We start from the raw sequence: 115,343 nt of genomic DNA, 5'->3' as shown, positions 1-115,343 counted from the left end.
TTGTGAATCTAAGAGAAATGCACATTTCTTTTTGAGCCTTTTTCTTTCACTCGTTTTAAATAAGACATATATATTTTCGCAGTAAATTGATTTAGAGTAGTTAACCGATATCTAACAGCAAAATTAACACCAAATCAAAAAAATCATACGACTCCCATAAAGCTAAATAGATTTAAAAAACTTGACTTGATAGTATTTAGAAGCTGTTAAAACTTTTAGAAAACACTATCCCTTTGCTGGAAAGCAGTGTGGGATGAAAAAACAACTATAAACGTTTGTATAACAACGTTTATAGTTGTTTTTTATGGAAATTAGCGATCTTGAAGAAAATGACGAAACCTTTTTAGTGTATATAATGTAATTATAAGTGAATAAGATGGACTTGATTTTATGTTGTTATTTTATAGAATATACTGTATTAAAAGTTATGGATAGAGATACCATAAATAAGGAAAAAAACATGATATTCTAGATAACGTGAAACAAGAGGAATTGTTTTTGAAATAATTCAACTATCCTCTTGTAATGAATAAAATGAGTTAAGAAGCAATAGAAGATAAGACATAGAAAATTAAACTTCGCCTGTACAATCTTCTTCTGTTGAAGAATTAATAAAAGGCTTGAACGAAACACACCATCAATTATTTTTAAGGTTAATTTCAAAATAATTTGTAGTGCTGTTAACAAAAAAAGAGTCACTTTTGTAATAATAGTAATTTTTCTAAATTGAAGACTAAATGTATTTCTTATTCAATTGATGCTACAATTGTAGGGAATACATAACTAGAAAAATTAAAATGAAAAGTATATATAATGACTTTTATTGATTGTATTTGAATTATAAATAGTGCTAGATAGGAGAAATAAAAAAATGATTACAGGAACGATTAAGAGTAAAATTGACAATATTTGGACAACATTATGGACTGAAGGAAGTACCAATCCATTAACTAATATAGAACAGTTAACTTATTTACTATTCATGAAAGATTTAGATCGTGCGGAACTAGAAAAAGAAAAAAATAGTAAAGTATTGGATTTAGAATACACATCAGTATTTCCCAAAAAACACCCTGAATATCGTTGGCATACATTTAAAGACCTAGGTGATGCACAAGAGATGTTCAATTTGATGCAACAAAAAATTTTTCCCTTTATAAAAACTTTAAATGGTGAAAATGATGACACTGCTTTTTCAAGATATATGAAAGATGCAATTTTTCAAATTAATAAACCGGGAACATTACAAAAAGTAGTAGAAGCTTTAGAAGAATTACCTACCGAAGATCGAGATATGCAGGGGGACATTTATGAGTATCTTTTATCTAAACTAGCAACTTCTGGAACGAATGGACAATTTCGTACTCCACGTCATATTATAAAGATGATGGTAGATTTGATGGCTCCTACACCTCAAGATACAATAAGTGACCCAGCTATGGGTTCGGCAGGTTTTCTAGTTGCAGCGAGTGAGTATGTTCGAAAACATCATCCAGAATTATTTTTAGATTCAATATTAAGTAAGCATTATCACAATAATATGTTTCATGGAAATGATATGGACAGTACGATGTTAAGAATTGGCGCAATGAACATGATGCTTCATGGGGTGGATAATCCGCAAATTAAGTATCAAGATTCACTTTCACAAGATAATTTAGAGCGGGAAAAATATTCTCTTGTATTAGCTAATCCGCCATTTAAAGGTTCTTTGGACTATGACACAACAGCGAATGACTTGTTAGCTTCTATTAAAACTAAGAAAACGGAATTACTCTTTTTGACTTTATTCTTGAGAACGTTAAAACCAGGTGGTCGAGCTGCAGTCATTGTTCCCGATGGTGTTTTATTTGGTTCTTCTAAAGCTCACAAAGATATTCGGAAAGAAATTGTTGAAAATAATAAATTAGATGCTGTGATTTCAATGCCAAGTGGTGTATTCAAGCCTTATGCAGGAGTTTCAACTGCCATATTAATTTTCACTAAGACTGAAATTGGTGGTACAGACAATGTTTGGTTTTATGATATGCAGACTGATGGCTATAGTTTGGATGATAAGCGTAACCCAATCAAAGAGAATGACATACCTGATATTGTCAAGCGTTTCAAAAATCGTGAAGAGGAAATGGAACGTAGACGCACAGAAAAATCATTTATGGTTCCGGTTGAAGAACTGAAAGAAAATGATTATGACTTAAGTATTAATAAGTATAAAGAGATTGAATATGATGAAGTGGAGTATGAAGAACCTCTAGAAATCATAAAAAAAATAGAGATAATAGAACAAGAAATTGTTCAAGGAATCGATAAACTTAAGGATTTGATCAGATGAAAAATAAGAAGTTGGGTGACTATGTAGACATAGTTAGTGGATATGCCTTTAAATCTAAAGAGTTTGATATTAAAGGTGTACCAGTTATACGTATGAGTGATTTATACCAGAATAAAATCAGAATTACGGCAAATACAGCTAGAGTAGTTGACATCAATATTGATGAAAAGTTTTTGATTCAAAAGGGTGATATATTGTTAGGCATGTCGGGTTCAATAGGGAAAATGGGGATTGCTGATATAAATGGAAAAATGTATTTAAATCAACGTATTGCGAAAATAGTACCGAAAAATAATGAAATCAGTCGAGTTTTTCTTATATATTTGATAAGACAAATCTGTGAGAGAATGAAGCAAGATTCAGTAGGAGGAACAGTTCCTAATATTAGTCCTAATACGTTGAAAAATTATGATGTATGGGTTCCATCAATTGAGAATCAAAAAGAAATAGCCAATACTCTAAATCTAGCTTCAAAACTAATAGAAAAACGCAAAGAACAGATTGCTGAGTTAGAGCGACTAAAAAAGAATACTTTTATTAACATATTTCTTCATAATGAAAATCTAACTAAGTGGGATAATGTCTGTTTGAAAGAATATGTGACCATTGATACTAAAATGATTAAAGATTTTACTATATATCAAAACTTTATATATATTGGAATAGAGAATATTGAGAAAAACACTGGAAAATTAATTAATATTTCTAGAGTTAAAGAGGTGAATATTACAAGTGGAAAGTACCTTTTTGATGAAAGACATGTTATATATAGTAAAATCCGACCTAACTTAAACAAGGTTGCTTTGCCGTATGAGAAAGGAATTACGAGTGCAGATTCTTACCCATTATTAGTAAAAGATGGTATGAATAGAATATACCTAGCAGAACTTTTGAAATCAATTGATTTTTTAAATTATGCTAAAAAGCAAAGTTCGCGAACAAATATTCCAAAAATAAATAAAAAACAATTAGAAAATTATCAATTTAAATTACCACCAATTAAATATCAAAACAAATTCGCTTCCATAGTCGAAGAAATCGAATCACAAAAAAAAGTCATGGAAGAAAGCCTACATGAAATGGAAAATAATTTTAATGCTCTGATGCAAAAAGCATTTCGTGGTGAGCTCTTTCCTGAGCAATAATTTCAGACATTGAAAGAAGGGAGGAATAAAATGGGGAATTTTGATTTTTTATTAAAAGATAAAGATTATCGGGGGTTTGCTCAAGCTAGTATTGACACAGAAAAAGCGATGAATGTTAGCACGATTATGGCAGCAATTTGCTGCCGACGTGCACTTGAACTTTCAGTTAAGTGGGTTTATCAATTTGATAGTGAGTTGAAAGTTCCTTATCGTGATAATCTATCTTCATTAGTCAATCATCGTGAGTTTCAAGATATACTTGATCCCAATTTACTGCCTGCTATTCGTTTTATTATTAAACTAGGGAATGTTGCTGTACATAATAATGCTACAGTCAAACGAGAAGAGGCTGTATTAGCTATAAAAAATCTATTCCAATTTATTTTATGGATTGATTATTGTTATGGCGAAAATTATCAAGATAGGACGTTCAATGAGGCTGTCCTTAATTTATCAACAACTATCAAAGAAAAAGAATCGCCGCGTCAATTAGGAGAGCTAACAGAAAAAATTAATGTGACTGATCCGCCACTTAAAGAATTGCAGCAAGCTCTACCAGATGAAACACGTGTAGATTTCATGAACAAACGAAAAAGTACAGTTGAATCAGGAAACTACGATTTCCATGTTGATAAAATTTCTGAAAGTGAAACACGTAAACGATATATTGATATTGAGTTACGACTTGCTGGTTGGAAATTCGATGAAAATATTGAAATTGAAGAGAAAATTGAAGGAATGCCTAATAAATCTGGTTTTGGGAAAATCGATTATGTTTTATATGGGAAAAATGGGCTGCCTTTAGCAATTGTCGAAGCAAAAAGAACGATGAAAAGTCCTAAAGAAGGGCGACAGCAGGCAAAACTTTATGCTGATCTTTTAGAAAAAAAGAAAGGTCAAAAACCTGTTGTTTTCTATACAAATGGGTTTGAAACATGGATGATTGAAGAACCCTATCCAGCTAGAGAAGTATCTGGTTTTTATACACAAGATGAGTTGCAGCTAATCATTGATCGAAGAGAAACAAAACGATCATTGAACTCAATAACTATTAACGATGACATAACGAATCGTTTTTATCAAAAAGAAGCAATTATTAATACTTGTGAGGCATTCGAGAATAGGCAACGTGAATCACTGCTAGTGATGGCGACAGGAAGTGGAAAAACAAGAACGGTTATCTCTATTGTTGATGTATTAACACAGGCAAATTGGGCTAAGAATGTCTTGTTTTTAGCAGATCGAACTTCGTTGGTAAAACAAGCTTTTCGTAACTTTAATCAGCTGTTGCCAAATCTTTCATTATGTAACTTATTGGAAGCGAATACGGAGAAGAATAATCCGCGTACTAGTCGAATGATTTTTTCGACATATCCAACAATGATGAATGCTATTGATTCAGTTAAACATGAAGAAAACCGGCTGTTTACGGTTGGACATTTTGATTTGATTATTGTTGATGAAGCTCACAGAAGTATTTACCAAAAATATCGTGCTATTTTTGATTATTTTGATTCCCTAATAGTAGGTCTTACTGCAACACCTAGAGAAGATATTGATAAAAATACCTACGACCTCTTTAACTTAGAGAATGGTGTTCCGACGTATGCTTATGATTTAGATAATGCAGTAGACGATGGTTTTTTGGTGAAGTATAAAACGATTGAAACAGAACTGAAAATTCCAAATGAAGGCATTCATTATGAGGACTTAACTGAGGAAGAGAAACAGGCGTTTGATGATACTTTTGAAGATGAACCAGAAGTTAAAGATATTGATCCAGAAGCAATTAACGAGTGGCTGTTTAATAAACATACGATTGACCTTGTTTTAAAAGAAATAATGAACAAAGGAATACAAGACTCTAGCGGTGATGAGATTGGAAAAACGATAATATTTGCGAAAAATCATCGTCACGCAGAAATGATAAAAGAGCGGTTTGATCTCCTTTTTCCTTATAAAGGAGATAGTTATACTGATGTTATTGACTATAGTGTTAATTATCATCAAAGTTTGATTGATACTTTTTCAGTGAAAGAAAAGTATCCTCAAATTGCTATTTCTGTTGATATGCTTGATACAGGTATTGATGTGCCAGAGGTAGTGAATTTAGTTTTTTTCAAAAAGGTTAGATCGAAAATCAAATTCTGGCAAATGCTCGGGAGAGGGACAAGACTATGTGAAAATTTATTTGGTCCAGGACAAGATAAAGATGGTTTTCTAATTTTTGATTATGGTCGAAATTTTGAATTTTTCCGAGAAGATAAGCAAATAGGAGAAGCTAGACTGGTGACTCCATTGACTCAAAGGCTCTTTAATTTAAAAGTTGAATTGATTTATGAACTACAAGCCATACAGTATCAAGAATCTTCATTTATTTCATATCGAACCAAACTAGTTAATCAGTTATTTTCATTTGTCCAACAACTAGATCAAAATTATTTTATGGTTCGTATGGAAATCAAACATGTGGATAAATTCTCACACTCAGACTCATGGAAAGCACTAACTATTTTAAATGTTAATGATCTAAAAAAACATATTTCACCTTTGATTGAACCGGAAAAGGATGATGAACTTGCTAAGCGATTTGATTTATGGGTATTTACTATTGAATTATCTACATTAACAAAGAGCAATGCAACACGAGCAATTCGACAGGTAATGGAAAGTGCTCAAGAACTTCAAAAACTGGGGACAATACCTCAAATTTTGGAGCAAAAAGAGTTGATTAAAAAAATCCAAGAACCAGAATTTTGGGAGCAACCAACTCTTGAAGCGTTGGAAGAAGTTCGCTTAGCATTAAGAGAGCTAATTCGTTTTATTCCAAAGTACACGCAAAAAGTCTATTACACCAATTTTGAAGATGAAATTATCTCGATACATGAAGATGATGCACCACTTCTAAAAGTAAATGACTTACGTAGTTACAAAGAGAAAGTCGAAAATTATATCAGAACGCATTTGGATAACATTGCTGTCTACAAGTTACATCATAACCGTCCATTGACCAAGAAAGATGTAGAGATGTTGGAAGAAGTTCTCTGGGAGAAATTAGGTTCAAAAGATCAGTATGAAGAAAGTTACGGAGAAAAATCTGTGACTCTCTTAGTAAGGGAGCTGATAGGACTAGACAAAGGTGCCGCCAAAGCTGTATTTTCTGATTTTTTATCTACTGAAAATTTGAACTCACAACAATCAGAATTTATTAAATTGATTATTGATTATGTTGTTCAGAATGGTTATTTAGAAAAAGCACAACTTCTGGAAGATCCTTTTAAACGTATCGGAACTATTGTCAATTTATTTGGTGATAACCAGAGGCAAATTCAGACACTAATTCAATCAATAGATTTAATTAATGACAATGCTAAGATTATCAATTAATTTTATAAAATAAAGATTTTTTGATGAACCTGGATTGTTTAAAAATAAGATTGTTTTTGTTTGTCTAAAAACCTTTTTTTCAAAAAAACTATAGAGTTATATGTATTACTGTGAAAATAAAATTTATTATTATTAAAGGAGGAACAGTAGTGAAAGAAATTAGTTTAGTAGAAGAAAAGAATGAGGATGAGAGTATTTCAAACGATGAACTATTTAATATAAGTTCTTGGGGAGCAGATTTATCTTTTAGAGAAATAATAATGATGTATGATGAAGGTGAGTTGCTTAAGCCTGAGTTACAAAGGAATTATGTCTGGACAAAATTAGAGGCAAGTCGTTTTATAGATTCCATATTGCTTGGTTTGCCTGTACCTAGTATATTTTTTGCAAAAGTTGAAGATGAAAAAAAACTAATAATTGATGGGTATCAAAGAATCATGACTATTTATGATTTTGTAAAAGGAGTTTTCAGCGGAAATAACCAATCTTTCAAGTTATCTAATAGCGAGGCTATTAATAAAAGATGGCGAAATAAGACATTTGTTGAATTAACTGATGATGAGCAAATTAGAATAAGGGCAACTACAATTCATGCAATTATATTTGAACAAAAACAGCCTAGAAATGATAGTGGAATGTATCAAATTTTTGAAAGAATAAATACAGGAGGAAAAACATTAAAATCTCAAGAAATAAGGAATTGTATTTATCAAGGAGATATGAATTCCATGCTAATAAAATTGAATAGGGAAGAGATATGGAGAGAAATTTTACAAAATGAAAAATTAGATTCTAGAATGCTAGATATTGAGTTGATTTTAAGGTTTTTTTCTATGAATCATTTGTATAATAACATCCCTGATGCTCATACCATCAATCTTACAAACTATTTAAACAGTTATATGTCAGATAAGAAAAATATGCATGAAGATCAAATTAAGAGTTTTACAGAAATATTTATTGACACTATGAATCAAGTTTTTGAAATATTTAATGACTTATCTTTTAGAAAGCCAGCTAAAACAAATAGAAAAATTAAAGTCAATCCTGTTATATTTGATGCAGTTTCAGTAGCTACATTAAGAGTAATTGAAAACAAATTAGAGTTAGCGCCAAAAGAAGTGATACTAGATAGATATGGTAAATTATTTTTAGATGAAGAATTTATTGATATGATTTCGAAAAGGACAACAAATATTGATAATATAATTGGTAGGGTAAATAAGGTTTATGTTGATGTATATGGTGGGGAAATATAATGAAGCATGACATTTATAATGATTCTATGTTTAATGAGGAAGTTCAAGAAAATTTAGCTGTTGTTTTAACAGAGTTAAATACTATTAAACAAATTATTAATAAAGATCATTTTGCTTCCGCTAATCCTTATTTGATAAATTATTCAATCGTTAGGTCAAGTGGAACTCTTGAACAAAGCTATAAAACTCTAATTTATGATTTTCTAAGAGTAGAAGAAAAAGAAAAGTTAAATGTCTATCTAAAAAAAAATATTGTAGATTCTTCTTCTAACCCTAATTCAGGGAATATAACGAAAATGCTCGCAGGAATGGATGGTATGTGGTCAAATAAATTCAATGAAAATATAAATTTAATTAGCAAGGAAGGGGAACACAAAGCAAATTTAAATAGTTTGGTTCAATCAAGAAATGATTTTGCTCACGGAGTGAATCTTTCTAGTATAAAGATGGAAACAGTTATTAAAAATTACGAGTCAGGTATATATATATTGAAAGTTTTAGACTGCATATTAAATGAAATTGAAATGGATATCTAAAGGTTGAAATAATTAAGTAGTTCAATACGTTCTCTTAATGCATGCTTTTTAAAAACTAACACCCAAACTAGCACCAATCCCGAAAAATCATCAGAATTTCATGGCATCGCTCAAAACAGCGAATGTTGATCTAACAGCATTTAGAAGCTGTTGAAACTTGTAGAAAACACCATCCCTTTGCTGGAAGGGTCTGTGGGGTAATAGGGGAACACCATTACATTCAGAGCTTCATTGACTTGATTAGTATCTTACTATTTTCCATAAAATAATATGACAAAAAGGAGTACTCTTAGGAGCGCTCCTTTTTGTCGTTTTTTTTATTTGATAAAAGAAATGTGGGGCACCACAAAAAAACCTGTGTCGAAAATCACACCATGTCTATTTTCCTTACCTTATCTGGAACTCAAACAAATGAATTGGCTTGATCGTTGTACTAACAGAAGAAAATACCAACTAGGAGATAAAAAAGATCAACAAAAGTTGATCTCACTTACTCTTTATAATGAATACTTCCATCTGGCTCTAATCTTGGTGTAAGTGCAACACTTTTTCCACTAGCACCTGTAACTATCGTTTGAATATACTGCACTTGTGTCTCAGGATCGGTAATAATAAAGATTTCATTAGTGCTTTTTTTATAGACTTTTTCAACTGTAAACTCTGTATTGGTGGTCATACATTCACTCCTTTAAAATTCAGTACCAACAAAGGTATCAAACTCAAAAATTATTTTTTAAGTAAAAAAGGCAGCTAAAGAGTTCCCTTTTTTCGATATATTCTGTTTATTTCTTCCTGTCTATGCCATAAGTAGCGAAAGCAGGGAGAAAGAGGACTGCCAAGAATATACCTACCAATTTGAATACTTTAGGAACTTTACTCACTAAAAAACGCCTCCTTGATAACAATGATCATAGACTGAATTAGTTATTAGACGTGTACAAAAAATAAAGAAAAGACCATTTTTGCAAGAAAGGAACCAGCGACAAAAGCAAGCGCAATCAACAAAATTTTCCATAGACTTAATCGAGTACTATTCTTTTTCATCGAATCATCTCTAGAAAAAGAATACCACTATAAATAAATAATATCAAAAAAAATTGATACTAAATAAACAAACGTCCAATTTGTTGAAATAAAAAAATACGCTAAAGGAGTAGTAAGTAATATGCTAATGCGTGGTCATGATCATCCATGTGATACCGTATTTATCTTCAACCATGCCATAGAGCGAGGACCAGAATACTGGTGCAAGGGGATCAATCACTTTTCCGTCTATCGAAAGGCTATTGAAAATAGTAGTAACTTCATCTGCTGATTCTTTTACAAGACAAAAGGAGAAAAAATCATTTGCTGGTCTATTTAGTCTGCCGTCTGTCATCATGATTCTCTGACCGTCGATGATGATTTCTGAGTCCATAACGAAATCATCAGGTATCTCAGGATCTAAACCTGAATCTACCGGAGCTTCACTCGCATAAACGATGGACTTAATTTGAGCGTCTAACGCCTCTTGATAAAATTTTATTGCATTTTCACAATTTCCTTGAAAACTTATAGCTGGGATAAGCATACAAAAATTCTCCTTTTTAATTTTTATTTATAGTATCACAAAGAAGTTACTCGCTTCTTTCAGTTTTTTCGTAGAGATCGGAAAATTTTGAATTGGTTATCCAACAAAGGAGCAGAATACGTCGCTGCAATTAAATGACAAAATAATGTCTTGGAAAAATCTCAGTAGGTTTTTCTACGTTATATTTGATGGACATTGTATTGCCCACACCATATCTCATTGGAACAGGAATACTATTTTCTGAGATATAATATTTTCCATCAATGAAGTAGCTAAAAGTTGCAAGTTTTGAATTGCGAAAATCCATCAGGTCGGGAAGAACAGTAGTGAATGCGACAATATTTCCCACGACTTCCTTTTTTTCAATTTTACCCATAGCTAATCACGCTCCTACTATAATTTTTATAGTGACAATTATAACATGCAGAAGTGTGCGTGAGGTGACATCAATGTCAATAATTCTTAATTTAAGTTCAAATAAACTGTTTAATCATTAGATAAGTATGTAAATATGACGATTAACTTGATTTTGTCTAGTCAAATGAGTATTTTCTGAATTTGTCTGATAAATGGTAGCAGAATATGTACAAATTAGTTTTTACTGTTGTCATAGCATCGCTGGCTAAAGTAAATTTTTCATCGATAGAGGTAAATAACTACAAGTTAATCACCTCAAATAAAAATATAAATATGAAGTGATCTAGATTATAGAAAACAAAGATGTGAAAATAAAACAGTGAAATAAGTACTATAGTAAGAATTAATCTTTTCATCAATCATTGAATGAGGGAGAACAACAAAAAATCTGAGATAGAATAAAGTTCATTCTATCTCAGATTTGTTTTTGCACAATTTATAAGCCTATGATGAAAAAGGGCTACTTTTTTGCTGTGCATGATCGAAATATTTATATTTCGCCTTTTCATCTGTCAAGGAATACCTGGAAAATCAAAATGTTAAGGCTTTGAATTTTTTGGAGAGCAATTCTAAAGACTCAGTCTTTTTTGAAAAACATTCCTACTACAGTCACTATGAACATTAGTCCGAAGGTAAGCAAGAAGTCCCTGAACGCTTCGTTTAGTGGTGTTCTCAAGAATATAGTTGAGATTAAAAAATATCCGATTGGAAGAATTGACGCTATAACAACACATATGAGTATAAAACCAATTATTTTTTTCATAAATCTATATTACCGCTTTTATCCCACATTTTCCAGCACTGAAAATAATTTGAGCTGGAATTCCACCAGGGACTAATTTTCCTAATATTTTTTTCAAAGCAGCTGTTCCTAATTTTTTTCCTAAGGTCTTAATGATTACTTCAGACGCTTTCTTCCATGCTTTACTAGCTATTAAATTTTTTACCTGAGGCGTGAAAATTTGTTTTGCAATATCTAAACCTACAATTTTTTCAAATTCTTTTTTCATACAATCGACAAAGTTTGCTTTTCTTAATTGAGGTTGTTGCTGACCAAAATCTTTTTCTAACATATCATAGAATTCATTATTACCATATTTTTCTCTCATAACAGTCAAGTTGATCTGAACAATATTTCCTTCACGGTCCGTCACAGCAGCGTGTTCATATATAAATTCTAAATCCTCTGCGTATTGATTAATAAGTTCTTGTTCGATTGCTTCTGTTTCCACAGAAGTATTGATCTCGTTTGCAGCTACAATTTGTAATGTTCCAAAAAAGGGCGAAATTACTATGAAAAGTGAAGCGATAAAACAAGCGATCTTTGATTTTTTCAGAAACGACATATTGAACCTTCTTTCTTGTTTTTTTAGTTATACAACAAAAAAATAGTAACACATAAATAAAAATATAACAATAATATTTTATATTAATAGTATTAAATTATCTGAATGCTTTAACGATGAAGAGGACACAAAAATGTTGATTACATCTAAAACTTTTACAAGTCGAAAGTGTAACCAACTGACAGTAGGAAAATAAGCTGTATGGCGGGTGTTTTTATTTAATTGCTTGATGAAGATACGCTTCATATCAGGAAGTCTACTGTTATATTTTGTTTATATATAAACCTGATTTTATTGTATTTTTTATGAATTTATTCATAATCTAAAATTTTCATATAAGCGAAATTTACTGATAAAGGGTCGATTTCCTCTCTTATTTTTAATAGATAATCCACGGAATGCTTCAACTTATATAGTTAAACGTTAGATATCGTGCATAATGATGGAAGGTATGAAAAAATACTCATTTTGAAATTGGGTAGATACTTTTCTCTATCTAACTTGGATTAATGATCTTCTATTGAGTCCCGATTAGTATAAATATTTTTGTGGAAAAAAAGTTAATATAACTAAGAGAAAAGACAAAGCCGCAGTATTTGATTAGCCATCGCCATCAAGTGGACAGGGAATGGTTCAAATACTACGGCTTTTTAAGGATGAATTTCATTAGTATCAATTTAATATTCTTGAATCAGTATTATTTCTCCGCGTTTTCTTTAAAGTAGTCATCAATGTACGCCTTAATTTTTTCAAAATCTTTAGTCAGAAAAAATTTAGAAGGAACTTTTATGATGGGGAGGTTATTTTCATTATCAAAAGGAGCGAATGGATCAGGAAGGACCAAGTAATCAACAGTATCTTTATCTCTCAGATAATTGATTGAAACGTCGTAAAACGGTGAAAAATAGTCTTTGAGACTTGTGTCTCTTTGATAAAGAACACCTGGAGTTAATGGTGTGTAAGATAATCCGTTGCTCAACACTAAGACAAAACAAATTTTTTTCATAAAAAATCACCTTTCCATTCGATTAAATACTGGGCCATCCCAACAGTGAAGGATTCGTTATTCATCTGGTAAATCCATTTTAATAGACACATGGATAAAAAAGTAGTGAGTAATAGAAAAATAAATCAGTTGTTGGGTAGAAGGGAACCAGCAATCACAAGTTGTTCCTTTACTTTAAAAAACAAGAGATAGGAAAATACCAAGAACAATTATGATTAAGATTTCTAATGCTCCTTCCAAAAATAAATTGTTGTTTTTTAAAAATATCGTTTTCTTTTTATAAGGAAACCAAAATGACTGGTTTGCATAGTCTGGCGGATATACGGAATCTAAAATACCACTGATAAAAAGTAATGGAATAGCTTTGAAAATATTGTCATGGAAGGCTAAATAAATATAGTATGTTAACAAAGAAATTTGAGCGATCCGCAGATGTCTTAGGTTGGTAACTGTATAGTTCATCAAATCATCCTTTCGTAAATGATTATCTCATATTGAATGATTTGGTTAAATTAAAATTATAAAACGTTTATTTATTTTAATATTGAAAAATAAATTCTTTTAATTTAATAAACAATTTATAAATATCCTAAACAGAGGATGTTTAATGAATTGTCAAATGGGATTTTCAGCTATTTATTTTAGAACGTCTTAGAGAGGATTCGTTTGAAAAGAGTTTTAGGATAATAAGTTAGTCTATTAAATCATTAGCAAAGTATGCACGTTGGACGAAATTAGTAGATTAATCAACAGTGATTTTTTAGATAATGGTTATTTTGCTAAAACAAAAAATTACCAATTTTGTCTTTAATGCTTTAAGAGCAAAATATGCAATGATATACTAAAATAAATAACCTTAATGGAATAGACACTAAACGGAGACTCTAAAATATGACCAACCAACTAATCATAGAAGATCATCATTTCAAGAAAGGTGAGCTATCTAGCATAACGACGGCATATATAGATCAGTACCCAGTCGTTTACATACTCTACAACCGAAATGAAAAGAAAAGACCTGTTGCGTACATTGGTCAAACGGTTCAAGTGAACAAACGATTGAAGCAGCACTTGAATAACTCTAAGCGCAGAGAAATTAAAGAAGTCTTGCTGATTGGACATGAAAAATTCAATCAATCAGCGACCTACAATATCGAAACCAATTTGATCAATCACTTCATTGGGGATGAGCAGTTTCAGTTACAAAATGTCAGTCAAACAAGACAGGTGCAGATGCATAAGTATTATGAAAAAGAGTATTATGATGAAGTGGTCTTCCAAGAGTTATGGGAAGAATTGCAAAGGCGTCAATTGGCGAAGCACTCAATCGATACGATTCGCAACAAAGATGTATATAAATTATCCCCTTTTAAAGAACTGACGCCAGAACAGTTAGATATAAAACTTGAAATCATTGAGTACTGTAAACAAGCGATTCAGCAGGATGAGACACAAAAAGTCTTGATGATCGAAGGAGAAGCTGGAACGGGAAAGAGCGTCCTATTGGCATCTCTCTATAACACCCTTCAAGACTATACAAAGTCAGAGCCTGTATTAAAAGGCACCGATAACTATTTGTTGGTCAACCATTCAGAAATGTTAAAAACCTATCACACAATGGCAGAAAGTTTGCCAAATTTAAAAAAGAATCATATGTTAAAGCCAACTTCCTTTATTAATAAAACAGATAATCAGAAGTTGCACCCAGACATCGTTATTGTGGATGAGGCCCATTTGCTTTTAACGAAGAAAGACAGCTATAACAGTTTTCACTATGAAAACCAACTAGAAGAGATTATCAAGCGAGCAAAAATCACGATTTGTATCTTTGATCCGAAGCAAGTATTGAAAATCAAAAGTTATTGGGATCAGGACAAATTGTATCAGTTTCAGAAAAGGTACAATGCTTCTCGCTTTCAGCTAAAAGATCAATTAAGAATGAGAAGTAGTCCACAAATTATTCAATGGATCGATGATATCGTAGAAAAACGTGTAACACCGATTCCAGAATCAACAGCATCTTTTGAGCTTCAGATTATGGAAACCCATGATGCGTTGAAGAATAAAATCTTTTCTCTCGATAAAAAGGAAGGTCTGTCACGGATCATCTCAACATTCGATTATGTTCATAAAAAAGACGGAGCTTCTTATCTTGTAGACCCTGGTGGGATCAACCTGCCATGGAATACGACCGATACGAAGCGAACATGGGCGGAGCGACCAGATACGATCAGTGAAGTCGGTTCAATCTACACCGTCCAAGGGTTTGATTTAAACAATGTAGGAGTCGTCATTGGTCCTTCCGTTGATTACGATCCAGAGACCGACCAGCTTGTCATCGATATCGATAAATACGAGGACAAAGGGGCGTTTACGGGACGTGACGATATGAACCAAGAATTGACGAAGAAAGCCAAAGAAACGATCATCCTTAATTCATTGAATGTATTAATGAAACGAGCAATCAAAGGGCTTTACATCTATGCAATCAATCCCAATCTCCGCCAAAAACTCATAACCCTACAAAACGAAAGGAGCCAATCCTACCATGCAAAACCAACCCTCTTCAATGGAACGGATCAATAAATTCCGAGATGATCGCAATTGGCGACAATTCCATAATGAAAAAGATCTAGCTATTTCTATCTCCATCGAAGCCGCCGAATTGTTGGAGATTTTTCAATGGAAAACACCTGAAGAAGCCACTCAAGATTTCGAACATCTAAAAGAAGAAATTGCCGATGTTCTGATTTATTCTTATATGCTGGCAGACAATTTGGGCCTTGATATTGATGAGATCATCAAAGAAAAGCTGGAAAAAAACAACATGAAGTATCCGATGAAAGAAAGTAAAGATTCGAAAAAGAAGTATAATGAATTGTAACAAAAAAGAAGCAAGGACGCTGCAAGTTCTTGCTTCTTTTTTTTGATGGAATAGGAGCAACAACGGCTTTCTGAATTTATCAGTGATTGGTTACGAACGTCAAAAATCTGTCATAATTGAGAAAGTTGAAGATAACTTCAAATTGGTTACAATTTTTCGGAAATTTGAAGTTATCTTCAAATAAGCGCAATTTTTTTATAAAAATGAAGTTAGATCTACTGTCTGCAAGAGCAAAAACAAGATTATCCTATCCGAAAATGAAGGCAAGGTCATCGGGAAAAAATCGGCAACAATGAAGGTCATTTTCTATCAAAAATATTTCTCCCCAAAAACCTAAAAAACCTATTGCCCCCCGAGCCCACTTACTGTATAGTAAACAAGAATATTTCATGAAAATAACCAAAAATAACTAATTAAAAAGAATTTGTTATTGAAAATTGCGCTTAAACGATGCCGGAAACGGAATGTAAGAAGGAGAAAACAATGACGTATCTAACAAACAATCTTGTGAATTGCATGATCACTTTAGGGTTTATCTTCATCCATCTATCTTCAAATGTTATCTCATCCAGAAAACTAAACGTGCAATACATGAGCTCCTTTGCCGCTGGGGTAGGGATCTCCTATGCGATCGTTCATCTATTGCCCCATTTGGCTTATTTTCAAACGGTGTTGATCGATGAATTTGGCTGGGATTCGGGGATTTTTTATAGTCATGGGGTCTATGGCATCGTTTTGTTTGGCTTAGTCTTCAGTTACGTGATCTACAAAATCGATGAGCGGACGTTTATGGTGTTAGAAAAGAAAGACATCACCAGTGCCAAAAACGCCTTTTTTTGGTCGGATATCGCTTTTCATGTGATTTACAACATTATGATCGGCTATATCGTGATTGCCAATACGCTATCAGAGCGTTTTTACATTTTGACCTACTTTATTGCTTTTGGTTTGCATTTTCTTATGAACGATTGGCTGCTCTATCACCATCATGGTGCCCTCTATAACAAATATGGCCGCTTTGTGCTTTCCTTCAGTATTTTCGCGGGAGCTGCGTTCTCCCTCTTTGTATCATTGCCCTACTATTTGGTGGTCATCATTGAAGCCTTGATCACCGGCGCTTTGCTGGTGAATATCATCAAATTTGAGTTACCTAATGAAGGGGAAGGCAGTATTCGTGGGTTATTGGTAGGCACGATCTGCTCTGGAATTTTATTTGTATTCGTCTAGCGCGAAAAGGAGGACTGAATCATGGATGATTCGGTCCTCCTTTTTTTATAAATACGCAAAGTAACAGATAATTCTATATGAATCGAAAAACATCACAACAGTTTTTATATTTTTGACCATTATTTACAATTTTATTGCGATGTTCGCTTGCTTTTCCAAAAGACATTCTATAGAATGTAAGCGAATAGAAACCAAAAAAAATAGGCACCCCGTAATTCTGTTGGCGCAGACTTACGAGGCCCTGATCAGTCACTTCTCTAAACAGGATGACCAATCAAGTTGCCATAGTTGATCGCCAAAGGCATCAACGTGTTTATTGTACCCGATTTTCTTGTCGATTTCTAGTAGATTCAGGCAGGTTTTTGGGCAAAAACCGTGGGATGCTGGACGCTTATTTTGCTATGCCAAAGGCATTGGACAATCTTGTCCAATGCCTTTTTTGTCGTTTGAAACGGTTCATGCGCAGGATCGTTTGCGGCAAATAACAGGTGTGAAGATCAGTTGAGGACAGTCGCATGGAAAATAGGCAGTCATAGTTGAGAAATCCAATGCCATGCGTTCTTACTGTGTTCATAGAAATAGCGTTCTGGCGATCAGCACTTCAATCCTAGGTTCTTGAAGGTGGCAAGCCTTGGTTTCTATTCACACTTCGAAAAGATACCTGAAAGCAATCTGTCAGCGTTCTTTTAAGGTTAAGGAGGAAGCTTATGAAGGATTCGTTAAAGAAATTTATGGAAGAAAAAATGCTGCCATGGGGAATGAAAATTGGCGGTGAAAAGCATCTAGTTGCCATCCGTGATGGACTTGTCACCACGATGCCTTTGATTATTATCGGTTCCATTTTTGTTATTTTATCTAACGTTCCATGGGAAGGCTTTAACCTATTTGTTACGAGTATTTTTGGCGGGGAATGGCGCAGCAAATTAGACTTTGTCGTACAAGTGACCTTTGGTGTGATGGCGCTGTTCAATTCCTTTGCTATTGCGTATAGTTTAGCAACCACTTACCGCGTCAGCGGTTTATCTGCCGGTGTATTGGCAGCTTCGGTTTTTCTTTTAGTCACTCCGATTGAAGATGGCGGCATTCAAATGTCTTATCTTGGTAGCCGCGGGCTGATCGTAGCAATCATCACTAGTCTAATCACGGCGGAGATTTTCCGATTATTCGTACAAAAGAATATCGTGATTCGCATGCCAGAAAACGTTCCCCCGGCGGTCAGTCGCTCCTTTATTGCATTGATCCCCTCATTCTTTTGCCTCTCGCTTTTCTGGGTGATTCGTTTATTAGTGGAATCATTCGGCAACACGAATGTTCATGATCTGCTGTACAGCCTTGTGGGACAACCACTATCTATCATTGGCGGAGGCTTTGTAGGCGGTCTGTTTGCCATTATGTTTACGTCATTGTTTTGGTCAGTGGGTATCCACGGGTGGGACTTGGTCTTGAGCGTCTTGCAGCCGACATGGATTCAAATGATCGATGAGAATCGAATCGCTTTTCAAAACGGCGAAACGATTCCGCATATCATCAATTATACCTTTATGAATACCTTTGTCTGGATTGGCGGTAGTGGGGTGATTTTGGGCTTAGCGATCTTGCTATTAGTCAGAAGTAAAAGCAAGTATTTAAAAGAGTTGGGGAAACTCGGATTTCCATCAACGGTTTTCAATGTCAATGAACCCATCATGTTTGGATTGCCCGTTGTCATGAATCCATTGATTTTGTTCCCTTATATTCTGACGCCGGTCGTTTGCTATATCATCTCTTATACGACAGTTGCCATGGGGATCGTCCAACCTGCCGTCGTTTTGGTGCCCTGGTCGATGCCGCCAATCATCGGCGGTTATCTAGCCACAGGCGGACATATTTCGGGGGCAATCTTACAACTGGTGAATCTGACGGTTTCTATCGCCATCTATTATCCATTCTTCAAAATGCTGGATAATCGGACATTAGCCAGTGAACTCGGTTCAGAAAGTGAGGCGTAAAATGAAGACAAAACGATTATTGAATTGCACGGCAGCTGATTTTAAATCATTTGATAAAGACCAGCTATTGGAAAGTATCCGAGGAAGTGCGGGGCGGACGATCGTTGCAGAAAATGATGTCCAAATCGATCCAATGTCTAGAGGAATCACCAATGCTGAATTCGTCGCTGCATTTGGGGCAGATTTGATTTTACTGAACCTATTTGATTGCGGAAATGGCGCTATCAAAGGATTACCGACAACGGATGACCCCATTCGCTTTTTGCAATGCTTAACGGGGCGGCCTGTTGGGGTCAATCTTGAGCCTGTCGACGATTGTGCGGAGCAGATGGAACAGCTGACAACTATCGCGACTGGGCGTTTGGCAACAAAGAAAAACATGGCTCGCGCAGAAGCACTTGGATTTGATTTTATCTGTCTGACAGGAAATCCTTCCACTGGCGTTTCAAATAAAGAGATTACAGCGGCAATCAAACAAGCAAGAGCCGTTTTCTCTGGGATCATTATTGCTGGAAAAATGCACGGAGCTGGTGTCAATGAACCCGTGTTAGATGAAGAAATTGCGTCTGCGTTCATTCAAGCTGGAGCCGATGTTATTCTTGTACCCATCGCGGGCACGATTCCTGGGCTGAGTGAACAACATATGAGTGATCTAGTGGCCTTTATCCACCAAAAAGAGAAGTTGGTCATGGGCACCATTGGCACTACACAGGAAGGTGCAGATAAAGGTACGATCCGTGCCTTGGCATTGACTAGCAAACGTGCCGGCTGCGACCTTCATCATATCGGAGATGCAGGTTTTTCTGGGACCGCTGATCCCGAGAACATCTTGCAACTATCCATCGCCGTCAGAGGCAAGCGCCATACCTATCACCGGATGGCCGTCTCAGTGAATCGATAGGTGGAACAAATCGGCACATGCCTATGAAATGCAAGAAGTGTTAGAAGAATTTTTCGTAGACTAATGAAGTAAGACCGAAACAGAGAGGAAGTCTGCTGTTTCGGTTTTTTTTTATGTATGTAACCTACATAGTAAGTCTTTGAAAAATGAAAGAAAGCAATTGGTTTTTTGTTTTCCTAAACGAAATCTATATTTAATAAACGAATTGGCGAGCAGTTGTTTTCTAAAGTACCTTTGATTAAAATAGGCACAGCAGCTATCATATACTAACTAAGCAAAGGAGTATGCTACATGGTAATAGGCAACAAAGTCACTTTAACCCCTGCGGAAATCAAAGATAAAGAAGCGGTCTATCAATGGTGTTTTCACTCTGAAACCACAAAGTATCATTCCGGACCACCTTCTTATCCTAATGCACCGATCGCCACTGAAGCAGAGTTTTTTGAGGACTATCAAGAGTATTACTTTACTGGTGCCCAACCGCAAGATGGCAGAGGCTTTTTGATTCTACATGCAGGTGAACCGATTGGCTTTATTAGTTACTCCTCGTTTCATCTAAAAGACGGCATAGCAGAACTGGATATCTGGTTGAATCGGAAAATTCATTGCGGCAAAGGATTTGGCACCGATGCGATCGTCACCCTCGGTGATCATTTACATGAAACATTCGGCATTCAAAAATTGATGATGCGACCATCGAGAAAAAATATTGCTGCAGTCAAATCTTATGAAAAGGCTGGTTTTACGCAATCTTCCCAAGACCTTGCTGACTATTTGTTGGAAGAGTATCTTACTTTATATGCCGAAGGGGATTATGGGGCAGAAGAAACGGTGACATTGATCAAAACGTTTCCGTCAACTGCATTGAGCTGATCTATAACAGTCGGCTTCAAACGGTTAAAGGTTATTTCATGAAAACAGTCCATTTCACTTTGCAAGCAAGGGGAAATAGACTGTTTTTTTACCTTTTAGCAATTTAAGGTCATTCAAAATACTCGTTCTTCGCTCTGTCTTCTAACTTCGTTCGCACGCTAAATTCCTTTCTATGCAACAGTTATCGAAAAATCGCATAAGCCCTCTATCCTTGCTATTCCAGCATTTAGAACAAAACATAAAATAAACATAGTTTTTTTTCAAAATTCCGAGAAACAGCGAGAATGTTTGTGCTATAATGGTCGCTCACTGAAAAAATTCAACAGAATCTGGGAGGGTATAGCATGCAGGAATACATTACGATCCACAACGCCAGGCAGAACAATTTGAAGGGCTTTGACTTGAAGATTCCCAAAAGAAAAATCACGATTTTCACGGGTGTCTCTGGTTCAGGCAAGTCATCGATCGTCTTTGACACGATCGCACAAGAAGCTGGGCGACAGCTGAATGAGAACTTTTCGAAATTTGTCCGCAACTTTTTGCCAAAATACAGCCAGCCCGATGCGGACGCCATCGACAATCTTTCGATGGCGGTAGTAGTTGATCAAAGCCGTTTAGGCGGCAATTCCCGCTCTACATTAGGGACGATCACAGATATCAATCCTTTGATCCGCTTGCTTTTTTCTCGTCTTGGTCAACCGTATTTAGGTCCTGCATGGAATTTCTCCTTCAATGATCCTCATGGGATGTGTCCCACTTGCGAAGGGATTGGGCGCATCGTCGGCTTAGATTTAGAAAAGGCACTGGATCTTGAAAAGTCCTTAAACGAAGGGGCGATCTTGCTTCCTGGCTATAAAGTTGGCTCTTGGCTGCTGAAGTCTTTCACCAATACGGGCTTTTTTGACAATGACAAGCCGTTGAAAGAATATAGCGAAGAAGAAATGAACCGCTTTTTGTATGCCCAAGGAGAAAAAATCGATTCCTTGTATATGGAAGGGATGAGTTCCACGTATGAAGGCTTAGTCGCTCGTTTTAATCGCTCCAATATCAAAGGTGGCAATGAAAGCTCCGCTGCTACCCAGAAGAAAATCGCTTCTTTCATGAATGAACAGAAGTGTCCTGACTGTCAGGGGAAACGATTCAATCCACAAGTACTCGCGTGCAAAATCGCGGGCTATTCGATTGCGGACTTTTTGGCGATGCAAGTGGATGAACTATTGACGGTTCTTCAAGAAATCTCGGAGGAGAGTGTCCAACCACTGCTTCAAAACATCCAAGCGAGAATCACTGATCTAATCAATATCGGGTTGGATTATGTTTCCTTAGACCGTGAAACGACGACCCTTTCTGGTGGGGAAAGTCAGCGGGTAAAAATGGTCAAACACTTGTCTTCTAGCTTGAACGATGTGATCTACATTTTTGATGAACCGAGTATTGGGCTGCATCCAAGAGATGTCCATCGATTGAATGAATTGTTAGTCAAACTACGGGACAAAGGGAACACCGTCATCGTAGTGGAGCATGATCCAGACGTCATTAAAGCAGCTGACCATATTATCGATGTTGGTCCTAAAGCGGGGAAAAATGGCGGCTATATTACCTACGAAGGAACCTTTGAAGGATTGCTGCGCTCAGATACACTGACTGGCAAAGCATTTGGACAGATGGTGGACTTTAAAGAAGCACCTCGCCAGAGTCAGCAGGTTATCGAAACGAAAAAATCGACGCTGCATAACTTGAAAAATACAGCACTGCGGGTGCCATTAGGAGTATTTACAGTGGTGACCGGTGTTGCTGGTTCTGGAAAGAGCAGTTTAGTGAATGGGGTTTTTGGTAAAGAATACCCCGAAGCCATTACGATCGATCAATCAGCGGTGGCGGGAAATATCCGCTCCAATCCAGCGACCTATTCTGGGATCATGAATGACATTCGGAAGTTATTTTCCCAAGAAAACAAGGTCTCAGCAGGTCTTTTTTCCTACAATTCCGAAGGCGCCTGTGAAACGTGCAAAGGCCACGGGACCATCAAGATGGAACTGTCCTTTATGGATTCCGTCGAGGTTTTGTGTCAGGCCTGCGGCGGCAAACGGTTTAAAGAAGAAGTCTACCAGTATCGCTTGAAAGGCAAGTCGATCGATGAAGTCCTTGCCATGAGCATCACAGAAGCGGTGGAATTCTTTGAGGAAAAAGCGATTCAAAGAAAACTAAAACAGATTTTGGCTGTGGGACTAGGATACATGACCCTTGGACAGCCATTGAATACCTTGTCTGGTGGTGAATGCCAACGACTGAAGTTAGCAAAAGAATTAAGCAAAAAAGGCAATATCTACATTATGGATGAACCAACAACCGGATTGCACATGGCAGACATCAAGAGCATTTTGGCAATCATCGAACGACTAGTGGAAAAAGGCAACACGGTGATCGTGATCGAACACAACCTTGAGGTCATGAAAGCAGCGGATTGGCTGATCGATGTCGGTGTTGATGGCGGGATTCGCGGTGGCGAAGTGTTGTACGAAGGGATTCCAGAAAAACTGATCGAGTGCCAGTCCTCGATTACAGCCCAGTATTTATTTTAATGAGAAAACCAAAATAGCCGCAAGCAGCTCTTTCATCGAGCGCTGTTTGCGGCTTTTTTTCTTTTTCCTCCAGCAAAAAAGAATATGATAAGTCTAAAAAGTGAATTTCTCCTCGTTATTTTTTTCATTTTTAGTAGGTTTTTTGATTAAAAATATATAAATTTGAGTATATAATTACCAAATAGTGTGCTATTTATGTAATAGTATAGAAAAGAATTTCTTGAAAAAAAGGAGTGGGATGAATGAGAGAGTTGCAATTGGCCTTCATCAGCAACCGTACGACCGCGCGCTTGTTTCGGCTGCTGAGTACGATTGAGCGAGACCGTGTGTTCACGATTGGCGACTTAGCAGAGCGCAATCAGGTGACGCAACGAACGATTGCCAATGATATCAAATACATGAAAGAATATTTTGGGGACAGTATTGCCCTCGTTTCGGGCAATAGCGGGTTTGTTTTCGAAGAGAAAAAGCCAGCAGACTATCAAAAAAGAAAGCAAAGCTTGTTAAAAAATGAATGCTTATTTGAAATTATCGGGAATATTTTCCATGGCAAACTATCTAAGGTGGATGAGCTGGCACATCATTATCATTTTTCAGAGAGTACGTTTCGGCGTCTACTCAATCAGCGAAACCCTATTTTAAAAAGCTATGGCTTGCAGTGGGCATCTAATCCCTTAACGATTGAAGGAAGTGAAGCCAACTTGCGTAAGTTTTTCAAAGATTTTTATTACGAAGGTGTGGAAACGATCTATACGTTGGTTCCAGATCAAGCCTTGCATGACTTGATCTTAGGTCAATTGGAGGACAAGTTCGGCTATTATGAAATCGGATCTGGGGCGACTCCCGCAGCGTTTTACTACACATTTTATATTGCCATCAAGCGTGCGAGCCTCGGCTATCGTATCACTATGCCGAAAGAACTCGTTAGACAGGCGTATAAAGGGAACAGTTTTTCCAAGCTATACGCACTGAAGGAAGGCATTGAAAAAATCTATCAGGTTCAGCTGCCTAAAGAAGAATTCGCTTGGATCTACTTAGTCACCTTGTGCAAGCGAACCTTGGATCAAGAAGAACGAGAGGAAAAGTTTTACCAACAATTTCATCAAGGCGAAGCCATCACAACTGTGACGGACTTGTTTCTTCAAAACCATGAGGTGCCCCAAGCACAAGCCAAAACGGTTGCGACTTTTTTACGTTCTTTCTTTTTATCGAGAAAAATTAACCATGCGATTGCGCCGGTTTTGAACAAGGAAATGGATGATATCAAAGAGGTGATCATGCGTTCCAACAGTGAGAGTTACCAAAAGAACTTACAATTTCTTAAGGAGCAGAGCAAAAAACTCTCTTTGTCTACTGCCTACTTAGAAGACATCTGTGTCAGTTTAACGATTTATAGCGAGCTGATTTTCGATTATTATGCACCAGCAAAAACCATTTATTTCCTCTTAGAAGGGGATCATTTTGTGTGCCAGCATATCCAAACCCGAGCGATCCAGCGATTTGGCAGCAAGCATAAATTGACGTTTGTTCAACTGCAATATTTAACAAAACATACGCTTCATGCTGCCCATATCGATTTGATCGTGACCAATTACAATCGCTACCTCGTTGATTATAAAGTCAAAACAGATTACTTATTGTTGAAATCTCTCCCGGATGATCGCGATTGGGAACACCTCGAAAGGAAAATAAATCCCCATCAAAAACCGCTCTTTTAAACCAATTGCTGTGCTGGTCACGCGTTCAAACAGGTATGTTATTTATTCATCTATTTCAGGTGTTTATGAAAATAATGATTTTCCTTTGAGAAACGACCACGCTATTCTTAGTTTAGTAAGGAACACGCGTGTCATACTTACAAATAATTTGTCCCAATAACCTTCGTTTTTGAGAATACAGAACTCGTATGTAGTTATTATTTTATGAAAACTTAATCTAACAACTTTCTCCAGACATTTGATTCATCAAAATGTCTTTTTTTGTCGTTCCCTCAAAAACGAAGAATATTGAGACAGCTTTGCGTGAAAAAGCAAGAAGCTATTTCCTAGGTTTCAGCTTTCTTAACGCAACAAAGACTTGAAGAAAGGAGGATATGATGAAATTACTTACATTGTTTTCGGCCGTATTACTACTGAGCAGCACGGGCGTCAACACGACGATGGCGTTCCAGCAAGTTGCTTATGCAGAAACAGAGTCACTTTCTGAAGGGACGCAACAATCTTCTGGGGAGGAAACCAATAATTCTGCTGATCAATCGGAAACGCAAGAGTCAACCGAGCAAAGCAGCGAGGAACAAACAACCTCATCGGAAGCCACCGATGATTCAACGACCGCTAGCCAAGAAGAAGTAGAAGAAACTGAAGCACTGCCCGAAGCAGAAACGCCAGACAGCTCAGAAGATGAAGAGGAGCCTGAATCTGAAAACGAGCAAGTCGAAGGGTTCGATGCAGAAGCTGCAACCATCCAACTGACTGTAGCAAGTGAGGCGCAATTGCGGGCAATTTTACTTGGGGAATCCTTCACCGATGAAGAGGGCACGGAGTATCGTTACGAAGAAATCGCCAATGAGCAATCGCTAGTGCTTACTTTTGCCAGCAACTTGGCATTAACTGAGCCAATCAGTGGGATCCAACGGACGAACGTTACTTTTCGTAGTCAAGAGATGCCTGTGATCGTTTCACAGACGGCAGCCGAGAACCTGATGCAGTTTGCAGCACCTGTTCAACTGACTTGGCAAGGGGTGCAGCAACAAGGCATCCAGTCAGCGCAAGGGCTGGCTCAAACAACTGGGGCATCAACGATTACTTTTGAAGATACCCAACTGGAGCTGACCACTACCGCAGGACGCGTGGTGAATAACAACCAAGCACAACTTCATTTCAAAGGAACCAATGTGGTGACGACAGCGACGTCTTCTATTCCAACCTTGTTCACGGCGGAAAGGCTTTTGGTTGAAGGACAATTGACGATCAATCATCGCTCCTCAAATGCCACACCGATTTTTGAAATGAACCAAGTAGCAGTCGCTAGCCAAGCTGAAATTTCTGTCACTCGCAGTACCAACAGCAATACTGGCACCGTCTTTCACATGACGGGTACCGCAGCAAGCCTTGATTTTGGTCAAGGAAGTGTGACGACGATCCGCCAATCTGGTGCGATGGTCTCCTTGCCAAATGCCAATCAAGATAGCCGATTGACGTTAGCCACAGGGGCAACTCTGGATGTTGGTACAGGACAAGGACTTTCCGGGAACTCTACCAGTACGTTAGGAGAGATACGGTTACAAGCAGGTAGTCAGTTAAAGCTATCTGAGTATGGAACAGTCAGTACGACACCCGCCATCAATGTCGGACGCCGCTTCGTCGTTGAAAATAGTACCGCAGACCAACCTACCATCATCGAGGGAACGCGGACGGGCACAACGACCGGGGCATTTATTCAACTTCGAAGTGCGAATTCTGCCATCGATTTGGGGGAGCACACACAAACCAAGGTCTCGCAGCATGGACCAATGTTTACAGGGGTGGCGAGTTCCACGATCGTGATCCAAGACCATGTGAAAATGAACAATCAGCATAGCAACGGGTTTAATGGCAACATAGCCGTTGACAGTATTTCGATTGGTGATCAGGTGGAAATAGCCATCAGTGAACCTAGTAATGCCACTGTTGGTCAAGCGTATCGCACCTTTTTCGCAACGTCTTCGGTTCAAGTCGGCAGTCATACAACAATTGACGTACCGAGAACGCGAACGACCTCTTCAGCGAGTACATCGAATGTCGTCATCGGTTTAGCATCGAGCAACGGAAAAATCACCATTGGTGACTATTCAGAAATAGCTGTGAATCAGCGTGGGGCGTTCGTCAATGCAAGCTTGGCTCAGGTAACTTTAGGGAAATACGCGAAACTTACTGGTGTGTTAGGTCATGGCTTCACCGCTGGAACGATGGTCGATCAATTTGAGCTGCTTGAAGGGGCTGAAATCACGATTGCTGAGCATTCAACGAGTGCAGCAGCCAATGCGTTTTCCGTGCAACGACGCTTCTTTCTAGGAGAAAAAGCGACAATCAACTATTCTCGCACGTCATCGGCCGCCAATCCTTTCATTGCATTGGGTTCAACGTCGGCGGCATCCCAATTTCTATCAGAAGCAAATGCAACCATCACCCTTAATCAAGTAGGACCATTGGTTACTGGTCGCAGCACAACAGATATCTATATTGGTGAAGCAAATACGATCAGCCTACAAACCGCACAAGGCTTTACCGGCGGTACCTCATCTGCTGCTTCTTCAACCATTCGCAGGTTGCATGTGGGCGATCACTCTGAGATCACCGTTTCTGGACGAAGCAATGCAAATGTTGATTTTTTCCGCTTTAGAGAAGAAATCAAACTTGGACGTGAAGCGAAAGTAACGGTCAATCATACTACACGACAAGCAGCACGAGCGGTCTTTCGTTTAACCTTGGCGAACTCGAAATTTACGATGGAAGAAGCAAGTAAAGTCGAAGTTGATACGGGGGGACGATTTTTACAAGGCGTCGGAACGACGGATCTGCTATTTGGCGAAAATTCCTATACGAGAATCAACGCAGCGAGGGGAATGACAGGAAACACCACTGTTCGTTCCGTTACGCTGGGACAACATGCTGAAGTTCATTTGACAGAGCCAACAACGACGGCGATTCAAAATTCAGCTACAAGTCAAAATTACGCCAGAATCCGAGTGTCACAAAGAGTGGAATTGCAAGACAATGCCACCATGACGTCAAGAAGAGATCGAACGACTTCAGATTCCCGCTTTATATGGTTGACGGCTAGTAATTCATTTGTTCGGATTGGCAAAGGAGCTACCCTTGACGTGGATCAATCTGGAGGAATCTTTAGAGTCACGACTTCCTCTAATTTCATTCTCAATGATGACGCGACCTTTAAAGGGGTTGCGAGAGGATTAAATACGCAAGCGGGAGGGAATGCCTCAAGCAATCATTCGAATTCATTTGCGAACATCATGGTAGGGGCCAGAGCTAATTTTTTCATGACTGATAATCGAACAGGCATGGGGACATCAGCAGAATTTATCAATCGACCACTAGTCAATGTCCGTAATTCATTTTCCGCAGAAGAAGACGCTACGGTTGTATTAGAAACCATAAGAAATAAATCTGAAGTTCTTTATTTCAGACTAGCCAATGCACGATTGAATATAAACAATGTGAATTTGTTTGAAATTAGTCACCCTACGACAAGAACTGGTCAAGCCAATGCGCAATTGCAGCGTTTGATCCGCTCCGCACAAAATACGGTTGCGAATGGTTTGCGAATCAATGTGGCGAGTCAAAAACTAGCAGTTTGGGAAAATGCTTCTTTAGAGGCACCAACGGAAGAATTTATCAATATTTCAGGAACGATGCGAATCAATCGAAATGGTGGGAATACCTTCCCCTATGGAGGCACAGGAAATGGCGAAGCACGTTCCAGATTGCTGAGTGGCGAACAATTCGATGGTTCCTTAGAAAGTCTTGAAACACAAACAGATATTTATCAAGTGATTGCGAAAAATAATTACAATAAAATTCGTTTTTCAGAACCAGAAGGCCTCGTTGCCCGAATTGATGCATTGAGTGATCAGTCGACTGAAATCACTGGTTCTATGTACGAGGATACCGATATCACAGTGATCTCCTATACCAATACTGACGGAGAACTTGTCGAATTAGACAAAAACTCTGAACGAATCGAATGGGGCGACTATCGTGATGAAAATCAACTGTATCGCTATTTCCGTATTCCACTAAGAGAAAATGAACGATTGGAAACCGAGACAGAAGTGTCGATTTTCTTATCAAAACCGTCGATTGAGACCTATGTCGATGTGACCGCTCGTCAAACCGTGATTAAAGGTGTGAACTTTGAAGCATACAATATCACCTTAGATCGCTATAAAATTAATGAATTAAGCACGCAAGAAGAATTAGATGCTTTGATCCTTCAAGAAAGTCGTGCGCAAGCCGCAAACGTCTTGACGGAAGCGGATATGACGGATGACTTTCGCATCGTAGAAACGGATCTTACACGAGAAGTGGACGAAGATGGTAGCTACTTCGCTGTTCTTGAGGTGGGGAATAAAGCCTACCAGCTGACAGTCGGTATCGATGTGACATCGAAACTGGAGCATATGCGAGTGACGATCCCGACCAAAATGGTCTTCGAATCCTTGTACAACACAGCGGAATCGAATCGTAATTTTGAAAGCCAAACGTATGAGATCCGCAATCAATCGCCACTTGCCGTGGATACCTACGTCAATCAACTGGCGATCGATGATAGTGCCAGTATTGTCTTGTTAGAAGCGGGAGAAGATCCTCTCGACTATGCCGAAAGTGAAAGCGAAGAAGAAGACCCAACCCTGACCTATGACGATATTTCAACCCCGCTGTTGCGATTGAATCTAAAAACGGAAGAAACACAGATCCAACTCTATGAAGCGATGGAGGAACAACACTTGGTTCGCCTAGAAGAAAGAAGCCGCGTGCCGATTTCCTTAACGGGGGACTTCTATGGAGACTATCCCCAATGGATCGTTGATACAGAAGCCGACCAAGGTGGGTATTATGAAGACTTGCTCGTACCGAAGTATCGCATCGTCTTACGCTTTGTCCCACGAGATTAAAGAAAAAAGATCGTACCAAACGCGAAGGAGGTGAATCCATTGGAGCAAACGAATCAAACCGAAACGAAGGATCGATGGAAATGGATCTTGTGGTTGTTGCTGTTGCTAGTACTTATCGGTGGGATCGGGTACTACTTTTACCAATCAAAAACAGCAGTCCCTTTGATCAGTGCCGACCTGTTGCCAGAATCTGGCGATGCCACCGATCAGCGGGTTTCTGAACGAGCGCAGGAGATTGCGGATGCGAATTATTTCACGCTGCAAATCAATCCAGAAGCCATTTTTGAAAATGGTCAAAGCACAGGATCCATCGAGATCGTCAATCCAGGCACCAATGTGTACCCAATCGCCGTGGATATCTCTTTACTGTCGAGCGGAGAAGTCATCTATTCTTCCGGTGCGATCTATCCAAACCAATTTGTTGAAAATGTCGCCTTGGCGACACCGTTGGCCAAAGGGGAATATCCCGCCAAAGCCACGATCAATATTTACGACCCTGAAAGCAAAGAAAAACAAGGGGTCACTGAAGCTGAATTAACGATTATCGTTAAGAATTAAAAAAAAGGAAAAGTGAGGAAATAAAAATGAAAAAATTTGTAGCAGCTATTCTAAGTACCGCAACAATCGCAGGAGTAATCGCAAGCGGCACCACCGCTTTTGCGACACAAACCATTGACGGACGTGAAGGCGATACGTCAGGAGATGTCCAAGTAAACGGGATCATCGGATCATTCGATAACACAACCCCTGGACCAAATCCCGACGATTTGAACCAATGGATCAATGTGACGATTCCAACGACTGCTTTGTTCTATACAACAGAAGAGTCAAGCCACAAAGAGATCGTTTCACCTAGCTACACTGTGACAAATAACTCAGCAGTTGGTGTGATCGCTTCTGTTGCGGGTGTCGATACACCATTGAATATGGATGAAGTAGACTTGTTAAACGTAAATGGTATCGAGTTGTTTGAAAACGGCACACCAACCGTAGCAGAAACAGAATTATTTACCCTTGAAGGCAACCAAGGTACGAATGAAGGCACGTTTGCGTTCACTGGTGAAGCAACACCGACCGATGCATCAGAAGAATCAAATCCAAGTTTCAAATTGGTCTTGAGCTTTGCGCCGGATGTAGAGGAAGACTAAGAATTGAAATCCCAGTAAAGAAGGGATCTATCGTATGAAAAAACGAAAACGAATCGTTCTTTTCGTCGCTGTGTTACTGACTCTGACTGTCTGGGATCTATCGGAAACCAGCGTCGCAGAGGCGACGACAGGGCAAGTCTCCGTGACCGGTCGAATCGGTGAAACGGTGACGCAAGAGGAAGAAGCAGACGATGACAATAAGAAAACGATCGTAGCAGATGGTTCTCAAATCGGACAAGGAAAATTACCACAAACAGGTTCATCAAACACAAGCAGTTTGATCATTCTTGGGTATACACTCCTAGTACTGTTTGTCGTCGCAGTAACAAGAAAAAAGAAACACGGTGAAAGCGTCGCTCCTTAACTATAGGCATCGCTAGAAGCGTAAAGGAGAAACTGTGGGGAAAACTTACAGTTTCTCTTTTTTTGATGAAAGATTTAACAAAAAATGGACCAAAAGAAGAAACAGTACTTAGTGATACCACAAACGCTGTATAAGTGAGGTCAGTGATAGCTTTGAAAGAAGGATACAGAAGATGAAAATCAAGAAAGAAGCGTTTGAAAGAACCATCATAAATAGTGAATACATCGGGTACTATACCCATCTGCTGAGTGCAGATAGTTGCCCGTATCACCAAGGAAAGCAACTCGATACCATGCGTTACTTACTAGAAAACGATCGTATAGAAGAAATAAAAGCCAATGCTCGCTATTTATTTCCTTTACGTAAATATAAATTACCCAGCAACCTGCAAAAAGAGTATCAATTATTGGAAGAAAGTGTCTCCTTTATCTCAAGTTTAAATACTCATCTGCTGATTCCTCAAGCAGCCATTGAGCAAAGTCTTTCAATCAAGGCAGAAAATGGAGCAAAAGATCAAAAAGAGCATTACAAGCAGCTGGTTAGAGGATTGCTGGATATTCTGCATTGACGCCTGTGCCTGGGGGCTTTTTCAGCAACTAGAAAAAATAGTGAATGAATAACTAGAAGAACAAGCTGAGCTTTAGGAAGAAAATAACGGGGCTTGTTCCCCTCAAAGAAAGGAGTAAAAAAGTATGACGGTATTTACTTCAAAAACAGAATACCTTGATGGATTTCAAAAGAAATTTGCGGAGTCACACCGCGCCAATGGCGCTTTAGCGGCGTATGTTGAAAAGCAATTGGCCCTCCTTGATGAATTGGTAGCAGCCATTTCACCAGAAACATTTTGGGCGATCACCCCAGATATTCTGGGCATCGACGCCAAACTGGTCTTAGTCACAGAAATGATGCGATTCGACGATTTTTCCGACAATGAGATCATTCGAATCGTTGAAAATGATTACCGCTTTTATCTAAAAGAACTGTGTGGTTACAATCTAGGAACAAAAGCGAAACATTCTCTGGTTTTCAATGTGAGATGAATCAAGGAGGGGAATGGTAGGAATCACTTCTAGCAAGACGAGTAGGTAAGAAGTGATGACTATTTTTAATACTTTTGCAATTAGGGAAGGTGAGCGATTGAAATAGAAGGGGTGTATCGAAAAAAGAGTGAATAGACAAAAAGCATTCAGGAATTGACTTCTTGAATGCTTTTTGTCTATCCACCTATCAAAAAAAGGTCTTTTCTTTGATTTCTACTTTCTCTCATGTGAAATCACCGTTTAAACGATGCCGAATCAGCAAAAATTCTGCAAATAAAATTATTTGTGTTATATTTGAAGGGCATCTGTTCATTTTTTTAATAATCGTTTATTTTTAATCACGTATAGTGAGAAAAATAAACGATGTGGTGGCTATTTTTTTCGCTTTAATTGATCAGCTGGGGCAGGTTTGTCCAAATAAAACCCTTGTTGAAGGAAAATCTCTTCTTCAAGTAGGTACTCATGGATATCCGAGGTTTCGACCCCTTCGACAATAAATTGGATTTTACGATTGCTGGCGATATTTCGCCAGAAGTCGATCAAAAAGAAAATCTCTTTTTGGGACAGGACTCGCAACGAGATAGGCGAAAACTTGATCACATCGATTTTATCCAGCATCGGTGCAATATTTGTCAGTGAATGAATGCCTGTCCCTACATCATCCAATGCGACAGAAAAGCGCATCTTTTTTATTTGGTTGATTTTGTTCATAAGAAAGGACTTGGGATCACAAGCGATAGAAGGTTCTGTATCGTCTTCGGTGATCTCAATCAAAATACGATCATGGTAGGGAGCTAAATCAGCTAACATCAAAAAGGTTTCTGGGTAGCTGAGTTGTTGCGGGTGGATATTGAGACTGATTTTTGTTTCTTCGTTCGGATGAAGCAAGCTGAAAATTTCATTTCGATACCACTGCAGTAAACGAGTATGTAATTTTTTGTATTTGATCACTTGCTGGAAGAAGGAAAGGGGAAACCTATTTCTTTCGGTACTTCTCAATAATAATTCGTAGCCAATCACTTTCTGACTATCTGCTTTCATTTGAAAGATAGGCTGGGCATCAAAATATAATTGGGGAAATATCGATAAGAGTTCTTGTTCTATTTTCTCAGACATTGGTTTCTGCTCCTTTCTGGGGTCGCTTTATTTTTGGTTTCATGAAGTGCAGGAAAAAAGCTTATTTCGTGCGCTGCATCGTTAAAGAATCGAGCCTTTCAAAATCATGGGCGAACGATTTTAAAGAAAAATCTATGAAAGAAAGAAGGAGTAGTGTGTTTGTCCATCTGATTTATGCTGCGATCTATTCTGTGTTAGTCGTGAGCTTGCTCATTTCGTATGATTTGTTTATCAAGAACTTCAAAGAATTGAATTTACGCCTGTCGTTTAAAATTCTTATTGGTATTGTTTTGTTTATTTCGCAAGTCTACTTTATTATATCATTTTCTTTGAACAGTATCGGTTATGTTGCGTATGAATATACGATTCCAATCTTTATTTATTATTTTGGCATTCTCAAAGAAAAAATCTATCTGGTTGGGTTAGTACCCGTCATTTTGCTGACCTTTTTTGCATTGATCAATAAATTTGAATGGGAAGCCATGCTCTTTATTATCGGATTAAATTACATCATTTTAATCGTTACGGGCTTATTAAAGAAAAGATTTTATGGACAACCAAATCACACGGCATTTTACCTATTTTCGATTTTCGTTACAGTTGTCTCGCCGATGCTCAACGCCTTGCTTTTTTATCGCCGCGAAATTAGGGTTTGGGATGTAGTGTCTTTAGGCATTGGATCTGTGGGGATCGTTTCTTTATGGAAGTATTATTTGCAGAATCAAAAAAATTTCCTGGAAAAAATTAACACAAAAATCATTGAACGCAATTATGATGAGTTGACCAAGGTGAAAAATTTCCGCAGTCTGAACGAGGATATTTCAAAGCTGGCGCTACTTGAGAAGGACCAGCTCGTCGTGGTGATGATGGATTTAGATCATTTTAAGCGCATCAATGATCACCATGGACATCAAATCGGCAATCAAGCCCTATCCTTCTTTTCGGAAAAACTGATGACGTTTCTCTACCAGAAAAGTCCTTCCCATTTAGTCGAAGTCTATCGATATGGCGGCGAAGAATTTTTAGTCCTATTTAAAGAGAATACTTCTGATGCTGTGAAAAAAATTATTGAAGAATTCCATTTGTTTTTAAGCAATGAACAGTTGAAATTAGAAACCGCCCAACTCACCCTTTACTTTTCGGCAGGGATTTCAGAAGCAGCCTCTGCGTTAGACATTTCAGAAACCTTTTACCAAGCAGATCAAGCATTGTACGAAGCAAAAAGGAAGGGCAGAAACCGCACGATTATTTTTTCTTGAGACGTTTGCTTTTCTAAAGAAGGTTTCGCAGTCTTTTCTCAAGTAGATCGGGAGTTGTAGGAAACCAAAAGGAAAGACAAGGTCGTATGATTTTTTTAGACGAATAATTTTCAGAAGAAGTTTTAATAAAGAGACAAGGTTCGCAGGCTTCTTTTTCCAGCGTCGTGTCTTTTTCAAAGGGAAGAGAGGAAGCAATCTGGTAAGTATAACGGTTTACTAAACGGTTTGCCGATTATCTTGAGAGGTTAAGCGAGGATAGAAAGGCAAGTAGAGTGCTTTTTAAGAAGTGGGAAGAAACCACTTCTTTTTTTGCACCAATCATTGGGCAGCCGCGCTTGGCAGCATCGACTTGGTTTTCTGGCGTGTTTACAGTCTTTAAAAGCAATGGTATATTTATTTGATAAGTAAATAAAATTATTTTTTGCTGTGCGTAACGATTACTGACTAAGGAGACTTCCCCATGAAACCAATTCGGCGAATACTGTACCAAAGTGTTTTGTACGTAGCTATTCCTTTGATCGTGAGTCTACTGATTGGCTACCTAGCCAAATGCTCACTCCTGATTCCTGCCTCCATTATTTATGGCGTTCTTTTAGTGTTTATGATCCCTTCCGACAGCTTTTTATCAAGCAGCGTGGACTACCAAACGAAAAGCATGAATCCAAGTTTTCGTCCTCCGCCATTAAAGAGAAGGTTTGAAAGTGCGCCAGAGATGATCAATTTCCTCTTCGTTTTAACGGCACTGGTTTTGTGTTTGCTGCTCTTATTGGTTGGGTAAAGGGAATTCATAGAAATCATGTACTAAGAAGAATGACAAAAAGAAGAGGAGAACAGCGATGAAATTACTCAAACAAATCAATTTGATGGATGATCAAAAAACAATAAAGAGATTGAATCTCGCGGCGATCCCTAGTTTTATTTTTTTCTATGTGTTCTTTACACTCTTTGTCTTAGGTGGTCATGGGTCAAATGCTGAAACTTCGTTTATTTTCGATCTTTTGATCTTAATGGTTGCATATTTTATTCTCATCATTATTCATGAATTGATCCATGGTGCCTTCTTCAAGCTTTTTGACCCTAAAGGGAAGGTAAAGTTTGGGTTCAAAAATGGCGTAGCATATGCCACGAGTCCCCATTCCTTTTATTCAAAAGGGAAATTTGCCATCATTTTATTGGCGCCATTCCTTGGCATTTCTGTGGGTCTCTTTCTATTTTATTTATTTGGCTGGTTGACGGCATCTCTTTTTACCTTGATTGCTGCCGCACATGCCGCTTCTTGTGTGGGAGACTTTTACTTTCTTTTTCTGATTGTTAAAGCACCAGCGAACAGTTGTGTAGAAGATACTGAAGTGGGGCTGAATATTTATCAAGGAGAGTAGTTTATTTTTCAATTGATCTTGTCAAAATCAAAGAGCAAGAAAATGTATGCTAGAAAATCTCTTACAAAAAAACAAACACCTCAAAAGTGTTTGTTTTTTTTATAGGACTGTTTATAAAAAACGTATATAGCAAGAAGACTGTTCGGCCGACAAAAAGACAACTTGTTTTAAACGACCGTTTTCTTATTAGCGCTTTACCGATACAACGGTAAGCTGCCAGCGACTTTATTGATACTCTTTTTCTTGCCTTTTAAACAAAGACCAAAATAAGCCAGTGTTTCTGTGGGAATTTTCTCAAGCGTCTGACGGTATTGCTCGTAAGAATTGGTGGTCTGAGCAACGTCGGAAAAATCAATGATGGTTACTTCTGGATCCGCTTGTTGACTGATCGATTCACGAATGGTCTGCAACTGTTCCTTGTTCGTTTTTAAGATAGGAATGGGGAAGTTGACAATGCCAAGGTGTTTTCTGCCCGTCGAATCGTAAATATCTTCTCCGATTCCTTCGGGAAACAATTTGCCTAAGGTTGCGCCTAAAATTGCTGCAGTATTTGCAACTAAGCCAATCGGTAATTGTTCATCGATAATCATGACACATTTTTCTTGGTTATTCATACGTTCTCACTCCATCTTCTTGGTAAATTGTTTGGTAAGCTTTCGGGGTGACCCCAATCAAGCTTTTAAAGATACGGGTAAAATGACTTTGGTCACTAAAACCTGTCAGAAAAGCGACTTCTGCAATTGCTTCTTGTGCTTCTAGTCTTTTCTTGGCAGCACTGATGCGCACCGTACTTAAATATTGAAACGGCGACAGCCCATACGCTTTGGTAAACTGCCGAATCAAGACGTACTGATTCATTCCAAGAACGTCACTTAATTCACTCAAGGACAATTTTTCGGCATAATGTTGATCGATATAGGCTTTTGCCGCTGCGGCTTTATTTGACACCGGGTCCGTTTGTTCGTGGGTGAAATCCGCATACGGAACAAGCAGGTCGTGAAGCAGACAAGTAAAGCGTTCTTGCTTTTCAAACTCATCACCGCGATCCGACAGCAACAGCTGGTGAACTGCATGAAATTCCTCTTTTTCTTTCACTTGGCGAATGACCGGTTCAGGAAAGTGGGGCGTCAATTGAGTGTTAAAAATTTTTTGTACTTGTACCGCCATGTTCTCCGGGGTTAAGTGGATATTACGGTAAACCAGCTTCTCCTCCGTGAGTTGCTGGCAGCGGTGGGCAGCCTTTGGCGGAATCAAAATCAAGTCGCCTGCTTCAACGATATAGCAGGTATTTTGACAGGTGAATTGACGCGTCCCAGCTTCCATCAAGCCAATCACATAATATTCGTGCCAATGGTTAGGAAACTCCTGCTGGATGCCGTTAAATAATAAAGCCTCTACACCAAGGGTGCTATCTTGAATGATTTTTCGTTCATTTCTCATCTGCATTCTCCTTTTTGTTACTATAACAAAAGTGGTTTTTGGTGAATAGAATGATATTGACTTTTGACTATTTTTCTTGATGGAAGACACTTGGTTGGGACTGAGAAAAGGGGCTGGAGAAGGTCGGAAAAGAGTGGATCAGGCTTGAAGAAAGAACAGCGGGTTATTTTGACGATTCTATGGAATGAATCAAAGCAAATGGACCATGCACCGTGAAAAAAATAACGATAAATCCTTGGCATTTGAAAGTTTTATTGATGGAAGTATGGTACCATTTGACTGCAGTAAAGTTTGTGACGGTGGCTATCTTTGAAAGGTGGTGGTGCTTATGAATGTAAGTACTAACTCTTCAGAAAGGAGAAGCCTTTTTGTCCACAGCGGAAGCAATCGGGCTAATGATCAGTTTTGGTACATTTACCGCCATGCTGATCTTTGGTATCCTAGCCGCAGTGAAAAATGACAAAAAAAAATAACCGTCGACTTTAACAGGGAAACGGTTATCTTTTAAGTTAAAAAACCTGTCGCCGTCTTAAATGGCGCTGCAGAGGGGTTGTGGCAACAACTCCTCTTTACATAGTTAGTATAGCAAGAAGAGAGTGATTTTTCAACTTTAACAAGGATATTTTCAAACAAAATCGATAAGCGACATAGGCAAAACCTTATTCTCAATTGGAATAAGGTGTTCGATGTAGTCATTTTTGAAAAGTGTTCGAACATCTAAAAACGAATGCAATGTTTAAAGAAAAGGGAAGCATTATTATCGAAACTAGCGGCTAATAAGTTCCAGATAAATTCTGGTACATTTATTGCCATGCTGCTCTTTCGTATCCTAGCCACAGTGAAAAATGACAAAAAAATAACCGTCGACTTTAGCAAGGAAACGGTTATTTTTTTACTAATAAAACCCTGTCGCCTTCTTAAAAGGTGCGAAAGAGGAGTTGTGGCAACAGATTTCTTCTATACAGATCACTATCGATCATATTCGTGAATGCTAATCTACCAATCGCTCGAGATCGTAGGAAAAACCGTTTTGCTTACTTAGTTCCTTGTAAAACAAGCCACTTTTCTTTATTGTACGTTTCTGTGTGGCTAAATCTAAAGAAACTAAGCCGTAGCGGTTTTTATATGCATTGATCCATGACCAACAATCAATGAATGTCCATAGATGATACCCTTTTATATTACAGCCATCTTGAATTGCTTTCCATAAATAGGCGAGATGATCCTGGATAAATTCAATGCGATAGTCATCAATCACCTGTCCATTTTCATCCATGAACCGTTCTTCATTAGCAACACCCATACCGTTTTCTGAGATAAAGGATTCAATATTTCCATAGTTATTTTTGATGTCCATACATAAATCATAAATTCCTTTTTCATAGATTTCCCATCCACGATATTCATTCATTCGACGACCAGGCATAATATGCGGTTCAAAGAACCATTCTGGTAAGAATGGACTTTCTAAATTAACGGCAGAAGTTCTTGCTTTGACACGGCGTGGTTCATAGTAGTTTAGACCAAGTATCTGCGCGGTATTCTCTTCAATAATTTTTAGGTCTGTGTCATTGAAATCAACGGGTAATTGGTCATATTCTTCCAGCAAAGAGACTAGTTTTTCTGGAAATACTCCTTTGACCATGGGATCTAAGAAACTACGAGTATAAAAAAGATCCGCAATTTCTGCTGCTTTTTTATCTGCTGAATTTTGGCTTCTTGGGAAAGTCGGACTCAAATTGAGAATTACTCCGATTTTGCTAGATAGCTGGTATTTTTTAAAAGTTTGAATGGCTTTTGCATGGGCTAATATGGTAAAGAACGCTGCTTGAGCACCACGCTTAAAATCAATGAGATTTGGATAGTGAAAATCTTCTAAATAAGAGCCCAAGATTGGCCCCAAAGGTTCGTTAAAGGTGAACCAATGATAAACTAAGTCGCCAAACGCTAGAAAACAGGTATCAGCAAAATTTACATAAGCTTCAACAACTTCACGTGATTCCCATCCCCCTTTATCTTGTAATTTTGCGGGCATATCAAAATGATAGAGATTCGCAAAAACTTTGATATTATTATTTTTCATTTCGGTAAAAAGATCTCGATAATAGGCTATCGCTTTCTCGTTTGGTTTACCAACCCCATCATTTGGAAACATTCGTGCCCATGAGATAGACACCCGAAATGAATTGTGCCCGGTTTGTTTCATCAATTGAATATCTTCGTGGTAACGATGGATATGGTCTGTCGTAATACTAGGTCCAATTCGTTTATAAAAACGATGAGGTTCTTCGTGAAACCACCGATCCCATACGGTCTCTGCTTTTCCTGTTTCTCCACGCCCTTCAGATTGTTCTGCTGACCAAGCGGATCCCCACCAAAAGTCATCTGGAAATGTTAACTGAGTTTGTCTTGACATTATCGTTTCCTCCTGTTCGTTTTTAATAGTGTAACATTGCTTTTAGTATAAATAAATACTTTTCGTTAAAAATATATATCTTTTCATGATGGGTATGTTTTTAGCTGTAAAAAGACAATTTTTTATGTTAAAGTATAAGTAATAGAGATGAGTATGAGGGAGTAAGTTATGAAGAAACAGCCAAAATATATGGAGGTTTATACGGAGGTAAAGAAAAAAATTGCCAATGGAACCTATCAAATCGGCGAAAAATTACCTACAGGCGATGAACTTGCGCATGAGTATCAAACAAGTAAGCTCACTGTGAAGAAAGGTATTGATATGCTAGTATCAGAGGGAGTTTTACGAACACGTAGCGGATTCGGAACGGAAGTTCTACGCAGACCAATTGATAATTCGAAAGTGTTTGGACCAAATGAAGGTCTTTTTGATTTAGTAGGGGAAGAACATGTGACTTCTGAAATCCATACGTTCTCAATTGAGTTGCCATCGAATGAAGTGGCAGAAATTTTAGAAATAAATCAAAAAGAGTATGTCTATAATATTATTAGAAGTCGTTTTATTGATGAACAACCGTACTCTATTGAGCAAACGTTTATGCCACTTTCTGTTATACCGGGGTTAGAACCAAAGCATTTGAAACGTTCTGTATATGGCTACATTACAAATGAGCTTGGTCTAGAGATTAAATCTTCCCATATTTGGATCAAAGGTGATGTGGCAAATGACTTCGATGCGGAAATTCTTTCTGTAAAACCAGGCGAGTTTATGATAGAGGTAGACAAAGTGGTGTCATTGTCATCTGGTGTACCGTTTGAATATTCTCTTTCGAGACATTTATACAAAGATTTTATTTTTGAAGCAGTTTTTGTTGAGAAGTGAAGACCAACGAATTTCGTTGGTCTTTTTTTGACTTTTAAAAAAAGATATATAATTTTAAATAAAGATATTTACTTTTTTAAAAAGCTGGTGTATGATCATCCCATAAGCAATCGCTTACAACTAAAAAAGGAGACTGATCGGGATTATGAGTAAAAAAGATGCTATTTTTGAAAAGTTCGGAATAATAGCCACAAGGCTAGGGAACCAGATTCATCTTCGAACACTAAGGGATGCTTTCGCCACTTTTATGCCTTTTATGATGTTGGCGGGATTTGTTACATTGATCAACTATGTTATTTTAGAGCCAACAGGATTTATGGGAAATATCATTGATCCAGCAACATTAACGACGATTCAAGAAATCGGGACTTCCATTAGTAATGGAACGCTAAGTATAACGACGCTATTAGTTGTTGCGGCAGTTTCTTATCATATGTGTGTTAGCAGAAATTATACAAATCATATTGCTGCTGTTCTAGTCGCTATTTCAACGTTTATTGTTCTCACCCCTATGATGACGATGTTTACACCAGAAGGAAGTCAAGAAGCGCTGGAGGTAGGTGGGGTTATTCCTGTCACTCATACTGGTGCGTCAGGAATGTTCGTTGGAATTTTTGTGGGCTTAGCTGCTACGGAACTCTTTATTAAGTTATCAAATAACAAAAAGTTACAAATTCAGTTGTCAGGAAATATCCCACCAGCTGTGTTGAAGTCATTTAACGTCCTTATTCCAATCATGATTACCGTGACTACCTTCGCAATTGGTTCATTTGCTGTCAATCAATTATTCAATATGGATGTTAATTCGTTGATTACTACTCTAATCACTGGACCTTTAAGTAGGGTAACGACAGGTTTACCAGGGTTCCTCTTAATTACCTCAATTGCAAATCTATTTTTCGGGTTTGGAATTCATCAAGCAGTGATATCAGGTTCACTTCTCGATCCGTTCTTAATTCAAAATATGCAAGAGAATATGGCTGCTTATGCGAATAGGGAAGATATTCCACATATCATAAACATGGCATTTAAAGATACGTTTGCTGTTATGGGAGGATCAGGAAATACTATTGCTTTGCTAATTGCTATTTTTATCTTTAGTCGTCGTAAAGACTACAAAGACTTTGCAAAATTATCCGTAACTCCTGCACTATTTAATATCAGTGAACCGATCATTTTTGGTTTACCAATTGTTTTCAATATTAGTTTGATTATTCCATTTGTATTGGCGCCGATTTTTTCTCTAACAGTTGCATATTTTGCGACAGCTGTTGGTTTGATTAATCATGTAGTCGTGCAGATACCTTGGACCACTCCTCCCGTCATATCTGGATTTTTAGCAACTGGTGGCGATTGGCGAGCATCAGTCTTGCAAATTGCGATCATTGCTGTGAGTGTTTTTATCTACTTACCATTTTTACGTATCGATGAAAAAGTTACCTCAACAATAGGAAATGAAGAGGCAAATGATTGAGAAGAGGAAACTTCACAAGATTTTTTGAAGTCTTCTCAAACCAAAGGGAAGAGAAACAAATAAATTGAACAAATTTGTATATCAAAAAGAGACCACATAGATACATGTGAGTCTCTTTTTTTTGTGGAAATATCAATCAGTGAACTTGTGAATAGAGGGAAAGAATTACCTGAAGAATTTTTTTTACAAATCTATTGAGTTTCCATTCTTTTTCTCACGGTTTTGGCTAACTTTTCAATAATATACATTGCCGGTATCTGGGTTGTAATATCAGCTTCATTAATTTTTTCTAGCGAAATATTATAGGTTATTGAAATATCAGCTAATTTAGAAAGTGTTGAATTAGAGCTGCTGGTAATTCCTATTACTGAGCTTTCTGATAGATTCAAATGATTTAAATATTGAATGATTTCTGTGGTCTCGCCGGAAACGGATAAAGCGACGATACACATTTTTTTTGCTAACTCAGTGGATAGGTAATTAATAGGATAATTACTAGGATCTTCAATGCGAATCGCCATGTTAAATAGTGACGAGAAATAAAGAGAACCATATTCAGCAACAACATTTGAGGAGCCTACGCCAATAAAAATAATCAGCTCTTTTTCCATCAATAAGTGAACTGCCTCATCAAATTTATCTTCAAAGAATTTGTCTTGTGTCCGTGCTAAAAAATTCAAGAGTTCACTCTCAAAATCAAGTGTTTTTACCTCTTTTTCTTCTTTAAGAGATTCGAGATACGCACTAAGGTAAATTTTAAATTCAGAAAAACCGGTACAGCGAAATTTTTTACAAAAGCGTAATACGCTGGCAGTACTCGTATGACTTTTCTCAGCTAATTCTCGAATACTCATGGAAGCAACTGCATTTACCTCTGAAATAATTGCTTTATATACCTCAATATCCGTTTCATTTAAGTCTGGTTGATAGTCAAGAAACAACATAGTAATCCCCTCCTGTTACAAATTGTAACAGGATTGTAACCGGTGTCAATCGTCTGTTTTTGTAACCGTTTACTTAAAAGCGGTATTTAAGGGGATAAAAATAATCTATACTGACCATGTAGTTAAGTTAAAGGAGTGTTTCAGGATGGATAAAGGAATAAAAATTGCAACAATTGGCGGTGGATCAAGTTATACACCAGAATTGATAGAAGGATTTATTAAACGATATGCTGAATTACCGATTTCAGAATTATGGCTTGTGGATATTGAACAAGGAAGAGAGAAATTAGAAATAGTTGGGGAACTTGCTAAACGTATGGTAAAAAAAGCGAACCTTCCAATGAAAATTTATATGACTCTTGATCGTGAAGCGGCATTAAAGGATGCGGACTTCGTTACGACGCAATTTCGTGTAGGTCTTTTGGAAGCGCGAGCGAAAGACGAGAGAATTCCTTTAACATATGACACGATTGGACAAGAAACGAATGGTCCAGGAGGGCTTTTTAAAGGATTACGCACGATTCCTGTTATCTTAGAAATAGTGAAAGATATGGAGCGCCTTTGCCCAGAAGCATGGCTGATCAACTTCACTAATCCAGCTGGCATGGTGACAGAAGCTGTCTTACGCCATAGCAATATGCGTAGAGTAGTAGGTTTGTGTAATGGACCAATTGGAATAGAACGTGGCATTGCAGAAACATTAAAAGTACCCAAAGAAGAATTATATGTTGAATTTACTGGGCTAAATCATATGGTTTTTGCGAAAAAGATTTATCATAAAGGGATTGATGTGACCCAAAAAGTACTTACATTGATGACGCAAGATACTGGCGATGCAGTTGGTCTGAAAAACATTGCTGATTTAGAATGGGAACCAAATTTTTTCCGAACACTTGGCATGATTCCCATCGGCTATTTAAGGTATTACTATCAAACAGCTACTATGTTGTCTGAGCAAAAACGATCAGCAGAGAAAGAAGGAACTCGTGCAGAAGTTGTGCAGAAAATCGAGCATGAGTTGTTTGAACTTTATAAAGATGAACATCTAGCAATCAAACCACCTCAATTGTCAGAACGTGGGGGCGCTTATTATAGTGAAGCAGCATGTAATTTAATTAATTCCATCTATAATGACAAACGTGATATTCAAACGGTCAATACAAGAAATAATGGTGCCATCAGTGATATCGATTGTGATTCAGCGGTTGAAGTAAATTGTTTGATTACAAAACAAGGACCGATCCCTTTGACTACAGGTGAATTACCTATTCCTATCAAAGGGCTAGTTCAACAAATTAAGTCTTTTGAACGTATAGCGGCCCAAGCAGCTGTTACGGGAGACTATAACACTGCTTTATTAGCGATGACGATCAATCCCTTAGTTCCAAGTGATAGGACAGCAAAGAAACTACTTGATGAAATGCTTTTGGCACACAAAGAATATCTGCCGAATTTTTTTAAAGGAGAATGACAATGAATATAAAATACTATGTTGAGGCAAATTACCAGGAAGTCAGTAAGATCTGTGCAAAACTCATTTTAGATGTCTTGAAAGAAAAGCCAAATGGGTTATATTGCTTTGCAGGTGGTGATACACCCGTAGGAACGCTTAACATCATTGCAGAAGCAGCAATCAACAAAGAAATAGATTTATCCCAGGCAAAGTTTATTGAACTAGATGAATGGGTTGGAATCGATCCGAAAAATGAAGGCAGTTGTCTATCCTATTTAAAAAGAAACTTATTCAATCGGGTTCCTATTGACCTAAAGCAACTTCACACATTTGATCCTTTAGCCGATGATTTAAATGAGGAATGCAAAAAAGCTGATAAATTTATCGAGGAGAATGGAGGATTAACACTGAGTTTGCTTGGGGTTGGAGAAAATGGTCACTTAGGTTTTAATGAGCCTGGTTCGTCCTTCGAAGATAAAGCTCATATAGTGAACTTAGACGAATCAACCCAAAGTGTTGGGAAAAAATATTTTTCAGACGAGAAAGTTGATCGTACGAAAGGAATTACGTTAGGGATAGGACAATTATTACAATCTGGAACAATGATCGTACAAGCTAGTGGAGCAAAAAAGAAATCTGCGATACAACAGTTTCTATGCGGTACGATTACAAAAGAGTGTCCAGTTACTTCTCTATGGTTGCACAAAGATCCTGTATTGGTGGTTGATAAGGAAGTCGTGAACTAAAAGGAGGAAAAAAGATGCAGGTCATTGAGAACAAGGTATTGCCTATATTGCTGAAAATAGGCAATAGTAAACACTTAGTTGCTATAAGAAATGGGATTTCCATGACGATTCCTTTTACTATTGTTGGAAGTATCTTCCTAATCATTGGTAACTTTCCAATACAGTCATGGATGGATTTTGTGTCAAATTGGGGGCCGCAGTTGAATGCACCAGTCAATGTTACGTTCGGAATTCTTGGACTGATATCTGCAATTGGCATAGGCTATCATTTAGGAAAAGAGTTTGGTGTTGATGCTATTTCTAATTCGATGCTCACAACTATCGGCTTTCTTCTAGCAACATTAAACGATGACTGGACGATAAATTTGGCTAATTTTGGTGCTAGTGGTATGTTTACCGCGATCATTGTTGGGGTATTTGTCACTCATGCTTTTAAATGGTTTGTCACTCATAATATTGTAATAAAAATGCCAGAAGGTGTGCCGCCCACTGTAGCAACTTCTTTTGCAACGTTAATCCCAGGGGCATTTATTCTGACCGTTATATGGATCGTCAGAACTTTATTAGGGGTTGATATCAATGAAATCATTACTATTGTTTTCCAACCTTTAATGCAAGGGATGGGAACACTCCCAGGCATGCTGTTATACACACTTCTCGTTTGTTTGCTATGGATATGTGGAATCCACGGAGACAATGTTTTGTCTGGAATTGCGACCCCTGTTTTCCTAAGTTATCTTGCTGATAATACGGCAGCTTTTCAAAGTGGTGCAGAAGTACCTCATGTTTTTGCCGATGGATTTTGGATTGTCTTTATGTGTTTAGGCGGAACTGGAGCAACACTCGGTCTAGTGTTAAATATGCTCCACTCCAGAAGTAAGATGTATAAGTCGATTGGACGATTATCTTTGCCGTCAGCTATTTTTTGTATCAATGAACCGGTTATTTTTGGTTTGCCTATTGTGATGAATCCTGTAATGCTTATTCCGTTTATAGCAACGCCTATGGTCCTATGTATCGGTACGTATATCTTAATGAATATTGGTATAGTAGGACCGATTGTTATTCAAGTTCCATGGACTATTCCTCCTATTATTGGTCCTTATTTAGCTACTAATGGTAGTATTGGAGCAGCCGTTTGGTCTTTTGTATCGATTTTCATTTCATATTTTATTTATATGCCATTTTTCAAAATATTGGAAAAGCAGCAAGTGAAAAATGAAACCGCAGAGGCGCAAGAAACGGGAACAACGATTCCTGTGAGTATAAGTGAGTAGATAGAAGAAGCCTATTTTCCATCATCCATTAAGATAAGTATTTTTAGGTATTAGAAAATAACTTTAAAAAAGTATATTGGAAAAAAGACGATTGTCCTTCATGATTCTGATAGTTTCAATAATAAAACAACAAATAGCATCAGTATCTAAGCGAATCAGTAAATGATTCGCTTTTTTTAATGTTGTATTTTTTATCATTTGCTTCTATCAATAAAACCTTCTCGAATACTTTATTGGATGTTATGGTAATCCTTGAAATCTCCTCTTCGGTCCATCGTTTAAAAAAAACGGAGCTTCAGTTGTACCGAGAAATGATGGCGATTTCATTTTGTGCAAGCTATAGTTTAGGTGGGGGTAGCAAATATGATTCATTTCAAATTGACGTATCTGTTTTCAGAACCAAATATTGAGGCGTTTCTTCAGTTGACGAAGTGGAGGGATGAGGAATTTCTGGCGGAGATTGCCAAGATCAATCAAATCACTGAACAGCGGTTGAATCAACGAATCATGATTCATGAGGGAGAAGTTTTGATTCCTTCACTGATTCAACGAAAGTGGCCGGAAATTCTTTTCGATATCCAGAAGAATACGTTGTTTTTTTCGGAAGAAGAGCGGCGGTCCATGATTTATCTTCTGACTTTTTCAGCAGTGAAAGATTTATCCGTCTATCAGTTTCAAGAGCTTTTCTATGTCAGTAAGAATACGATTTTGAAGGATCTAAAGGGGATCAGAGAGGAACTTGCAGCTTTCAAGATTCAACTATTGTACTCTCGAAAATATGGCTTTTATCTAGAGGGAGAGGAATATCAGATTCGCGCTCTTGCCTTTCGAAAGGTCAGCACGTTATCCAATACGAAAAACGGGAACTTGCTCTTATTTGAGGGAATCTATGAGCAGGATAAAACGATCTATGTTCAAATCAGAGATCGTTTGTCCGCAACACTGACTGATTTCAATCTGGTGATCGTTCCGAGTCGCTTCGAAGAAATGCTTTATTTTCTTAATTATCTATCCTTTCGGATGGCAGAAACGGCTGTTTCTTTAGCGGAGACAGAAATACCGTTGCTCCAGTCGTTGCATGTCCATCAAGTCAGTCAGCAGTTTTTAGCAGAATTTCCTGACATCAAAGATCGGAAAACAGAAGAACTTTATGTAACGATCCTGTTGAAAACGATTCTGCAAGGAGATATCGAAGATACTTCATTAGAGTTTTTATTGGAATGTGCCAGTAAGATCATTCATGAAATGGAACGGCTGGCAGCTATCGAGTTTGTGGACTATCGCACCCTTTTGATGAACACATTCTATCATCTTGTCCCAGCGTATTTTCGAATCCGCTACGGTTTTCCACTGGAGAATGTACTGATTGAAGAAATCAAGCTGCAATACAATGAGTTGTTTGAACTGACGAGACGAGCACTGGGTTCTTTAGAAGACCTAGTCGGCACGATCCCTGATGAAGAAATCGGTTATTTTACGATTTTGTTTGGTGGAGAAATCAGTAAACAAAAGGCCAAACGTGATTACTTCCAACTGAATGCATTAGTCGTTTGTCCCAGTGGCATCAGTTCATCCTTGATTTTGGAATCAGAATTAAAGGAACTGTTTCCCCAGATCCATTTTTTGCCGGCTCGTTCGATCGAAGAGTATGAAAATGTTCGGTTTAATGAAGAGATTGATCTGATTTTTTCCAGTGCGCCGATCAAAACCAAACGACCCTGTTATGTGATCAATCCGATTATGACACCCATTGAGAAGGATGAACTGGTTAAAAACGTACAAGCGGCATTTTTCCCTTCAAAAACTGGATTGCATTCCATTGACGATGTGTTAGAAGTGATTTTGCCCTATGTTGATTTAAAAGCAGGAATCAGTAAGCAAAAGCTGAGAAAAATTTTGCAAAGAAAAATCAATCGAGAATTGAATAGAAGGGAAGACCAACGTCCGATGTTATCAGATTTATTAACAGCAGAAACCATCCAATTTACCGAGGTGCCGCTGACTTGGCAAGAAGCCATTCGAGCAGCTGCTGCGCCATTAAAAAAGACCAATAAAATTGAGGAGCAGTATATTACCGCCATGATCAATAAAGTGGTGGATCACGGTCCTTTTATCCATATTGGAAAAGGCATCGCTTTGCCTCATGCACGTCCAGAAGATGGGGTCAATGCCATCGGGATGTCGTTATTAAAAGTCAAAGAACCAGTGCTTTTGAATGATGATCCGCAACACCCCATTCACGTGTTTATATGTTTGGCGGCGGTTGACAATGAACTCCATCTAAAAGCGTTAGCGAGTTTAACTAAAATTTTGTCGAATAATGAAAAACTAACTGCGTTACTTTCCGCAACCAATGCGGATCAAATAATTGAAGTGATTAGAGAAGGAGAAGATGAAAAATGAAATTTGCAGCAGTGTGTGGGTCAGGATTAGGATCAAGTTTTATGGTGGAGATGAATATCAATTCTGTATTAAATGAATTGGGTGTCTCAGGTGTGGAAGTGTCCCATTATGATTTAGGAAGTGCCGCACCCGATATGGCGGATGTTTTCTTCGTTGGTGGCGATTTAGCCGATAGTGCGCAGCATCTAGGTGAGATCGTGGTGTTAGACAGTATTATCGATCTCGATGAATTGAAGCAAAAGGTTCAAGCCGTTTGTCAGGAAAAAGGATTACTATAAAAAGGAGTAGACAGTCATGAACGAATTTTTAGATATTCTTGTTGATATCGCGAGTACCCCAGCGATCTTAGTTGCGCTGATCGCTGTTTTGGGGAATGTGCTGCAGAAAAAAGACATTGCCACGATCGTCAAAGGGGGCATCAAAACCTTTGTTGGGTTTCTCGTGGTCACTGCCGGGGCTGGGGTGATCGAAAGCTCTCTGGCGCCATTTGGGGAGATGTTCCAAGCAGCCTTTAACATGCAAGGGGTCGTACCTAATAACGAAGCGATCGTTGCGCTGGCTTTGACGACTTACGGCACCTATACCGCACTTATTATGTTAGCCGGAATGGCCTTCAATATTTTGATTGCCCGTATCACTCGCTTTAAATACATTTATTTGACTGGGCATGCCACGTTGTATATGGCGTGCATGATTGCGGTGATTTTGAGCGTTACTGGAATGAATACTTTTAATCTAGTTTTATTTGGCGGCTTAGCGTTAGGGATCTGTAACACGATTTTCCCAGCGATCGCACAACCGTTTACTCGAGAAATTACTAAAAATGATTCCGTCGCATTGGGGCATACGGGGAACTTCGGCTACGCATTGAGCGGGTTGATTGGGAAATACGTCGGTAATAAGGAAAATTCCACAGAAGACATCAATTTTCCGAAAGGTCTGTCTTTCTTGCGGGACTCTACTGTTAGTATCACGATTACGATGGCTGTTGTATACGTGATCGTAGCAATTTTTGCTGGGAGTGAATTTATTACAGAAAATCTTAGCAATGGCACGAACTCGATCATTTATTCGTTGCAGCAAGCAGGTTCGTTTGCCGCTGGTGTCTTTGTGATTTTAGCTGGTGTCCGTCTGATTTTGGCAGAAATCGTACCAGCCTTTAAAGGGATTTCTGAAAAGCTTGTTCCTAATGCTATTCCTGCATTGGATTGTCCAATCGTCTTTCCTTATGCGCCAAATGCTGTTCTGATTGGTTTTCTAACCAGTTTTGTCGGTGGGATCGTTAGTTTGATCATCATGGTCTTCACAGGAACAACCGTTATTATTCCAGGGGTCGTACCCCATTTCTTCTGTGGCGCAACGGCAGGTGTTTACGGCAATGCAACGGGTGGTGTGCGAGGCGCCGTCATTGGGTCCTTTATTCATGGGATCATTATCAGTTTTATGCCGATCTTGTTGATGCCAGTCATGGGGGATCTTGGGTTCCAAGGATCAACTTTCTCTGATACCGACTATGGGGTTGCAGGGATCTTCCTAGGAAACCTAGCCAATATGGGCGGTCAAATCGCCATCTTCTCAGGGATAATTGCGGTAGTCGCGGTCTTGATCGGATTGACGATTTTCAAGAAAAACAGTCGGGCAAAATCTGTTTCTGAATAAATAGAGGATGGAGGGATAAATAGTGGCAATCAGTGAACAAAAATACCACGAGCTTGAAGAATTAGCGGCAAAGATTCGTTTAGATACCCTTTGCAGCATCAAGAAAATGGGGCAAGGCCATCTGGGTGGTTCCTTTTCAATTGTTGAATTATTGGCCGTTTTGTACGGCAAACAGCTGCGAATCAATCCACAAGATCCACAGTGGGCGGATCGTGACCGACTCGTCTTGTCAAAAGGGCATGCTGGCGCCGCCTTGTATAGTGCATTAGCAAATACGGGCTATTTTGATCGGTCGTGGTTATGGACGATCAATGAGGGCGGCACGAGACTGCCTTCCCATCCGGATCGCTGGAAAACGCCAGGGGTTGATGCCACCACAGGTTCACTGGGACAGGGGACTTCCATGGCTGCCGGGATCGCGACAGGCCTGCGCTTGGCAGGCAAGGACAATTTTGTTTATTTGATCGTTGGAGATGGCGAACTAAATGAAGGACAGTGCTGGGAAGCCTTCCAATACATTGCCCACTTTAAACTGAATCACTGTATCGTCATTATTGATGACAACAAAAAACAGCTAGATGGGCCAACCAAAGACATTCTTGATCCCTTTGATATCCAGCAGAAGATGACTGCTTTTGGCTTTTATACAGAAAAAGTTCCAGGGGCAGACATGCAAGCCATTGATGAGGCAATCGAGCGCTGCAAAGCAATCGAAGACCAAGCGGTTTGCATTGTCTTGGACAGCGTGAAAGGACAAGGCGTTCCTTTCTTTGAAGAACTAGATGCCAATCACTCCGTGAAGTTTACCACGGATGAGATCAATCAAGCGGCAGAAGCGGCAATCAAAGAATTGACGATAAAAATCGAAGGAGGACGCTAAGGCATGTTTACATTAAGCAAAACCACTGCTGCTGGTAAAGAGCTGCGAACTTGTGTCGTTGACACATTGGTGGAACTCATGGATGAAAATAACCAGCTAGTTGCGTTAGATGCCGACCTTGGTTCTGCCAGCGGCTGGACCACGATTGCCAACAAACATCCCCAACGCTTTATCAACATGGGGATCGCGGAAGCCAATATGGTTGGTGTCGCGGGTGGCTTGAGTTTAACTGGTTATACACCTTTTATCCACACCTTTGGGCCATTTGCAACGCGTCGGGTATTCGATCAGCTGTTTATTTCTGGCGGCTATGGCGGCAATACGATCAATATTTACGGTTCTGATCCAGGGTTTGCAGTCGGGCACAACGGCGGCACCCATACGACATGGGAAGATGTGGCTTTGATGCGAATGATTCCCCAATCGATCGTCTGCGATGCAGCGGATGAAGTCCAAATGGCGTGGATCATAAAAACCTTTAGCCAATTATCAGGCATTCATTACGTACGAGGCAATCGGAAAGCGGTTCCGATGATTTATGAAAAAGGCTCGACCTTTGAACTAGGAAAAGGCAATATTTTAAGACCAGGCGATGAACTGTTGTTGATTGCCAGTGGCCAATTGGTTTCTGAAACACTGCAAGTGGCAGAAGAATTAGCAGAAATAGGAATTAGCTGCGAAGTGATCGACATGTTTACCATCAAACCAATCGATAAAGAATTAATCCTCCGCGAAGTTCAGGGGAAACGGCAAGTCATCACCATCGAAAATCATTCTATTACCGGTGGACTAGGAAGTGCCGTCGCCGAAGTGCTTGCTGAAACAGGCAGTGCTGTCCCCTTAAAACGTATTGGTGTCAACGAACGATTCGGTCAAGTCGGCACACCCGATTTTTTGCAAAAAGAATATGGCTTAGATGCTGCTTCAATCAAGCAGCAAATCGTTGAAGGGAAGGTCAGGGGATAGAAAAAGGAAGCATCAACGAATCAATGGTTGATGCTCCCTTTTCATTCCTTTCAGATCTTGTAAAAAAAAGTCAAACAGCGCGTCAGTCCTGCTGTTTGATGCTTTTTTATGAACTAAGACAAAAACCAGCGCCGTAAGTTTTCTGCTTCGGTTAATGGAAAGTAGAAAAGCTTACTTTCGGTGAGAGTATCTTCGGTTTTGATGGTTAGCTGTGACTTGCCAAGCCCTCTTTTGTGCTGCCAATGCGTGGTGGTGACAGTGAAATCTTGGATTTTATTTTTCTTCAGATAAGCGGTCACCTTCGTAAGACCGCGGATCGTTTGGCACAACAATACGTGGTTATCTAAAAATTGATAGCCTTGTATTTTGCCTCGCCAGATGCTTGATAACACGAAGGAGCCAAAGAACACGAAGAAAATCAGCGCTAACCACCAGAAAAAGAAGGCGGAGATTCCTACAGCAAGCAATCCGATCAGCAGCGGCCAACGGCAGAAGTACCAAAAGTTGGGTCGTGGATTTTTCACTAGAGCGGTTTGTTGAAACGACCATTCGGGTAAAAAGCGGGTCAATGTTTCGGTCAGCTGCGCCTCTTTCAAAATGGGGAACAGATAGACCGTATCGTCGCTTTCTGACGAACTGCCAGCAGCCAGCAGTAATTTGACGGAGCTTAGATGAAAGATTCTTCGATAAAGATTTTGTTCGACACTCAGCCCTTGGATCCTAGCGAGGGGAATCGTTTGGTGACGTTTAGAAAACAAGCCTTGCGTGATCAGCAGCTGTTGTTGGTTCGTTTCCACCGTAAAGCCATAATAACGGAAAAGATTCCTGGCGATCGCAAGGAAGAAAAACAAAATCAGCAGCCCGAGTAAAATTGCAGCACCTAATAAAAGGCCAAGTTGCTGCAATTCCGATGCATAGGCAAAGAAATTGGGAATGTTGTCGATCACGTTGTAGCCGATGACTAGAACCAAGGTGAAAACAGAAAAATCAGTGAGAGAAAACAAGAAAATCTCCTTGAATTTCAAAGTGAATGTTTCTAGCGGCGGCTTGGCTGACTTCTCAGCTGAAAACGCAGCATAATCGTCGGTTGGTTCTTCTCCAATAGCTGCATGGGCATTCGGCTGTTGTGGTGTCGCCGCCTTTTTTGACGCTTCGATGGAGGCAATGAGAGCCAGTGGCAATGCGGGGAAAAGAATTTCGGCTTCGCCACTCGAACTTGCGGCGCTTTCCAACTTCACTTCAGCTAGTTTAAACGGACGTAAATAAAAGTAATGATTCTCTTGAATCGTTTGGATGCGTTCAAATGGCAAAATCGTTTGTTTTTGGATAAAGAGTCCTTTGTTGACTAGTACACTCGTTTGATCGATTTGAAAGGTAAAGCGAGCGTAAGACAGTACCGCAAAAAGGAGACAGACCAGTGAAAATAGCAGAATGCCGCCCAGAATCATCGGAAAAGAAGGGGCGTCGTTGAATAATTTGAATACAAGCAGAAATGCTAGTACCAGAAAATTTTTGCAATTTTTGAACCAATAAAGACCGACACACAGCAACGGCAGTCGTTGTTTTTCATAGATCATCTTTGACCACCTCGACTAAATTCATGATAGTTTCTCGTAAGCGTTCGGCTTGCGCCACTGGCAAGCCTTCAATGGTGTGGTTGGTGGCAGCCGTATGGATCTGTAAGGAGACTAAAGCGTATTTTCGCAAAAAGATCCCTTGGTCTGTTTCGATGTGCTGGATTCGACGGATCGGAATATACGTGGTGCTGCGAAATAGATAGCCACGTTGAATAGCGATATCCTTTTCTTGGATCTCGTAGCGATGGAATTTGTAACGGTAGCTCATCAGCACAAAAGAAAGCAGATGACTGATCAAAGTCAGTGCCAATAGGCTTGACCAAAGGGCGAACACCCAGAAATGAAGCCAGTTTTGCATGGATAAAAACCAAAAAGAAGCAGCGAAAAGTAAACTGAAAATGATTAGTGAAGTAATTGTCCGCAACCGCCAAACACGGATGATGGTCTGAGGCATTTGTTCATTTAATAAGGGATAATTCAAGGGAAACGTCCTTTCTATAAAAAAATGACTAATAAGTATAAATATAATGGTGCAGTGTAAGAAAAACAAGTGGCAAGGGAGAATTCAGAAAGGACAGCTGGCTCGATTGCGAAAAGATGTGTGAGAAATCTTCTTATAAAACAAGGAAGAACTGTCGTCTAGTAACCTAAAAAAAAACCGTCTTAGATGACGGTCCTAGGGGGATCACATTCAGATGTTTTCGTTTAAAACAACCAATCATTGGTTAAAAAACTTGGATTACAGTGATCGCTTAGAAATACCTTATGAGTAAAACGAGAAATTCTCTCTTTATCTCAGTCTTTATTTATCGAATAGTACGAACGATTTTTTCGGACTTCATTGAAAATGAAGAGAACAAAAAGCAAGGTAAGGAGGGCACATACTATCCTAATTATTGACGAATCACCGATTTCTTCAAGCAGCAGGTAGAGCACAAGACCCAAAGGCAAAACATAAACACCTGTCCAAAAGGCGCATTTGCTCATTGATTTTGAGACTGCCTGACTATCTGCTTGTGCTTTTTGGTTTTCAGTCAAATCATTGTATCCAGCTATCAAGAAGCCCCATTTTTGTTTGCGAAACTGAACACCACACAAAAAGCATCCGAGAGCAAATACAACGACCAAAAGATAAATCAACCAATACAAGTTTTCTCACTCCTTTCTTATCGTTCAAGAACGATCGTTAGGTTTCGTGTTTCAACACCACTTACTCAGCTAAACGTCGAACCATCGTAATATCTGTTTCCAAATAGCCCATTTTTTTGTATAGCTGATACGCAGACTGATTATGGGCAAAAACGTGCAAGCCGATCTCAGTGATGCCTTGCTGGATCGCCCACTTTTCCAAAGCCTGTAACGCTTTGGTGCCATAGCCTTTTCCTCGCTGGTCTTCCTCGATGATAAAGTCATAGATGAAGGCTTTCTGGGCAGCTGTGTTGACCCAAATCACCCCGATCGGTTCACTAAAATCAGCTGCAAATAAAGAAAACAAGTGATTGTTTTCGGTGGCAGTCCCTTGAGGAAGCAGGGAAGCAAAGCTTTCTTTGGCTAGGGCGAGGGCCTCGTCTTTGGCCCATGTGCCTGCTTGGACTTTGTCGTTGGCGTATTCGAAAATTGCATTGGTTAAGTAAGCAGCATAGTCGCTGTCTTTCATTGGGATTAAGTTCATCTATTTCTCCTTTTGTCCTTTTCGGCTCTTCTTAACCTACAGAATGATTGTAGGCAATGAGAAACAAGGAAATTTGATATGAAACGGTTTGTTTCCCCTTCAGTTGAGACGCTCTGACAGCGGGTCTCGTCGTTGAAACAAAAACAGGTCATCCGGTGCAAACTGGTGTCGTGCATCGCAAGTATAGCCTCGTAGCCAGTCAATCCCATCGATGCGGCGAACGTAGAATCCTTTGGGGAAATCGTCGGTTTTTTCCAAAGGCACAGAAGCGATCGTGATTGCGGAAGCTGGCACTTTTCCTTGGGATTTCAGTCCGGTACTATTTGCCAGTTGACGATAGCTAAGACGAAAGTGTAAGGCCATTTCCAATGTACAACAAGTCAATCCATAAGAAGGCGCAGCTGCAAAAATCTCCGTCAAAGAGCCGCCTTGGGGGAGTCCCAGTTCTTTAAGGGGAACAATCACACAAGCAGCACGCTGTTTATCGGCACTGAAGGAGAGCTGGGGATGGCGCAAGAGCTGGTTGGCATACGCGTTTAAGTGAATCTGATTTTCTTCCAACTGCTGGCAAAGGCGGTTTAGCGAAACCCCGCCATACTGTACGATCACTTCCTTCAAATCAAACACTCCTTTCAATAGGGATCTTTTTCCTAAAAAATCAGTTCGCGCCCTCGTTCTCGGACAAATTGGCATAAATCGCAGCAACTTCTTCTTGGTAACGATTCTTTAGTCGAGGGGGACTTAAAATGCGTAGGCTTTTTCCAAAAGAGAACAAATAGGGCACTACCCAGCTTTCCTCGGGCAAATCAACGGTAACCACAGCAGTGCCTTCCTCCGTCAAAGTAATATCCTGATGATCGAACTCATCATATACCCGATAAAGAACGTCGACTTGAAAGAATAGACGCGCAGGATAGGTGTCAACAGTCAACTCAATGGCAGAATCAGGCGCAGTGACTGGGAAAAAATGCTGGTCAGTGACGTGGACTTGACTCATGCGGCTGATTTTAAATGTCCGAAAGGCATTCTTTTGCTGGTCGAAGGCTTGCAGATACCAAGCTTGCGAGCGAAAAAGCAGTTTGTAAGGCTGGCAGATGCGTTTTTGCAGTCCCTGTTTACTGGTATAGTCAAAGGTGATCACGTGGTTTGTTAAAATACTCTTTTTTAATAAATCAAACGTGTCGTTGCCGTTTTCTCGCCGATGCCAAGTGGAAAAATCCACTTCTAGCCAATCAGCATCGGGCTGCTTAAACAAGGATTGCAGTTTTGCCAGCGATTGCCCACTGATCTGTGGCGTCAGCTGGCGAATCCCTTTCAACGCCAAAAGCAGGTTTTTCCGTTCTTCCTCTGATAATAACACTTTATCCAACACAAAACTGCTTAACAGATAAACGCCGCCATTTCGACCCGTTTCGGTATAGATGGGCACGCCAATACTGCTTAGGGTATTGATATCTCTGGTGATGGTGCGAGTCGAGACTTCAAATTGTTTGGCTAATTCAGAAGTGGTTGCTTTTTCATGATTCAACAGGTGGTAGATAAGGCCGAATAGGCGAGTCGTGCTCACTTGGTTTACTCCTTTTATAAAAAGATGATAAAACACTGACACAAGGTGTCTAGGTTTCTATCGTATCATAAAGACAAAGAAGGAGGAACGCTAATGAAATTTTCGATAATGGCAACGGAAAGAACCAATAATTTTACTGATCCAGCGATTCAAGCAAAAATCACTGGCTTATGGGAGAAAAACAGCGAGGCGGTCAAGAAAGCCGCAGAAAAAGGAACGGTCATCGCTTGCGTTTACCACGAGTATGAGTCAAACTATCAAGGAGACTATGCCGTTTCGCTTTGTTTCGAAGAAACGGAGCAAGCAGACTTTGATACAGAAAAATATACTTGGAAAAAGTATCCGATCGATCGGCGCGATGCGCAGGGCATTTTGACTACTTGGCGTCAAATCTGGTCTGAGGAAGAAAACCAGCAGCTGCAGCGCAAGTATTCCTTTGATTTTGAACAATATGCGCCAGACGGCGAAGTAACGATTTTTATCGCCATTGCTGAAAGCGACAAAGAGCAGCTATTTTCCTGAATAGGAGGACAAACAATGAGACAATATGAAAGCAAAGCAGCGCTGACCCAAGAGATCACAGAACGTTACCAAAAATTTCGCCAAGAATTTGATGAAATTCCTGAAGCCTTGCGAAATCAACGGATAGCAAGTGTCGACAAGACCCCTTCAGAAAACTTGTCTTACCAAATCGGCTGGGTCAGTTTGTTATTGTCATGGGAAGCACAGGAACAGCAAGGGATGAGCGTTCACACACCTGCTGAAGGGTACAAATGGAACAACCTTGGCGGATTGTATCAATCTTTTTATCAGACATACGGCAGTTTGACCTTAGCACAGCAGCAAGAGCTCTTAGACCAAAAGGTGACGGCCCTTTGCCAGTGGATCGAAGGCTTATCCGATCAGGAATTGTTTGAAGCAGGGCAGCGGGATTGGGCAACCACCAAAGCACAGTGGCCAGTCTATAAATGGATCCATATCAATACAGTAGCACCCTTTACCAATTTCCGAACGAAAATCCGAAAATGGAAAAAGGAAGCACTGCATTGATCAATAAAAGAAGCAAGCGGGTTGAGCGTTTTTTAGCAACTGAGGGAACAGCTAACTTAAAGAATTGTTAAACAGTTGATCTGTGAAGATCAGCTGTTTTTTTGTTTTGTGTCATCGCAAGAAATCACCTGGAAAGTCTATGCTAGCTTATTGTCTAGTCGGTTCAGGTTAAGAAATAAACTGTTATTTTAATTCCTAAAGTGACGCGAAGGTGACAAAAATGAAACGCCAATTCGTAAAAGGGTATGCTATATTTTAAACAGTACTTGTTTTTTTACAGAAAAAAGCGGGGAGTCGATGGCGTATCTTACGCAATCGCCGCCAATTGGTTTTATAGAAAAAACACAAAACCATTCCCAAGTCTGATGCAAGTTTGCTGAATATTCAGCAAAATAAAAGTAAATGACCAAGAATAGAAAGGGTGAGGATCATCGAAAACAACCAAACCATTGGCTTGACGTCAGGAGAAGTCAAGGCGCGGGTGCAGCGCGGTCAAGTCAATAAGACAAAAAAGGATACGACGAATACGTACCCGAAAATCCTTTTTACCAATATCTTTACCTTTTTCAATTTGATCAACTGTGTCCTATTCTTTCTCGTCTGTTTGACGGGTTCTTACCAAAACGGCTTGTTCGTCTTTGTTGTCTTCAGCAATGTGATCATCAATCTCTTTCAAGAAGTTCGTTCCAAACGAACGCTGGATAAGCTGGCATTGCTAAAAGTTGCCAAAGCCGATGTTTATCGGGATGGCAAGCTGGAGAACTTGCCGATACACAAACTCGTAATGGATGATGTGTTACGACTGAAAAGCGGGGATCAAGTGCCGACGGATGCCAAAGTCATTCAAGGATCTTTAGAAGTCAATGAATCCTTGCTGACTGGTGAAATGGATACGATCTACAAGCAGCCAGCAGACGAGTTGTTTTCTGGCAGTTTTATCACTGCTGGCGAAGCGTTATGCCAAGTGATCCACGTAGGCGCTGACAACTATATCGCAAAAATCAACAAAGAAGCCAAAACCATCAAACGACAAAAATACTTGATCCAAGGCAGTTTAAACAAAATCATTCGTTGGATCAGCCTGATTTTGGTCCCATTATGTACCCTCTTGTTCGTCAAACAGTTCTATTTTTCTCATGCAACTTTCAACACCGCCATCTTACGGACGGTGGCGGCAGCTGTGGGAATGTTCCCCGAAGGTTTGTTTTTATTGACCAGTGTCACATTGACCATCAGTGCCGTCTATCTGGCGCGCAAAAAAGTGATGGTGCAGGAATTGAACTGCATTGATGCCTTGGCACGGGTCGATGTTCTTTGCTTAGATAAAACGGGCACGATCACCGAAGGCAAGATGACGGTGGAAAAGACGATTTCCTTTCAATCGGACACACCGTTGGCAGAAATCACTGGTAACTTAATGGCGCAGCTACCCGATCAGAACCCAACGGCAATGGCGCTGCGAACCTTTTTCCCAGAAAAAACGACGTACCAGATGCAGCAAGTCGTCCCTTTTTCATCAGATCGTAAATTCAGTTGCGTCACGTTTGAAGGACAAGGCACTTATTTCATCGGAGCTGCGTCGATTTTACTAGGAACCAACCATGAAGCTGTCTTAAAACAGGAAAGGCAGCTGGCAGAAGAAGGCTACCGAGTGATCGTTTTGGCCCACAGTACGCAAGGCTATGAGGAGGCAGGACTGCCGACGGATATTGAACCGTTAGGATTTTATTTACTGTCAGACACGATCCGTGAAGATGCCAAAGAGACCTTGGAGTATTTTCGTTCACAGGCAATCCAATGCAAGATCATCTCTGGCGATGATCCAGTGACAGTCAGTCAAATCGCGAAAAAAGTCAATCTACCAGGAGCAGCTGATTTTATCGATGTGTCAAAATTAACTGCGACCGAATTAAAAGAAGCTGTCAGCAACTATCAGATTTTTGGTCGAGTGACGCCGCAACAAAAGAAAGAAATGGTGCTCTACTTGAAAGAACAAGGGCATACCGTCGCGATGACTGGCGATGGCGTCAACGATGTTTTGGCGCTAAAAGAAGCCGACTGCTCCATCGCAATGGCTTCTGGTGTTGATGCTGCGCGTCAAGTGTCAAATCTGGTTCTTTTGGAAAATCAATTTGATGCTTTGCCATCGGTCATGGATGAAGGCCGCCGAGTGATCAATAACATTACCCGCTCAGGTTCATTGGTGCTAGTGCAAGTCTTATTCTCCATCATGATCACCATGGGGACGTTGTTATCAGGAACGACCTATCCTTTTGAGCCGATCCAATTAACGATCATCAATGCCTGCTTTGTCGGCATTCCGACCTTCTTTTTAAACTTTGAACCAGACTTCAATCGGATCAAAGGGGACTTTATGACGACGATTTTCAAAAATGCTTTTCCAACAGCCTTGACGATTACGGTAGGAACTTTGCTGATCATCAACTTTGGCTATTGGTTCAACAGCAGCAGTAAAGCTCTATCGATCATGAGCATTATTTTTACTGCTTGGAACTATCGCTTGATCCAGAAAAAAGTCTATCCAGCGATCAACAGCTATCGAACGATGATTTTTTTCAGCACTCAGATCTTGTACTTTGCTGCTTTGATCGTCGGTCGCGACCTCTTTAACCTAGGCAATACCAGCTATCTCAACCTCATTCTCTTGATTGCCTTGTTGAATTTTTCCGCCTACATGCAACGCTTTGCGGATAAGGGCATCGAGTTACTGATGCGAAGGTATACGAAGAAACGTAAAAGCTTGTCAAAAGAAATGATTCAGTAAATGGTAGAAAAACTGATTGCTTAAGTAGCGCTTGTAGCTTGCTAAGCAATCAGTTTTTGTTTATAAATAAATTTCTTTTATTTTCAAGGAGTCTAAGTCTTGCTATGAAACTCGTTTCATACCGTACAATCAACCAAGGGACCTTTTCAGAAAATTTATCGAAAGTGAATCAGTAAATTTTCTATGGTAGACTTAGGTCAATCGTAAAACAAACAGATAGGAATGAAGGAAATGGCAACGATACGCGATATAGCAAAAATCACTGGTTTTTCGATCACGACAGTCTCTCGTGTGATCAATGGCCATCCTTATGTCGATGAGCAAAAGCGAGCAGCGATTTTGGCGGTGATGGAAGAACTGGATTACAAACCGAATAAGATCGCCCAAAAGCTCAGCTCGGGGAAAACCTATAATATTGGGGTCATCGTGCCGTTTGTCAATCACGCCTTTTTTGATGGGATTCTAAATGGCATTATGGAAGAAGCCTTTGCTAAAAAATACAAAGTGACGTTATTGCCGACCAATTTTGATCGGAAATTGGAACTAGAATATCTAGAAGAATTCGCTGCAAAAGGGTTTGACGGATTGATCGTTATTACCCGTGCAAATCATATCGAGACGTTTTATCCCTACATGGAAAAAGGACCGATCGTTTTTTGTGAAAATTCGACCGGTACTGCTGTTCCTTTCGTTGCAATCGACTTGGTCGGCTCTGTGACAGCTAGTATCAATTATTTAAAAGAACAAGGCGTAAAATGCTTGGGACTGACGCTAGGGCGCAGCAAACGCCTCAGCTGCAATTCAGTCAACACGATCGCAAAAGCCAAGGAGCTGTTTCCTAATTTTTCTGAAGCAGATATTTATTGGGATTGTATCAAAGCACAAGATGGGATTCCCGCAGCTGCATTTTTTAAGGAACGAGGAATCGATGGGGTGATCACAAATGGGGACGAGATCGCAGCGATGATCTTAAATCAATACTCCCACGGGACAGCACCCATCGTGATTGGGCAAGAAAACCTGCTCATCAGTCATATGCTGCACTTTTCTTCCGTTGAGTTTCATCTGGATCAATGCGGCAAAGAAGCCTTTCGCTTGTTTCAAGAAAGAAAACAAGAGCAGATCATTCTGCCTTACGAACTTATTATTCGTGAATAATCATCGTTATAAAAAAACACACCTTTTCGTCGAGAGGTGTGTTTTTGCCTGCTTTTTAAAGGGAATTTGAGGAAGGAAAATAAAAAAATAAATAAAAAATCAATTTTGAATGCTTGCTTTTCACAGAGTAAAGGGCTACCATTGGTCTGTGGCTTTTTCGCCACAAAAATAGGAAACGTATCAGACAAGAGTACTTGGGGAAGATTCTCTTGGGGGAAGCCTGATACGTTTCCTTTTGTTCATTCTAACACTATTTATATATAAAGTAGAGAGATATTGAGTAGATAAATAAAAATACTGCTGTAATTGATGAATAGGAAAAAGGCAATCTCACAGACGAGTATCTCTGGAGCGATTTCCTACAACATGCTGGATGGCAAATTGCTCCATCATGTTTTGATTAATTATAAAGTATCAACTAACTAATTGTGTTGCACCCACTAGAAAATTACATAATTTCGCAACACCTGTTTCAGCTGTTTCTTTGATTAGAACAGTCGCAGTATTTTCGTAAACATGAATCACACTAACTTCTTGTAAACCGGTAAAGCCAATAACATTTGCCTGATAGTTTTGACCAGGGAACACTTGGTATTTTTCCATGTTTTTATCTCCTTCATTAATCTTATTTCAAAAGAATAATAATTAAAATTTAAGAAAAAGTAAAGTGAAACGATTTTTCATTCAAAAACTCGTCCTTTCGGCTGTTTATTCGAATAGAAATCAATTTTTTCTGTAATTTTTCATTTGGTTTTTCAATAAATATACGATGACTAGTTGAATATTATTCAAAGAATCGTACCAATTTAGCGAGCGATCGACTACAAAGTTGAGGGAAAGAAAGCCAGAAATCCCCAGCTATATTGTTTGTTTTGTCCCGTCTTCACGCTTATAATAAAGGTAGGAAGAACGATCGGCGTCACCACTTCCTAATTCAATTGAAAAGGGCGTGCAAGTTATGGAAAACGTATACCGAAATAACTTTGTCAAAAGAACTATTCAACTGATGTTTGCACCAAAAAAAATCAGAAAACGTCCACCCGAACAATGGATCAAAATGCCTACCGACCGAGGTATTCGGAGAAAGGACGCGTGATCCAGCATCTCGCAGCTATGCGTGAAATAGTGTTTGAAGAAAGTAGAAAACAAAGGCAACCCTGTTTGTGGGTTTGCCTTTTTTATTTTACCAAGTAGTGATAGCGTTCGTTATTTTTCCAAAATGATATCCAATAGGAAATAACATTCATCGTCAGAAATCGTGATCATAAACTGTTTTTCAATTTCTGTTAGTGCCGTTTTGATTGATCTTAATGTAGCTTCATCATGTTTGTCTGTATCAGGATAAGCCAATTCATTCCCTTTTAGTAACAAACGTTCAATCAAATAAGCCGTATGAACCAATGTGTTTAAGATGATCGAGTTGGAAAAAGTCATGCCAAAAGCTGTTTCTAATTGGACGATCAAAGACTTTAAAGTGTCTTTGAGTTTAAAACCCGAAAGCAAGTAGAGGTATTTGTCTACGGATTCGATCCCCATGTCAATGACGATATCACGTGTGTAAAGCTCTGACGTAGCAGTTTGCTCTTTTTTTAATACACCACCAGCAAGTTTGATTAGCTTGTGCAGACCATTATTTAAGATAATTTCTTGCAAGGAGATGAATGGGATAAAGGCAATTTTAGGATCTAATGTACCGACCATTGCGAGAATTTCGTAATCGTTATGTTTATCAATGAATTCGGTGACAGATCGCGCATCATTGCCACTGATCGGTTTGATATCCACGTCGTAAATACCGAAATTCTGAAAGCTGCTCTTTAAATTTGTTTCTAAAAATTTGGCAGTTCCTTCACCAGTACGGCAAACGGTATAAATGACTTTTCGCTTTTTGATACCAAAGTATTGATTGATTTTTTGCTGAATACCGTGGCTTCTTTTTTTCTCCAAATCAGCCAGTGACATTGCGGTCAAAGCCAGTTCCATTGAAAGCAATTCTTTGTTTTTTGCGGCTTCAAGCAGTAACAGAGTATCGATTCGTTCAAGAATAAATAAGTTCTTACCGGTTTCTTCTTTGATTTGTCTTTCAATCCCCGTCATGGAGCCCATATCGACAAACAATAAACAGTTTTCATAGTCTAGCTCCACAATCAATTGCTTGATTTTATCATAGACTTCTTTTGGGGCAGCCTGAAGGGGCATATCAATCGGTACTATGATCTCTTTACCTAAAAGCTGGTTGATCGTATGGCTTAATTCAGTCGCCACTCGGTCACCATGTGCACAAACGAGAATACCAAAATCGCTCGTAGGTTTTTCGTTGTTTTTTATCGATGTAATTATTTCCGATAGAACAAGAATGTCATCTTCAGAGAAGAAGAGCGAATATTGGTTTTCTAGCTTTCGTATGATCCTTCTCAGTGCATTCGTCACTTTTTTATCAGCGATTTTTTTGCTCAGATCCAAAGTCGGTGCTTTTCCTTCTGCAGAGCGACTGTACAAGTACAAAGCAAAGGCAGTACTGATAGTGTCGCTAATGATAATGTCACATTCTTCATACAAAATATCGGAAACGATCAACATGATATTTTTTATGTCTTCATTCAAAAGGAAAGTGAACTGCTCGTTCATCAGCCGTTGCTTAGCGATTTTTTGGCTGTAATCATTAAATGCTTTGGTGATTGAGTAGCCGTCTTTCTTTTCTTGGAAAAATTCCAGAAAATCATAGTCACCTTCAATAGGTTCATGCAAGAAAGAATCACTCCCAAAAATAAAAGCTTCTCGGTCGATCAATGTGTTGATGATCTTTTTTTCTTTTTGAGTGGTCGAAATAAAAGCAGACATGACTGAAGGCGGGAAGAACTCTTGGGTGATCAAGACTTTTTCAGCCTGTGTCTTTTTCTTTTCTAAAAGCCCTCGGGCGACGGATAGCTGGATATCGCTTTTCAGTTGTCCGATGTTTCCAATTGGCGTGTAGGTCAATAAGGAGGCAACGGCTTTTCCATCAACAGTGATCTGAGTGTTGATTTTTTTACTTTCACGGTCATAGAGATGAAAAATAAGCTCCAGGCGTTCTGAAAGATCACGATTGTTCAAACTAGGCATCTGAATGGAAACCGGAATACGTCGTTTAAAGGTATCCAACAAAACAGAATTCGGTGGTTCAGTGGTGGCAATGATCAAGAGCGCAGAAGCATACGTTTTATCTTGCGTTTCTCCTAGTTTATAGTAACTGCCTTTATCAATATATTGGAATAGCATCTCTTGACCTTCAGGAGGCAATCGATGGACTTCATCAAGGAATAATACACCGTTATCCGCAATCTCAATCAAGCCTTTTTTATCTGCATCAGCTCCGGTATAAGCGCCTTTCTTACTTCCAAATAGCTGACCCAGCAGCAGTTGCGGGTTGGTGGAATAATCCGCACAATTTAGGGTGACAAACTGTGCTTCTTGAGAAAACACCCCTTCTTTTTTACCATGCTCGTACATTTTTTCAGCAAGTAGGCTTTTTCCTGTTCCTGATTCACCCAAGATCATCGTATGTAATCCTCTCGGAGGATAATTGATTGCGGCTTCGGCTAATTGAATAACGGGTGCTAAGCTTTTATGGGCACCAATCAGTGTCTCGAATGGACGGTCTGATGATTTACTTTTTGACAAAGCGACGATCTCCTCAATACTAGAAATCGCTTGCAATGGAATATACGACAAAGAAAAGAGCTTCTCAAGGGTACGCTTGCAGAGAAAACGAGTAGGTTTTCCTGTGATTTTGATCAGTTTGTCTTCTTTTACTAATGCATTTAGATCAGCCGAGACATTGTTTCGCATCAGTCCTAATTGCTTTGCCACAAACATTGCGGTGATTCCAACATCTGGTTGTTTTACTAAATCTGATCGCGTCAAATCGGCAGTTACTTCTAAACATAAAGCATATATTTTATCTATTCGTTTCATCAATCGTTCACCTCATGTCTAACTATACCGATAATCTTCGTAAAAGCAATACTCCTTCCTAAAGGGATATGTCTCTCATGCATTGCTGGATCGACTCATGTGTATTGAAGCGTATCGCAGCGAAACATTTTTCTAAAAGCGAACAATTATGTGTATTGGATGTGTCTTATTATCTTTGGGAAAGCCTGTTATTTCAGTAAATGAAAAAGTTGGCACGCAAATTGCATAAAGAAAAGTGAAAGGAGCGAGGATATGGAAAACAAAATAGGCGTCTTATTAGCAAGCCATGGGAAATTTGCTCAAGAGGCATTGAACAGCTTGAAAATGATTTTGGGAACGGTAGAAAATATCGAAGCAGTAGCTTTAGAACCAGGCACTGATCTTTCTGGATTTGTCGAGGTGATGGAGGCAAAGATCGATAAATTGAATACCGAGGACGGTTTGCTGATTTTAAGTGATATTTATGGCGGCACTCCTAGTAATGCTGCAGCAATTATTTTATTAAAGCATCAACAGGAAAACTTTATCGCCTATTCTGGATTGAATTTAGCGGTCTTATTGGAGATCGCTAATAATCGTAATCAGTCATTTGTGAAGTTCGAAGATAGTATCCAGCAAGTGCTGCCGCTGATTTTTAAGAAAATCGAAGTGGCACCACTAGAAGCAACGACAAAAGAAGAGGAGGAATTATAAAGTGGCTATTGAACTAGTTAGAATCGATGATCGGTTGATCCATGGACAGGTTGTGACGACTTGGGTCAAACAGAAAAAAATTGAGCAAATTTTGATTGTTAATGATGATATTGTAAATGACCCTGTTCAAAAATCAGTTTTTGACATGATGGCACCGCAGGATGTTTTAGTGAAAACATTTGGTGTAGATAAGTTTATCGAGGTTTACCACAAGACGACGATCAAACGTAGAACGTTGATTCTACTGACCAATTCGATTGATGCACTTAGTCTTTGTACAGGAGAAGTTGCCTTTGATACGTTGAATGTTGGTGGGATGAAAAACAAACCGGGCAGAAAGCAATATACCAAAGCTGTTTCTTTATCCGAAGAGGAATTGAAAGCCCTTCAACTTATACAAGAAAAAGGGGTCGCTGTAGAAATTCAGATGATTCCTTCGGATAAGATCATCACCTTAAAAGACATTGAAAGGAGTGGAAAATAATCATGCTGATACAGTGTTTAATGTTGGCGATTTGGGCAGGTATTTGTACGGTTGATGAAAGAACTTTATGGACAGGTACACCGAAAGCAATTCTAGCAGGATCTGTCGCAGGTCTGATTATGGGAGATGTAACGACAGGGTTAGTGATCAGTGGAACGTTGCAGATGATGTGGCTTGCTAATGCGGCGATTGGGGCTTATGTACCACCGAATGAAGCGACAGGTGCAATCATTGGGGTGGCAATTGCAAGTATGACTGGTGGAGGCTTGGCTACAGGTTTAGCAGTTGCTGTTCCTACGGCATTGTTGTGTCAGCAAATTATTATGTTGACGAATACTGTCAATATTTTCTTCCTTCATCAAGCGGATAAAGCCGTTGAAACTGGCGATTTTGACAAAGTAGCACGCTATAACTATTTGGGGATTCCGTTGAGTTTTGTTGCTGGAGCGGTACCAGTCTTTTTGGCCTCATACTTTGGTGGACCAGCGGTGGAATCTGTTCTTGATTTCATACCGGAGCAAGTGTTTGATGGCTTGACTGTCGCAGCAGGTATTATTCCGGTTGTGGGGATGGGAATGCTACTTATGATGATGATGGGGAAAAACATGTGGATCTTTTTGCTATTGGGCTTTGTTTTCTCAGCATATTTAGGATTAGGGACAATTGCCATCTCATTGATTGGGATTAGTTTAGCAGCATTGTATGACTTGATTATCAATAAAAATGAAAAAGAAGCAGTCAGTGTAGAAACAAGTGAGGGGGACTATGATCTATGACGAACAAAGTACAACAAGATGACGTGATCAAATCAGAACTAAGAAAATCATTTTTCCGATCAAATTTGTTGATGGCAACAAGCAACTTCGAGCGGATGCAGGCATTAGGTGCATATTATTCGATCGTTCCAACGTTGAAACGGCTATACGGGGATAAGCCTAAAGAGGAGCGTGTGGCAGCGATTCGTCGGCATCTGGAATTTTTCAACACTAACCCATATGTTTATGGTCCTATTTTAGGGATTACAATGGCGATGGAAGAACAGACACCGAAGACCCAAAAGGAGTCAGTTATTGCGGTTAGAACGGGACTGATGGGTCCGTTTGCCGGGTTAGGGGATAGTTTGTTAGCAATGACTGTTGTTCCGATTTATATGAGTATTGCATCAGGGTTAGCGATTGAAGGCAATCCAATTGGTCCGATCTTATTCTTTGTTTTATTCTCCTTAACTATTTGGCCCATCAAATACAAAGGATTGATGCTTGGTTATGAAAAAGGCTCGGCTCTTTTAACGGGGAAAGACGGCAACAACATTTTGAGACGTCTTTCAACTATGGGGAATGTCGTAGGTATGATGGTCGTGGGCTCGTTGATTGTCACAACCGTTCGAATCAACACTGCAATTGAATACACAGTGGGAGAATCAACGATCAATGTTCAAGAAATGCTTGATGGCATCATGCCGAATTTATTTCCATTCCTGTTGACTATCGGAATTTACTATCTTCTAAAGAGAAAGAGTGCAAAAAATGCCGTTCGCATTATTATTGCTATCATGGTTGCTGGGGTAGCACTTTCTCTGCTGGGAATTTTGGCATAATCAACAACGGCTGCTAGTGAATGTCAGCAGTAAGAGAGGGAAGGTTCTATGGAAACAATGCTTGTCAACGGCAAAGAAAATAACTGGTCGGTGGATCTTGAACAGCCGATTAAAATTGATTGGGCAGCACTTGATATCGACTTACTAAACGCAGAACTGATCATCTATCATGAAAATAAACAGATGTATCGATCAGCCGTAGGTAGTGACGAAGCATTTCGATACTTAAAGTTGTCCATATGTGGTAAAGAGCGGAAAAAATTTGTTGTTAAGCTTTTGGATTTGTCGGAAGAGACCGCTGAGTCAGTAGTAAAAGCGGCGACAGTTTTTTATTCAGCTAATGGACAATTAGAAACGGCTTCTTGGATCACACGCTTAGATGATCCGATTGAAAAAGAACAGACCTTTTATCGTCCACGAGGCAATATCTGTTTTGAAAGACAACTGGTGATCAAGAATAAACAGGCAGATACCTTTTTAGATATCGCAGGACTTGGGTATTATGACGTTTATATTAATAACAAGAAAATCAACGATTATTTTTTAAATTCTGATGTAACCAATTATTCGGCTTGTGTATATTACGACACGTATAAAATCAACGATTTTTTACACCATGGTCAAAATCTGATTCAAGTGTTTTTAGGAAATGGTTGGTATACAGCGGCCCCATTGAAACTTTTAGGAAAATACAATATGCGTCATCGTCTAGCAGTCGGCAAACCGATGATGATTTGCCAAGTAAGTCAATATCAAAATGGAACGATTACTGAGTGCTTATGCTCTGATAGCAGTTGGCAAGCATCGGCGACAAATCTCGTGTTTGATAATCTTTATATTGGGGAAATAAGAGATTTTAGCGGTCGCTTCATGGCTGCACACGAATGCCGAAAAGTTGACTTGACGACAGTTGAAATACCAGGTCCCGGTGGAATACTTACTCCTAGTTTTATTGAAAAAATCAAACGAGAATCTGGACTTACACCCAAATCGATCATTAAACAGGACAATCATTACTTGATCGATTTTGGTCGGATCATTTCGGGGCAAATCAGATTGGCTGTTACGGCAGATAACCAGCAGATTTGTATCGAATATGCCGAAAAAATAACTGAATCGAATGAATTGGACTATTCTACAACGACGACCAGTACGTATGGGGTAGAGGATCCTGAGATGCAGATTGCTGCGGAAGACCCTGTGATTCAAAAGGATCAATTTACGACAGGTATGGGTGTGACTATTTTCGAGAATCAGTTTACGTATCATTCTTTTCGCTATGTTTCCATCTATGAAAAAAGAGGTGCTTCTTTCGAGATCGAGAAAATCGAAGCATTTCCGACTTATACAGAAATGAGTCAAATCACAACATTCGATTCTTCAGATGAATCCTTGAATCAGCTTTTTGAGGCACATGTTCAGACGAAAAAAAACAATATCCATTCCTATTATGAAGATTGTGCGCGGGAACGTTTAGGTTACGGTGGGGATATAGCAGCCTTGTTGGAGTCACAACTTACGTTATTTGATTCCGAAAATCTGCTGAGAAAAGTATTGGCTGATTTTCTCTACGACCAGACGATAATCGGTGGAATCACGCAAACAGCACCTTATATGGGGATTCAGACCTATGGACCAAGTGATAAAGCTGGGTCTTTGGGATGGCAGTTGGTCTTACCAGAAATAGCGATCAAATTGATCAAATATTATGGGACTCACTTCTTAACAAAGCCTATTCGAGATGGGTTGAAAAAGCACTTGAATTATTTGCTAAGCTTTAGTTATGACTATATCAAGCAATGCTGCCTTGGCGATTGGGGTGCTTTAGAGACTAAGATAATCAACGGTAAAGAAACACCACCTGATCGAGAATTTTGTTCTGCTGTAATGTACTTGATTTTATTGAAGAAGTATCGATTATTGTCGTCTAAATTAGCTTTTTCATCAGAACAAAATGAACAGCTCAATGAAAGAATCGCTCAATCGGAGGCGCAGATCAATGAGGAGTTCAAAAATCCTGATGGTACTTTTCAAAGTGGCAGCCACTCTTCGTCCATCTTTGCATTAAAAGCTGGTTTAGTAAAAGATGAAGTTGTGTTTATCGAACGTTTGGCGGCTCAGATTCAAGCAGCGGATTCGCTTATTACTTGCGGTATTTTTGGCATGGCATGGTCATATGAAATCTTTTCAGATCAACCACAGCTGATATATCGTTGGTTAACTAGAAAAAAACACCCGAGCTTTTACAATATGATCCATCAAAACAGGGGTGTATTGAGCGAATATTTTGAAGCGATGCCGGGTTCTTCGCTGAACCATGCAATGTTCTCATCCTATGGCAGCTGGTTTGTCACAAATCTACTAGGTCTGAAGGTAACAGAGGACAGTGAGGGTACTGACTGCTTGTTCTTCTCCCCTTATGTGCCAGAGGATTTACATTTTGTTAAGGGAAGCTATCGATCCATACATGGAATGATCACCACTTCTTGGCAAAAATCCGAGACGATTGTCACTTGTCAGCTTAAAGTACCTAAAGCCATAAAAGTGATATTTGGCGCACAAGTTCAAGTTCATCAAAAAGATAGTTGTGAGCAGGGAGATCAATACGTTTTGACGATTGCTCCAAGCTAATTCAGAACGATGAAACGGAATAAAGTAAAAACGATCAGAGAATGGTTCTGATCGTTTTTATTTTTCACATGAAGAATAGGAGGAATACCAGAAAGAGGGGAAGTAGCATTTAGGTAGTCTGTTTCGCACATAGATTCTGTTAAAATAAACATAGAGGTTCAAACATGAAAAATAATTTTATAATTTTTAAAGAAGGTGAAGGCATGGACTACCAAGAAATCGCGCGTCATTTTCAGACAACATCGTTTGATCCCCAACCGTTTGTGCAAACGGCGATCGATGATCGAAAGGTAAGGGAGAAGCTAGTGGAGAATGTCGTTGATGGTCAAAATCATATCAATGAGTATTTTAATAGTTATTTGATTATTAAAGAAGTAGCCATTAAAAACCCTGAGCTGATTTATGATGAGTGGGAACGGATCTGGGCACTGCATACCCACAAAAATTCCTATCATCGGTGGATCGCCCATGATCTGATCACGCAACTTCTGGTGATCGATCATGAAGACAAGTTTGAAGCAATCAAGCGAGAATATGTACTGCTGCCCAAAGAAGAAAAAATCAGTAATTACAAGAAGATGTCTGAGAATATCCAAAAGGCTATGAAGCTCAAAGACCTCAGCAAAGAAATTTCACTGTTATGGAAAATTAAGTACATGTGATGAATGAACGGATAATCAGGTTGATGGTATTGCTTTCTATTAGCTAAATCATAGAAAAAACAGGCTATCTTTTTGTGATTCAAAAAAGAGCAGATGTATCAGTAGCAAGCAGCGATTATGAAGTTTAAAAAATTGATATCTCTGCTTTTTTTAGCCTGTAGTTGACTGATTATCCGATAATGAGCGCGCGTATTTCAACATGTCGCTGTATGAAATAACAGGGAAATCTCCCTTAAGTCCTTGTAAGAAGCCAAGTGAAACTTTATACTAGAATGTAATACTTATTCAAAAAAAGGACAAATAAAATGAGGACATGAGCTTTTATGAAGAAATATTGTAAGGAAAATGTGCTAGAAGCGGCGATGACGCGTTTGGAATATATTTTTGATACGTTTCCCCATGTGTATTTCTCTTTCAGTGGTGGAAAAGATAGCGGGGCCATGATCCAGTTGGCTGACCAAGTCGCACAGAACAAAAAGAAAACCTTTGATCTGCTGATTTTAGATATCGAGGCAAATTATGATGCTACGAGAACGTTCATGGAAAAAATCAAAGCGTTACCAAGTATCAATCAAACCTTCCACTTCTGTTTGCCCTTTTACGAGGACAACAATACCAGCGTCTTTCAGCCACAATGGCTGATGTGGGATGAACAAGAACGTGAGAAGTGGGTACAGCCGATGCCTAAAGATACGATTTCACTTGCTGATTTGGATGAATCATTGATGGATATCTATCAGAGTGCAAATATGAACCCTGATAAGTTTTTACGAAACTTTGCTCATTGGTACGCAAGCTATCATCAGTTTGAGCCGGTTGCTTGTGGTGTGGGGATACGAACCCAGGAAAGTCTGTATCGGTATCGATCGATCACATCGCCAAAGTATAACTTTCGGAAGCAATGCTGGATCAAACGGCAAGTAGCAGATTCAATGGTCGTTAATTTTTACCCAATCTATGATTGGAAGACCGAAGATGTCTGGGGAGCCTATGCCCATTTTGACTGGCCGATCAATGGCTTTTATGAAAAGTTGTATGATCATGGCGTTCCGATCCATCAAATGCGGATCTGTCAGCCTTACGGTATGCAGCAACGTAAAGGCTTGTACCAATATGCTTTGGTGGAACCGGAAACGTGGGAACGCGTCGTCAATCGTGTGTCAGGAGCCAATTTTGGTCGATTGTATGCCCAGACAGGATTGCTGGCGCATTACAATACGAGAAAGCCCAGTCATATGACTTGGCAAGAGTATGCGGTCTTTTTACTGGAATCAATTGGACTTTATTCAAAGAAATTACAGGATCATTATTACCGCAAAATCACGATTTTGATTGATCATTATCGAGAAAAGCACGGGATCGAAGTGGAAGATATACCCGATGTGACCAAACGTAAGGACTGGCTGAAAAACGAAGTACTCTGGCATGACTGGAAAGGGATCGCTCGTGCGTTAGAAAAAAATGATTTTTCTTTGAGTACGCGACAATATAGTTTGACGAAAAAAGATGAGTCTGAATTGTATGAGTTGGCGATCGATTTTGGGGCGGCTTTGGGGATCGAGCATTTACCCAAGTATCAGTTAAAAAAATTGAATGCCAAATACGAGTATTTAACGAAAAAAATCACCTAACGATGGACGAGTGCGTCCTTAGAGAGGAAGGGTTTTGTGAACGAACGATTGGTTTTATTTTTTCCACCGTATAAGAAAAGCCAATTCTATCAATTGATGGGGGCTTTTTTTGCGGAACGGGTGTATCAGCAGCAATTTCCGTACTTAGTCAATGATGAGAACTGTTACTGGTACGTGATTCTTGATGACGAAAAACGGGTGACTGCTTTTTCTTATTATGAAAAAGGCGCCAACAAAGTGGAACTAGGGGAATTCTATGAAAAAGATCCAGCCGCACAATTTAAAAAGTTTCTTTTACGGAAGATGCTGGTGGATATCAGCCGCAACTACCCAGAAGCAGAGATTCTCGCTTCTAGTAACCAGCCTAGTGAAATTGCACTTTTGGAGTCAAAAGGGTTTGCGGTCTATCGACAAACAAAAAATTATTCATTTCTAAAAAGGAGTGTAGTACCTCATGAGCGATATCGATTTTCCAGTGTTAGCGGCGAAGCTGATCCCAGTCAGCAAGATTCACGCGAATACGTATAATCCCAACACCGTGGCGGCTCCAGAAATGGATTTACTGGAACTGTCGATTCGAGAAGATGGCTTTACGCAGCCATTGGTTTGTTACCACGATAAGGAGCAGGATAAGTATATTTTGATCGATGGGTTTCATCGGTACATCGTAGCAAAAGATCGCTTGGAATTGCCAAGCGTTCCGGTCACGGTGATCGATAAGCCTTTTGAGAATCGCATCGCTTCAACGATTCGCCACAATCGAGCACGTGGTACCCATGGCATCGAGAAGATGGGAAATATCGTGCAGCAGTTGGTGGCTAACGAGTGGTCGGATGAACGAATTGCCAAGGAATTGGGGATGGACCGCGAAGAGGTCTTTCGCTTTAAGCAGCGTTCAGGTTTAAAAAGTGCCTTTTCTAACCATGAATTCAGCAAGTCTTGGATTGAGTTTGAAAAAAGATACTATAAAGGCAAAAAAGAGACCTGAGAGGTTGAAAAAACTATTTAAAAAAGCTATCTATTAGAAGATAGCGATTCGTTAATAATTCTTTTTAAATTTTGAATAGGTGTTTTTTACAACGATAACGATCAAATTGACCACCATCGACAAGCAAAGCGTCCCTAAGAGAATAGCTAGGATCACACCTAATGCGTCTCTTAGAAAGCTGAAGATCGCTTCAATGATAAACATGGTTTTTCCTCCTTTTCTCATCGTCTATTTTTTCTGACAATTGCAAAAACAGCTTCCTTGAGCAATAACTACCCAAAGACTTTGCCCTGCGGGGTACATGCCTCAGTTTCTTGAGAACCCGTCGCTTCAAAATTGAGTATACTTTGTAAATAATGAAAAAACGTTTCTATTTTTTTCAATCGGAGAAAAAATCGGAAATGTTAAGAATAACGACACCTTTTCTGATTTTTCTTCGGTTTACATCAATAATCGTATCAGGTTGCATAAAAAAAGTAAAATGATAACAAAAAATCGAATCGAGAAAAAAGATACTATTTCGTAACTTTATAACCGTAAGCGAATTCAAAAACCTTGCTGCACCAAGTCTTTAAAACGTAAAGACTTGGTGCGGCTCTTTTGTTTCCACTGCTTCTTTGTTTTTGAAATAAATTCTATCACTTTTTTTAAAAGTATAATTGCATAAAAATCGATCGTATTTAAGCCTATTTTATAACGATTACAGTAAGCACATTTTCATCTCAAATACAAACTCCTTTGTGATACTTGGAGAAAGTGTCAATGGTTGCCTTGACAGTAAGCCGATCGTCATCCGGGTATCTGGTAAAGGAAGCGATAAAATTTTTACTTGAGCACACGTTTGATCAATAATTGAACGAGGGATCAGACTGCAGTACCCTGTTTGTTCAATCAAGTAAGGAATCGTGGTGATGTTGCTGACATACTCCCAATGGAGCGATGAAACACAATGGTCAAGATAGCGCTCAATTTTTCTACGCACAGGACAGCCAGTACCGGAATGGTATAGATGAATTCCTTCAAGGTCGGCTAATTCTTTGATCGACAATGGATTCGTGGTTGAAGTGATGCAACACAGCTCTTCTTTAAACAGTTCTTCATAAACGAAATGATCTTCGTGAGGAAGTGAGCATAGTGCGAAGTCAATGCGGTTTGCTTCTAGTGCCTCGGATAATTCTATCGTTGATCCCACAATGATATCGAATTTGATTTTTGGGTATTGCTGGGAAAATGTATGGATCAGCTCTGGTAAAACCAAAATATCATAAGGCTGAACGATGCCCATGCGCAAAGAATATTCGACATTGTTCGAAGCGTTGAGTAACTGTTCTTTAATGCCTTCCCACTGAGCAATCAGTCCAGGAACCGCCTGCTTCAACAATTCACCTTCCAATGTCAATACATTGCTTTTTCCTTCCAAAAATAACGCTACTTCTAATTCGTCTTCTAACTTTTTGATATGGTTCGTAACGGTCGACTGGGCATAGTTTAGTTTGGCGGCAGCCTTCGTGAACGTACCTTCTTCGACAATTGTTTTAAAGGATTGTAGTTCCTTGATAAAATCCACGTTTGTTCCCCTCTCTTTTTCCAAATTATACAAAAAAAAGGAATTGGGATAATTTCTTTTTTTTCTAGTAAATAAAAAAAATAGATACAAAGGTTATTTAAAACGTATATCGTACTGTTGGTAGCTTGTTACCACTCTAAAATAACTTCACTCACATTAAGTCACTAGTAAAATCAGATGCTTGTTTTTTCCTTATCAAAAAAACGAATAAGATACTCTAAAAATCTGAATTTCTCAAAGATTGCTCATGGCGTTAAAATGCAAAAAGTAACTTGCTTATACGACATTTTTTTTGGGGAAAACAATTGAGAGGAGATAAGTCATGGAAAGAAGATCACAACAATATAGGCAAAAAAAGAAAAGGATCCTCCTTATGAATGGTGCAGCAATGACGGTTTTGTGCGCTATCTTTTTTGTGGGCTATACTATTTATTCGAATAAAATTAAGGAAGAGCAAAGCGATCTGGAGCTAGTAGTTACAAACTACGAAAAGGCTCTTTCAGAGCAAGATTTTTCCAGCTATATTCAATTATTTGCTGATGAATCATTCGAGACTTATGGGGCAACTAAAGAAGAAATCACGCAACGATACCAAGCAATTTTTGGTGGGATTGGAACGAAAACACTTAATTTCGATGCAGTTCGCATCAAGAAAAACAAGTCAGGAGAAATTACGTTCTCTTATCAACTAGTGGTAGCTACACAATCTGGGTCATTTACAACAGATGACTATCAGCTAGTGCTTGAGCCAAAAGAAAATGGGTATCGAATGGCATGGGATCCGGATTTGATTTTCCCCGGAATGAGTGAAAAAGACACAGTACAATTCAATGTAGATGAAGTCATTCGAGGGGACATACTCGATCGCAATGGAAAAAAATTAGCAGAAAACTATGATTATCAACAACTCGGTGTCAACCCGAGCAAATTAGGGACTGATACACAAAAACAAGAAAGTCTGGAGTTGATAAGCGAAAAGTATGATATTTCTATGGCTGTCATCGAAGATAAGCTTGCGCAAAAATGGGCCAAGGGAGATACTTTTGTTCCTTTAAAGACGCTAGAAACAACCATTAGTCATTTGGAAATTGCTGATTTGCCGACAGGTGTTTTGATAGGCTATACCAATAAACGTCATTATCCATTAGGGGAGGCAACCGCTCATTTATTAGGGTATGTTGGGAAAGTAACTGCTGAGGATATAAAAGACAAACCTTATTTGACAGAAAATGATTCTATTGGTCGTTCTGGTTTAGAGGCTGCTTATGATGCTCAGTTGCGAGGAAGAGATGGTGTATCTATCGTGATTGTCGATGAGAAAAAAAGAACTAAACAAACTTTGCTGAAGAAAGAAAAAGTGGATGCTGTTGACTTGAAGCTCACAATAGATGGTCAAGCACAGCAAATTGCTTTTGATTCTTTAAAAGGAAAACCTGCAACGATAGTTGTTTCTGAACCAAAAACAGGGCAACTGCTAGCAGCTGTCAGTTCACCATCTTTTGATCCAAATAAAATGGTTCTAGGTATCTCTGAGAAAGAGTATCAGACATATGCCGATAATGAAGATTTACCATTTATGACCCGCTTTACGAATCGCTATGCACCTGGGTCGACATTTAAAACAATCACAGCTGCTATCGGCTTAGATTCCGGAGATATCACTTCTACTGAGACGTTGCAAATCAATGGATTAAAATGGCAAAAGGATGCAAGTTGGGGTGGCTTTTGGACGACTAGGGTCAAAGATACTCCCAATGTTGATTTAAAAAAAGCTTTGGTCTATTCGGATAACATATATTTTGCACAAAAAGCATTAGGAATGGGAGAAAATACATTTCGTAATGGATTAAATCGATTTATATTTGGTGAAAAATTGGACTTACCGTTAGTTATAGAGTCTGCAAGTATTTCTAATGAGGAGAAGTTTTGCTCAGAAATTTTATTGGCAGATACAGCTTACGGACAAGGAGAACTAATGATTGCGCCCATTACGCAACTAACGATGTATAGCGTATTTATGAATGACGGATCGATCGTTTATCCGCAGCTTCTGCAAGGGAAGGAGGTTAAATTAAAAAAAGAAGTCATTAGTGAGCACGCAGCAAAAACTGTTTTGACTGATCTAATCGATAGTGTGGTATCACCGGATGGGTATGTTTACAGCTTGTATAATCCAAATTATACATTGGCTGCAAAGACGGGAACCGCCGAAATTAAAGAAAAACAAGACACCTTAGGTAAAGAAAATAGTTTCTTACTGTTTTTCGATGCTCAGAATCAGCGCTTTATGGGATTAATCCTCTCAGAAAATGCCAGAGAAAATGGAACAGCAGTGGAAAAAGCCGCGAGTATTGTGGATTATTTGGAAGAAACATATTGATGAAATAAGTAATCAATAAAACTCATTTAAAGAGAGAAAAAGTAAGAAAAAAGGTAAGAAACTGCCGGATTGTTCTGTTTTTTCTCCACATAGAAAAAAACAGACATCCCTAATCATAAAAAAAATGGATACTTAGGGATGAATCAAATACCGGATAGCATAATTTTCTATTCTGGATACAGCAAACAGAGTTTACCAGTGATCCAAATCGCAAGGGTAAAAGAATCGTTATGAATGAGGTCGATTAAAAGAAAGGGGTGAGTAAAATGAGGAAGACTATAAACTATCTTTCTCTCCTGTTTTTGTTTATTCAAGGCTTCCTGCTTCCCCAACAAGTATCAGGTGTTGAGACAATGAATGATTCGCTTTTAGAAACACAAATACCTGCTACTTTGGAAGATTCATCCGCGACAAGAACAAGTGAAGGTATAGAAGTATTACCTGAAGTCGGAAAAACAGAAGGTTCTAAAGAAGAGAACTTGTCATCAGAATTACCAGCGAGTACGAATTTAGCTACGGAAACACGAACTGTTGAGTCGGATTCAACGGGGAATCAGTCAAGTGGGAGTGAAGAGGATGAAGTTGATAAAAACTCAAGCTTAGTGTCCTCAGATGAAGCAAAACATTCAGAAAAAGATTCAGCGATTGCAAGAGGAAATCATGGTAGCGCACCTTGGGAATTAACTTCAGATGGAACATTATTGATTGGTTCAGGTACTTTTGCTAACAGTTCAGGCGTTTCACCGTGGCTTTCATATGCAGCTCAGATTAATCGAATTGCTTTTGTCGGGCAAGTAGAAGCAGCTACTAATAGCAGCGGACTTTTTAAAAGTTTGTCAAATGTGAAGGTTATAAGCGATTTACAGCAGCTTAATACTACCAATGTCACGAATATGAGCAAGATGTTTATGGACATGCGTAGTTTATCTGCACTCGATGTTTCAAGCTTTGATACCAGCAAGGTAACTACCATGAGTGAGATGTTCAGTTTGATGGATAAACTCACCACTTTAAATGTTTCAAATTTCGATACTCGAAGTACCGTCAGTATGAAGAATATGTTTTATGGCGCCTCAGCTTTAGCAAGCTTGGATGTTAGCTATTTTGATACAAGCAGTGTGAATGATATGAATGGGATGTTTAGTAATCTTATGCAAGTAACTACTTTAGATGTTTCAAATTTTGATACGAGCAATGTAATGACGATGAATGGAATGTTTTATGGAATGAGCAGCCTCACCGCTATTGATGTATCAGGTTTTAACACCAGTAAGGTCACCAATATGAGCGGTATGTTCGCTTCAATGAGTAGATTGAAACATCTTGATTTAGAGAATTTTGATACAAAACAAGTAAAGAATATGCTCATGATGTTTTTGGGATTATCAGAATTAACAAATTTGGATGTCAGCAACTTTGACACAAGCAATGTTCAAACGATGGAAAGTATGTTTTATAACGACAAAGGTTTGACACGGCTAGATCTTTCTAGCTTTAATACTACAAAGGTAACCAATATGAAGGGGATGCTTTTTGGGATGGATAGAATGAGCCAACTGAAGCTTGGTTCGAATTTCAATTTTTCAGGTATGAAGGAAGCAGATTTACCGATGATTTCAAAAAATGCAACTTATACAGGAAAGTGGCAAAATATTGGTTCGGGAACACCGAATCAGCCAAAGGGGAATCATATTTTTACTTCCGAAGAGCTGATGGAACAGTATGATAATCAGTCAATGGCAGATACTTATGTGTGGCAACCGCAACCTAAATATCAAATTTCTTCTGCTAAAGGTAAAGGAATTGTAATAACCCAAACCGAAGCAAACACGATAAGTGATGAAGAAATAATAGATAAATTGGCATTGACGATTGTTGATCCAGAAAATCCTCAGATCAAAGCGAAACCGATGCTCCTAAGGCGAACGATTCAAGAGGAATTGGGGATCTATCAAGTAGTTGTAGGCATTGAAGATAGTTGGGTAGAAGCTTCCTATACAGTGTACGTCGTAGAAGACAACGCTCCAGGAATTCAATATAATTTGGCAGTTTACAAGAAAAACGTTACGATCCCATTCTCAGAAAAGAAGCAGCTGACTTCTAATAGACTGAAAATTCTCGTTGATTTAAAAGTTTATGATGCTTATTACGACATTGAATTTGCGGATGACGACCGTTTGATTTCCTTTACGCAATCTTCGATAAACCGTTTACTGGAGGACACGGTTGTTGATGGTACCCATCGAGTGGAACTGACATTAAACACATTACCACGACCTAATAATGCCGATTCCTATTCAACAACGGGCGACGTGCAGGTAACAATTACTGATGACCGTGAAAAGTGGATAAAGGTGACTGTTCCTACGAAAATGTTTTTAGAAAGTACAGAAACTGATAAGTATCAAACCATTTTCTCGGAGAGTTATGAGATTGCAAACAAGTCGGAAGTTCCAGTAAAAGTTAAAATTGCCGACTATCGTACGACTGCCTCTAATCAAAGTCCCGTAGGAATTGATCGTCTTTTACTTAATACGGTTCCGTTGATTCAAAACGGGGTAATCAATACTGATTTGGCAGGAAAAGACCTCGCAGTTTTAGCCGGATTTGATGATTCTGACCCAACAAACGATCAAACCAAAGTTGCGTTATCATTTTCAGGTCAAACGAATCAAAATGAAATACCCACAGATGGGTCAGTAAAAGTTGACCAAATACTGATACTCTCTTTAGAGCCACAATTTTAATATCGAATGATTATTACTAAGCAATCATTAATCGCATTTGATTAATAGTTTATATAACTGTGCTTCCTATTATTCTAATTTTTTTTCGCGCTGAAAAAAAGAGATACGCGGTCTTTTTTTCATAGAGGTAAACTAGGATGCATTGAAGAAGTAAGTAGTACGAGCAGGAAAAATGAAAAGGAGACAAGTGATTAAATTTGGATAAAGACTCAAAACAAACATTTACACATAGAAAAAGAAAATGGCTGTTACTTTTATTATTGTTATTAGTGGTTGGGGGAATCGGTTTTTATTATTGGTTCTCACATCGAGCAATCGTTATCGAACCACAAGATTCCTTTCCAGAAGTGACAAAGGCATCAAAGATGAATGACCAGAAGTTAAAAGAATATGCGAATCAAAGAGCGGATGAAACAGCGATGACTGTCAATGTTTACCCCGAGGTAACGATTAGCTCTGCAAACAATCAAGGGCAAATGTGGGTTCAAAACTTGCCAACCAATGTTTATGGGCAAGAAGCAGAGTTAATTTTAGCAGAAACAGGAGAATTGTTGTATTCTTCTGGAATGTTGGAACCTGGTTATCAAAATACGACTGTTACATTAGAAAAGTATCTTGAAAAAGGGGATTACCCAGCACAAATAAAATTAGCTTTTTATAATTTGAAAACGAAAAAGCTTGAAGGAAAAACAACCGTTGATGCGACAATTCATGTCGACTAGGCGACCTAAAAAGAAGTGTCTATTATCTTAGGGAAAAAAGAATAGGAGCAAAAAAATGAAAAAAATGAACAAAAAATTGATTGTGGCTACTGCTATTTTAATAGGAGGTGTTATCTTATTGCCGATTCGTTCTTTAGCGACTGAAACACAAAACGATGATGGAACAACGACAATTGAAAAACAAACTACTGCAACGATTCCGGTCGGTGGAGAACTAGGAGCAGTTGATTACACTGATCCAGTAACAGATATGCCGGAAGGAGATTCTCGCTGGATTAACGTTACGGTTCCAACTAAAATATTTTTTTGGTCAGACGAAGCAACAAATCATAAAACAATAACTTCCGGCAGTTATGCAATCAAGAATAACTCTGGCCGTCCAGTCCAAGTAAGTATCAATGACTATCTTGGTAATAATATGGGAATTGATACTCTTCAATTGAACGACAATGTTGGTAGCAACACAACCGTTGATCTATTTACAACCGTTGGAAAACTAAGTAATGTTTCCGGCTATGTCATTGCTAACTTAACCAGCCCTAATGATCACACAATGACAGGCCCATCAGAAGTGGCTATCAACTTTACAGGAACCGTCAATTCTTATGCCTTAACGAGTCAACCCATTAAAATTAATCATACATTGGAGCTTGAATTAAAAGCGCTGGATAAAAACGGTAATGTTGTTAGTAGATAAAATGACTAAAGATGAAGCATTGAAAGGTTGGTTAAGGGAAGAAAGTAGTGGAAATCGAGTGAGAACCTTTGGTAACTATCTTTTATACTACAAGAAATTACTGAGTCGTAATAAGCAACATAAACAGTTGTTTTATTATGGTCAGAACATTCTAAGTGAAGTTGCTAGTTATAGTGAATACAAAGTAAACAGTCCTATTTTATCGATTATCCAGTTATTGAAGTTAGATGCCAAGCTTCAGCTGATTGATTTCTATCTAGACATTTTGGATGAAAAAATGATGACTGAACAAGAAATCATTCGTTTAGTTGAGACTGATCATCAGAGCTACAATCAAGAGCTTTTCGGTTATCAAAAAGGAAATTACGATGAATTACCGTACTCGTTGATTTTTTTAGACTCTCATTGAAAGTAGATTGATGATCAGTCCATGGGAAGAAAGCTTCGTTCAATTGAATCCATATAATAGAAAAACTGACGGTTTTCCCTTTAAGAAGACCGCCAGTTTTATTAGGTCAGATAGGTGGTGTAAACCCTGGCTGAATCAGCTGTTCAATCGTTTTGTGGATGATTGTCCAGTCCGAAAGGGTAGGAACATTGGAAATTCGTAGTTGCTGAAATTTGGTGTTACTTTTCAGATGCAAGTCAAAATTGCTAACGATCAAATCAATTTCTCGATTGATCAATTCTTGTTCATCAGGAGCCACTTCAAAAAAATAACTGATTTCTGTATGGTCATTTTTGAATAGCTCTGTTGATGCGGCTAAAAAGGCATCTAATCCAGCACCACCTTGAAAAGCAAAGGCCACTTTGAGATGTTTTTTCAACTGATTGCTAGAAGAAAGTTCGCTTAACAAGGTCAACGTAACTGCGACATGCTCTAAGTGAGTAAACGAAAAGAAACGACTTTGTTCATTAAACTGTTTCAACCATTTATTCCAAGCAAGGTAGTCCGTCTTGAATGTCGCTTCAACAAAGGTTTTGATCTGGGGATCGGCAAATTCGTAATTCGCAGAAATCATCGTTAACAAGCGGAGATTTACGAGATATGCGATGATTTTGTGTGATGCTGCAGGAAGGATAGCTATTCCAGGTTTCTTTAAAAATGCAGCAACTTCTGCGAGAATTTCTGGTTTCTCTGTATGGTGAAAAATGTAATCCGCTTCGCTTTCCCCATTAATATCCATCGTACTATACGAAATGCAGTGGAGAGCATTGAGGAAGATCCAAAGGAGTTCTTGTTGCGGCAAGTGGATGATCCGGTATTTTTTCAAATAATGTTCGTTTAATATTTTTGAGAAAACAGCGAAGCGTTCTTTCTCTAATAGATTGCGTTCTAAAGACGGTGGCAATGTCAAAAAGTAAGAATAGCGCCACCTACGCTTGGCAATACTTAGCCATAGGGCAAGTCGATAATGACTGTAATGCAAATCTTTTTTGTTGGCTTCTTTTGCTTTTTGGACCAGAAGACGCGCATCTGCAGGGCTGTCTTTATCTAAGATCGTGCTATCGCCATAAGCGGAGAAAAAGACAAACAGACAAAAGCGAATATCGGCTTCGGTACCGATAAAATCAAGATGATTCGTTGCGATGGTCACAGAATAGGTTTGTAAAGATTTGTTCATATAACTGATCGTTCGCAACAGATGACTGCGGGAATAGCCAAATTCGATCGTTGCTCGGTGAATAGAGTATTTTTTATTATCAATGATACTAGAGATGATTTTAAACTCCAACGTTTCCATGCCCAAAAGCTGAATGGCAGAATTGATTGAAGCATTTGGTGCATACTCAATCGAAACGATGTTGGATCCAGAAAGTTTGATCTTGACCAGATCTTTCGGCAAACAGTCGCTTAAAATACTTAATTCTTTAGAGACTGTAGGCAAGGAAAGCCCCAATAATGTCGCCAACTCTTGCGGGTGATACCCTGAGGGTGCTGCATTTAGCACTTGCAGAATTTTTACTTGACGAGAAAATGCCTTATCTCGATGTAAGTTGATGGATAAATTTTCTAACATTGATGTCACCACCTCTTTCAAGACCCTGTGGGAGCGATCAGCGATCGAATATAAAAACCATTCGTTTTAAGTAAATTATATAATACTCTGGGCCAATCATGAAGTCTTATCCCTTGAAAATTGAAGGAATTCATGTTAAAGATGCGGCGCCCACATATTTTTGCGAAAGACAGTCATTTAAGGGAGTTATTTTATAGAAAACACCCCTGCCAGTTGCAGTCAACCTAAACTTGGACAGATTGTAACGGAAGTAAGTGTGAATAAAGTTTGGAAAAAGAAAAAGGAGAAAAAGTAAAAATGAAAAAACGCGTAGTTATAATTAAGAGCGGTTTAATAGGGATGCTGATTTTAGGGACAACCTTTCCGATCAAATGGCCAATCGTTCATGCAACAGAAAGACAACAAATACAGGAACAAACGCCACCGCTACATACAATTGATTCATTGCTGACAGAGCCAGCAGTAGATATGAATAGGGGAGAAACAGCTGCGTCACAAGAAGCGAGTGCTGCTGATATGGTATCCTCAGAAACGAATGCGAGCCAAACAGAGTCCACCAATTTAAAGGAAGATAGAAGCCAGCCTTATACAGCTGTGAATAAAGAAGATGCAGAAATCGAAGCTAGTGGAGCATCCAAAGCAGAAACCAATTTAGGAAACACGAAGAATCAAGTCGTATCCGCAGAACAAGCCAAGAGTACAGAAAATTTTACTTATGACCTTACCGTTGAGTATGATCCCATCAAGTATAAGGCACTAGACTTAGTTCTACCGATTCCTGAAAAATATGCGCAGCAAACTTTGTACCAATATCCTCAACTGGATAAAAATTTTTATGTCTATAAAACGAATGAAATTTATATCTTGAAGGGCTTGGGGTTCACACAACAGATACTAGGAAATAACCCGCTACACATTTCATGGACAAGTTTTACAGGTTTTACAATCAACTATTATGGTCTAACAGCGATTTTGGAATACAATGACGCTAACGGTAACCTTTTGTTTACAGCAACATATAATATTCGCTTTACAAATAGCCATCTGACCATTAAATATGTGGATGAGACTGGTATGGAAATCTATCCTTCCCAAACGATCAATGATAGTACTAATGAGCCTTATGATGTCTCTACAAGTGCGTTTATTCCACAAATTCCGGGGTACATCCTTGATACCAGTCAACTGCCAACGAATGCAAAAGGTGTTCTTCCTCGTGGCGAAGTAACGGTGACGTACGTCTATCAAAAAGCACCGACTGACTATACCAATCTGACCGTGAAAGATACCACGATTTATGAACAGGATACATGGACAGCGGCGGATAATTTTGAGCAAGCTATTTCAAAAGAAGGCAAAACTTTGACTTATGAGGAATTTATTGCTGAGGGTGGTCGTGTTTCCGGACAAGTAGATACTAACAAAGCCGCTACGTATAAAATCAGTTATCAATTGAATCATGTGAGTAAAGAAGCAACGATACTCGTAAAACCACGATTCACTGCGATTAAGGTTCATGATTCTTCGATATACGTCGGCGATGACTGGACCGCAGAAGATAACTTTGATCAAGCCGTAGATCGGGATAACAACCCAGTTTCGTTTGCGGATGTGAACGTTGAAGGAAGCGTAGATACTAAAAAACCGGGGTCCTATGAGGTAGTTTATCGTTATGATGGAGTAGCATCAAAAGCTGTGATCACCGTCAAAGCCAACCAAACCAAGGTGACTGCCCATGACAGCGAGTTGTACACAGGGGACAACTGGAAAGCTAAGGATAATTTCGATAGTGCAACAGATAGAGACGGTTCATCTGTTGATTTTGGGGAAATCACTGTCACGGGGACAGTCGACACAACGCAAGCAGGCAAGTACGAGGTCACTTACAGCTATCACGGAATAGAAAGCAAAGCCACTATCACTGTTAAAGCCGATAAAACGGCAGTTAAAGTTCACGATAGCGAGTTGTACACAGGGGATAACTGGACAGCTAAGGATAATTTCGATAGTGCAACAGATAGAGACGGTTCATCTGTTGGTTTTGGGGATATAACTGTCACGGGGACTGTCGATACAACGAAAGCAGGCAAATATGAAGTCATTTACGCCTATCATGGCTTAGAAAGCAAAGCCGTAATCACCGTTAAAGCCAATCAAACCACAGTTAAAGTTCACAATAGCGAGTTGTACACAGGGGAACACTGGACAGCTAAAGACAACTTCGACAGCGCAACGGATCGGGATGGTAAACCTGTTGATTTTGGGGAAGTCATCGTTACAGGAAAAGCAGACACAACAAAAGCTGGCGAATACATGGTCACTTACAGTTATCATGGCTTAGAAAGCAAAGCCACTATCACTGTTAAAGCCGATAAAACGGCAGTTAAAGTTCACGATAGCGAGTTGTACACAGGGGATAACTGGACAGCTAAGGATAATTTCGATAGTGCAACAGATAGAGACGGTTCATCTGTTGGTTTTGGGGATATAACTGTCACGGGGACTGTCGACACAACGAAAGCAGGCAAATATGAAGTCATTTACGCCTATCATGGCTTAGAAAGCAAAGCCGTAATCACCGTTAAAGCCAATCAAACCACAGTTAAAGTTCACAATAGCGAGTTGTACACAGGGGAACACTGGACAGCTAAAGACAACTTCGACAGCGCAACGGATCGGGATGGTAAACCTGTTGATTTTGGGGAAGTCATCGTTACAGGAAAAGCAGACACAACAAAAGCTGGCGAATACATGGTCACTTACAGTTATCATGGCTTAGAAAGCAAAGCCACTATCACTGTTAAAGCCGATAAAACGGCAGTTAAAGTTCACGATAGCGAGTTGTACACAGGGGATAACTGGACAGCTAAGGATAATTTCGATAGTGCAACAGATAGAGACGGTTCATCTGTTGGTTTTGGGGATATAACTGTCACGGGGACTGTCGACACAACGAAAGCAGGCAAATATGAAGTCATTTACGGCTATCACGGCGTAGAAAGTAAAGCCCTGATCACCGTCAAAGCCGATCAAACCACAGTTAAAGTTCACGATAGCGAGTTGTACACAGGGGAAAACTGGACAGCCAAAGACAACTTTGACAGCGCAACGGATCGGGATGGTAAACCTGTTGCTTTTGAGGATATCAATGCCACGGGAACTGTCGATACAACGAAAGCTGGCAAGTACGAGGTCACTTACAGCTATCACGGAATAGAAAGCAAAGCCCTTATTACCGTCAAGGCGGATCAAACGTCCCTGAACGTTCACGATTCAACGATGGATCAAGGTGATGAATGGCAGCCAGAAACAAACTTTGATTCTGCCACTGATCGTGATGGCGAAGAAGTAGCGTACTCAGAAGTAGAAGTTCAGGGCAAAGTGAACACCGATAAAATTGGTCAATACATGGTTTCCTACCAATACGGAGCAGTGACCGCCCGTGCTGTCATTACTGTACAAGCAAAAGTCAGCCAAGCGCCTAACGAAACACCACCAACCGAAGCACCAGAAACGGATCTTCCAGAAGAGGAGTGTCCTGAGACAGAAATACCTGAGACGGAAGAATCTAATTCAGCGACTGAAGAGCCAATACAGTCGGGACCTGAGACCGGGGAATCAGAAACAGCGGGTGTGGGAAAAAATGAAAATGGTCCATCAGAACAATCAAATGAATTCTCAGCTACCGGCCGCAAACCACCACTGAAAGAAAGAAAGTACTCAACAGCTAAGCAACTGCCGAAAACAGGAGAAATAAGTAGTGTCTTCCTAAGCGTTATCGGGATTTTATTCTTAATCAGTGGGGTGATCCTTTTTTATCGAAAAAAATCACAGAAAAAATAGCAGTTGGATCAACAAAACAACTTGCTAAATTTGAACTAGATAAAAGTGTAATCCAAATGGCTACTGAATTTTAACTTGTTCATTTATCTGCTATGATAGTTTTCTAATAAAGGGATTGTTGAAAAGTATTTTCAACACGCATTTGGGTAGATAGTTTAGAGGAATGACAACTTCGATAGTAAAGCATATTAAAGGAATAGAGTGACAGCAGATAAAGGTGCTGTTACGCTATTCCTTATTTGTTAGTAACAAATGATTCAGGATACAAAATTGGCAATATTCGTTTTGCGATAGCTGTTTGGTGAAACGCCTACCCAATTTTTGAATTGTCGACTAAAGTGTGCGGGGTGCGAATAGCCAAGTCTTTCCGAGATACTTTCTATCGTAATATCAGGGATAGTTAACAGTCGTTTGGCTTCTTTTAATTTAAGTGAGTCCAAATAATTTTTTGGTGAAATACCGTAAATTTTTTTAAAAGCTTCAAGACCATAACTTGGAGACACATTCGCTTCAGCATAAATTTTTTTAATCAAGATATCGATCTTTTCAGTATTTTTTCTTTCAAAAAAGTGATGAAAATTGTGATTGATAACTTCTGCAATACTTCTAGCGATACTAAGCGTTTGAATGTTGGCATTTTTTTTAGGATCCAGTTCAGTGAATCTTATAAGTTCAAAAATCAGTTTTGTTAAAATTTGAATGGTTAAGATTTTATCAGAAAGTGAAAAACTAGGTGCTTTATCATAGAGATCGATCCATTCATTGATGATTACTTGGAGTGTAGTGTTCTCAGCTGTGTGTTTTTCGAAGATCAAGGGAATATTCTTCATTAGTACATAGCGTAAAACGGGTTCATCGATATCGAAATGTGCGGTAAAGTAGCGTAAGCCATTTTCTGAGTAACAGGCATTTAAGTGGAGCATACCCGGAGGGATAATCAAGATATCTCCTGCATCCAATAAATACTCCTTTTGGTTGATCGTGGTTTTCTGCTTCCCAGATAAAATAAGTAGGATTTCAAAAGCATTATGAGAGTCTAAGTAGCTAGTCCAGCCATAAGGAACTTTTTGTGTATGTGCAGAAAAGAAACGGACACTAGTATCTAAATTCGGTAGAAACGCTAGATGATTATATAAGCTCTTTTTCATAGTTTGATCTCCGTGGTTTTTGGTAAGTTTAACGTGGTAAAAACCATTTCTAAATTTATTAATAAAAGTATACTTTAGATAGGAACTGAATGAAAGTGGTTTCAAAAAAAGGGGATGATTTTATGATTCAAAATCCAATATTAAAAGGCTTTAACCCAGATCCATCAATTTGTAAAAGAGGGGATACTTATTATATTGCCACATCGACATTCGAGTGGTTTCCCGGTGTACAGATATACGAGTCGAAAGATTTAAAGAACTGGCGTTTACTTGTTCGTCCGTTAAATAGAATAAGTCAGCTGGATATGGTTGGTGTTCCAGATAGTGGTGGCGTCTGGGCTCCTTGTTTGACATACGAAGACGGAAAATTTTGGTTGGTGTATTCAATTATGCGTGAACACCGTGCCTTTAAAGATGTCCGCAACTATTTAGTAACCGCTGATGATATAGAAGGTCCATGGAGTGAACCAATCTTTCTAAATGCGAGTGGTTTTGATCCGTCGCTTTTCCACGATAATGACGGGAAAAAGTATCTATTGAATATGATCTATGATTTTAGAAATGATCATCCTTGGAATTACGGAATCGCTATTCAGGAATTTGATGAGGGAAAAGAACAATTGGTAGGAAAACCAGAAATTATTTTTAAAGGAACCCATTTAGAGAAAACAGAGGGGCCACATATTTATTTTATCAATGGTTATTATTATCTTTTCACAGCGGAGGGAGGATCCCAGTGGGGGCATTCAGTTACTGTGGCCCGCTCGAAATCATTGTATGGACCGTATGAAGTACACCCTGATAATCCTATCCTGACCGCTTGGTATTCTCCCGAAAATGATTTGCAAAAAACGGGACATGCGTCATTAATTAAAACGGATAGTGAGGAATGGTATATCGCATACTTAGCAAGCCGTCCAATTAAACGAAAAGGAAAAGGCTTATTTGAAGAAAGAGGATTTTGTACCTTAGGGCGTGAATCGGCATTAGCAAAAATTGAATGGACACCAGACGATTGGCCGATCGTGACTGGTGGAAAAGTTGCGCAAAAGTATGTACCCAAACCAAACTTACCAGAGTGCCCTTGGTCCAGCAAACCTAAAAAGAATTATTTCACTTCGGGGATTCCTTCTGAGTTTCAAACCCTAAGAATTCCGTTTAGCCAAAAAATGGGGCAGATAACAAAGAAAGGATTGATTTTATACGGACAGGAATCCTTGTATTCAGTTTTCGAACAATCCTTACTTGCCCGTAGATTTGAATCTGTAAATTTTATAGCTGAAACGGCGGTTGATTTTTCCCCTTCGTATTTTCAACAAAGTGCTGGTTTGGTCTGTTACTACAACAGTAAGAATTGGACCTCACTACAGGTAACGGCTAACGAGCAATTAGGGAAAGTTTTGACAATTTTAAAATGTGAAGGAGCAACACTTAGTTGGCCCTTGAGAGTTCCGATCGTTTTAACTGAAGAAGGGAATGTGTATCTGAGAGTTAAGGTCAATGCTCGTTTTTATCAGTTTTTTTATTCATTGGATGGGAAGAATTGGAAAGAACTTTCTTTCATGTTTGATACTTACAAACTTTCAGATGATTACATTACAAAACCATTCTTGGGACCTACAGGAAGTGCGTTTACGGGTACTTTTGTAGGCGTTCACTGCAATGATTTAACAGGGATGAGGCAAGAAGCTGCTTTTGAATATTTTAGTTATCAAGATATAGAGGAAGACGAAGTCACTAAAAATTAAGGATAGAGGAGAAGAAGATGAATAGGACAAATATGGTGTCAAGTGCTGGGATCCGGGTAAAACTTCAAAAAATGGGCTCATTTTTAAGCGGTATGATCATGCCGAACATATTAGCTTTTATAGCTTGGGGACTATTAGCGGCATTATTTATTCCCACGGGTTGGCTTCCTAATGAAAAATTTAATGAAATCGTGCCACCTACGCTAAACTATTTGCTACCATTGCTAGTAGCGTATACAGGTGGGAAACAAGTGTATGGCACTCGAGGGGCAGTAGTAGCTTCAATGGTGACAATGGGGTTGATCGTAGGTGCTGATGTTACGATGTTTTTAGGCGCAATGATAGTAGGACCGAGTGCTGCCTGGGGGATGAAAAAAATCGATTCCCTTTATGAAGAAAAGGTAAAAACTGGGTTTGAAATGCTTGTTAAAAACTTTAGTGGGGGCATTTATGCTGCTATTTTGACAGTTATTGGCTATGTATTAGTAGGTCCAATATTCAATACATTGAACTATATGATGACTGATGCAGTCAATGTACTCGTTGAAAACCATCTTTTGCCCTTAGTAAGCATCTTTATGGAGCCAGCAAAAGTCTTGTTTTTGAACAATGCCATTAACTTTGGTGTTTTTGCACCAATCGGTTTAGAGCAAGTAGCTGAAAATGGTCGTTCCATGATGTTTGCAATTGATAATCCAGGTGTTGGGCTAGGTATTTTGTTATCATATATGGTTTTTGGAAAAGGAACAGCTAAGAAAACCGCTCCTGGGGCCATCGTTATCCATTTTTTTGGAGGAATAGCAGAAATTTTCTTTCCTTATGTACTGATGAATCCATTATTGCTGATTCCAGCTATATTAGGAGGAATGAGTGGCGTTGCAACCCTAATGATTACGGGAGCAGGAATGATTTCCCCAGCTTCGCCCGGCTCTATCTTTGCCTTCATGGCTGTGACTCCTCGGGGGAGCCATTTTGGTATTTTATTAGCAATCACTGTTGCAACTGCGGTCACATTTATTGGTGCTTCCGTTGTTCATAAATTAACAAATCGAACGTCGGATAAGAACAATGAAGAATTTCTCCTAGCAGAAGAAAAGACCAAGGAAATGAAGCAAAAAGGGAAAATTAGCAAAGATTTTTCAATAAAAAAAATTATATTCGCTTGTGATGCAGGAATGGGCTCTTCAGCAATGGGGGCAGCGATCGTTAGAAAAAAAGTTCAAGAACTAGGTTATGATATTGAGGTTACAAATGTTGCTATTCGTGATTTAACAGCAGATGAAACGACATTAGTGATTACTCAAAAAGAGCTTCAAGAAAGAGCAAAAAAAGCTGCACCATCTGCGCACTTTCAGTCAGTAGATGAGTTTTTGAATAGCGAGCGATACGATGAGATTCTCGCTGATTTAAGACAATCATCATCTTTGGACAAGCTAGTGTAAAAGTTAATGATCATAACGATAAAGATTACTATCAATTAACAATTTTCGTTCCAAATAAAGGAAAGAACAATAAATAATCGGAAAAATCACAGGAAGAGTTAGGATATAGTTCTCTTCCTGTGATTTTTTGCTACTCGTATTTACATAATTTTCCTAATCTACCCTGATTTGAACTAAATATCTAGAAGAATCTATTCGTTCAAGAAATGACCTCATCCTTCTCCAGACTAAGATAGCGATAAAAAGTCGAGCGCTTTAAGCCTGTTTGGGCACAGATATCCACAACGGCTTTTCCTTCCTTTTGATAAAGGTGCAATGCGTGTTGGATCAGTGCGGGATCGATTCGTGGACGACCGCCAATATTTCCTCTAGCACGTGCGGATTCTAAGCCTTCTTTGGTCCGTTCAACGATGATGTCTCGTTCGAATTGGCTGAAGGCTTGGAAAACAGTCATCATTAATTTTCCTTGAGGGGTTTGTGTATCAAAATTTTCTTTGATACTGATGACTTTTACACCTTTCTTTTCAAAAAAGTAGACGAGATCAATCAGGTCTTTGGTACTTCTTCCTAGCCGCGAGAAACTTTCAATAATGATTTTATCGTTTTCTTTCACTCGTTTTTTTAGTTTATTTAATTCAGGACGATTTGCGCGTACACCACTGATCTTTTCAGTATAAATTTTGTTGCATTCATACCGGTCAAGTAAATCCAATTGACGAGAGAGATCCTGTTGTCTTGTGGATACACGGGCGTATCCATAAACCATATTTGTCATACAAATTCCTCCAGTTGCACAAAAAGAGTCTACATAGAGAATACCTTGTTTGTTCACTTAAGTACATATTCTAACACCAACTTAAGTAAATTTGGGAAATAGGAAGGTTTTTTTATAGACGCAAATATTGTACTATAGAAAAGAAACCAGTCGGTGAAGGAGAAACACGGAGGGCAAAATGAGAGAATTGCAGTTAAATTTTATGCTAAACAAAACGACCGTTCGATGGCTTCAAATGTTAAATACCTTTGAGCGAGAACGGACTTGTTCCATCGCAAGTTTAGCCAACAAGCTTGATGTGACCCAACGGACGATCAGCTCTGACATCAAGGAATTGAAAAACTATCTGCAGGAGGCAGCGGAATTTACTCTTGAAGCCAATGGCTATCATTTTAGGGAAACTGATCCGAAAAGATACTTGTCTCAAAAAAAGGAGCTTGTTGCAGAAGAAGGCATGTATCAAATCGTGGAAGCCATTTTCCACGGGGAATTCTGTTCGGTTGAAGAGTGGGCGCAGCGCTTGTATGTATCAGAAAGTACGATGCGTCGTTATTTGAATACCGCTTCTGCGACGTTACGAAAGTATCATTTGGAGTGGATCTTGCAACCGGTGAATTTGAGTGGATCAGAAGCCAATATTCGCAAGTTTTTTAAAGATTTTTATTATGAATCAGATGTCACGCCGCATACGCTCTTGCCCCCCAAAGAACTGATCGCGTTAGTCAGTGATGCCTTCTCAAAAATTCCCACAGCGCTGGTGAATACAGGCGTTTCTCCGAGTGATTTTTATTATAGTTTGTATATTGCGATCAAGCGCTATCAACTGGGAAAGACTGTTCAGATTCCTCGATCGTTGGCAGCAATCGTCGAAACGCATGAGGCGTTTGCCGTAATGAAGAACCTAGCGCCTAAAATCGAAGCGCTATACCGAGTAAGACTACCGCAACAAGAAATGATGTGGCTTTATTTAGTGACCGTGATGAAACGAACTTTGACCGAGCCTGAAAAAGAGCAGCAATTCGTTGCAGCGTTTGGGCTGTATCCTGAACTCGAAGAACTGAGTCAGCGCTTCGTGCAAGAATGGGGCATTTCCTTTCAAGAGCCTCAACAGGTCCAGATGATGATCCACGCCTTTTTTCTGTCAAAGAAAATCAATGAGCAGCTGGCGCCCGTTTTAAATCACTTGCTAACAGAAGTAAAAACTGAAGCGCAAAAGCATGGTTCTGCTGCTTATCAAAAAAATCTGGCATTTATGAAGCAGCACCAAGCGATTCTAGGATTCAAACAGGAGTATCTGTCAGATATTTGTGCCGCACTGACCCTTTATAGTGAAGCAATTAGGGAGCTTTATGCACAAAAAGTCAAACGGATTGCGTTGATAATAGAAGGTGATCTCTATGCCTGTCACACGATTCGTGCGCGCTTCTTGCGTTATGTCGGCAATGATCATCTGGTATTTTTTCCAAAAATCAATGAATTGACGACCGATTATTTGAAGGGAAATGCCATTGATCTTGTGGTTACAAATTATAGTGAATATTTATCAGAGTTCATCTTATCGACAGATTATCTTTTGCTCAAAGCAATCCCCGATCATCAAGATTGGCAAAGAGTGATTGAAAAAATCGATCCTCAGTTAGGGCAAGCGTTAAACGCTCCCACAGCCTAATATACGTGTTGCAAAAGAGCATGACGAGGACATGTGTGGATAAATTAAAAGGAAAAGCCGCAACCGTTGCGATCAACGGTTGCGGCTTTTATTCGTTCATCTAATAAAAAAGGGAGTTATCTGAAAATAGGCCCACTGTTCCTGAATACCAAAAGATTGGGTTATTTTGGTGAAAGAACAGCCTACGTTGAAACAGTTAGTTGGCATTTACTAGTTTATCAAAAATTGCTTCAAAGGTTTTGAACGTATCACTATCTAACTGACAAAGCCATAAAAGGTAGCTTTTTTCTTTGAATGTCCATTCGATCGAAGGGTAAGAGGCAATCAAGGCTTGGTATTTCTCTCGTTGTTCACTGGTAGCTAATAACCAGCGCTTCTCAAAAATCTTTTTCTCTTCCATTTTTTATCTATCCCCCATAAAGAAACGTTGCCTGAAACTTCACTAACGGGCAACGTAAATCTAATGATATGCAGATCTACGTTTAGTATACCAAAGAAAAATGAATTTTTTTAGAAGATGTGTAAAATTACATATAATTTCTTTTATTTTGCTTTTTTCTGACATTTTTTATAGAAAAGAGGCATTCTGTTGAAGATAACTGTTGATAAAAATGTTTCAGACAATGCTAAGAATGAGTAGGCAAAAACAATGTATCCATCGTATTGAGTCAAGTGGTTACAGGTAATAACAAAAATGGACGATCCTTTTTAAATCATAAGGAATCGTCTTTTTTTATAACGATTTTTTTTGCACAAACTTTCAAAATGCCTTATTTGAAAAGAAAATGAAAATCAATTTATTCACACAGGTTTGCAAATCTTGATTTATTGCTCGATGAGCAACCATGTTAAATTTAACCTCGATTAAAACAATAAAATTTCGTCAAAAAAACATCTTTTTTTAAATCTTATCTATGATATTTAGTTAGTTTTATCGAATAGGTTGTTCCGATAAGGTCTAAGACAGATTTTTTTTGAGGGAGTAAGAAAGGACGCTTGATAAAAAGTGAAATGAATCTTTAACGTACGAAAGAAAGAATAGAGAAGCAGGGGTGACTTATGAATAACTAATTTAGTGATGAAGTCACAGGTTTGTTAATGATCAGTCATCGGACAATGTTCTCCATTCTAGCAGCGGTGATTGGCTCAGAAGAAAATGCGAAGTCATTCTATGACAAACTACCTGATGAGGAAGGTTGAATTAGTACAAGCATAATTAACCAGAGAACATGAAGAAATACACCGATAGAAAGCTATATAGGTTGAGTTGGAAGGGAAAATAAAATGAAAAACAATTTTAAATTGAAAGCAACAGGTTTATTACTCGTTTGCCAAATGACTTTATCATCATTACCAGTGGTAGCGATGGCACAAGAGCACGAGGATTTGGAAGAAAATTATAACATAGAAAAACTAGTGGATGGGTTAGAAGAGAAGCAGCCAGAGGCAGCAAAACTAGCTGAAAATGAGCCAGTCGATCCACAAGAACAACATTTAGCACCAGATGATACCCAAAAGTCAGAAGCTAGGGATATGACGGACACAAACGCATTCTCTGAACAAGTACTACAGATGAATACTCAAGGAAGCCCCATCTATTCTTTGAAGGGTCTTAACAAAAGAGAAACACTCAATACAACTGGAAGTAGTGCTTATATTTTTAATGTATGGATAGAGGAAGATGCGAATGGGTTACCTGTATTCAATCATGATATCAGTAAGCATTTCATAAATTATGGCGCTAGGGTTACATTTAGCAATGGACAGTCGGCTCAGACATTTAAAAATGCTGCGACAGGTTCCCATATGATTTGGCAAGTAAATTTAAATGACCAATTGAGACCGAGACGTGGTGATACTTATACGATCAGAGATCTTAATCCATCAGGTAATCCGATCCATGCGGCAGCTACCGGCGTCTTGATGGAAGATCGCTATTATGAAGATGATCGCCAATTCGGGCAAAGTGTCTATGATCTTTTTGTAGGGGATACTTTTGAGCAACTACAAGAAGGTGTAACACAGCAAATAATTGCATCTACAAGAAGTAACTTAGAGGATCAAATGTTTCCTAGTGAAGAGAAGCAAAGATTGTTAGGACTTTTAAGTTCAGCAGAAGATATTTTAGCCAACCAGAAAATTAGCGACACCACTTTAAATGGTCTAACGACTGAATCGACACAAGCAAGCGGTGAGGCTGAACCAAATGCGACGATTTCCATTCGCGTTGGAGAAACAGAACTTGCAAGTGGACGTGTAGGAAGTGATGGCAAGTATAGCGTAACGATTGAAAAACAACAAGCGGGCACCGTGGTTACTGCGCAAGCAAGATTAGGCGATATCGAATCAAATATTGCCGAAACAACCGTTATTAGAGAAGGAATTGATGAAACAACGATTTCTAAGCTAAATACTGACTCCACAAGTGTGACGGGAACCGCAGAGCCAAATGCGGAGATCACGATCAAAGCTGGTGATACCGTGATTGCAAATGGACGTGTTGGCAGTGATGGCATCTATTCGTTAACGATTGAAAAACAACCAGCAGGTACCGTAATCACTGCGCAAGCAACCTTAAATGGCATTTCATCAAATATCGCAGAAACCATGGTTGAGCGAGCAACGATCGCCGAAACAACGTTGAATGAAGTGACAACCACAGACACGACTGTTAGTGGAACAGCCGAACCCAATGCACAGGTGGAAATCACGATTGGTGATGAAACCAAAAATGCCACTGTCGATAGTGATGGAAAGTTTTCAGTAGAGATTGATCCGCAAACAGCAGGAACCATTATTACTGCCCAAGCCAGCATCGATGGATTGCAATCAAATATTGCTTCAACGATCGTTGTCAATGATCCAGCAAACACCGAAGGCACGATCACACCAGATACCTACAATATTTCTTCTGGCGAACAATTCCTGAGAGGGACGTATACCGGTGATGTTGCATCTGCCCGTGTGTATGTAAATGGATCATCCGTTCGTGGTGGGAATTTTGCTGAGGGTTCGTTTGAATTCTTTATCGGCAATCGCATCCAATCCGTAGATGATGTCGTAGAAATCGAAGCCTTGGATCAATATGGCAAAGTACTTGATCGGACAACCGTTGAATTGACTAGAGATTTGGCTGGCACGATCACACCGGATCAATACCGTGTTGGCGAAGCAATGATTACTGGGACCTTTACGGGCGATGTCAACTTTGCACGATTAGTAATCAATGGAACGCCTTCTAATGCATGGGGTGGTACCTTCAACGCCGATGGCACCTTCTCGTTTTATGTAGCGAACCTTGGGATCAAAGCTGGCGACAAAGTTGAGATCCAAGCGTTGAACCGCCAAATCAACGGCAACACAGAAGCTATTGAAGTGCTAGAAACGAAAGAAGTAACGGTTATTGATCAACTTCAAGGGACGATCACACCAGATCAATACAGTTACACCGATACCATGATCACGGGAACCTTTACTGGAGATATCAATTTTGCCAACTTGGTGATTGATGGACAGTCTGTAGGGAACTGGGGTGGCACATTCAATAAAGAAACTGGCCGCTTTGAATTCTTTGTTCACGCACAATTTAGAGAACAAATCAGAACAGCAGCAAAAGTTGAGTTGCAAACTTACCATCGTGAAACAGTCGATGGACAAACGATTGATCATAAGCTGGTGTTGCAGCCGGTAGAAATCGTCAGAGCAACAGGTACGATTCAACCAGCAGCCTTCAAAGTGACAGATAGTGAAATTACCGGAACCTTTACTGGTAATGTGAATTTCGCCAACTTGATCGTTGATGGGCGTTCAGTTTCATGGGGGGGTACCTTTAACACAACAGACCAAACCTTTACTTACTTTGTCAATCAAGATACACGTAATTTAATTCGCGATGCAAAAACAGTTGAATTGGTTGCTTATCATCGGGAGGTTGTTAATGGCCGTCCGGTGGACACCGAATTGGATCGCAGTGTAGTCACTATCGATAAAGAATTTACTGGAACGATTACACCAAACCCATACAAGCTGGGGGATCGAATCGTTACGGGGACCTATACAGGTGAGGACATCAACTTTGGTCGACTAGAAATTGATGGCATGATCCTCTGGGTGAGCGGTTTTGCAGATGGAACCTTTACCGCCTACTTGAACCAAGAACAAGCCAACAGCGTGACGAAAGACAGCCAGATGACGATCTATGCATTGCATCGCTTTGCTGACTTAAGTACCCAAGAGATCGCACAAGCAACCGTTTCGATCACAGAATAAGAACCAGAAATTACGAGAGACCCTTGTACCTTGCCTGTTGCAAGGGTCTCTTCATTGATAGAAAGAGAGAAAGCAAATGAACATGAAGAAAAAAATCGTTACCCTCTTTAGTCTTGCCCTCATGGGGAGTTTTTTAGCGGCTTGCTCGACGGATGACCAAGCAAAGACGGATACTACCCAAGGCAGCGAACCAATTGAACAAATCACGGACCAAAGCAATGCCGAGCCGCAATCGATCATTGGTGGATTAAAGATCATCATCGACAAACAAGAAATCAACCATAAGAAAACAGAAGATGGGGAACAAGTTTTACATACATTTACCATCACAGCAGAAAACATGGGCTCAGTTGCCGCAGGTCTAGGTTCGATTGATTTTCTTTTAGAAACTGAAGAGGGAGACCTTCTTGAACTTGATCATACCATGGCGATGTTTGGCAATGAGATCGCTGTAGGTGAAACCATCACTGGACAAGTTTCCTTTGCTTTAGAAGAGGGACAAGTGGCGAAAAAACTGATTTATAAACCTGGTGAAGAAAATTTAGCAGAATGGGATGTTAAGAGCGAATGAAGATAAACGTTATTGGATTGGGGTATATCGGGCTGCCCACAGCACTTACTTTTGCAAACCATGGGATTGAAGTCGTTGGGGTAGATGTGTCAGAAACAGTCGTTCAATCACTTCAAGCAGGTCAGGCACCCATCGAAGAACCCGACATTGATCGTTATCTAGCACAAGCTTTAACGAAAAAGACCTTCTACGCACAGCTGGTACCAGAAAAAGCGGATGCCTTTATCATTGCCGTACCAACGCCAAATATCGCCGATCAATTTGGTAGTTGCGACTTGTCCTACGTGAAAGCGGCGATGGCTGCTATCTTACCCTATCTTGAAAAAGGCAACACAGTCATTGTTGAATCGACCATTCAACCCCGCACGATGGAAGACATCGTTGGACCATTTTTTGAAAAAGCAGGTTATACCATTGGAGAAGATCTCTATTTGTTGCATTGCCCAGAGCGAGTTTTGCCAGGGAAAATCTTTGAAGAGCTGGTGATGAACAATCGAATCATTGGTGGCATGACGAGCGCTTGCACCCAACAAGGCAAACGCATTTATCAGACCTTCGTCAAAGGAAACGTGCTGGAGACTTCTGCAAGTATCGCTGAGCTATCGAAATTGATGGAAAACACCTATCGCGACTTGAACATTGCACTAGCCAATGAATTGGTCCAAATTGGGGATCGCCTAAACATTGATGCACTCCAAGTGATTGCGTTAGCCAATCAGCATCCACGGGTCAATATCCATCAGCCGGGACCTGGTGTCGGCGGCCATTGCTTAGCGGTTGATCCGTATTTTGTGGTTGCGGCAGCACCTGAAGACGCGAAGTTAATTCAATTGGGGCGCATGATCAATACAGAGATGCCTGAATTCATTATAGAAAAAGTCGAAGAGATTTTAGCGATCCATGGTGGAAACAAGATCGCGGTCCTAGGGTTGGCGTATAAAGGCAACATTGACGATGCCAGAGAAAGTCCGGCTGTTGAGATCGCCAAAAGACTGAAACAAAAGAAAGCTCTGCAGGTCACTACCTATGATCCTTATGTCGCCACTTCTGATGTTGCACACATTGAAGCAGCACTAACAGACAGTGATCTGGCATTGATCCTCTGTGACCATGATGCCTTTAAAGACATAGCGCCGGCAGCCATTCAAGCGATGAAACAAAAAATCGTTTTTGACACGAAAAATATTGTGACAGATAAAACGAGGTTCGATGTTGCCTATTCTCTTGGGGCATTACCAAGCGCCCAGTAAATGGTTTGATTGCTATTTATGTTATTGAAAGGGAAAACCAATGAATAAAGAAATAAATATGAAAAAATTGAAGCAAGTCCTTCAGCAACGAATAGGCTGGATCCTCATGATCATTAGTATTCCCTTACTAGCTATGTTGCTTTATCTAACCCTGTTTGCTGAACCCATTTATCAAAAAAGTGCGCAGTTGCTGATTAGTCAGTCAGAAACGACATCTGGCAATCGTCTGGAAAACCAGACGATTCAGGCAGACCTTCAGCTCGTCAGTACCTATAGCACGATCATTATGAGTCCTCGCATCTTAAATGAAGTTAGTGAGGCGTTAGAGGGAAGCTATGATGTGGCTGAACTGTCAGAGATTTTGAGTGTATCGAATGCCACTAACTCGCAGATCATTGAAATCAATGCCTACCATCAAAGCCCGAAGATCGCAGCTGAAATCGCCAATACGACCGCCAGTGTTTTTAGTGAAGAGATCCCTAGGATCATGAACATTGATAATGTCACGATTTTGGCAGAAGGAACCGTTTTGTCACAAGAAACGCCAGCTCGTCCAAACAAATTTTTGTTGTACAGTTTGACCACTTTTTTAAGTCTTCTTTTCGCTTTTACTTATGTGTTTCTTCTATTGGTTTTTGAGCGCAGTTTTGCTTCGAATACGGAAATCGAAGAGGTCTTAGGGTTAAAAGTCATCGGTGAGATAAGCAAAGAAAAACGAGTTGCTCCGTTTAAAACCATCCAATCGAGAAGCCTTAGAGGAAGGAAGCGTGTGTGATGCGTAGCATGAAGGAAAATTATTCCATCATCAGCGAACAAGTAAAATTGATTCGCGAGAATGTCGATTATTTGTGTCAACAACAAGAAGCTCAAACGATTTTGATCACTTCAGGAGAAAGTGGCACGGGAAAATCCACTGTCTCGGCAAATTTGGCGGTCGCCTATGCCCAAAAAGGGAACCGAACCTTATTGATCGATGCGGATCTGCGTAAACCCACCCAACATTATTTGTTTTCACAAGAAATGCACGTGGGTTTATCCAACTATATTCGACGGGATATCTCGATCGAAAGCTGTGTTCAACAAGTGATTTTAGAAGATTGCGAATTTTCAATCATTACTAGTGGCGCCATTATGTCAAATCCCAATGATCTGCTCGCTTCTTCGAAAATGACCGCAGCCTTGCAAGCGGTCAAACAACGATACGATGTGATCATTATTGATACACCACCAGTCAATGTCGTTTCGGATGCCTTGATCCTAGCCAAGAAAGTCGACGGTGTGCTTTTAGTCGTTCATGCGGATAAAACAACCAAACAATCCGCAAAAAATGCCGTCAAAAAACTGCGCCTAGTCAATGCCAATATCTTAGGTGTCGTGGCGAATGGCACGGATACGACCGAAAATTACTATTATTAAGGAGGGAAATTTTGTGGAAAGACCCGCTTTAGATAAGCAGCCAACGATTCAGGCTACTGGCTATTTACGCTGGAAACGCACGATAGAAACCATCTTTAGCTTGGGCTTATTAGTCATCCTTAGCCCGCTTTTATTGCTGATTTGTATAGGGATCAAATTTTCTAACTGGCAGGCACCGATTATTTTTAAGCAAGTTCGTGTGGGGAAAAATGAGACCACGTTTGTGATGTACAAATTTCGAACGATGGTGCCTGATGCAGATCAATTATTAGGGCAATACCTCGATAAAAACGAAATTGAAGGGGCAATGTTCAAGCTGAAGAAAGATCCGCGAGTGACGCGCTTAGGCCGTTTTCTAAGAAAAACGAGTCTTGATGAACTGCCCCAATTGATCAATGTCTTGAAAGGGGAAATGGCACTGGTCGGTCCCCGTCCTCCTTTAGAAAGAGAAGTCGTCAGCTATTCAGAAAAAGACAAGCAACGATTGTCTGTCACACCTGGATGCACAGGGTTGTGGCAAGTCAGTGGAAGAAACGAATTAAGCTTTCAAGAGATGGTCGCATTGGATCTTTATTACATCAATAACCTGAGCTGGTTATTGGACTTGAAAATAATTATGAAAACGATTGGCGTTGTTTTCTTACCCAAAGGAGCATTCTAATGGAGCAACAAGTACGTGTATCACTTTTAGGCAGTAATCTCGATTCCTTAAGCTTTCAGGAAACCATTACTAAGATCGAGGCGATGATCGAACAGGGGACACCCGCACAGCATGTTTCGATTAACGCGGGAAAAATAAACTTGATGCGAAAAGATCCCTCGTTGCGATCGATCGTCAATCGGGCAGCTTTGATCACGGCTGATGGTCAGTCGATCGTCTGGGCAGCGAAATATTTAGGTTGCCCAGTACCAGAAAGGGTAACAGGCATCGATCTTTTTCGTGAGCTGGTCAAATTGGCAGCCGAAATAGGCTGGCGTCCTTATTATTTGGGTGCAACTGCCGAAGTCGTAGAAGCCGTCGTCAAACATGACCAACAGCTTTATCCCGACCTGAACGTAGCTGGGTTTCACCATGGCTATTTTTCCGAAGATGAATCATTGGACGTGGCAAAAGAGATTGCACGGACGCAACCAGATTTGCTGTTTGTCGCTTTTTCTAGTCCGCAAAAAGAGATTTGGCTCGATACATTCAGTGAAGTATTGCAGGTGCCCTTTGCGATGGGCGTTGGCGGCAGCTTTGATATCGTCGCAGGCAAAACCAAACGGGCGCCTTTGTGGATGCAGCGGTCAGGGTTGGAATGGTTTTATCGCTTTGCGCAAGAGCCAGTCAGGATGTTTGATCGCTATATCATAGGAAATCTACGCTTTTTACAGTATGTGTGGGGAGAAAAAAGAAGAAACGCATGAAATCAAAACAGCAAAGCAATCACCGCTTCTTCATGGGCATTGTCGCCATCTTTCCAATTATCGATGTTTTAAATGGTTTATTTCTTAGTTTAGGCATTCCTTTTCCTATTGGCGTGTTCTATCGTCTACTGTTCTTTTTGTTCTTAGTGCTCATGATTGTCACAGAAACGATCCCTCTTCATTACTATACGTATTTGACGTATGGGTTTATCGCTGTGACGCTTACGATTTTTCTATTACAAGCACTTTTTCTAGGGTACAGCTGGCAGTGGGTGATCGAGGATCTTTCCGTGTATATCAAATACCTCTTATGGGTATTGATTCCTTATTATGTCTATCAACGAAAAAACGACTTCTCCAAACTGCACTACGACAGCTTGTTTATTGTCATTAGCGTCTGTTTTACCCTCGGTTTGCTGATTCCTTATTTTTTAGGGCTAGGCTATCAAACTTATGACAATTCTGATGCTGGGTACAAAGGCTATTTCTTTGCCAATAATGACACGAGTTTTGCCTTTATTGTTTCCATCACCTTTACACTGCAAGCACTGATCGTTTCGATCAAAGAACAAACCCACAAACGCTCGTTTTTCTTCGCCAGCTTATTTGCAGGGAATTTGGTGTGCTTGGTTCTCGTGGGAACCAAAACAGGTGTCTTTTATGGAATTGGCGCGTTAGTGTACTTGCTCCTGCGATTGATCATAGGGGTGGAACGAAAGGCTCGGTTGCAACAGCTATTCATTTGGCTGATCAGTTTTTTTACGATTTTTTGGTTGTTCATACAAGGCTTGCCGCTACTGATCCAAGCCGTCGAAGGAACCTATCTTCGCATGGTGTATTTCTATCATCTTTTCGATGGGGACTTGATCCGCCTGTTTTCTAGTTCAAGAAGTGATTTTTTGATTGGCGGGATGGAGGCTTTCTTAAAGGATGAGGCACGTCACTTTACCATGATCTTTGGTCAAGGCTTTGAATACCGATTGGCACACTTTGGTCGTCTTGGTTTAATTGAAATGGACTTCTTCGACACCCTTTTCGGTCAAGGATTGTTAGGGACCGCCTTATTGCTGCTGATGCTCGCCTATTTTGTCTACTTGGCCTTTCAGCCGCAAAAACGCTCAGTTTATAGTTTTGCCTTGATCGTGGTGCTTTTTTATAGTTTTTTTGCCGGGCATGTTTTGTATTCGGCATTGTCTTCCACCTTTTTAGGATTGATTTGTGGAGGCATTATTTTAACAGAGAAAGAGTGAACAACTGATTGAAAAAATTACTTTTGAGGCTGGGCTTTTTCTCCCTCGGTTCGTTAGGTTCGGCGGTCTTAAACTTGGTGCTTTTGCCCGTAACGACCAGCTTTTTGACACCAGAAGAATATGGGAAGACCAGTATGTTTTTCCTTGCACAGACCTTTTTGATATACGTGATCTATCTCGGCTTCGACCAAGCCTTTACAAGAGAATACCATGACCACGAAAACAAACGCGAATTGCTGCAGCAAGCGATGCTCGTGCCATTGCTCGGTTCACTTTTCTTTCAGCTGATCCTAGTGGTTTTTGCGGCAGATTTCTCGCAGCTTTTGTTTGAATCCCCACAGTACACCCGTGCGATTTATTTATTTGCTCTTTCGTCGGGACTGCTGATTTTTGAACGGTTTCTTTTGTTAACGGTTCGAATGCAAAACAAAGCGATCCAGTTCTCCGCATACAGTATTTTGGTGAAATTCATGGTCTTGATCATCACGTTGCTGTTTCTCTTTTTTGGTCCGCCGACATTTATTACGGTGGTCTATGGCATGCTCTTCGGTCAGATTATCGGTGATTGTCTGTTGATTTTGGCAAACCTGGCGCTTTTTATGCCGCTCATTCGCCAAATCGATCGCAACCTGATCAAAAAGCTGAGTCGTTTTGGCTTGCCGACGGTGGTGGGAACCTTCCTCTATAGTTTGTTGATGATTATCGACAAAATGATGCTGCGCTATTTTGCTGATTTTACTGCATTGGGCATCTACACGGCTGCATTCAAAGTGGCAAGTGCCTTGATGATTCTACAAGTTAGTTTTGCCAATTTTTGGATTCCCACCTCCTATGAATGGTTCAAAAAAGGCAAACCGTTGATCTATTACGAACGCGTCAGTCACTTTATCATGTTCGTCTTGTCGATTTTCTTTTTACTGATGGTCTTTTTCAAAGAAACGATCGTCATCTTATTGTCGCAGGACTACTTAGAAGCCCAGTACTTGTTTCCCTTGCTATGTTTTTATCCCTTGATGATGACGATCAGTGAAACGACCAATCTCGGGATCGTTTTTTATAAGAAAAGTCATTTGAATATTGCTGCCTCTTTGCTGGCGGTCTTAGCCGCCTCCTTTTGTCATCTCCTACTCGTACCGACAATTGGCGCAACAGGAGCGGCTTGTGCCACGGCATTAGGGTACTTGGTCTTCTTTTTTGCTCGTACATATTTTTCGATGACCTATTGGCAGGGGTTCTCAGTCAAACGCCAAATCAGCCTTTCGATCATGCTGTATTGCTTTGCGCTTTTTACAGCATTCAATCGGATTCTTTGGCTGGAAAAGAGCCTCGTTTTGCTGCTGATGCTCTTCGTCGTTGTTCTTTATCGCAAGGAACTAAAGCAAGTAACTAGATTTGTACAAGAAAGGAAAATCAACAAAGCATGAATATCTTACTTATCGGTCCAGATCCAGCAGCAAAAGGGGGGATCGCAACGGTCATTCATAATTTCCAAAAAGCAACAGCGCCAGAGGATGTGCGTTTTGTCGTTCATAAGACTTGGTCGGAAAAAGGAAAATATTGGACGCAGCTCAAAGCGTTTCTGACGTTTCGTCAGCACATCAAAAAAGAAAGGTGCCAGATCCTTCATTTCCACGTTGCGCAAAAGGGCAGTTTCTATCGCAAGAGTTTGCTGTTGTTGCTAGCACCAAAACATTGCAAGACGATTTTTCATATGCATGCTTCGCAATTTGACCAGTTTTATCAAAACAGTCCTTCATGGGCAAAAGGGTGGGTCCGTTTTACCTTGTCTCGGGTGGATCAGCTCGTAGTGCTCAGTAGTAGCTGGGCAGCTTTTTACCAAACGATTACAGATACCCCCATCGAGGTCCTGCCAAATGCCGTAGCGGTGCCAGAGGAATCCCTGTATGATCCCACCGCCAAATGGATCATCACTCTTGGCAGGATCGGGCAAAGAAAAGGCAGTTTTGATCTGTTGGCAGTTGCCAAAGCAATGGCTGTTTCCTTCCCCGAGGTTCGCTTTATGTTGTTTGGCGATCAAGAAAATCAACAGGTTGCCCAACAGCTCCAAGAAGAAGCTCTCACCAATGTGTTCTTAAATGACTGGGTAGCAACCGATGCGCTGCCAGCTGTTTTTCGTAAGGCAGCCATCCATTTTCTCCCTTCTTATCACGAAGGCTTGCCGATGGCGATCTTAGAAACCATGGCGGCAGGTATCCCAAATGTAACGACGAAGGTTGGGGGAATCCCAGAGTTGATCCAATCAGGTGAAAACGGCTACCTAGTAGCTGCCGGTGATAGTCAAGCAATGATCGAGACATTGAGCGGTCTGTTAGCTAACGAGGAAGAACGAATCAAAATCAGCCAACAAGCCAGAGCAACGATTGAGCAACAGTATGCCTTAACGCCATATATGAAGCGCTGGCAGAAGATTTACAAAAAGCAACTTGATTAATGCTCAAATTGCTGAAAAAAAGGAGAGGTACGATGCAAAAAATAAAGGTATTATCTATTTTTGGTACACGACCAGAAGCCATCAAAATGGCACCGGTCATAAAAAAACTAGCAAATGATCCACGCTTCCTATCAAAGATCGTCGTGACAGGGCAGCATCGAGAAATGCTTGAGCAAACATTAGCGGCGTTTGAGCTGACCCCTGATTACGACTTGGCTATCATGCGAGAAAATCAAACCTTGTCCAGTATCACCAGTCGTATTTTGGAAGGACTCGAAGGTATTTTTCAATCAGAAGAACCAGACGTGGTATTGGTTCATGGCGATACGACGACGGCAGTCGCAGCTGCGCTGGCCGCTTTTTATCAGCAGATCTTGATTGGTCATGTGGAGGCGGGGCTGCGTACCGGCAACAAGAATGATCCGTTTCCAGAAGAAATGAATCGCCGGTTGATTGATCAACTAGCAGATTTTCTCTTTGCACCGACGGATCAAAGTCAGGTTAATCTGTTAAAGGAAAACCACCCACACGACCGCATTGTCGTTACTGGTAATACGTCTATTGACGCTTTGTACCATACGTTAGCACAAAAAAAAGAACGAAAACCAATCAGTGAGAAAAAAATCCTTTTAGTTACGATGCACCGGCGAGAAAACATTGGGCAACCCATGGAACAAGTGTTTCGTGCTCTAAAACGCATCGCTGTTGCTTATCCAGCACTGACGATCGTCTTTCCGATGCATAAAAACCCCCGTGTCCGTACACTAGCCAAGCACTATTTAGAAGGGCAGCAAAATATTGAGCTGATCGAACCGTTGGATGCCCCTGCATTCTATCAGTTACTGGCAGGCAGCTACCTTGTTTTGACTGATTCAGGAGGGATTCAAGAAGAAGCGCCCTCCTTGGGGATTCCTGTCTTGATCGTACGTGAAACGACGGAACGCCCAGAAGGGGTGGCAGCAGGGACTCTGAAACTGATTGGTACCCATGAGGAGCGTGTGTATTCAGAAATCGTTCATTTATTGTCTGATGAGGCAGCGTACAAACAAATGGCGCAAGCCAAAAATCCCTATGGAGATGGAGAGGCGAGTGAGCGGATCGTGGCTGAATTAAAAAGTTATTTCGAGTAGAGGAAGGCGAACCTATGAGACAATTCCAATCATCTTTTGTCATTAGTAAAACGACGCTAAGATGGCTACATTTGCTAGAACATATGGAGCATACTTCTCATACACCAATCCGTGGATTGTCAAAAGTGATCAAAAGCTCTAGCCGAACTATCATTGAAGATTTACAAAACATTAAAGAATATTTCGAGGATGCTATCGACATGGAAACGTCAAACAGCGGCTATCAGCTGCAAGTCATCGATACAGAAAGCTACTTAGAAAAAAAGCGGAATTTGATCAGTAACGAGCCGTTGTTTCGCATCTTTGAGAGCATTTTTTTAGGGGAGATATTAACCATCAATGAGTGGTCAGACATTTTGTTTATTTCCCCTGCCACGTTGATGCGTTACTTTCGAAAGATCGACCCGATTTTAGCGCAGTACCAGCTAACGTTAAACAAAACCACCGTTGATCTTATTGGTGAGGAAGTCAATATTCGCCATTTTTTTCTGAACTTTTATTATGAATCCGATAGTACGCCGCATACCGTATTTCCGCCGTTGATCATTCACGAGATCGGTTTAAATTTGAAAAAAGAAGAATTCGACAGCAATTTCTCTAATCTTGCCTTTGAGGAAATTAGTTACATGCTTTATATCATTTTAGAGCGAACCTCTCATGGCCATTACGTCACGATCGATCCAACCATCGTCAAGCAGTTTCGTAAAGAGTATTATCTTGAGCTGAAAAAATTAAAGACGATGCTATCGAACCATTTGCAAACGACGATCGCCGAAAAAGAAATCATCTACTTTTATGCGTTATCGATGGGAAAACGGACGGTGTTTGATATTGATATGGAAAGGGACTTTTGCAACAAGTTAGGCAAAGACTCGCAGATCCTGCAACTAACCCAACGTTATCTAAAGGAGGCAGGCGTACCGCCGTATGCGCTGGAATATAGTACGGTTTTGATCCAGTCGTTTTTTGCGACGATCTTACTAAAAAATAAACTTTCACCGGTCTTGAACAAAGTGATTCCCGATTTGATCTCATTTGTAAAAAAACATTTTCCAGAGGAAATGGCACAAAACACAGCGTTCTTACAAAAACAATTCAAACAACTGAAGTGTCTGTCTTTAGACATGATCGTAGATATCAGCGCAGTGTTTACCATTCATATGGACTGTGTGAAAGAATTGTACTGGGGGAAGCCTAAAAAAATTGCGTTCCTGTTAGAAGGGAATCAATTTATCTCGCAACGAATTCAGGTCACTGCTCGTAAGTATCTAGGCAGTTATCAGAAACTCTTTTTTCCGAATGTATTAGATATCAATCCCGGCTATTTTGAGGCGAACCAATTTGATATCGTCGTCACAAATTATAATGAGCATATGTCGAATTTTTCTTGTTCTGGCGTGTATTTATTGTTCAATAAAATCCCGAACTCAACCGATTGGCGCAGACTCATGTCATTGATCGACTTTAAACTTTAACAATGGTCCAGGTGCAAAATAATTCTCAGATGAAAGATAGGAATGATGCAATCATGATGAAAAAAGGACATATGACACCAGAAGCCTATTTAAAAAATTACAGCGAACTTTGTTACTTGCAGGAATTTCCCCTAATCAAACAAGTATGTACAGAGTTGCAAACACGATTCAAAGAAATTTGCTATACCGAGTACGATAATGTGCTACAACAAATGGCGGATTTGCTAGAAATCGATGCCCAACTGCAAATGTTTTTAGATTTTTTCCGACACGACTTTTTTAAAGAAATCGAATTAGCAGAAGAAGAGATCGTCGAAATGATCAAAAAGGACAAAAATGTCTATTACCGACAAATGGCAGGGATCGGTACGAACCAGAAAGCCCCTCATGGGTTGATCTACCTCAGCGAGAAATGAACACTCTGATCGGCTTGATCGATCAGAGTTTCAACTACTCGTTGTGTAGGAGATGTTCTTATAAAATAACGATTTGCAGCTGCAACGATTCCGCAAAATAGTGCCTAAGAAAATGTCCTACGCGTTGTTCAAAACGACCAGACGCAAGATTCGTGGATTGATTTGGTTAAGTAATCGATTCCAATCCGTGGCATCTGGAAAAGATTTTAGCAGGATACACTCGACTTCAAGCAAATATTCCATCGTATATTCCGAATAGTTGGTTACTAGCAGATCAATTTGCTTTTCCTTTAAATAGGCTGGGGAGAGTTCGCTGGCATCAGGATAATACAACGTGTGGAAGCGTCCTAGATATTTCCGTACGATACTTTCGGCATATTCGCAGACATATTCATTTCCTTCAAAAATCACGGCGATCGTCCGTTGTGTCCCCCAATTTTCTTCTTTGATCGCTTCCATGTGAATCGTTAGACTGGCACAAAAGTCTTCGAGATAGGAGGGCGAATACAGCTTTTTGACTAGCTTATGCTTTGCCAAAAATGCATAGTTTCTCTTATATTCGTAGGAAAACTTGTCTTTGACGAATTGGGTAAGATCGTCAATATTGACGTTCATGATGGGAGAGAGCATGTCGCGTATTTTCACGATCGTAAAAAACGACTCTAACCAGTGTAAGTCTTTTTGTTCATCGTAGGAATTGCCGCGGTTGATGGCATAGAAATCTTTTGCCACTTGTTTGATCTCAGGCCAGCGATTGTAGGTTTGGCAAAATTCTTCGATCGAAGGATGATTGATTTTTCGGCGACAGATAAGGCAAAGAAGCAAATAAATGATTTCATCTTCAGGTAGGCGATAATGAAAATAAGAATAAAGGATCTCCGTCAACGTATCGGGTGAAATCAATGAATCGTAAGCATAAAAAATCTCCTTCAGCTCAGGAGAAAGTTCGACCTGCAACCCTTTCTTGCTGCGTTCCAGCGTAATGTAGAGAATATAGGAAAAGTAAGAAAAGGTAGAAGCTGGCTGTTTTTTTGAATGCAAAAGATTCGTGATCTCAATCACGGCATCTTGGACATCCAATGACGGGAAGATCGTATTGACATTGATATCGGACTCGTAATAAAACAGACAAAAAAAGCGGCGAATATCGATCTCAGAACCCACCAGTGTGACTGGATTCGTTGACAAACGAAGGTTGAAGGGCTTTAATAAACCATTCATTTTTTTTAAGTAGCCAAGCAATGCTTGTTCAGAAAGATTAAGGGTCAGGCTCCAATCTAGCACCGATTGTAATTCATCGAAAAAAATACTTTCTAAAATCATAAAAAAAGGTTCATCTTTGACTAGATTTTGTTTTTGTTTGATATATGCCTCGGGATCCAGTTCTTCAAATAAATAACCAAACTTCGAGGAGTAGATTTCGATTGCATCATTGAAATGTTCACGAATCATAGCAATGTCCGCAATGATCGTGCGAGTACTGCTTTTTGTTACTTCTGATAAATCGCCCAATGTTGAAGACGGATTCTTCTCAAATTCATTTAATAATTGCAATCGTCGAATTAAAGAACGATTTTTGATAAATTTTAACTGAAAATTTTTCATAGATGCCCCCGTTGAATTTAAAAAAGAATTAATCATATTATAAACAATTGGTTAAAATACTTCAATTTTTATGTTTATTTTTAATTTATTTGACTAAATACAAAGTTTTTATTATTCTAATGGATGTAAACGTTTGAAACTATTTGGAACAATGTAGGTTTTTTCACCGACAGGTGAAAATTGCTATTTTTTTTTAAAGAGATTTGACGCTATAGTGAGACCATAGTCCGATGCTTAGGAGTATTTGTTTTTTCTCAAGAGGAAACCTGTGAATTGTTGGTTGGATCAAAAGAGAGAAGATGGAAAATAAATGGAACTAGCAAGTGCGTGAATGTGCCATCAATACCTAAAAATGCAGTGTAGTTGAAGGCTATCCACGAATGAGATAGAAGGAAAAGACATTGATTGGTTGAAGAAAATCTACGGTTACTAGAAGAGGGAAACTGGGAACGATCGTACAGATAGATTACGAGGAGGCTAATATGCTGGCAGAAAAGATAGCGGGAGCAGAAGAATATTTGGCGCATTTTCAAACAGAGCTAGAAAAACAAGGGGTGTTACGCTTTTTTCCAAAAATAAATGCCTTTTATCATCGGTTAGCAAAAGAGTTTTTAATGATTTTTCATAGCAAGGAAGAAAACCTGTTTGTTCAATGGGGCCGTCTATTGGCGATTGATGCACAATTGCAAATATTGATGGAAATCAGCAACAATCGCAAAGAAGGATTGTTAGATGACCTTGGGATGAGTGAGGAAGAAGTCATTGAAATGATTGAGAATGACCATAAGTATTTTTATCGTGAGATCACGGGGGCAAAGCTAACGCAAAAACCTAAAATGGGCTTGATTTATTTGAGCGAACATTTAGCAGAGTCCTGAACATTCATTCTTGGTGCGCCGAGTTGTGAGGTTTGGGAGAAAAGCGTGCAAGAAATGGAAAACGATGACGAGCAATAGACTATTGGGGAAGTTTTATAGATAGAGCGTTTTTGGGGATAGAAATGAAGAGTAGTAGTGGGGCGAAACGGACGATTTTCAGGTGGTAAGGACCCTTGAGAATAACCAAGAGCAAAAGGGCTACTCAAACAACGCAGTGGGGAAGGCAATTGGTTGGTCTTCCTTGCTTGAGTAAGAGCTTTTTTAGAAACGTTAGACTGACTGGTCAGGATCGTGGCAATGACGAACGCTGGTTGACCTTTTCGGCGAAACGAGGTACCTTGTAAGACAAGTCATAGTAAGACAAGTCATAAAGAATACAAAAAGCGCATGAAGGTAGGACATCATGGAATGAAACTTTTTATTATTTTTGCCTACTTGTCGGTAGGCATATCGGTGGCACAATATGGCATGTATTATTTCTTTCCCAGTATATCTGTGATCCTTCGCAGCTGGTTTCAATTGGGACAAATCATTCTTTTGTTGGGTTATTTCTTTCTGCTGGTTATGTATTTTTGGGTACAGCGTGGCAGAACAAGGAAAGAGAAGCAATCTTTAGGAGAATGATCGAGAATTAAACAGCAATGATCTGCAAAGAAGCGTTTTTACAGTAGGAAGAAATCGCTTGTTTGTAAGAAAAAGTATACATAAATAGCACGTCGGAGACGAGCCTTTCGCGGGCTCTTACTTAACATAAACAAATCTGCAGCAAACGTTTGCTTCTTTTGGTGAAACCAAGAAGGGCTCGTTTGCTGTTTTTTTGTGCTAACAATCAGGCCTGTTTTCAAATGTCCAGTAGAGAGCTTTTTTCAAGGAAATGAAAAATTCTTAAGGGGGAGGCCGGAAGAATCGATTCGTTCTGTAAATAGTAATCAAAAAATGGATGAACGAAGAACTATATACGAGAGAGTCAATAAAATGCTTCATGGAGGAATGGCTGATTTGGCCAAGCGGCATTTCAAGGGAGTATCGAAGGATATTAGATAG

96 protein-coding genes are annotated in these 115,343 nt (G+C 39.5%); 70 read left to right on the top strand and 26 right to left on the bottom strand.

The annotated features are described in order from the left end of the window. The first annotated feature begins 871 nt into the window (after positions 1–871). The 5 genes from P0G38_RS14720 (at position 872) to P0G38_RS14700 (ending at position 8,659) form a co-directional block, all read left to right on the top strand. Positions 872–2,332 (top strand): type I restriction-modification system subunit M, encoded by a 1,461-nt coding sequence (locus P0G38_RS14720; RefSeq protein WP_104010366.1) that lies wholly within the window; start codon positions 872–874, stop codon positions 2,330–2,332. Further along, entirely contained in the window at positions 2,329–3,477 is a 1,149-nt protein-coding gene (locus P0G38_RS14715; RefSeq protein WP_275852576.1) for a restriction endonuclease subunit S, read from the top strand. The genes P0G38_RS14720 and P0G38_RS14715 overlap by 4 nt, the downstream gene beginning before the upstream one ends. A gap of 30 nt (positions 3,478–3,507) precedes the next feature. After that, complete coding sequence (locus P0G38_RS14710; protein WP_275852573.1) at positions 3,508–6,864, top strand: DEAD/DEAH box helicase family protein; 3,357 nt, start codon at positions 3,508–3,510, stop codon at positions 6,862–6,864. Positions 6,865–7,013: 149 nt separating this feature from the next. Beyond that, the gene (locus tag P0G38_RS14705) at positions 7,014–8,123 is read left to right on the top strand and encodes a DUF262 domain-containing protein (RefSeq protein ID WP_275852570.1); all 1,110 of its coding nucleotides are present in this window, start codon (positions 7,014–7,016) and stop codon (positions 8,121–8,123) included. After that, positions 8,123–8,659, top strand: a complete 537-nt coding sequence (locus P0G38_RS14700; protein WP_275852567.1) for a HEPN domain-containing protein — start codon at positions 8,123–8,125, stop codon at positions 8,657–8,659. Before P0G38_RS14705 ends, P0G38_RS14700 begins: the two co-directional genes overlap by 1 nt. Positions 8,660–9,149: 490 nt before the next feature. Here the strand turns inward: P0G38_RS14700 and P0G38_RS14695 are convergent, their stop codons facing one another. From P0G38_RS14695 to P0G38_RS14670, 6 genes are all read right to left on the bottom strand, one after another. Next, entirely contained in the window at positions 9,150–9,335 is a 186-nt protein-coding gene (locus P0G38_RS14695; RefSeq protein ID WP_015508919.1) for a DUF6440 family protein, read from the bottom strand. 492 nt (positions 9,336–9,827) lie between these two features. Next, positions 9,828–10,229, bottom strand: a complete 402-nt coding sequence (locus tag P0G38_RS14690; RefSeq protein WP_275852563.1) for a VOC family protein — start codon at positions 10,227–10,229, stop codon at positions 9,828–9,830. A 130-nt stretch (positions 10,230–10,359) separates the two neighbouring features. Further along, positions 10,360–10,605: a hypothetical protein gene (locus P0G38_RS14685; protein WP_275852560.1), complete on the bottom strand. Its 246-nt coding sequence runs from the start codon at positions 10,603–10,605 to the stop codon at positions 10,360–10,362. A gap of 808 nt (positions 10,606–11,413) precedes the next feature. Then, positions 11,414–11,992 carry a hypothetical protein gene (locus tag P0G38_RS14680; protein WP_016609661.1) on the bottom strand — a complete coding sequence of 193 codons (579 nt, stop codon included), beginning with the start codon at positions 11,990–11,992 and terminating at the stop codon, positions 11,414–11,416. A gap of 697 nt (positions 11,993–12,689) precedes the next feature. Further along, positions 12,690–12,998: a hypothetical protein gene (locus P0G38_RS14675; RefSeq protein ID WP_142965046.1), complete on the bottom strand. Its 309-nt coding sequence runs from the start codon at positions 12,996–12,998 to the stop codon at positions 12,690–12,692. 174 nt (positions 12,999–13,172) lie between these two features. Further along, positions 13,173–13,460, bottom strand: a complete 288-nt coding sequence (locus P0G38_RS14670) for a hypothetical protein (protein WP_096742208.1) — start codon at positions 13,458–13,460, stop codon at positions 13,173–13,175. A 429-nt stretch (positions 13,461–13,889) separates the two neighbouring features. Here P0G38_RS14670 and P0G38_RS14665 point away from each other — a divergent pair, with 429 nt between their 5' ends. The 14 genes from P0G38_RS14665 (at position 13,890) to P0G38_RS14600 (ending at position 32,678) form a co-directional block, all read left to right on the top strand. After that, positions 13,890–15,584, top strand: a complete 1,695-nt coding sequence (locus P0G38_RS14665) for a DUF2075 domain-containing protein (RefSeq protein ID WP_275852552.1) — start codon at positions 13,890–13,892, stop codon at positions 15,582–15,584. Next, complete coding sequence (locus tag P0G38_RS14660; protein WP_086294531.1) at positions 15,547–15,882, top strand: nucleotide pyrophosphohydrolase; 336 nt, start codon at positions 15,547–15,549, stop codon at positions 15,880–15,882. The genes P0G38_RS14665 and P0G38_RS14660 overlap by 38 nt, the downstream gene beginning before the upstream one ends. A gap of 483 nt (positions 15,883–16,365) precedes the next feature. Next, positions 16,366–17,109: a hypothetical protein gene (locus P0G38_RS14655; protein ID WP_005227479.1), complete on the top strand. Its 744-nt coding sequence runs from the start codon at positions 16,366–16,368 to the stop codon at positions 17,107–17,109. Positions 17,110–17,816: 707 nt separating this feature from the next. After that, on the top strand, positions 17,817–19,097 hold the full coding sequence (celB, locus tag P0G38_RS14650) for a PTS cellobiose transporter subunit IIC (RefSeq protein ID WP_275852544.1): 1,281 nt from the start codon (positions 17,817–17,819) through the stop codon (positions 19,095–19,097). Position 19,098: 1 nt separating this feature from the next. Then, the gene (locus P0G38_RS14645) at positions 19,099–19,998 is read left to right on the top strand and encodes a DUF7916 family protein (RefSeq protein WP_275852541.1); all 900 of its coding nucleotides are present in this window, start codon (positions 19,099–19,101) and stop codon (positions 19,996–19,998) included. 291 nt (positions 19,999–20,289) lie between these two features. Further along, positions 20,290–20,871 carry a GNAT family N-acetyltransferase gene (locus P0G38_RS14640; RefSeq protein ID WP_275852538.1) on the top strand — a complete coding sequence of 194 codons (582 nt, stop codon included), beginning with the start codon at positions 20,290–20,292 and terminating at the stop codon, positions 20,869–20,871. 344 nt (positions 20,872–21,215) lie between these two features. Then, on the top strand, positions 21,216–23,453 hold the full coding sequence (locus tag P0G38_RS14635) for an excinuclease ABC subunit UvrA (RefSeq protein ID WP_275852535.1): 2,238 nt from the start codon (positions 21,216–21,218) through the stop codon (positions 23,451–23,453). A 242-nt stretch (positions 23,454–23,695) separates the two neighbouring features. After that, on the top strand, positions 23,696–25,171 hold the full coding sequence (locus P0G38_RS14630) for an AcpB/EbpR/MafR family transcriptional regulator (protein ID WP_015508951.1): 1,476 nt from the start codon (positions 23,696–23,698) through the stop codon (positions 25,169–25,171). Between the two features lie 374 nt (positions 25,172–25,545). Beyond that, positions 25,546–30,126, top strand: a complete 4,581-nt coding sequence (locus P0G38_RS14625; RefSeq protein ID WP_338070806.1) for a hypothetical protein — start codon at positions 25,546–25,548, stop codon at positions 30,124–30,126. 39 nt (positions 30,127–30,165) lie between these two features. After that, the gene (locus P0G38_RS14620; protein WP_275852529.1) at positions 30,166–30,684 is read left to right on the top strand and encodes a hypothetical protein; all 519 of its coding nucleotides are present in this window, start codon (positions 30,166–30,168) and stop codon (positions 30,682–30,684) included. Positions 30,685–30,710: 26 nt separating this feature from the next. Continuing rightward, the gene (locus P0G38_RS14615) at positions 30,711–31,274 is read left to right on the top strand and encodes a hypothetical protein (protein WP_074536605.1); all 564 of its coding nucleotides are present in this window, start codon (positions 30,711–30,713) and stop codon (positions 31,272–31,274) included. A 34-nt stretch (positions 31,275–31,308) separates the two neighbouring features. After that, positions 31,309–31,638, top strand: coding sequence for an LPXTG cell wall anchor domain-containing protein (locus P0G38_RS14610; RefSeq protein ID WP_016609681.1), 330 nt, complete (start codon positions 31,309–31,311; stop codon positions 31,636–31,638). A 172-nt stretch (positions 31,639–31,810) separates the two neighbouring features. Continuing rightward, positions 31,811–32,206: a hypothetical protein gene (locus P0G38_RS14605; RefSeq protein ID WP_087626879.1), complete on the top strand. Its 396-nt coding sequence runs from the start codon at positions 31,811–31,813 to the stop codon at positions 32,204–32,206. A gap of 124 nt (positions 32,207–32,330) precedes the next feature. Further along, positions 32,331–32,678 (top strand): DUF7006 family protein, encoded by a 348-nt coding sequence (locus P0G38_RS14600; protein WP_016609683.1) that lies wholly within the window; start codon positions 32,331–32,333, stop codon positions 32,676–32,678. A gap of 372 nt (positions 32,679–33,050) precedes the next feature. On the opposite strand, the gene P0G38_RS14595 is transcribed toward P0G38_RS14600, so the two are convergent. Then, positions 33,051–33,794, bottom strand: a complete 744-nt coding sequence (locus P0G38_RS14595; protein ID WP_010748787.1) for an EAL domain-containing protein — start codon at positions 33,792–33,794, stop codon at positions 33,051–33,053. A 134-nt stretch (positions 33,795–33,928) separates the two neighbouring features. Here P0G38_RS14595 and P0G38_RS14590 point away from each other — a divergent pair, with 134 nt between their 5' ends. The 3 genes from P0G38_RS14590 (at position 33,929) to P0G38_RS14580 (ending at position 36,432) form a co-directional block, all read left to right on the top strand. Beyond that, on the top strand, positions 33,929–35,053 hold the full coding sequence (locus P0G38_RS14590) for a GGDEF domain-containing protein (protein WP_275852515.1): 1,125 nt from the start codon (positions 33,929–33,931) through the stop codon (positions 35,051–35,053). Between the two features lie 460 nt (positions 35,054–35,513). Further along, positions 35,514–35,831, top strand: coding sequence for a hypothetical protein (locus tag P0G38_RS14585; RefSeq protein WP_086339094.1), 318 nt, complete (start codon positions 35,514–35,516; stop codon positions 35,829–35,831). A 58-nt stretch (positions 35,832–35,889) separates the two neighbouring features. Further along, complete coding sequence (locus P0G38_RS14580) at positions 35,890–36,432, top strand: DUF3267 domain-containing protein (RefSeq protein WP_275852510.1); 543 nt, start codon at positions 35,890–35,892, stop codon at positions 36,430–36,432. Between the two features lie 194 nt (positions 36,433–36,626). On the opposite strand, the gene P0G38_RS14575 is transcribed toward P0G38_RS14580, so the two are convergent. Continuing rightward, entirely contained in the window at positions 36,627–37,046 is a 420-nt protein-coding gene (locus tag P0G38_RS14575; RefSeq protein WP_275852507.1) for a DUF2000 domain-containing protein, read from the bottom strand. Beyond that, on the bottom strand, positions 37,039–37,872 hold the full coding sequence (locus tag P0G38_RS14570; protein ID WP_275852504.1) for an AraC family transcriptional regulator: 834 nt from the start codon (positions 37,870–37,872) through the stop codon (positions 37,039–37,041). Before P0G38_RS14570 ends, P0G38_RS14575 begins: the two co-directional genes overlap by 8 nt. Before the next feature lie 368 nt (positions 37,873–38,240). On the opposite strand from P0G38_RS14570, the gene P0G38_RS14565 reads away from it, so the two are divergent. After that, complete coding sequence (locus P0G38_RS14565; protein ID WP_017144486.1) at positions 38,241–38,345, top strand: putative holin-like toxin; 105 nt, start codon at positions 38,241–38,243, stop codon at positions 38,343–38,345. 518 nt (positions 38,346–38,863) lie between these two features. Here P0G38_RS14565 and P0G38_RS14560 read toward each other — a convergent pair. Continuing rightward, positions 38,864–40,288: a glycoside hydrolase family 1 protein gene (locus P0G38_RS14560; protein WP_275852501.1), complete on the bottom strand. Its 1,425-nt coding sequence runs from the start codon at positions 40,286–40,288 to the stop codon at positions 38,864–38,866. A 168-nt stretch (positions 40,289–40,456) separates the two neighbouring features. Here P0G38_RS14560 and P0G38_RS14555 point away from each other — a divergent pair, with 168 nt between their 5' ends. Both P0G38_RS14555 and P0G38_RS14550 read left to right on the top strand, forming a co-directional pair. After that, positions 40,457–41,170 (top strand): GntR family transcriptional regulator, encoded by a 714-nt coding sequence (locus P0G38_RS14555; protein WP_005227520.1) that lies wholly within the window; start codon positions 40,457–40,459, stop codon positions 41,168–41,170. Positions 41,171–41,315: 145 nt separating this feature from the next. Further along, on the top strand, positions 41,316–42,644 hold the full coding sequence (locus P0G38_RS14550) for a PTS sugar transporter subunit IIC (RefSeq protein WP_005227522.1): 1,329 nt from the start codon (positions 41,316–41,318) through the stop codon (positions 42,642–42,644). Between the two features lie 191 nt (positions 42,645–42,835). Here P0G38_RS14550 and P0G38_RS14545 read toward each other — a convergent pair whose 3' ends face one another. Continuing rightward, positions 42,836–43,588, bottom strand: a complete 753-nt coding sequence (locus P0G38_RS14545; RefSeq protein WP_016611334.1) for a MurR/RpiR family transcriptional regulator — start codon at positions 43,586–43,588, stop codon at positions 42,836–42,838. Between the two features lie 145 nt (positions 43,589–43,733). Here P0G38_RS14545 and P0G38_RS14540 point away from each other — a divergent pair, with 145 nt between their 5' ends. The 8 genes from P0G38_RS14540 (at position 43,734) to P0G38_RS14505 (ending at position 52,972) form a co-directional block, all read left to right on the top strand. Further along, positions 43,734–45,059 (top strand): 6-phospho-beta-glucosidase, encoded by a 1,326-nt coding sequence (locus P0G38_RS14540; protein ID WP_275852495.1) that lies wholly within the window; start codon positions 43,734–43,736, stop codon positions 45,057–45,059. A gap of 2 nt (positions 45,060–45,061) precedes the next feature. Next, entirely contained in the window at positions 45,062–45,787 is a 726-nt protein-coding gene (locus P0G38_RS14535) for a glucosamine-6-phosphate deaminase (protein ID WP_275852492.1), read from the top strand. Between the two features lie 14 nt (positions 45,788–45,801). Then, positions 45,802–47,064, top strand: a complete 1,263-nt coding sequence (locus tag P0G38_RS14530; RefSeq protein WP_005232072.1) for a PTS sugar transporter subunit IIC — start codon at positions 45,802–45,804, stop codon at positions 47,062–47,064. Between the two features lie 363 nt (positions 47,065–47,427). Next, entirely contained in the window at positions 47,428–49,467 is a 2,040-nt protein-coding gene (locus P0G38_RS14525; RefSeq protein ID WP_275852487.1) for a BglG family transcription antiterminator, read from the top strand. Beyond that, positions 49,464–49,745, top strand: coding sequence for a PTS sugar transporter subunit IIB (locus P0G38_RS14520; RefSeq protein WP_005227537.1), 282 nt, complete (start codon positions 49,464–49,466; stop codon positions 49,743–49,745). Before P0G38_RS14525 ends, P0G38_RS14520 begins: the two co-directional genes overlap by 4 nt. A 16-nt stretch (positions 49,746–49,761) precedes the next feature. Then, positions 49,762–51,126, top strand: a complete 1,365-nt coding sequence (locus P0G38_RS14515) for a PTS ascorbate transporter subunit IIC (protein WP_275852482.1) — start codon at positions 49,762–49,764, stop codon at positions 51,124–51,126. A 22-nt stretch (positions 51,127–51,148) separates the two neighbouring features. After that, positions 51,149–52,006 (top strand): transketolase, encoded by an 858-nt coding sequence (locus tag P0G38_RS14510; protein ID WP_005231438.1) that lies wholly within the window; start codon positions 51,149–51,151, stop codon positions 52,004–52,006. Between the two features lie 3 nt (positions 52,007–52,009). Continuing rightward, positions 52,010–52,972 carry a transketolase family protein gene (locus tag P0G38_RS14505; RefSeq protein WP_275852477.1) on the top strand — a complete coding sequence of 321 codons (963 nt, stop codon included), beginning with the start codon at positions 52,010–52,012 and terminating at the stop codon, positions 52,970–52,972. Positions 52,973–53,085: 113 nt separating this feature from the next. On the opposite strand, the gene P0G38_RS14500 is transcribed toward P0G38_RS14505, so the two are convergent. The 6 genes from P0G38_RS14500 to P0G38_RS14475 form a co-directional block, all read right to left on the bottom strand. Then, the gene (locus tag P0G38_RS14500; RefSeq protein WP_275852474.1) at positions 53,086–54,549 is read right to left on the bottom strand and encodes a PH domain-containing protein; all 1,464 of its coding nucleotides are present in this window, start codon (positions 54,547–54,549) and stop codon (positions 53,086–53,088) included. Beyond that, positions 54,539–55,030: a PH domain-containing protein gene (locus P0G38_RS14495; RefSeq protein WP_005227545.1), complete on the bottom strand. Its 492-nt coding sequence runs from the start codon at positions 55,028–55,030 to the stop codon at positions 54,539–54,541. Before P0G38_RS14495 ends, P0G38_RS14500 begins: the two co-directional genes overlap by 11 nt. Before the next feature lie 314 nt (positions 55,031–55,344). Then, a complete protein-coding gene (locus P0G38_RS14490) occupies positions 55,345–55,698 on the bottom strand; it encodes a DUF3784 domain-containing protein (protein ID WP_151196123.1) in 354 nt (117 codons plus the stop codon). Positions 55,699–55,759: 61 nt separating this feature from the next. Next, the gene (locus P0G38_RS14485; protein WP_151196124.1) at positions 55,760–56,221 is read right to left on the bottom strand and encodes a GNAT family N-acetyltransferase; all 462 of its coding nucleotides are present in this window, start codon (positions 56,219–56,221) and stop codon (positions 55,760–55,762) included. Positions 56,222–56,320: 99 nt separating this feature from the next. After that, a complete protein-coding gene (locus P0G38_RS14480; RefSeq protein ID WP_338070805.1) occupies positions 56,321–56,839 on the bottom strand; it encodes a helicase in 519 nt (172 codons plus the stop codon). Positions 56,840–56,879: 40 nt separating this feature from the next. Beyond that, positions 56,880–57,788 carry a helix-turn-helix transcriptional regulator gene (locus tag P0G38_RS14475; RefSeq protein ID WP_275852467.1) on the bottom strand — a complete coding sequence of 303 codons (909 nt, stop codon included), beginning with the start codon at positions 57,786–57,788 and terminating at the stop codon, positions 56,880–56,882. Between the two features lie 93 nt (positions 57,789–57,881). On the opposite strand from P0G38_RS14475, the gene P0G38_RS14470 reads away from it, so the two are divergent. The 4 genes from P0G38_RS14470 (at position 57,882) to P0G38_RS14455 (ending at position 62,781) form a co-directional block, all read left to right on the top strand. Beyond that, positions 57,882–58,310: an effector binding domain-containing protein gene (locus P0G38_RS14470; RefSeq protein ID WP_128488312.1), complete on the top strand. Its 429-nt coding sequence runs from the start codon at positions 57,882–57,884 to the stop codon at positions 58,308–58,310. 15 nt (positions 58,311–58,325) lie between these two features. Beyond that, entirely contained in the window at positions 58,326–58,838 is a 513-nt protein-coding gene (locus P0G38_RS14465; RefSeq protein ID WP_275852462.1) for a ClbS/DfsB family four-helix bundle protein, read from the top strand. Between the two features lie 421 nt (positions 58,839–59,259). Next, positions 59,260–61,623: an HAD-IC family P-type ATPase gene (locus P0G38_RS14460; RefSeq protein ID WP_275852459.1), complete on the top strand. Its 2,364-nt coding sequence runs from the start codon at positions 59,260–59,262 to the stop codon at positions 61,621–61,623. 231 nt (positions 61,624–61,854) lie between these two features. Continuing rightward, positions 61,855–62,781: a LacI family DNA-binding transcriptional regulator gene (locus P0G38_RS14455; RefSeq protein ID WP_275852456.1), complete on the top strand. Its 927-nt coding sequence runs from the start codon at positions 61,855–61,857 to the stop codon at positions 62,779–62,781. Positions 62,782–63,195: 414 nt separating this feature from the next. Here P0G38_RS14455 and P0G38_RS14450 read toward each other — a convergent pair whose 3' ends face one another. Together P0G38_RS14450 and P0G38_RS14445 are read right to left on the bottom strand one after the other, a co-directional pair. Further along, the gene (locus P0G38_RS14450; protein WP_005227564.1) at positions 63,196–63,384 is read right to left on the bottom strand and encodes a hypothetical protein; all 189 of its coding nucleotides are present in this window, start codon (positions 63,382–63,384) and stop codon (positions 63,196–63,198) included. Between the two features lie 603 nt (positions 63,385–63,987). Then, positions 63,988–66,735, bottom strand: coding sequence for a sigma 54-interacting transcriptional regulator (locus tag P0G38_RS14445; RefSeq protein WP_275852447.1), 2,748 nt, complete (start codon positions 66,733–66,735; stop codon positions 63,988–63,990). Between the two features lie 252 nt (positions 66,736–66,987). Here P0G38_RS14445 and P0G38_RS14440 point away from each other — a divergent pair, with 252 nt between their 5' ends. The 9 genes from P0G38_RS14440 (at position 66,988) to P0G38_RS14400 (ending at position 75,421) form a co-directional block, all read left to right on the top strand. Next, complete coding sequence (locus tag P0G38_RS14440) at positions 66,988–67,428, top strand: PTS sugar transporter subunit IIA (protein WP_275852445.1); 441 nt, start codon at positions 66,988–66,990, stop codon at positions 67,426–67,428. A gap of 1 nt (position 67,429) precedes the next feature. After that, positions 67,430–67,912 (top strand): PTS sugar transporter subunit IIB, encoded by a 483-nt coding sequence (locus P0G38_RS14435; RefSeq protein WP_275852443.1) that lies wholly within the window; start codon positions 67,430–67,432, stop codon positions 67,910–67,912. Between the two features lie 2 nt (positions 67,913–67,914). Continuing rightward, a complete protein-coding gene (locus P0G38_RS14430; RefSeq protein ID WP_074536578.1) occupies positions 67,915–68,688 on the top strand; it encodes a PTS mannose/fructose/sorbose/N-acetylgalactosamine transporter subunit IIC in 774 nt (257 codons plus the stop codon). Continuing rightward, positions 68,685–69,509, top strand: a complete 825-nt coding sequence (locus tag P0G38_RS14425; protein ID WP_087626903.1) for a PTS system mannose/fructose/sorbose family transporter subunit IID — start codon at positions 68,685–68,687, stop codon at positions 69,507–69,509. The genes P0G38_RS14430 and P0G38_RS14425 overlap by 4 nt, the downstream gene beginning before the upstream one ends. Positions 69,510–69,557: 48 nt before the next feature. Beyond that, complete coding sequence (locus P0G38_RS14420; protein ID WP_275852437.1) at positions 69,558–72,140, top strand: family 78 glycoside hydrolase catalytic domain; 2,583 nt, start codon at positions 69,558–69,560, stop codon at positions 72,138–72,140. 203 nt (positions 72,141–72,343) lie between these two features. Beyond that, on the top strand, positions 72,344–72,802 hold the full coding sequence (locus P0G38_RS14415; protein WP_128488306.1) for a hypothetical protein: 459 nt from the start codon (positions 72,344–72,346) through the stop codon (positions 72,800–72,802). Positions 72,803–73,125: 323 nt separating this feature from the next. Further along, a complete protein-coding gene (locus tag P0G38_RS14410) occupies positions 73,126–74,433 on the top strand; it encodes a DUF3440 domain-containing protein (RefSeq protein ID WP_275852431.1) in 1,308 nt (435 codons plus the stop codon). Between the two features lie 36 nt (positions 74,434–74,469). Continuing rightward, the gene (locus tag P0G38_RS14405) at positions 74,470–74,961 is read left to right on the top strand and encodes a hypothetical protein (protein ID WP_005227570.1); all 492 of its coding nucleotides are present in this window, start codon (positions 74,470–74,472) and stop codon (positions 74,959–74,961) included. Then, positions 74,888–75,421, top strand: coding sequence for an IbrB-like domain-containing protein (locus tag P0G38_RS14400; protein ID WP_005227576.1), 534 nt, complete (start codon positions 74,888–74,890; stop codon positions 75,419–75,421). Before P0G38_RS14405 ends, P0G38_RS14400 begins: the two co-directional genes overlap by 74 nt. A 51-nt stretch (positions 75,422–75,472) precedes the next feature. On the opposite strand, the gene P0G38_RS14395 is transcribed toward P0G38_RS14400, so the two are convergent. Further along, positions 75,473–75,625, bottom strand: a complete 153-nt coding sequence (locus P0G38_RS14395; RefSeq protein WP_010748814.1) for a hypothetical protein — start codon at positions 75,623–75,625, stop codon at positions 75,473–75,475. A 496-nt stretch (positions 75,626–76,121) separates the two neighbouring features. Beyond that, positions 76,122–76,988 carry a LysR family transcriptional regulator gene (locus P0G38_RS14390; protein ID WP_167822705.1) on the bottom strand — a complete coding sequence of 289 codons (867 nt, stop codon included), beginning with the start codon at positions 76,986–76,988 and terminating at the stop codon, positions 76,122–76,124. Positions 76,989–77,310: 322 nt separating this feature from the next. On the opposite strand from P0G38_RS14390, the gene pbp4 reads away from it, so the two are divergent. The 5 genes from pbp4 to P0G38_RS14365 all read left to right on the top strand — a co-directional run bounded on the left by pbp4 (position 77,311) and on the right by P0G38_RS14365 (position 83,943). Continuing rightward, the gene (pbp4, locus tag P0G38_RS14385) at positions 77,311–79,368 is read left to right on the top strand and encodes a penicillin-binding protein PBP4(5) (RefSeq protein WP_275852425.1); all 2,058 of its coding nucleotides are present in this window, start codon (positions 77,311–77,313) and stop codon (positions 79,366–79,368) included. Positions 79,369–79,634: 266 nt separating this feature from the next. Continuing rightward, a complete protein-coding gene (locus tag P0G38_RS14380; protein WP_275852422.1) occupies positions 79,635–82,115 on the top strand; it encodes a BspA family leucine-rich repeat surface protein in 2,481 nt (826 codons plus the stop codon). Between the two features lie 197 nt (positions 82,116–82,312). Beyond that, positions 82,313–82,837 carry a hypothetical protein gene (locus P0G38_RS14375; RefSeq protein WP_151196132.1) on the top strand — a complete coding sequence of 175 codons (525 nt, stop codon included), beginning with the start codon at positions 82,313–82,315 and terminating at the stop codon, positions 82,835–82,837. 55 nt (positions 82,838–82,892) lie between these two features. Continuing rightward, positions 82,893–83,534 carry a hypothetical protein gene (locus P0G38_RS14370; RefSeq protein ID WP_151196133.1) on the top strand — a complete coding sequence of 214 codons (642 nt, stop codon included), beginning with the start codon at positions 82,893–82,895 and terminating at the stop codon, positions 83,532–83,534. A 1-nt stretch (position 83,535) separates the two neighbouring features. Then, on the top strand, positions 83,536–83,943 hold the full coding sequence (locus tag P0G38_RS14365) for a DUF7006 family protein (protein ID WP_275852415.1): 408 nt from the start codon (positions 83,536–83,538) through the stop codon (positions 83,941–83,943). 106 nt (positions 83,944–84,049) lie between these two features. On the opposite strand, the gene P0G38_RS14360 is transcribed toward P0G38_RS14365, so the two are convergent. Then, positions 84,050–85,555, bottom strand: a complete 1,506-nt coding sequence (locus P0G38_RS14360) for an AcpB/EbpR/MafR family transcriptional regulator (protein ID WP_275852411.1) — start codon at positions 85,553–85,555, stop codon at positions 84,050–84,052. A gap of 297 nt (positions 85,556–85,852) precedes the next feature. Between P0G38_RS14360 and P0G38_RS14355 the strand changes: the two genes are divergently transcribed. Then, entirely contained in the window at positions 85,853–89,398 is a 3,546-nt protein-coding gene (locus tag P0G38_RS14355) for a bacterial Ig-like domain-containing protein (protein WP_275852409.1), read from the top strand. Between the two features lie 257 nt (positions 89,399–89,655). Here the strand turns inward: P0G38_RS14355 and P0G38_RS14350 are convergent, their stop codons facing one another. Then, complete coding sequence (locus tag P0G38_RS14350) at positions 89,656–90,546, bottom strand: helix-turn-helix domain-containing protein (RefSeq protein ID WP_144330727.1); 891 nt, start codon at positions 90,544–90,546, stop codon at positions 89,656–89,658. A 122-nt stretch (positions 90,547–90,668) separates the two neighbouring features. On the opposite strand from P0G38_RS14350, the gene P0G38_RS14345 reads away from it, so the two are divergent. Together P0G38_RS14345 and P0G38_RS14340 are read left to right on the top strand one after the other, a co-directional pair. Continuing rightward, positions 90,669–92,294 carry a glycoside hydrolase family 43 protein gene (locus P0G38_RS14345; protein ID WP_275852406.1) on the top strand — a complete coding sequence of 542 codons (1,626 nt, stop codon included), beginning with the start codon at positions 90,669–90,671 and terminating at the stop codon, positions 92,292–92,294. 17 nt (positions 92,295–92,311) lie between these two features. Next, a complete protein-coding gene (locus P0G38_RS14340) occupies positions 92,312–93,736 on the top strand; it encodes a PTS mannitol transporter subunit IIBC (protein ID WP_275852403.1) in 1,425 nt (474 codons plus the stop codon). Positions 93,737–93,935: 199 nt separating this feature from the next. Here P0G38_RS14340 and P0G38_RS14335 read toward each other — a convergent pair whose 3' ends face one another. Further along, the gene (locus tag P0G38_RS14335; RefSeq protein WP_005227582.1) at positions 93,936–94,511 is read right to left on the bottom strand and encodes a recombinase family protein; all 576 of its coding nucleotides are present in this window, start codon (positions 94,509–94,511) and stop codon (positions 93,936–93,938) included. A gap of 178 nt (positions 94,512–94,689) precedes the next feature. On the opposite strand from P0G38_RS14335, the gene P0G38_RS14330 reads away from it, so the two are divergent. Next, a complete protein-coding gene (locus tag P0G38_RS14330) occupies positions 94,690–96,180 on the top strand; it encodes an AcpB/EbpR/MafR family transcriptional regulator (RefSeq protein WP_275852397.1) in 1,491 nt (496 codons plus the stop codon). A gap of 196 nt (positions 96,181–96,376) precedes the next feature. Here P0G38_RS14330 and P0G38_RS14325 read toward each other — a convergent pair whose 3' ends face one another. After that, positions 96,377–96,580, bottom strand: a complete 204-nt coding sequence (locus tag P0G38_RS14325) for a hypothetical protein (RefSeq protein ID WP_081116967.1) — start codon at positions 96,578–96,580, stop codon at positions 96,377–96,379. An 884-nt stretch (positions 96,581–97,464) separates the two neighbouring features. Between P0G38_RS14325 and P0G38_RS14320 the strand changes: the two genes are divergently transcribed. From P0G38_RS14320 to P0G38_RS14260, 13 genes are all read left to right on the top strand, one after another. Then, positions 97,465–100,449 (top strand): immunoglobulin-like domain-containing protein, encoded by a 2,985-nt coding sequence (locus P0G38_RS14320; protein WP_275852392.1) that lies wholly within the window; start codon positions 97,465–97,467, stop codon positions 100,447–100,449. Positions 100,450–100,525: 76 nt separating this feature from the next. Next, a complete protein-coding gene (locus tag P0G38_RS14315; RefSeq protein ID WP_142968067.1) occupies positions 100,526–101,020 on the top strand; it encodes a DUF4352 domain-containing protein in 495 nt (164 codons plus the stop codon). Then, a complete protein-coding gene (locus P0G38_RS14310) occupies positions 101,017–102,270 on the top strand; it encodes a nucleotide sugar dehydrogenase (protein WP_275852388.1) in 1,254 nt (417 codons plus the stop codon). The genes P0G38_RS14315 and P0G38_RS14310 overlap by 4 nt, the downstream gene beginning before the upstream one ends. A gap of 40 nt (positions 102,271–102,310) precedes the next feature. Beyond that, entirely contained in the window at positions 102,311–103,045 is a 735-nt protein-coding gene (locus P0G38_RS14305) for a YveK family protein (protein WP_275852384.1), read from the top strand. After that, the gene (locus tag P0G38_RS14300; protein WP_275852380.1) at positions 103,045–103,686 is read left to right on the top strand and encodes a CpsD/CapB family tyrosine-protein kinase; all 642 of its coding nucleotides are present in this window, start codon (positions 103,045–103,047) and stop codon (positions 103,684–103,686) included. Before P0G38_RS14305 ends, P0G38_RS14300 begins: the two co-directional genes overlap by 1 nt. Before the next feature lie 13 nt (positions 103,687–103,699). Continuing rightward, entirely contained in the window at positions 103,700–104,347 is a 648-nt protein-coding gene (locus P0G38_RS14295) for a sugar transferase (protein ID WP_275852378.1), read from the top strand. After that, positions 104,347–105,093 (top strand): WecB/TagA/CpsF family glycosyltransferase, encoded by a 747-nt coding sequence (locus P0G38_RS14290; RefSeq protein ID WP_275852375.1) that lies wholly within the window; start codon positions 104,347–104,349, stop codon positions 105,091–105,093. The genes P0G38_RS14295 and P0G38_RS14290 overlap by 1 nt, the downstream gene beginning before the upstream one ends. Then, complete coding sequence (locus tag P0G38_RS14285) at positions 105,090–106,343, top strand: O-antigen ligase family protein (protein ID WP_275852372.1); 1,254 nt, start codon at positions 105,090–105,092, stop codon at positions 106,341–106,343. The genes P0G38_RS14290 and P0G38_RS14285 overlap by 4 nt, the downstream gene beginning before the upstream one ends. An 8-nt stretch (positions 106,344–106,351) precedes the next feature. Continuing rightward, a complete protein-coding gene (locus P0G38_RS14280; protein WP_275852369.1) occupies positions 106,352–107,767 on the top strand; it encodes a lipopolysaccharide biosynthesis protein in 1,416 nt (471 codons plus the stop codon). Then, complete coding sequence (locus tag P0G38_RS14275; RefSeq protein ID WP_275852366.1) at positions 107,764–108,795, top strand: glycosyltransferase family 4 protein; 1,032 nt, start codon at positions 107,764–107,766, stop codon at positions 108,793–108,795. The genes P0G38_RS14280 and P0G38_RS14275 overlap by 4 nt, the downstream gene beginning before the upstream one ends. Before the next feature lie 32 nt (positions 108,796–108,827). After that, a complete protein-coding gene (gene wecB, locus P0G38_RS14270; protein WP_275852363.1) occupies positions 108,828–109,925 on the top strand; it encodes a non-hydrolyzing UDP-N-acetylglucosamine 2-epimerase in 1,098 nt (365 codons plus the stop codon). Between the two features lie 14 nt (positions 109,926–109,939). Next, a complete protein-coding gene (locus tag P0G38_RS14265) occupies positions 109,940–111,400 on the top strand; it encodes an AcpB/EbpR/MafR family transcriptional regulator (protein WP_275852360.1) in 1,461 nt (486 codons plus the stop codon). Positions 111,401–111,453: 53 nt separating this feature from the next. After that, a complete protein-coding gene (locus P0G38_RS14260; protein ID WP_008377996.1) occupies positions 111,454–111,816 on the top strand; it encodes a DUF7006 family protein in 363 nt (120 codons plus the stop codon). A 117-nt stretch (positions 111,817–111,933) separates the two neighbouring features. Here the strand turns inward: P0G38_RS14260 and P0G38_RS14255 are convergent, their stop codons facing one another. After that, positions 111,934–113,421, bottom strand: a complete 1,488-nt coding sequence (locus P0G38_RS14255; protein ID WP_151196448.1) for an AcpB/EbpR/MafR family transcriptional regulator — start codon at positions 113,419–113,421, stop codon at positions 111,934–111,936. Between the two features lie 482 nt (positions 113,422–113,903). Here P0G38_RS14255 and P0G38_RS14250 point away from each other — a divergent pair, with 482 nt between their 5' ends. After that, positions 113,904–114,299, top strand: a complete 396-nt coding sequence (locus P0G38_RS14250; protein ID WP_142968079.1) for a DUF7006 family protein — start codon at positions 113,904–113,906, stop codon at positions 114,297–114,299. Positions 114,300–114,707: 408 nt separating this feature from the next. Next, a complete protein-coding gene (locus P0G38_RS14245; protein WP_151196450.1) occupies positions 114,708–114,923 on the top strand; it encodes a hypothetical protein in 216 nt (71 codons plus the stop codon). Positions 114,924–115,343: the final 420 nt, after the last annotated feature.

Source organism: Enterococcus casseliflavus (assembly GCF_029215545.1).
In the GTDB taxonomy this organism is placed as follows: domain Bacteria; phylum Bacillota; class Bacilli; order Lactobacillales; family Enterococcaceae; genus Enterococcus_D; species Enterococcus_D casseliflavus.
The sequence above is the reverse complement of the archived record's forward strand: the minus strand, read 5'-3'. Positions and strand labels throughout refer to the sequence as shown.

Bases quoted from the DNA above. Each gene is read 5' to 3' on its own strand.
- P0G38_RS14670 (WP_096742208.1), bottom strand. From the start codon at position 13,460: ATGAACTATACAGTTACCAACCTAAGACATCTGCGGATCGCTCAAATT.
- P0G38_RS14505 (WP_275852477.1), top strand. From the start codon at position 52,010: ATGTTTACATTAAGCAAAACCACTGCTGCTGGTAAAGAGCTGCGAACT.
- P0G38_RS14420 (WP_275852437.1), top strand. From the start codon at position 69,558: ATGGAAACAATGCTTGTCAACGGCAAAGAAAATAACTGGTCGGTGGAT.
- P0G38_RS14355 (WP_275852409.1), top strand. From the start codon at position 85,853: ATGAAAAAACGCGTAGTTATAATTAAGAGCGGTTTAATAGGGATGCTG.
- P0G38_RS14320 (WP_275852392.1), top strand. From the start codon at position 97,465: ATGAAAAACAATTTTAAATTGAAAGCAACAGGTTTATTACTCGTTTGC.
- P0G38_RS14665 (WP_275852552.1), top strand. From the start codon at position 13,890: ATGACCAACCAACTAATCATAGAAGATCATCATTTCAAGAAAGGTGAG.
- P0G38_RS14530 (WP_005232072.1), top strand. From the start codon at position 45,802: ATGCAGGTCATTGAGAACAAGGTATTGCCTATATTGCTGAAAATAGGC.
- P0G38_RS14275 (WP_275852366.1), top strand. From the start codon at position 107,764: ATGAATATCTTACTTATCGGTCCAGATCCAGCAGCAAAAGGGGGGATC.
- P0G38_RS14695 (WP_015508919.1), bottom strand. From the start codon at position 9,335: ATGACCACCAATACAGAGTTTACAGTTGAAAAAGTCTATAAAAAAAGC.
- P0G38_RS14470 (WP_128488312.1), top strand. From the start codon at position 57,882: ATGAAATTTTCGATAATGGCAACGGAAAGAACCAATAATTTTACTGAT.
- P0G38_RS14325 (WP_081116967.1), bottom strand. From the start codon at position 96,580: ATGGAAGAGAAAAAGATTTTTGAGAAGCGCTGGTTATTAGCTACCAGT.
- P0G38_RS14395 (WP_010748814.1), bottom strand. From the start codon at position 75,625: ATGTTTATCATTGAAGCGATCTTCAGCTTTCTAAGAGACGCATTAGGT.
- P0G38_RS14415 (WP_128488306.1), top strand. From the start codon at position 72,344: ATGGACTACCAAGAAATCGCGCGTCATTTTCAGACAACATCGTTTGAT.
- P0G38_RS14605 (WP_087626879.1), top strand. From the start codon at position 31,811: ATGAAAATCAAGAAAGAAGCGTTTGAAAGAACCATCATAAATAGTGAA.
- P0G38_RS14660 (WP_086294531.1), top strand. From the start codon at position 15,547: ATGCAAAACCAACCCTCTTCAATGGAACGGATCAATAAATTCCGAGAT.
- P0G38_RS14265 (WP_275852360.1), top strand. From the start codon at position 109,940: ATGAGACAATTCCAATCATCTTTTGTCATTAGTAAAACGACGCTAAGA.
- P0G38_RS14485 (WP_151196124.1), bottom strand. From the start codon at position 56,221: ATGAACTTAATCCCAATGAAAGACAGCGACTATGCTGCTTACTTAACC.
- P0G38_RS14685 (WP_275852560.1), bottom strand. From the start codon at position 10,605: ATGGGTAAAATTGAAAAAAAGGAAGTCGTGGGAAATATTGTCGCATTC.
- P0G38_RS14425 (WP_087626903.1), top strand. From the start codon at position 68,685: ATGACGAACAAAGTACAACAAGATGACGTGATCAAATCAGAACTAAGA.
- P0G38_RS14640 (WP_275852538.1), top strand. From the start codon at position 20,290: ATGGTAATAGGCAACAAAGTCACTTTAACCCCTGCGGAAATCAAAGAT.
- P0G38_RS14310 (WP_275852388.1), top strand. From the start codon at position 101,017: ATGAAGATAAACGTTATTGGATTGGGGTATATCGGGCTGCCCACAGCA.
- P0G38_RS14345 (WP_275852406.1), top strand. From the start codon at position 90,669: ATGATTCAAAATCCAATATTAAAAGGCTTTAACCCAGATCCATCAATT.
- P0G38_RS14410 (WP_275852431.1), top strand. From the start codon at position 73,126: ATGAAGAAATATTGTAAGGAAAATGTGCTAGAAGCGGCGATGACGCGT.
- P0G38_RS14455 (WP_275852456.1), top strand. From the start codon at position 61,855: ATGGCAACGATACGCGATATAGCAAAAATCACTGGTTTTTCGATCACG.
- P0G38_RS14365 (WP_275852415.1), top strand. From the start codon at position 83,536: ATGACTAAAGATGAAGCATTGAAAGGTTGGTTAAGGGAAGAAAGTAGT.
- P0G38_RS14635 (WP_275852535.1), top strand. From the start codon at position 21,216: ATGCAGGAATACATTACGATCCACAACGCCAGGCAGAACAATTTGAAG.
- wecB (WP_275852363.1), top strand. From the start codon at position 108,828: ATGCAAAAAATAAAGGTATTATCTATTTTTGGTACACGACCAGAAGCC.
- P0G38_RS14255 (WP_151196448.1), bottom strand. From the start codon at position 113,421: ATGAAAAATTTTCAGTTAAAATTTATCAAAAATCGTTCTTTAATTCGA.
- P0G38_RS14675 (WP_142965046.1), bottom strand. From the start codon at position 12,998: ATGAAAAAAATTTGTTTTGTCTTAGTGTTGAGCAACGGATTATCTTAC.
- P0G38_RS14315 (WP_142968067.1), top strand. From the start codon at position 100,526: ATGAACATGAAGAAAAAAATCGTTACCCTCTTTAGTCTTGCCCTCATG.
- P0G38_RS14535 (WP_275852492.1), top strand. From the start codon at position 45,062: ATGAATATAAAATACTATGTTGAGGCAAATTACCAGGAAGTCAGTAAG.
- P0G38_RS14555 (WP_005227520.1), top strand. From the start codon at position 40,457: ATGAAGAAACAGCCAAAATATATGGAGGTTTATACGGAGGTAAAGAAA.
- pbp4 (WP_275852425.1), top strand. From the start codon at position 77,311: ATGGAAAGAAGATCACAACAATATAGGCAAAAAAAGAAAAGGATCCTC.
- P0G38_RS14380 (WP_275852422.1), top strand. From the start codon at position 79,635: ATGAGGAAGACTATAAACTATCTTTCTCTCCTGTTTTTGTTTATTCAA.
- P0G38_RS14285 (WP_275852372.1), top strand. From the start codon at position 105,090: ATGAAATCAAAACAGCAAAGCAATCACCGCTTCTTCATGGGCATTGTC.
- P0G38_RS14400 (WP_005227576.1), top strand. From the start codon at position 74,888: ATGAGCGATATCGATTTTCCAGTGTTAGCGGCGAAGCTGATCCCAGTC.
- P0G38_RS14690 (WP_275852563.1), bottom strand. From the start codon at position 10,229: ATGCTTATCCCAGCTATAAGTTTTCAAGGAAATTGTGAAAATGCAATA.
- celB (WP_275852544.1), top strand. From the start codon at position 17,817: ATGAAGGATTCGTTAAAGAAATTTATGGAAGAAAAAATGCTGCCATGG.
- P0G38_RS14445 (WP_275852447.1), bottom strand. From the start codon at position 66,735: ATGAAACGAATAGATAAAATATATGCTTTATGTTTAGAAGTAACTGCC.
- P0G38_RS14720 (WP_104010366.1), top strand. From the start codon at position 872: ATGATTACAGGAACGATTAAGAGTAAAATTGACAATATTTGGACAACA.
- P0G38_RS14350 (WP_144330727.1), bottom strand. From the start codon at position 90,546: ATGAAAAAGAGCTTATATAATCATCTAGCGTTTCTACCGAATTTAGAT.
- P0G38_RS14440 (WP_275852445.1), top strand. From the start codon at position 66,988: ATGGAAAACAAAATAGGCGTCTTATTAGCAAGCCATGGGAAATTTGCT.
- P0G38_RS14520 (WP_005227537.1), top strand. From the start codon at position 49,464: ATGAAATTTGCAGCAGTGTGTGGGTCAGGATTAGGATCAAGTTTTATG.
- P0G38_RS14245 (WP_151196450.1), top strand. From the start codon at position 114,708: ATGAAACTTTTTATTATTTTTGCCTACTTGTCGGTAGGCATATCGGTG.
- P0G38_RS14330 (WP_275852397.1), top strand. From the start codon at position 94,690: ATGAGAGAATTGCAGTTAAATTTTATGCTAAACAAAACGACCGTTCGA.
- P0G38_RS14615 (WP_074536605.1), top strand. From the start codon at position 30,711: ATGAAAAAATTTGTAGCAGCTATTCTAAGTACCGCAACAATCGCAGGA.
- P0G38_RS14590 (WP_275852515.1), top strand. From the start codon at position 33,929: ATGAAAGAAAGAAGGAGTAGTGTGTTTGTCCATCTGATTTATGCTGCG.
- P0G38_RS14515 (WP_275852482.1), top strand. From the start codon at position 49,762: ATGAACGAATTTTTAGATATTCTTGTTGATATCGCGAGTACCCCAGCG.
- P0G38_RS14250 (WP_142968079.1), top strand. From the start codon at position 113,904: ATGCTGGCAGAAAAGATAGCGGGAGCAGAAGAATATTTGGCGCATTTT.
- P0G38_RS14545 (WP_016611334.1), bottom strand. From the start codon at position 43,588: ATGTTGTTTCTTGACTATCAACCAGACTTAAATGAAACGGATATTGAG.
- P0G38_RS14595 (WP_010748787.1), bottom strand. From the start codon at position 33,794: ATGTCTGAGAAAATAGAACAAGAACTCTTATCGATATTTCCCCAATTA.
- P0G38_RS14700 (WP_275852567.1), top strand. From the start codon at position 8,123: ATGAAGCATGACATTTATAATGATTCTATGTTTAATGAGGAAGTTCAA.
- P0G38_RS14625 (WP_338070806.1), top strand. From the start codon at position 25,546: ATGATGAAATTACTTACATTGTTTTCGGCCGTATTACTACTGAGCAGC.
- P0G38_RS14450 (WP_005227564.1), bottom strand. From the start codon at position 63,384: ATGGAAAAATACCAAGTGTTCCCTGGTCAAAACTATCAGGCAAATGTT.
- P0G38_RS14500 (WP_275852474.1), bottom strand. From the start codon at position 54,549: ATGATCTATGAAAAACAACGACTGCCGTTGCTGTGTGTCGGTCTTTAT.
- P0G38_RS14645 (WP_275852541.1), top strand. From the start codon at position 19,099: ATGAAGACAAAACGATTATTGAATTGCACGGCAGCTGATTTTAAATCA.
- P0G38_RS14300 (WP_275852380.1), top strand. From the start codon at position 103,045: ATGCGTAGCATGAAGGAAAATTATTCCATCATCAGCGAACAAGTAAAA.
- P0G38_RS14610 (WP_016609681.1), top strand. From the start codon at position 31,309: ATGAAAAAACGAAAACGAATCGTTCTTTTCGTCGCTGTGTTACTGACT.
- P0G38_RS14340 (WP_275852403.1), top strand. From the start codon at position 92,312: ATGAATAGGACAAATATGGTGTCAAGTGCTGGGATCCGGGTAAAACTT.
- P0G38_RS14465 (WP_275852462.1), top strand. From the start codon at position 58,326: ATGAGACAATATGAAAGCAAAGCAGCGCTGACCCAAGAGATCACAGAA.
- P0G38_RS14655 (WP_005227479.1), top strand. From the start codon at position 16,366: ATGACGTATCTAACAAACAATCTTGTGAATTGCATGATCACTTTAGGG.
- P0G38_RS14370 (WP_151196133.1), top strand. From the start codon at position 82,893: ATGAAAAAAATGAACAAAAAATTGATTGTGGCTACTGCTATTTTAATA.
- P0G38_RS14585 (WP_086339094.1), top strand. From the start codon at position 35,514: ATGAAACCAATTCGGCGAATACTGTACCAAAGTGTTTTGTACGTAGCT.
- P0G38_RS14540 (WP_275852495.1), top strand. From the start codon at position 43,734: ATGGATAAAGGAATAAAAATTGCAACAATTGGCGGTGGATCAAGTTAT.
- P0G38_RS14335 (WP_005227582.1), bottom strand. From the start codon at position 94,511: ATGACAAATATGGTTTATGGATACGCCCGTGTATCCACAAGACAACAG.
- P0G38_RS14580 (WP_275852510.1), top strand. From the start codon at position 35,890: ATGAAATTACTCAAACAAATCAATTTGATGGATGATCAAAAAACAATA.
- P0G38_RS14600 (WP_016609683.1), top strand. From the start codon at position 32,331: ATGACGGTATTTACTTCAAAAACAGAATACCTTGATGGATTTCAAAAG.
- P0G38_RS14360 (WP_275852411.1), bottom strand. From the start codon at position 85,555: ATGTTAGAAAATTTATCCATCAACTTACATCGAGATAAGGCATTTTCT.
- P0G38_RS14575 (WP_275852507.1), bottom strand. From the start codon at position 37,046: ATGAATAACCAAGAAAAATGTGTCATGATTATCGATGAACAATTACCG.
- P0G38_RS14710 (WP_275852573.1), top strand. From the start codon at position 3,508: ATGGGGAATTTTGATTTTTTATTAAAAGATAAAGATTATCGGGGGTTT.
- P0G38_RS14260 (WP_008377996.1), top strand. From the start codon at position 111,454: ATGATGAAAAAAGGACATATGACACCAGAAGCCTATTTAAAAAATTAC.
- P0G38_RS14715 (WP_275852576.1), top strand. From the start codon at position 2,329: ATGAAAAATAAGAAGTTGGGTGACTATGTAGACATAGTTAGTGGATAT.
- P0G38_RS14630 (WP_015508951.1), top strand. From the start codon at position 23,696: ATGAGAGAGTTGCAATTGGCCTTCATCAGCAACCGTACGACCGCGCGC.
- P0G38_RS14570 (WP_275852504.1), bottom strand. From the start codon at position 37,872: ATGAGAAATGAACGAAAAATCATTCAAGATAGCACCCTTGGTGTAGAG.
- P0G38_RS14525 (WP_275852487.1), top strand. From the start codon at position 47,428: ATGATTCATTTCAAATTGACGTATCTGTTTTCAGAACCAAATATTGAG.
- P0G38_RS14550 (WP_005227522.1), top strand. From the start codon at position 41,316: ATGAGTAAAAAAGATGCTATTTTTGAAAAGTTCGGAATAATAGCCACA.
- P0G38_RS14430 (WP_074536578.1), top strand. From the start codon at position 67,915: ATGCTGATACAGTGTTTAATGTTGGCGATTTGGGCAGGTATTTGTACG.
- P0G38_RS14290 (WP_275852375.1), top strand. From the start codon at position 104,347: ATGGAGCAACAAGTACGTGTATCACTTTTAGGCAGTAATCTCGATTCC.
- P0G38_RS14680 (WP_016609661.1), bottom strand. From the start codon at position 11,992: ATGTCGTTTCTGAAAAAATCAAAGATCGCTTGTTTTATCGCTTCACTT.
- P0G38_RS14560 (WP_275852501.1), bottom strand. From the start codon at position 40,288: ATGTCAAGACAAACTCAGTTAACATTTCCAGATGACTTTTGGTGGGGA.
- P0G38_RS14305 (WP_275852384.1), top strand. From the start codon at position 102,311: ATGAATAAAGAAATAAATATGAAAAAATTGAAGCAAGTCCTTCAGCAA.